Genomic DNA, 115,343 nt, shown 5'->3' with positions numbered 1-115,343 from the left:
CAGTGCCACTATTGGCAATAACAAACACGATATCCTCGCCAACACTTACACATGATCAAACTCAATCAAGCTCCACGTCTGGCGCCACCTAACACTAGTACCCGACTGACATAACCTCCACACACCAAATGTTAACAATAAAGACAACGCTTATTCTTTCAGTAAAAACAGTATCGCCAACCCACACTTTTTTGAGGCACAGAAAATCCGTCCACTCACTTAAGTTGGCAGTACTGATTAATATTATTAAAGGCTTGATCGCCATGAGTCTGGCGACAACCGTGCGCCCTTACACTTCGGCTAATTCACTTAGCCGCATTTGATAGGCGTGCGCCATCTCACGGATTTTTGGATGATTTGCGTCGAGCAACGATTTACTGCTGGCCCGCAGGAAGTTCACATTGCCCCCGGCCAAGGCCTTCCTCAGCCACATGACCGCCTCATCGACGTGACCGTCCTGCGCCAGCAACGTTGCATGGCTGAATTGCCCGCGAAAATCCCCACCCTCGGCTGAGCGTCGATACCAGGCGCGCGCCGCTGACGGATCGGCCGTGCAGGCCAGGCCTTCTTCCAGGTAGCGCCCCAGCAGGTTCATTGATTTGGCGTGACCGGCTTCAGCAGCGCGCCGATACCGGTTCAACGCCTGGACCTGATCCAAAGCCACTCCGCGCCCGGTTGCCAGCAGATTGGCAAGGTTGTACTGCGCCCAGTCCAGGCCCGCATCGGCGGCGATTGCATAGTGCCGCGCGGCAACCGCAGCATCCGCCACATAGCCCCAGCCGTGCTCATGGCAACGACCGAGCATGTTGCGCGCCATCAGGTGTCCGCCCCGGGCTGCGATCTCGAACCAGCGCACGGCCAGCGCCTGGTCCTTGGCGATGCCCCGCCCTTCCAGCAGGATCTGCCCCAGCAGGGCCTGGCCGTCGATGAGCCCGGCCTTGGCCGCCAGCACAATCGCCTGGGCCGCACGGGCCGGGCTTTCGCCGAGCATGGCGCTTAGTTGCTCGCCGCTCAGGACCTCTTCACGGCGCAATCGAAAGCTCATGGCTCAGACCTCGACCCAGCGACGCAGCAGGTTGTGGTAGGTGCCGGTCAGGCGGATCAGCGACGGGTGATCGGGCATGTCCTGGGTCAGTTGCTGGATCGCTTCGTCCATCTCGAACAGCAAGGCGCGCTGGCTGTCCTCGCGCACCAGGCTCTGGGTCCAGAAGAACGACGCGTAGCGCGTGCCACGCGTGACCGCATTGACCTTGTGCAGGCTGGTGCCCGGGTACAACACCAGGTCGCCCGCCGGTAACTTCACGCGCTGGGTGCCGAAGGTGTCCTGGATTTCCAGCTCGCCACCGTCGTATTCGTCCGGGTCACTGAAGAACAGGGTCGACGACAGGTCGGTGCGCACGCGCTCCACACTGCCCTTGGGCTGGCGTACGGCGTTGTCGATATGAAAGTCGAAACTGCCACCGGCGGTGTAGCAGTTGAGCAAGGGCGGGAAGACTTTGTGCGGCAGCGCGGCGGACATGAAGCGCGGGTGCTTCCACAGCCGCTCGAGCATCGCGGCGCCGATTTCCTGGGCCAGCGGGTGGCCTTCGGGCAGTTGCAGGTTGTGCTTGGCCTTGGCCGACTGGAACCCGGCGGTGATCTTGCCATCGGCCCAATCGGCCTGCTGCAGCGCCTCGCGGATGCGCTGCACCTCTTCACGGGAGAACAAGCCGGGAATATGCAGCAGCATGGGGGCGACACCTGAAAGTCAAAGGAGCGCAATGGTATTGATTCTTATTGACTATGTAAAACCGGCATGACAAACGAGAACGTATAAACCGTAAGGGCAAATTGTAAAGAATGTAAATTCAATGCAAATAGCAATGTTTCGCAATTGATACAAATACGTGTTTACTCTATATTCCGCCACCTCAAATCCTTGGGGAGGGGAATTCACCATGTCACGCCAGCCACAACAATCACCGGTCAGCTCACCACGTTTGCTCGCTTCTGCTATTGGCGTGGCGATCACCGCCAGCTCCGCCGGCCATATGGTTTTCGCCGCAGAAAAGACTGACGCGAAAACTTCCGGCAATGCGATTGCACTGGACGCCACCAGCGTGACCGGTGAACAAGATGACACCTCCTACAAGACCGATACTTCGGCCTCCAAGAAATACACGGCGCCCCTGCGCGAGACGCCAAAAAGCGTCACCGTGATTCCACAACAAGTGATTCGCGACACGGCTGCCACCAGCCTTGTGGACGCACTGCGCACCACGCCCGGTATCACTTTTGGCGCAGGCGAAGGCGGTAACCCCGCCGGTGACCGCCCGATCATTCGTGGCTTCAACGCCGAAAGCGACGTGTTCGTCGACGGCATGCGCGACCCGGCTTCCCAGAGCCGCGAAATTTTCAACGTTGAATCGATCGAGGTCAGCAAAGGGCCGGGGTCGGCCTTCACTGGCGCCGGCTCCACCGGTGGTAGCCTGAACCTGGTGAGCAAGACCGCCAAACTGGGTAACGCCTACAATGGTGGCTTCACGTGGGGGTCGGACCAGACCAAGCGCACCACCCTCGATCTGAACCAGCAAATGACGGACAGCTCGGCGTTTCGCCTGAACCTGATGAAGCATGAAGCGAACGTCGCCGGCCGCGATGCGGTGGACGTGAGCCGCTGGGGTGTAGCGCCATCCTTCGCCTTCGGCCTGGGCACTGATACACGGTTGACCGTCGGCTACTACCACGTCGAAACCGACGATATGCCCGACTACGGCATTCCGTTGGCCTCGAGCCCCAACCGCAGCAAGTACAACGTCGATAAACCGGTGCATGTCGATCGCGATAACTTCTACGGCCTCACCGGTCGTGACTATCGCCAGACCAGCAACGACAGCGGCACCATCAAGATCGAGCACGATCTGAATGACGACCTGACCGTGTCGAACAGTTTCCGCATGTCGCGCTCGACCCTGGACTACATCGTTACCAACCCTGACGACAGCAAGGGCAACGTGGTAAACGGCAGCGTATACCGTGGCACGAAGAGCCGTAACTCGACGTCCAGTGGCTGGATCAACCAAACGGATCTGAACGCCAAATTCAATACCGGCAGCATCGAGCACAGCCTGGTTACCGGCCTTGAGTTTTCCTATCAAGACACCCACAACCGCCCTTACGCGCTGACCTCGAGCGCCAGCGGCACTAAATGCAACCCTGCCCTGTTCAACTCTGGCGACTGCACCAGCCTGTACAAGCCAACGCCTGGGGATAACTGGATCGGCACGATCACCGACAGCGCCGCCTTTACCGATACGGACACCAAAACCGCAGCGGCCTATGTGTTCGATACGTTGAAATTCAACGAGCAATGGTCCCTGAACCTGGGCTTGCGTTACGACAACTACCAGACAGAATCCAGCGGCTACGCCAACGCTGGCCGCAACACACCCGCCGGCGCCTTCTCTCGCGAGAACACCAGCGACCTGTTGAACTACCAGATCGGCGTGGTCTACAACCCGCTGCCCAACGGTAGCATCTACGCCGCCTACTCCACGTCCAGCAACCCGGCTGGCGAAACCAGCGGCAATGGCGGCCTGGAACTGACTGCGGCCAACAGCGACCTGGATCCGGAAAAGAACCGCAACTATGAAATCGGCACCAAATGGGACTTCTTTGGTGACGACCTGTCGTTGACTGCCGCACTGTTCCGTACCGAGAAAACCAACGCGCGCATTGACGATCCGGATGGCGCCACCACTCAAGTGCTGGACGGCGAGCAACGGGTCAACGGTCTGGAGCTGGGCTACAGCGGCAAGCTGACGCGTAACTGGAAAGTATTCGGCGGATACACCTACATGGAAAGCGAAGTGGTCAAAACCACCCTCGCCGCCGATGAAGGCAACCACATGCCGAGCACTCCACGTAACAACTTTACCCTGTGGTCGACTTATGACCTGGTGCCCGACAAGTTGACCGTCGGCGCGGGTGCCACCTTCGTTGATTCGCAGTTCGGCAACGTCGCCAACTCGGTAGAGATCCCGTCCTACTGGCGCTATGACGCGATGGCCAGCTATCGCCTGACGAAAAACATTGACCTGCAACTCAACGTCCAGAACCTGGCTGACAAGCGTTATTTCGACCAGGTCTTCCAGACGCACTACGCCCATGTGGCGGCGGGTCGTACCGCTCTGCTGAACGCTAACTTCCACTTCTAAAGGAAGCGTGCAGCCCAAGGCCCCGCTCATCCCGATGAGCGGGGCTTTTGTGCGTAAAGCACCTGGCTTACCGATCACACACGGCATAATGCGCGCCGTGAAAATACATCTCTGAACGAACAAGGCGGTCGACGTGTTGAAGAAAACCCTGTTCCAGCTGCACTGGTTCTTCGGTATCAGCGCGGGGCTGGTCCTGGCGCTGATGGGCTTTACCGGGGCGACGGTGTCGTTTCAGGACGAGATCCTGCGCGCACTCAACCCCCAGGTGCTGCAGGTGGAAAAACGCCCCGCCGGGGTGTTGCCGCCCGCTGACCTGGTGGCCAGAGCCGAAGCCACCGAGGGCAAAAAGGTCTCGATGCTCTGGGTCGACATCGACAGCGGTTACGCCGCCCGCCTGTCCTTCACGCCACCGCCGGGCGAACGACGCGGGCAGATGCGCTACGTCAATCCCTACACCGGCGAGTTCATGGGCGATGTGGTTGGCCAGGACTTTTTTGGCCTGATGCTGCAACTGCACCGCTTTCTGGCCATGGGTGACGTCGGCCGACAAATCACCGGTGCCTGCACCCTGATCCTGGTGTTCTTCTGCCTGTCCGGCCTGTACCTGCGCTGGCCACGCCAGTGGCGCAGCTGGCGCGCCTGGCTGACCCTGGACTGGCGCAAAAAAGGCCGAGCCTTCAACTGGGACCTGCACTCGGTGGCCGGCACCTGGTGCCTGCTGGCGTACTTGCTGGCCGCGTTGACCGGGCTGACCTGGTCCTATGAGTGGTACAACAAGGGCGTGACCCGACTCCTCTCCGACGGGCCGCAACAGGAACGCGTGCGCCCCAAGCGCGGTGCGCAGCCCCCGGCCGGCCCGGCGCTGGTGGTCGACTACAACGCCGTCTGGAGCAGCATCTACAGCGTCGCAGGCAAGGACCTGAGCGCCTACAACGTGCGCCTGCCGCCGGTGGCCGGCCAACAGGCCACGGTGTTCTACCTGCTCAAGACCTCGCCCCATGACCGCGCGCTGAACCAGATCAGCCTCGACCCGGCCACCGGGGTCATCAAGCGCCATGATCGCTACAGCGACAAGAGCCTCAAGGCGCAGCTGCTGACCAGCATCTACGCGCTGCACGTCGGCAGTTATTTCGGGCTCGCCGGGCGCATCGTCCTGATGGTCACGTCGTTGCTGATGCCGCTGTTCTTCATTACCGGCTGGCTGCTGTACCTCGATCGGCGGCGCAAGAAACGCCAGGTCCAGCAGGCTCGCAAAGACCTTGCGCCAGCCACCAGTAATGCACCGGCCTGGCTGATCGGGTTTGCCAGCCAGAGTGGTTTTGCCGAGCAACTGGCCTGGCAGACCGCCAGCCAACTGCAGTCCGCTGGTTTGCCGGTGAAGGTCCAACCGCTGGCCGCCCTCAGCGAACAGGACCTGTGCGACTCAAGCAATGCATTGTTTGTGGTCAGTACCTTTGGTGACGGGGAAGCACCGGACAGTGCCCGCGGCTTCGAGCGCAAGGTACTGGGCCGGGCAGCGAACCTGTCCAGCCTCAACTACGCGGTGCTGGGCCTGGGCGACCGGCAGTACCAACACTTCTGTGGCTTCGCCCGGCGCTTGCATGGCTGGCTGGCCGAGCACGGCGGCACGACCCTGTTTGCCCCGGTGGAAGTCGACAGCGCCGACCCCTACGCCTTGAGTCACTGGCAGCAGCAACTCGGCCAACTGACCGGCCAGGCCCCGGCAACCCAGTGGCAAGCCCCCAGCTACAACCATTGGACCTTGAGCAAACGTCAGCTGTTGAACCCTGACAGCAGCGGTAGCGAAGTGTATTTGCTCGGCCTGACCGCCCCCGACACCAGCAGTTGGCTGGCCGGCGACCTGGTCGAAGTGCTGCCACGCAACTGCCCGTGGGCCGTCGAACACTTCCTTGAAGGGCTGGGTATCCCGGGCGAAACGGCGGTGCAACTCGATGGTTTGCTCGAGACCCTCGAACAGGCCTTGGCCAGCCGCCAACTGCCGGACAATCGTGCCCACCTGGTGGGCTTGCATGCCCAGGCCCTGGTGGACGCCTTGGTGCCCCTGGCCATGCGTGAATACTCGATTGCCTCGATCGCCGCCGACGGCGTGCTCGAACTGATCGTGCGTCAGGAACGTCGCGCCGACGGCAGCCTGGGCATCGGCTCAGGCTGGCTGACTGAACACGCGCCTGTCGGTTCGGCGATCAGCCTGCGGGTGCGGCGCAACAGCGGCTTCCATCTGCCGGCCACCCCGGTCCCGATGATTCTGTTGGGCAACGGTACCGGCCTGGCCGGCTTGCGTAGCCTGCTCAAGGCCCGGATCGCCGATGGCCAGACCCGCAACTGGTTGCTGTTTGGCGAGCGTAATCGCGCACATGACTACCTGTGCCGCGATGAGCTGGAAAGCGCGTTGATCGAGGGTGACCTGGAACGCCTGGACCTGGCCTTCTCGCGGGACCAGGCGGAGAAAATCTACGTCCAGGATCGCTTGCGTGAACACGCCGGCGTGCTCAAGCAATGGCTGGCCGACGGCGCCGTGATCTACATCTGCGGCAGCCTGCAAGGGATGGCTTCGGGAGTGGACCAGGTGCTCAACGAGGTGTTGGGCGCCGAGGTGGTGTTGCGATTGATCGAGCAAGGGCGTTATCGGCGCGACGTCTATTGAGGACATCGCCAGTGCCTGCTCGCGAGGCTGCGTTCGGCTGCGAAGCAGACGCCAAGCCCCCCGCCGACCCGGCGGGGACTGCGTCCTCGAACGCAGCCTCGCAGGCTCGGCAACTGCTACGGATCTGGAGCATCAGGCCTTGGCCGGCTCCAGCGCCAGTTCAGTGGTTTCCGGGCGCTTGAGCAGCGCATAGGTCACCGCGGTCAGCAGGCTCCCGGCGACAATCGCCAGCAGGTACAACAGCGCATGGTTGATTGCGTTGGGGATCAGCATCACGAACAGCCCACCGTGGGGCGCCATCAGTTTGCAGCCGAAATACATCGACAGCGCACCGGTCAGCGCGCCGCCAGCGATGCTGGCCGGGATCACCCGCAGCGGGTCCTTGGCGGCGAATGGAATCGCGCCTTCAGAGATGAAGCACAGCCCCAGCACCAGCGCCGCTTTACCCGCCTCGCGCTCGGTCTGCGCGAACTTGCGCCGGGCGATGAAGGTGGCAATACCCAGGCCGATCGGCGGCACCATGCCGGCGGCCATGGTGGCGGCCATCGGTGCATAACTCTGCGAGGCCAGCAGCCCCACCGAGAAGGCATAGGCGGCCTTGTTGATCGGCCCGCCGAGGTCGACGCACATCATCGCGCCCAGCAGCACGCCCAGCAGGATCGCGTTGGTGGTGCCCATGCTATCGAGGAAGTGGGTGAGTCCAGAGAGCATCCCGGCCACCGGCTTGCCCACCACGTAGATCATCACCAGCCCGGTGAACAGGCTCGCCAACAGCGGAATGATCAGGATCGGTTTCAGCGCTTCCAGGCTTTGCGGCAAGCGTGCATATCGGTTGATCGCCTGCGCGGCATAGCCTGCGATGAAACCGGCAATGATCCCGCCGATGAAACCGGCACCCAGGGTGCTCGCCAGCAAGCCGCCGATCATCCCCGGCGCCAGGCCCGGACGGTCGGCAATCGAATAGGCGATGTAACCCGCCAGCAACGGCACCATCAACTTGAACGCGGTTTCGCCGCCGATCTGCATCAAGGCCGCCGCCAGGCTGCCCTCTTCCTTGAACGCCTCGATACCGAACACGAAGGACAAGGCGATCATCAGGCCGCCCGCCACCACCATCGGCAGCATGAACGACACACCCGTCAGCAAGTGTTTGTAGACCCCGGTCTTCTGCGACTTGACCGGAGCACCCGCCGCGGCCGCCGCACTTTCCAGCTTGCCTTCGGCCAGCGCCTTGTTCAGGGTCGCCTCGGCTTGCTTGAGGGCGATGCCGGTGCCACAGCGGTAGATTTTCTTGCCGGCAAAACGCTCGGTCGGCACTTCAATATCCGCCGCCAGCAGGACCACGTCGGCCTCGCTGATCGCCTGGGCGCTCAACGGATTGCGCGCGCCCACCGAGCCCTGGGTTTCCACCTGCAGCTCGTAGCCCAGGCGCTTGGCCGCCTGTTGCAGGGCCTCGGCCGCCATGAACGTGTGGGCTACGCCCGTCGGGCAGGCGGTGACCGCTACCAGGCGCGGCGCCGATGAACCGGTGCTGACCGGCTCGGCAATGGCTTGTGGCGCGTGGTAGACCTGCGCCTCCTCGGCGCCACGGCGCAGCACCCCGTCGACATCCTGCAGGGCCTGGGACGGCGTGCTCTGATACAGACGCTTGCCGACGAACCGCGACAGGTCCACCGCGCCGGTGCTGACCAGCAACACCCACTCGGCATCATCGATGACCGCAGCCGACAGTTGACGCTCCGGGTGCGCCCCATCGTGCACTTCGACACTGGTGCTCCAGCCCTGGCGCTGCGCCGCAGCGTCCAGCAGCCGGGCGCACAGCACACTGGTGACCATGCCATTGGGGCAGGCAGTAACAATGGCTAACTTCATGACCAACCCTCTTATTGTTCTGTCAGGGGGCGAACACGCACCGCCTGTTCAAGCTGCGCCAACTGCGCCGTGTCGTGGATGCCAAAACCGATCTGGGTCACCGCCTGCGCGGCAATCGCGGTGGCGGTACGCAGCGTCTGCTCCGGGGTGTCGGCACTGAGCAGGCCGTGCAACATGCCCGCGAGCAAGGAGTCGCCCGCCCCCACCGTGCTGGCCACGCTGACCCTGGGCGGCGTGGCATGCAGCGCCGAGCCAACACTGAACCAGTTGACCCCATCGGCGCCGTGGGAAATCACCACGTGTTCGATGCCTTGCGCGTGCAAGCGGCTCGCCGCCTCGGCCTGGGCCGCCAGCGACAGCACCTCGCAATCAAGCACCTCGGCCAGTTCTTCGGTGTTGGGCTTGATCAACCACGGACCCGCCGCCAGCCCTGCGCGCAGCGCTTCACCGCTGGTATCCAGGGCGACCTTCAGGCCCTTGGCCTTGAGCCGGCGCAACAGCGCCTGCAACCACTGGGCGCTGACGCCACGGGGCAGGCTGCCGGCGATGACCACCGCCGCATGCCCGGGGGCAATCTGCTCCAGCCGATCAAGCAGGGCCTGCTGCGCCACCGCACTGATCACCGGGCCAGGACCATTGAGGTCGGTGATGCGCCCGTCGTCTTCGGCCAGCTTGATGTTGCTGCGGGTTTCCCCGGGGACGCGGACAAAGGCATCGACAAAACCGCGACGGGCGAACAACGCCTCGAACGCTTGCAGATTGTCCTCGCCGAGAAAGCCGCTGACGGTCACTTGGTGCCCCAGGTCGGCTAACACCTGCGCCACATTCACGCCTTTACCGGCGGCGTGGGTGTGCATGGCGGTGCTGCGATTGACCTGACCGGGCGCCAGCAGCGGCACCTGCACCGTGAGGTCCAGGGCCGGGTTGAGGGTCAGGGTTAAGATGCGTGCCATTACAGCGCCTCCACTAATTCACGCACGTCTTGTGCGCTGCCCACGGCCAATGCCTGTTGAGCCATTTGTTGTACCTGCACCAGGCTCAGTTCACGCACCCGCGCCTTGACCTCGGCGATGCTGCGCGCGCCGACGCTCAATTCGTCCACCCCCAGCCCGACCAGCACCGGTACCGCCAGCGGGTCCGCGGCCAGTTCGCCGCACACGCCCACCCATTTGCCATGGGCATGGGCCGCGCGCACGGTGATGTCGATCAGTTGCAGGACCGCCGGGTGCAGGCCATCGGCCTGGGCCGACAAGGTCGGGTGACCACGGTCGATGGCCAGGGTGTATTGCGTCAGGTCGTTGGTGCCGACGCTGAAGAAATCGACTTCACGGGCCAGGACCGGCGCCAGCAATGCAGCCGACGGCACCTCGATCATGATCCCCAGTTGCAGGTCGGCCACCGGGATTTCCAGGCGCAGGCGCTCGGTCATCTCCCGCGCCTGCCGCCACTCGTCGACGCTGCCGACCATGGGGAACATGATCCGCAGCGGGCGGTTGTCGGCGGCGCGCAACAAGGCGCGCAGTTGCCCCTCCATGATCTGCGGGCGCTGCAGGGTCAAACGAATGCCGCGTACACCGAGGAAAGGGTTTTCTTCCTTGGCGATCGGCCAGTACGGCAACGGCTTGTCACCGCCGACATCGAGGGTGCGCACCACCAGGGGACGTCCGCCCAGGCCATCGAGCACCCGCCGGTATTCGGCTTCCTGGGTGGCTTCATCCGGGGCTTGCGGATGGGCCATGAAAATCAGCTCAGTGCGCAGCAAGCCGATGCCTTCGGCGCCCTGTTCCACGGCGCTGGCCACTCCGGCGCTTTCGCCGATGTTGGCGAACACTTCCACGGCATGCCCGTCGCGGGTCAGGGCCGGTTGGTGGCGTTGTTCGGCGGCAGCCTTGAGGCGCTGCTCACGGGTATCGCGTTCCTGGCTGGCGCGCTGCAAGGTCGCGGCATCGGCGTCGACATGCAACCGCCCGCGCTGGCCATCGAGCAGCAGCGGCGTGCCCGGAGCCAGCAGCAACACGGCCGCACCGGCGCCGACCAGCGCCGGAATCCCCAGCGCGCGGGCGACAATGGCGCTGTGGGCCGTAGCGCCGCCACGGGCGGTGAGGATGCCCGCCACGCGGGCCGGATCCAGGCGGGCCACATCCGAGGGGCCGACTTCGTCCATCACCAGGATGTAGGGTTGCTCCGGCTCGCTTGGGGTCGGGATGCCACACAGTTGCGCCAGCACCCGGCGGCCGATGTCGCGCAAGTCCGCGGCCCGCTCGGCAAGCAAGGCATCCTGCAATGACTCCTGCTGCCGGGCCGCCGCCTCGATCACGGCCATCCAGGCCGCTTCAGCGCTTTCACCCTGCTTCAGGCGCGTACCGACTTCGTCCGTCAACTCCGGGTCGTCGAGCATTTCCTGGTGGGTGATGAAAATCTCGCGAATGGCCTTGGCCTTGCTGCGCTGGATCAAGCCTTCGATGTCGCGGCGTACTTCGGCCAGTGCAGCGTGCAGACGCTCGCGCTCGATCGCCGTGGACTCGCCGCGCAATGGGTAATCAATGGTTTGCTGGACCTGGATATGAGCAGGACCGATAGCAATTCCGGGGGCCGCGGCAATTGCCTGGATCAGGCTGCCGGAAGCCGGCGCCACCAGCACCGTGGTGATATCGGCGACGACGGGCGGCTGTGCGCTGATGGCGGGCAAGGGTTCGACTTCTTCACCCAGGCCCTCTTCGATCGCCGCCAACAAGGCCGGCAGCGCGTCATTGGCAATGCTCGGCTCGGCGATCAGTTCCAGCACCTGGCCACGGCGGGCGCCCAGGCTCAACAATTTGCTCAGGCTTTTCACCGAGACGGCACTGTCCTGGCCGTCGACGATGCGCACGCGAATCTCGCCGTCAAAACTTTTCGCCAGTTGCGCCAGGACCTTCGCCGGCCGGGCATGCAGGCCGTGGGCGTTGGCCAGGGCGATGCGGGCGCTTGGCCAATCGGCTGGCAACTCGCCGCCCAGCACTTCGAGCACCGCGCGCCGGCTGGTGGCGCGGCCCAATTCGTGGCCACGACCTTCAATCAGCAATGCGCACAGGCGTTCCAGCAAGGCCTGGTGGGCCTCGCCGAGGCTGGCCAGGCAGAACAGTCCGCTCAGCGGTTGGCCGAGGTAACGGATCGGCTTGTCCGGGGTGACAAAGGCCAGGCCCGGACGCTTGACCGTTTGTTCGCTGTGCAACCACCACAGCCCATCGCCCAGCGGCAATGCCTCGACTTGTTGCAAGACCGCCGAGAAACCATTGCTCACGCAGTCGGCCTGGCGCAACAAGCGCGCGCCACGCCACACCAGCTCTTCAAAATCGTCGGCGGACACGCCCAAGCCGATCATCTGCGCATCCAGCGCCAGTTCCTGCGGCGCCCCCTGCAGCAGTTTGAGCAAGGCTTCGGCGGTACTGGCGCGGCGCAAGGCCTGGCCCAGGTCGGTTTCACCGAGGGCACGGGTCAGCAGTTGCAGCAGGCGCAGATGCTCATCGGACTTGGCCGCGATACCGATCGCCAGGTAAACGATCTGCCCGTCGCCCCAGTCCACGCCGTCGGGGAACTGCAGCAGGCGCACGCCGGTGGTGTGCACCAGCTCGCGGGTATCCGGAGTGCCATGGGGGATGGCAATGCCTTGACCGAGAAAGGTCGAGCCCTGGGCCTCCCGTGCTTGCAACCCGCTGAGGTAACCCTCGGCCACCAGGCCATCGGCAACCAGTTTGTCAGCCAGCAGGTGCAATGCAGCGGCTTTATCCACAGCGCTCTGGCCCATGGATATCTGCTCTATGGTGAGCTCGAGCATGCGTTCTCCTTTTTGGTGCCTTGGGGCACCAGGTATTGTTTTGAATGAATCAGCTTAGGCGTTTATCCGTGCACTTTTTCAGGGCATTGTTTGGCGGTTTCGCGGCAGCCCGGACAAAAATAGCCAATAGTGCAGAAAATACGCCTGCTGAATCGTTTAATCTAGATCAAATGGCACGTTACTCGATAATCTCTCAGGCTTGAAGTCCAACCGGTCGATTGCGTGCGACATTGGTCGGCTGCCTTATTCAGGTAGGATTGGCGAAAATGTCGGGGCACGCTCGAAAAAACAAGGAACTCCCGAGTTGAAACTCAGTGATATCGCCCAGCTCGCCGGTGTGTCCGTGACCACCGCCAGCTACGTCATCAATGGCAAGGCCGAACAGCAGCGCATCAGCAGTGCCACCGTCGAGCGCGTACGCGCGGTGGTCGAACAGCACGGCTTCACCCCCAATCCGCAGGCGGCCGGGTTGCGCAGTCGGCACACCCGAACCCTGGGTTTCATCCTGCCGGACCTGGAAAACCCCAGTTACGCCCGCATCGCCAAGCTCCTGGAGCAAGGTGCGCGGGCCCGTGGCTACCAGTTGTTGATTGCCAGCTCCGACGACGCCCCGGACAGCGAACGCCAGTTGCTCCAGCTGTTTCGTGCGCGCCGCTGTGATGCGCTGTTTGTCGCCAGTTGCCTGCCGGCCGGCGATGACAGTTATCGCCAGTTGCAGGCCAAGGGTTTACCCATCATTGCCATCGACCGGGTCATGGAGCCCGAGCATTTCTGTTCGGTGATCAGTGATGACCGCGAAGCCAGCCTGCAGCTCACCCGCAGCCTGTTGACACCGGCGCCCCGGCAGATCGTGCTGATCGGCGCACGGCCCGAACTGAGCATCAGCCAGGAGCGTGCCGACGGGTTCAAGCAGGCGCTGGTCGATTTTCAGGGCCAGGTGCTGATCGAACACAGCGAGTCATTCAGCCGCGACGGTGGTCGGCAGTTGATGGAGGAGTTGTTGCAGCGCCTCGGGCATTTGCCGGATGCACTGGTGACCACCTCCTACGTCCTGCTGCAGGGTGTGTTTGATGCCCTGCATGACTTCCCGCTGAAGAACCGGCCGCTGCGCCTGGGGACCTTTGGTGACACCCAGTTGCTGGACTTCCTGCCCCTGCCGGTCAACGCCATGGCGCAGCAGCATCAACTGATTGCCGAAAAGGCCCTGCAACTGGCCCTCGCGGCCATCGAAGAGGCCCACTACCAGCCTGGCGTCCAGGCCATCGCGCGGACCTTCAAGCAGCGCATTCACCAGGACTGAGCCGTGGAGCTGATCGACAGCCACACCCATCTGGACTTTGCCGACTTCGACGCCGACCGCCAGGCGCTGCTGGCGCAAAGCCGCGCGCTGGGGGTCAAGCGCATGGTGGTGCTGGGGGTGTATCAGGCTAATTGGCAGCGCGTCTGGGACCTGGTGCAAAGTGACCCGGACCTGCACGCCGCATTCGGCCTGCACCCGGTCTATCTCGATCAGCATCGCCCCGCCGACCTGACTGAACTGGCGGACTGGCTGACCCGCCTGGCCGGTCATCGGCAACTGTGCGCGGTGGGCGAGATTGGCCTGGATTTTTTTCTCCCAAGCCTGGATCGCCAGCGCCAGCAGGCGCTGTTTGAAGCACAGCTGCAACTGGCCAGGGACTGTGGGCTACCGGCGCTGCTGCACGTGCGCCGCAGTCATGCGGCGGTCATCGCCACCTTGAAACGCTTCAAGCTGCCCCGCGGCGGGATCATCCACGCCTTTGCCGGCAGCCAGGAAGAAGCCCGAGAATACGTGAAGCTTGGCTTCAAGCTCGGCCTGGGCGGGGCCGCCACCTGGCCACAAGCCCTGCGCATGCACAAAGTGATCGCCGGGCTGCCGCTGGATTCGGTGGTCCTGGAAACCGATTCGCCGGACATGGCGCCCGCCATGTACCCCGGCCAACGCAATAGCCCGGCTCACCTGCCGGCGATTTGCACGGCACTGGCCGGGATCATGGCCATCAGCCCCGAACAATTGGCCGCGGCCAGCACCGCCAATGCCTGCCGGCTGTTCAATTGGTGACCGCTCAGGCGTGCGCCTTGGCGGCCTGCAGTACCAGTTTCAGGTGTTGCCGCTGCCGCGCATAGCGCATCGCCACGAAGTAGATGAACAGTGCCAACAGCGACACATTCAGTTGCTCGATGCCCGTCAACAGCCCCAGCCACTCCATCACCAGGGCCACCAGCAAGGCGCTGGCGATCATCACCCGCAGACTCGCGCGCAGCAGGGTCAGTGAATCCAGGGCCTTGAGGCGCTTGAGTTCGGCAGGACCGCTGATCTGCAGGCTTTTCTGGCAGTGATGACAGGTAAATGCTTCGTTGATTGCCATGGCATTCAGTTGCCAGGGCTTGAGCATCAGGGTGACCTGGCAATGGACACATTGCCCGGTGATTCCTGGGGAGGTAGCCGTCATGAGTGTGATCCTCGTGGCAGTGGCGCATTCGCGGGTGCAAGTAAACCCGCGAACGTCAGCTCATTGAAGACTAAAATCCCGGGCGCGCCGTGATTTCGGACTGAGGCCACAGATAAGAGAAACGTGTACTACGGAGTATTCGGAATCAGGCCGACACCGTTGGCTTGATTCCGACACTCACACTCGAAAAGCACTGATCAAGTGTTTCAACTGCACCACCTGGGCCGACAACGCACGGCTGGCGTCCTCGGTCTGGTGCGCCCCTTCGGCGGTGCGCTCGCCGGCGCGGTTGATCTCGACGATGTTGCGGTCGATATCGTGGGCCACCGCCGTCTGCTGCTCGACCGCCGCGGCAATCTGCTGGTTCTGATCGACAATCATGCCCACCGCCCCAAGGATGTTGGCCAAGGCTTTCTGCACCTTGTCCGACTGCCCCACCGTGCCACTGGCCATCTGGTGGCTGATCCCCATGGCCTTGACCGCTGCGCCCACGCCATTGTGCAGCCTGGCGATCATCTGCTCGATTTCCTCGGTCGATTGCTGAGTACGCTTGGCCAGGGTGCGAACCTCATCGGCCACCACCGCGAACCCACGCCCCTGCTCACCGGCACGGGCGGCCTCGATGGCCGCATTGAGGGCCAGCAGGTTGGTCTGCTCGGCAATGCTCTTGATCACTTCCAGCACCCGGCTGATGGACTGGCTGTCACTGGCCAACTGGTTGATCACCAGCACCGACGCGTCGATCTCATGGGCCAACTGCGCAATGCTGCCCTGCTGGGACTCCACCAGCCCACGGCCGCTGATGGTTTCGTCGTTGACGCTTTGCGCGCTGTTCACCGCTGTCGCGGCACTGCGTGCGACTTCCTGGGCGGTGGCTGACATCTGGTTCATCGCCGTGGCCACCTGCTCGATCTGCGAGCGCTGCCCGGCCACTGCCTGATTGCTGCGGGCCGACACGGTCTCTACCTGGCCGGCCTGACGCTCGACTTCGTTGACGGTTTGCCCCACCAGTTCGATCAGGTCGTGAATTTTCGCCACCGTGCCATTGAATACCTTGCCCAGTTCCCCCAGTTCGTCGCGGCTGTGGGCGGTGAAGGTGACGGTCATGTCGCCTGCAGCGACTTTGTCCATCACCGCACCGAGGCGCTTGAGGGTGGTGCGCGTGGAAACGTAGAAACCGCCGTAGAGGTAGAAAATCAGCACGAACACCACCGACAGGGCCACGGCCTGCAGGATCATGTGCGTGCGGTTCTGTTCAAGGCGTTGCTGTAACTGCACGCCGAGAAAGCTCAGGGTTGCGTCGTTGAGTTGATAGGTCTGTTGCATCAGGGCGCTGACCTGGTCGTAGAAACCCTGCCAGGGCGCATCGAGGGTATCGGCCATCACCACCTGTTCCTCGAACAGTTCGCTGGCTTGCTTGAGCGTGGCCTGGCTGGCTGTGGCGGGCGGTTCCAGCACCTGCCGCGCCGCATTGCTGGCGCCCAGCGCGTCCTGCAGCTTGAGGGCGTACTCGGCCTGGAGCTTTTCGATCTGGGCCAGCAGTTCATCGAAGCGGGTGGAGGACGCCGAATTGAGGAACCCCTGCCCCAGGGAAAACGCGCCCATGGCCCGGCCGTCGCCGAGGATCTGGGTAATGCGTGGGGTGACGTTGGTCAGCAGTTCGCTCAGTTGGCGGATATCGCTCTGGTTGTCGCGGCTCAGGCCCGCCTGGCTGCTGATAATCTGGCCAAAGATCTGCGCATTGCCCAGCAACTTGGCGATCATCGCGCTTTTGCTCTGCAGGGACTTCTCCGTTTGCTGGGCCTTGAACGCGGCAAGCATCTCATCGCGCTTGGCCTCGAACACCCGGACATGCTCCGGGTCGTCGCTCATGGCGCTCAGACCCTGCAGGCGGGCCAGGACCTGTTGCTCCAGGGCGCTGATTTTCGTTTCGATGTCGCCGGCCTTGCCCGACTGCCCCAGGGTCGAATTGATCTGCACCAGGTTGTTCAGGGTCTCCAGGTCGCGCCGCAACGCCAGGCCACTGCCCAGCAGGTCGAGGCTCTGCAATTCAATGCGGGTGCCCTGGAATTCGCGATAGGAATCGCGTACCAGGTAGAAGTTGGTCACCAGCATTGGCAGCAGGAACAGCACACTGATCAGGCTGAACTTCATGCCGAAGCTCAGGCGATTCATCAGTGCCACGGCGGGATAGAGCAAACTCTTCACAAGAAGTCCCCCTTTGTATTTCTTATTTTTATCGGCAGGCACGCAGAGGAAGCAGATAGCCACTACGGCGCGCTGCTTCTGTATAGCTTAAATCGGCAGGAGTCTTTGTAACTTAAGGTTAACGAGCCGCAGGCTGGGTTGGCGACCGCCGTGCGGTCGGACGCCGCCTGCGGCCGTCGCTTCGAGATACCGTTAGACCAGGACGGTCCAGAGGGCGAACCCGGCGTACCAGACCACGGCGGCGCGCAGCAGCAATTCCCACAGTTGGTCCAGGCTGTTGATGCCCTCGGGGCCCGCGACGGGGGCGGGAATTTCACCCGCGACCTTGCCGGTTTTCTCGATCAACTGCGCGGCGCTGATGTTCCAGTTCAGCAATTCATGGAGCATCACCCGGCTGACCGCGACAAAGTTGCCCACCAGGGCAAAACTCGCGGCCAGCAGGCGCACCGGCAACCAGTCGAAGGCATGGCGCAACTGCGCCGCACGTTCGGCCAGCGCCGGCTGCTGGCTGTGCTCGGCCGCCAGGGCCAGCAAGCGATAACTCAACGCCGCGACCGGACCCAGCAGGAAGTACCAGAAAATCACCGCAAAAAAGCTCTGGTAGGCCTGCCACAACAAACGGGCTTGCACCTGTTGCAGCAATTGCTCACCGCTGTCGGCACAAATCCCCAGGTCTCGCTGGGCGACGTGGGCGGCGGCTTGCAGGTCTTCCCGGCGCCAGGCATCGCGAAACGGCCCCAGTTCACCCAGCAGGTCGCCCCGTCCCAGGCTGTAGATCACCACCAGCAAATGCACCGGCAAGGCCAGCAGACCGTAGGCGACCGGGTCGAGCACCAGTAGCAATAAGCCCAGCAGGGCCACCGGCAGCAACACCAGCAGGGCCAGCACCAGCCAGGGCTGGCGGCTGAGCCGTGGATGGCTTTCAAGCTTGGCCAACTCGCGCAGCCAACCGCTGTCGCGCTGTACCCGGTGGCGCAACGCCGAGAATTTCTCGATCCACACGGCCAGCAGTAACACCACAAAACTCATTGTCCTTCCCCTTGTGCCAGGGCAGCGCGGTAACGCGTCCAGTCGAACGCCGGCCCCGGGTCAGTCTTGCGTCCAGGCGCGATGTCGCTGTGGCCCTGGATACGTTCAGTGGAGATCGCCGCAAACGTGCCCTGCAACTCCAGGGTCAAGGCTGTCAGCGCCTGGTACTGGGCGTCGGTGAACGGCAGATCATCGGTGCCCTCCAGCTCGATGCCCAGGGAAAAATCATTACAACCTTCACGCCCCTCGAACAGCGAAACACCGGCGTGCCAGGCCCGCTCGAGACAAGAGACAAACTGGGTGACGCCGCCGTCACGCTCGATCAGAAAATGCGCTGACACGCGCAGGTGGGCGATCCCTTCAAAATAGGGGTGTTCGGTGACATCCAGGCGATTCTGGAAAAACTCCTGCACCTTGCCCGTGGCGAACTGCGCCGGCGGCAGGCTGATGTTGTGGATCACCAGCAGGGAAATTTCGCCCGTGGGGCGCGCATTGAAGTTGGGTGACGGGCAATGACGCACACCTTCAAACCAACCACTCGCGGGGTCCAGCTGCATACAGGTTCCTTCAACAACGGCTTTGACAGGCTCCAGTATGCCGCGATCACCCCACAGGTGCGATCACTTGCCGCGATTGAGGCGCTGCCTGCGGCGTAATGACCCGGCCAGGCATTTGTGATCTTGGGTTCACTCCCGGCATGGCCCTATAATCGCGACACTTTGTTTGTGGAGCCCGTTATGCCGAATCTACGCCTGGCCGACCTGACCGCCGAAATCGAAGCCAATGTGCGCCGTGCGCTGCTGGAAGACATCGGTAGCGGCGACATCACTGCACAACTGATCCCGGCCGAGCGCCTGGCCAAAGCCACCATCATTACCCGTGACGCGGCTGTCATCAGTGGCACCGCCTGGGTCGATGCGGTGTTTCGCCAACTGGATCCGCGCGTGGCGGTGCACTGGCAGGTGCGCGACGGTGAGCGGGTGAACCCCAATCAACCGTTGTTTCATCTCGAAGGCCCTGCCCGTTCGCTGCTGACCGGTGAGCGCAGTGCGCTGAACTTCCTGCAGTTGCTGTCGGGGGTCGCCACTCGCGCCCAGTACCTGGCCGACTTCGTCGCCCAGACCCAAGTCAAGCTACTGGACACCCGCAAGACGCTGCCTGGGCTGCGTCTGGCGCAAAAGTATGCCGTGACCTGTGGTGGCTGCCATAACCACCGTATCGGCCTGTACGACGCCTTCCTGATCAAGGAAAACCATATCGCTGCCAGTGGCGGCATCGCCCAGGCCATTGCCGCCGCGCACAAGATCGCCCCGGGCAAACCGGTGGAGGTGGAAGTGGAAAGCCTGGCGGAGCTCAAGGAAGCGTTGGCGGCCGGTGCCGATATCATCATGCTTGATGAGCTGAGCCTGGATGATATGCGCGAAGCGGTACGCCTGAACGGCGGTAAGGCGAAACTGGAGGCCAGTGGTGGGATCAACGAAAGTACGCTGCTGCCAATCGCCGCGACCGGCGTTGACTATATTTCGATTGGTGCGCTGACCAAGGATGTGAAGGCGATCGACCTGTCGATGCGCTTGAGCCTCTGAGGAGCAGTTACAAGCGGCAAGCGACAAGGGGCAGCGGATCTGCCTTGACTTGTCGCTTGCTGCTTGAAGCGTGAATCTGCTTTCAAACCACCAGATTGTTCATCTCGCAGTACTCTTGCCACTCGACGCCCAACACTTCGGCAGCCTCCTTGTGCAGAACAAGGCGCGCAGCCTCGAACTCTTCAGGGGTTGAGGTGTACTTGAGCGTCAATTCCCACGGCTGCAAGCCCTGGGATTCTGCCTCGTCTTCGAAGGCCCACTGGATCTGGTCTTTCTGATCGTCGGCACTCAGGTCCTTGATCTCTTCCGCCAGTTGCGGCGACTCCAGCAGGTAGGACTGCAGCGCTTGTTCGTGCCTGGCTTCTTGGGTCAATGCGTTAACGGTCATGGCGTTCTCTTTGATCTGAGGAATGGAAGATGGATCTGGATCATCAAGGATCTCTCTGACGCAAATAAACCGCGTGTTGCCTGGTGTATCTGGCCTTCAGAACCATTCGGGATCATTTGAAAACAGGTACTGCCTGGTGCCCGAGACAGGAATCGAACCTGCGACCTTCGCGTTACGAGTGCGCTGCTCTACCGACTGAGCTACACGGGCGGTGGGCTAAACCTAGCACTGACTTTGGGGTCAGGCAACTTCCCCAGTGATGTCAATTTCCTGCAGGCAAAAAAATACCCCGCAGCTTCCACTGCGGGGCATTTCTCAGAACGTTGAAGCGGTCAGGCGAAGGGCGTGATTAAACGCCCGAAGCCTTGGCTGCTGCTACGTCTTTGATGGACAGCTTGATACGGCCGCGGTTGTCCACGTCCAGTACCAGTACTTCCACTTCCTGGCCTTCTTTGAGGATGTCGGTCACTTTCTCTACGCGAGCGTCGCTCAGCATCGAGATGTGAACCAGACCGTCCTTGCCTGGCAGGATGTTGACGAATGCGCCGAAGTCGACGATGCGCTCAACCTTGCCCACGTAGATCTTGCCGATCTCGGCTTCTGCGGTGATGCCCAGGACGCGCTGACGAGCAGCTTCAGCCGCTTCCTTGGTTTCGCCGAAGATCTTGATCGAACCGTCGTCTTCGATGTCGATCGAAGCCTTGGTTTCTTCACAGATCGCACGAATGGTCGCGCCGCCTTTACCGATGACATCACGGATTTTGTCGGTGTCGATTTTCATCGCGATCATGGTCGGAGCATTTTCCGACAGTTCAGTGCGGGACTGACCAATGATCTGGTTCATCTGACCGAGGATGTTCAGGCGCGCTTCCAGGGCTTGGCCCAGAGCGATCTCCATGATTTCTTCGGTGATGCCCTTGATCTTGATGTCCATCTGCAGCGCGGTCACACCTTTGGCGGTACCGGCTACCTTGAAGTCCATGTCGCCCAGGTGGTCTTCGTCACCCAGGATGTCGGTCAGGACGGCGAACTTCTCGCCTTCTTTAACCAGACCCATGGCGATACCGGCAACCGGCGCCTTCATTGGCACACCAGCGTCCATCAGGGCCAGGGAAGCGCCGCAAACGGAAGCCATGGAGCTGGAACCGTTGGATTCGGTGATTTCCGATACCACGCGGATGGTGTACGGGAACACGTCGGCAGCAGGCAGCATGGCGGCGATCGAACGACGGGCCAGACGGCCGTGACCGATTTCGCGACGACCAGCGCCACCCATGCGACCACACTCACCTACCGAGAACGGAGGGAAGTTGTAGTGCAGCATGAACGGATCTTTTTTCTCGCCTTCCAGGGTGTCCAGCAGTTGTGCGTCACGGGCGGTGCCCAGCGTTGCAACGACCAGGGCCTGGGTTTCGCCACGGGTGAACAGTGCCGAACCGTGGGTCTTTGGCAGAACGCCGACTTCGATGTTCAGCGGACGTACGGTCTTGGTGTCGCGACCATCGATACGTGGCTTGCCGTTGACGATGTTTTCGCGAACGGTGCGGTATTCGATTTCGCCGAAAGCGGCTTTGACTTCAGCGGAAGTCGGTTGGCCTTCTTCACCGGACAGCTTGGCGACGACCTGGTCTTTCAGTTCGCCCAGGCGAGCGTAACGGTCGGCCTTGATGGTGATGGTGTAGGCCTGGGAGATGGCTTCACCGAACTCGGCACGGATAGCGCCCAGCAGTGCGGTGGCTTCAGGCTGTGGAGCCCAGGTCCAGGTCGGTTTGGCGGCTTCGGCGGCCAGTTCCTTGACGGCGTTGATCACCACCTGGAACTCGTCGTGAGCAAACAGTACCGCGCCCAGCATCTGGTCTTCGGTCAGCTCTTTGGCTTCCGATTCAACCATCAATACCGCTTCCGAAGTACCGGCAACGACCATGTCCAGGCTCGAAGCTTTCTGTTGTTCGTAAGTCGGGTTCAGCAGGTAGCCGGTGCTTTCGTGGAACGCAACGCGGGCAGCGCCGATCGGGCCATCGAAAGGAATGCCGGAGATGGCCAGGGCGGCCGAGGTACCGATCATCGCAGCGATGTCCGGATCGGTCTTCTTGCTGGTGGAAACGACGGTGCAGACAACCTGCACTTCGTTCATGAAGCCTTCTGGGAACAGCGGACGGATCGGACGGTCGATCAGTCGGGAAGTCAGGGTTTCTTTCTCGGAAGGACGGCCTTCACGCTTGAAGAAACCGCCAGGGATCTTACCGGCAGCGTAAGTCTTTTCCTGGTAGTGAACAGACAGAGGGAAGAAGCCTTTGCCTGGATCGGCTTGCTTGGCGCCAACCACGGTCACCAATACGCTGACGTCGTCGTCAACGGTGACCAATACTGCGCCGGAGGCCTGACGGGCGATACGGCCAGTCTCGAGGGTAACGGTCGACTGACCGAACTGGAATTTTTTGATTACCGGGTTCACGGTGTCCTACCTTCTTTGTGGCTCTTGGGGGAACTGGTTTCTTGCGAAATTCTTGGGCAACGCCGGGAATCGGCCCGACTCAATTGTCCAGGTGCTACTCAGGTAATGCAGGTTCCAGATAAAACTTGAGGCTGGGAGCCTGCCATGCGCCAGCGGGGAACCCACTGGCGCACGACAGACAACCAACCTCTAGCGCAATCGCTTATTAGCGACGCAGACCCAGGCGACCGATCAGAGTCTGATAACGACTCAGATCCTTGCCTTTCAGGTAGTCCAGCAGCTTACGACGCTGGTTTACCATGCGGATCAGACCACGACGGGAGTGGTGATCTTTACCGTTGGCCTTGAAGTGACCTTGCAGTTTGTTGATGTTGTGGGTCAGCAGTGCAACTTGCACTTCTGGCGAACCAGTGTCACCAACAGCTTGCTGGTAGTCAGCTACGATTTGAGCTTTTTCTTGAACGTCGAGAGCCATGAGGCAATCCTTTTATCAGGAAACTGTTTCAGAAAAACAGTTTCAACAGGCCAGGGACAAATCCCTGTATCTAAAAATGAGTAGTGACCGTGCCTGTTAACAGCCACCCTCGTCCGGTCATTCTGACCGAATCAGTCGACGTGGCGCGATGCGCCCGTCTTCGCTCACTTCACCGATACCGATGAAGCGACCATTGTGATCCTGTACCCGTACCATGCCGAACTTCGGTGCATCCGGGGCGCGTACCGGCTGGCCGTTGAGCCAGTAGAACGAGCTGTGCTCCGAGAACTGCAGCAGTGGCCAATCCAGCAGGCCGCTGTCCGATGGCATCAGGAAACGGTCAACCGCTTCGTTGCCGCCTTCGGCATGTACCGCTTCCAACTCTTCCAGCGTGACCGTCTGGGCCAGGCTGAATGGACCGGCCTGGGTACGTCGCAGTTCTGCCACGTAAGCGCCACAGCCGAGCTGCTCACCAATATCCTCCACCAGGGTACGGATATAGGTGCCTTTGCTGCAATCTACGGCAAAGCGCGCAGTATCACCTTCAAAGGCCAGCAATTCCAAGCGCGCAATAGTAACAGATCGCGGTTCGCGCTCCACCACTTCGCCTGCTCGTGCCAGCTTGTACAACGGCTGGCCATCGCGTTTGAGGGCTGAGTACATCGGCGGTATCTGACTGATTTTCCCGCGAAAATTGGGCAATACCGCTTCGATATCGGTGCGACCAACGGTCACCGGGCGTTCCTGCAAAACTTCACCCTCGGCATCCGCCGTGGTGGTGGTCTTGCCCAATTGCGCCAGGGTTTCATAACCCTTGTCGGAATCGAGCAGGTATTGCGAGAACTTGGTGGCCTCGCCGAAGCACAGCGGCAACACGCCGGTGGCCAACGGGTCGAGACTGCCGGTGTGGCCAGCCTTTTCGGCATTGAGCAACCAGCGCACCTTCTGCAAGGCAGCGTTGGAGGTGAACCCCAACGGCTTGTCGAGCAGGATGATGCCGCTGACGTTACGACGGATACGTTTGACCTGAGCCACCGATTACTCCTTGGTGTCTTCGGTTTCTGCCGCGACCGGGTGCTGATTGTCTTCAGCCACGGCGCGTTCGATCAATGCCGACAGATGGGCACCACGTACGACACTTTCGTCATAGTGGAAGTGCAGCTGGGGAACGCTGCGCAGTTTCATCTCGCGGGCCAGCTGCATACGCAGGAAGCCTGCAGCCGAGTTCAGCACCTTGATGCTCTGTGCGATGTCCTCGGCACTGTCCTGGCCCATCACGGTGATGAAGATCTTGGCGTGACCGACGTCACGGCTGACTTCAACAGCGGTAATGGTGACCAGGCCAACACGTGGGTCTTTGACTTCACGACGGATCAGTTGTGCCAGCTCGCGCTGCATCTGATCGCCGATACGTTGGGTACGGCTGTATTCTTTTGCCATGTCTTGTTACCTGTAACTGCCTCACGGTGAAACCCGTGTGGTCTGAAAGCGGCAAACGCCCGGCCTGACAGAAGCCAGACCGGGCGTTGCGTTTAGAGTCCGGGCGATGCGCCGTGCATTTGCATGCGGCTGCCCATCACGGCTCTTGAAGTGCGCGAGTTAGAGGCTGCGAGCAACCTGAACCTTCTCGAAGACTTCGATCTTGTCACCGACTTTGACGTCGTTGTAGCTCTTCACGCCGATACCGCATTCCATGCCGGCACGTACTTCGGAAGCGTCATCCTTGAAGCGGCGCAGGGATTCCAGCTCGCCTTCGAAGATAACGATGTCTTCACGCAGTACACGGATTGGACGGTTGCGGTGCACAACACCTTCAACAACCATGCAACCGGCGATCGCGCCAAACTTCGGCGAACGGAACACGTCGCGGACTTCAGCAATACCCAGGATGTTCTCCCGGACGTCGCTGCCAAGCATGCCGGTCAGGGCTTTCTTGACGTCTTCGATGATGTCGTAGATCACGTTGTAGTAACGCATATCCAGGCCTTCCTGCTCGACGATCTTGCGCGCGCCAGCATCGGCACGCACGTTGAAGCCGAACAGTACAGCGTTGGAGGCCAGTGCCAGGTTGGCGTCGGACTCGGTGATACCACCGACACCGCCACCCACTACACGCACTTGCACTTCGTCGTTACCCAGGCCGTTCAAGGCACCGTTCAACGCTTCCAACGAACCACGAACGTCAGATTTGAGGACGATGTTAAGCGTCTTCTTCTCTTCCTGGCCCATGTTCTCGAAGATGTTTTCCAGCTTGCCTGCGTGAGCACGAGCCAGTTTGACTTCACGGAACTTGCCTTGACGGAACAGAGCCACTTCACGGGCTTTCTTCTCGTCGGCAACCACGCTCATCTCGTCGCCAGCGTCCGGGGTACCGTCCAGGCCGAGGATCTCGACAGGGATGGAAGGACCGGCTTCCTTGATTGGCTTGCCGTTCTCGTCGAGCATGGCACGTACACGGCCATAGTTCGAACCGACCAGGACCATGTCGCCTTGACGCAGGGTACCGTCTTGAACCAGAACGGTTGCAACCGGGCCACGACCTTTGTCGAGACGCGATTCAACCACAACACCACGACCTGGGGCCGACGGGGTTGCTTTCAGTTCGAGAACTTCGGCTTGCAGCAGAACAGCTTCGAGCAGTTCGTCTACGCCGGTACCGACTTTCGCCGAAACCGAAACGAATGGCGTATCACCGCCCCACTCTTCCGACGTCACGCCGTGAACCGACAGTTCGCTACGGATGCGATCGAGATCGGCGCCCGGCTTGTCGATTTTGTTCACTGCAACGACCAGAGGAACACCAGCGGCCTTGGCGTGCTGGACAGCTTCAATGGTCTGCGGCATCACGCCGTCGTCCGCTGCAACGACCAGGATCACGATGTCGGTCGCCTTGGCACCACGGGCACGCATGGCGGTAAACGCGGCGTGACCTGGGGTGTCGAGGAAGGTGACCATGCCGCGTTCGGTTTCAACGTGGTAGGCACCGATGTGCTGGGTGATACCGCCGGCTTCGCCTGCAGCTACCTTGGCACGACGGATGTAGTCGAGCAGCGAGGTCTTACCATGGTCAACGTGGCCCATTACGGTCACGACTGGCGCACGGGAGAAGGTCTCGCCTTCAAACTTCAGGGACTCGGCCAGGGAATCTTCCAGGGCGGTGTCGCTGACCAGGGTCACTTTGTGGCCCAGCTCTTCAGCAACCAGCTGGGCAGTTTCCTGGTCCAGTACCTGGTTGATGGTCGCTGGGGTACCCAGTTTGAACATGAACTTGATGATTTCAGCAGCCTTGACCGACATCTGCTGGGCGAGATCGCCCACAGTGATGGTCTCGCCGATCTTCACTTCACGCACGACAGGGCCGGTTGGGCTCTGGAAACCGTGGGCGTTGCGTTTTTTCAGCTTGGCCTTGCCGCGACCACCGCGACGGAAGCTGTCGCTTTCTTCGTCGGTCGTGCGTGGCGCAACACGTGGAGCAGGCGCTTTTTCCTTGACCGAAGCACGATGCGGAGCGTTTTTGCGCTCACCATCGCCACTGCCACGACGATTGTTATCGTCTGCACGTGGTTTGTCCGGACGGCGCTGTTCGTTCTGCTTGTTACGAACGTCAGCAGACGGTGCTGGAGCAGCAGCCACCGGTGCGCTCTCACGCACTGGCTCGGCAGCTGCAGCAGGCGCTGCAACAGCGTCGGAAGCAGCGGTTTGCGCAGCAGCAGGCTGGCGACGCGCTTCTTCTTCGGCGCGACGCTTGGCTTCTTCTTCAGCCTTCTGACGTGCAGCATTTTCTACTGCGCGACGTTCTTCCAGTTCGCGTTTGCGCTCGGCTTCGATTTCTTCCGGGCTGCGCTGTACGAAGACTTTCTTCTTGCGTACTTCAACGCTGATGCTTTTGCTGCCAGCAACACGCAGGGTGCTGGTGGTTTTACGCTGCAACGTGATCTTGCGCGGCTCTTCCACTTTCGCCTTGTGGCTGCTTTTCAAGTGAGTCAGCAAAGATTGCTTCTCACTATCGGTCACATGTTCCTCGGCGGCGGTGTGCGGCAGACCTGCCTCACGCATCTGCTGCAGCAGGCGCTCTACCGGTGTTTTGACCTCATCGGCCAGTTGTTTCACCGTGACTTGCGTCATGCACTTCTCTCCTCAGGCCGCGCCTATTACTCGAACCAATGGGCTCGGGCGGCCATGATCAACTTGCCGGCACGATCATCGTCAATGCCGTCGATGTCGAGCAGGTCGTCAATAGACTGCTCGGCCAGGTCTTCGCGGGTAATTACGCCGCGCACCGCCAGTTCCATCGCCAAATCCTTGTCCATACCCTCAAGCGAGAGCAGGTCTTCGGCCGGATGGGCGTCTGCCAGCTTTTCCTCAGTAGCGATGGCTTTAGTCAACAAACGATCCTTGGCCCGAGCGCGAAGCTCGTTGACGGTGTCTTCGTCAAAGCCGTCGATGTTGAGCATTTCTTCCAACGGTACGTAGGCAATCTCTTCCAGGCTGGTGAAGCCTTCATCTACCAGCACCTGTGCCAGATCTTCGTCGACTTCCAGCTCGTCGATGAAGTTGCGCAGGATGTCGCCGGTTTCTGCTTGCTGCTTAGCCTGGATGTCCGATTCGGTCATCACGTTCAGGGTCCAGCCAGTCAGCTGGCTAGCCAGACGCACGTTCTGACCACCGCGACCGATGGCCTGAGCCAGATTGTCTGCGCCAACGGCGATGTCCATTGCATGGGCATCTTCGTCAACGATAATTGCCGCAACCTCAGCCGGGGACATGGCGTTGATTACGAACTGCGCCGGGTTGTCGTCCCACAGGACGATATCCACACGCTCACCGCCCAATTCACCGGACACTGCCTGGACACGCGAACCGCGCATACCAATGCACGCGCCCTGCGGGTCGATGCGTTTGTCTTTCGAGCGGACCGCGATCTTGGCACGCGAACCCGGGTCACGGGAGGCAGCCATTACTTCGATCAGGCCTTCAGCGATTTCCGGCACTTCAATGCGGAACAACTCGATCAGCATTTCCGGCGCGGTACGCGACAGGATCAGCTGCGGGCCGCGGTTTTCAGTGCGGATTTCCTTGAGCAGCGCACGCAGACGCACGCCCACCCGGAAGGTTTCGCGAGAAATGATGTCTTCACGGGCCAGCAACGCTTCAGCGTTGTTACCCAGATCGACGATCACGTTGTCGCGGGTGACTTTCTTCACGGTGCCGGAGATGATTTCCCCCAGGCGCTCGCGATAGGCATCAACCACTTGTGCGCGTTCTGCTTCGCGAACTTTCTGCACAATGACTTGCTTGGCAGTCTGTGCCGCGATACGGCCGAATTCGATCGACTCGATCTTCTCTTCGACGACATCGCCTACCTGGGCGCCCGGATGCGTTTGCGCAACCTTGCTCGGCCAGGTTTCGATGGCCGGGTCGTCCAGGTCTGCTTCTTCAACGACCGTCCAGCGACGGAAAGTCTCGTAAGCACCGGTGTGGCGATTGATTTCCACACGCAGATCGACTTCGTCCTCGAACCGCTTCTTGGTAGCAGTGGCCAGAGCCAGCTCCAGCGCTTCAAAAATTACGTTAGCCGGTACGCCCTTTTCATTGGATACCGACTCAACAACCAGCAGTACTTCTTTGCTCATCGTACGCCTCGCCTTTCGCAAGCCATTGGATCCGCGGGATCCGCAGTTTCTGGCACGTCTCAGTCAAAACTGGGAATAATGTTGGCCTTGTCGATCATATCGATCGGCAACAGGAACTCATGGTCTTCAACCTGCACCACGACGTCCTGCTCTTCTACGCCGCGCAGAAGGCCCTGAAAGTTGCGTCGACCTTCAAAAGGCGAGCGCAGCTTGATCTTCACTTGTTCACCGGCAAATTTTGCAAACTGCTCAATAGTGAACAGCGGGCGTTCCATGCCAGGCGAGGAAACTTCAAGGGTGTATTCAACGGCGATTGGATCTTCAACATCCAGCACACCGCTGATCTGACGGCTGACGATGGCGCAATCGTCCACCAGCACGCCGCCCTCTTTATCGATATAAACGCGCAACATTGAGTGGCGACCTTGAGCCGAAAACTCAATACCCCAGCATTCATAGCCTAGGGCCACGACCACCGGGGCCAGCAAGGCCTGCAACTGTTCTAGCTTGCTCGACACCTGAACCCCCTCGTGCATGTATGTGCATGCTTTGCAAAATAAAAAAATGGGCGAAAAGCCCATCCCTGAAACGCCGTCGAATAGCGGCGTTGAAAGTGTCCAGCTAACAAAAAGCCCCTTAAAAGGGGCTCCTGAAACTGGTTGCGGGGGCCGGATTTGAACCGACGACCTTCGGGTTATGAGCCCGACGAGCTACCAGACTGCTCCACCCCGCGACAAAGCTGGGGCGGAAGTATACGACCGATCCCTGACAGGGTCAATGTAACCTTCCACCTACAAGAAAGCCCGCAACAGCGGGCTCTCCTGATAATTGGTACCGAGAAGGGGACTCGAACCCCTACACCCTATGGGCACAACCACCTCAAGGTTGCGTGTCTACCAATTCCACCACCTCGGCAATACTACGTTTGAAACCCTTCTTACTTTTGCTCTTGAGCTGGAGGTACGTCAGTCGCATTGGTTGCCGACTTTTGCTCTTCAAGCACCGGTACATCATCAGAAGCCGGCTTTTGCACTGGTACTTCGAGAACCGCTGGGTTTGGCAAACCTACTTGAGTCAGCTGATGAGCTTTCTCTTTAGCAAAGTAACCTAACCCTAAGCTAGTTATGAAGAAACCTGCGGCAAGTATAGCAGTAAACTTACTAAGAAAGGTAGAGGAACCTTGGCTTCCGAACACAGTATTTGAAGCACCTGCTCCGAAAGACGCGCCAGCGTCCGCACCTTTACCCTGCTGCAGCAATACCAGAGCAACTACGCCCAATGCACCCAGCAGATGAAAAACGACTACGACTGTTTCCAGCATTTTCTCAGTTTCCCGCGGCACGAATAATCGCACCGAACTCATCTGCATTCAGGGAAGCTCCACCAATGAGCCCCCCATCGATATCCGGCATGCCGAACAGTTCGACCGCATTGGCCGCCTTCACGCTGCCGCCGTATAGAAGCCGCACACCTTGTGCGACCTCAGAATTCTTTGCCGCCAACTGTGCGCGAATGGCTGCATGCACATCCTGCGCTTGTTGCGGCGAAGCAGTCAGCCCGGTGCCAATGGCCCAGACCGGCTCGTAAGCAATGACTGCCTTGGCAAAGACACCAACACCCAGCTCCTCGATGACGCTGTCCAGCTGACGCCCGACAACTTCAAGAGTTTGTCCGGCTTCACGCTGCTCGAGGGTTTCCCCTACACACAACACCGGAGTCAAGCCACATGCCTGTGCCGCTGCGAACTTGCGAATGAGCATTCCGTCTCGCTCGCCCATTATCTGGCGGCGTTCGGAGTGCCCTACAAGCACCAAGGAACATCCTGCGTCCACCAACTGACTCGGCGCAACCTCACCTGTCAGCGCACCTTGCTTGGATTCCACCGCAGAATTCTGCGCGCCGACCGAAATCGACTTACCTTCCAGGCCATCAACCACTTGGTTGATAAACAAGCAAGGCGGGAATACCGCGACATCAACACCGCTTGGCAAGGCCAGATGACCAAGGCCTTCGATCAGCTCAGCGACGCTGGCGCGGGTACCGTGCATCTTCCAGTTACCAGCTACCATAGGGCGACGCATGCTTTACCTCGTCGGTCAAAGTGGGCGCAGATGTTACCCAACCACATCATTGCTGGCAAGCCGAATTCAGGCAGAAACTTCAGCAACCAGTTTTGCCAGCTCTTCAGCGTACCCACGAACCAGGCTTTCGTCCTCGCCTTCGACCATGACACGCACCAGCGGCTCAGTACCAGACTTGCGCAGCAAGACCCGGCCACGACCCGCCATTGCCTTGGTAACGCGAGCGCTGGCCTCCTTGACGGCCGCGTGTTCCACAGGATTTACCCCCCCTGCAAAACGCACATTGATCAATACCTGAGGGCATTTGCGTAGCGCCTGACGCGCCTGGGCGAGACCTTCATCGCGATCTTTCAAGGCCATCAACACCTGCAACGCTGCAATGATCGCATCACCGGTGGTGGTGTGATTGAAGCAAACGATATGCCCGGAATTTTCACCCCCGACCTTCCAGCCGCGCTCCAACAGGTCCGCGATCACGTAACGGTCACCGACATTGGCTCGCACAAACGGGATCTTCAGCTCTTCCAGGGCCAACTCCAGCCCCAGGTTACTCATCAGCGTGCCCACCACCCCGCCCTGCAGGGTGCCACGCTCGTGCAGATCACGGGCAATGATGTACAACAGCTCATCACCGTCGACAATCGCACCGGTGTGATCGACCATCAGCACCCGATCGCCATCACCGTCGAAGGCGATACCCAGGTCGGCATGCTCAGCCAGGACCGCAGCCTGCAACTGCCCCATATGGGTCGAGCCGCAGTTGTCGTTGATGTTCAGGCCATTGGGTTGTGCAGAGAGCAGCACCACTTCAGCACCCAGCTCGCGAAAGACACTCGGCGCGACCTTGTACACCGCGCCATGGGCGCAATCGATGACAATCTTCAGCCCGGAGAAACTGGTGCCAGTGGGCACACTGCTTTTGCAGAATTCAATGTAGCGACCGGACGCATCGTTGATACGCGACACCTTGCCGATCTTGTTCGACTCGACCACGGTCATCGGGGTATCGAGCAGTTCTTCGATCATCAGCTCGATGTCGTCCGGCAGCTTGGTGCCCTGCCCGGAGAAAAACTTGATGCCGTTATCGTCATGAGGATTGTGCGAAGCACTGATCACGATGCCGGCTTCAGCATGGAAGGTACGCGTCAGGTAGGCGATGGCGGGCGTAGGCATCGGCCCCAGCAGCATCACATCTGCCCCGGCGGACGTCAGTCCTGCCTCGAGTGCCGATTCGAACATGTATCCCGAGATACGCGTGTCCTTGCCCACCAGGACTTTGCAGGCGCCCATTTTCCGGAACGCCATGCCTGCAGCCCAGCCGAGCTTGAGCATGAAGTCAGGTGTAATCGGGTAGGTACCGACCCGACCACGAATACCGTCGGTGCCAAAATATTTTTTACTCATAAGTACTCCATCATTCTTATTCGGCTGATTCTACCGCTGTGATCATCCGTACCACATCCATCGTTTCGGCGACGTCATGCACGCGCAGGATTCGCGCCCCCTTGACCATCGCCAGCGCCGCGAGGGCAAGACCGCCATGCAGTCGCTCGCCAACCGGGCGATTAAGCGCCTGCCCTATCATGCTTTTGCGAGACACCCCAACCAGCAGCGGGCGCCCCAATGCATGCAAGGCCTCCATATGCTTGAACAGGCTCAGGTTGTGCTGCAGGTTTTTGGCAAACCCAAACCCGGGATCCAGAATGATCCGCTCGGCAGGGATACCGACCGCACCGCACTGCACCATGCGCTCGGCGAGAAAGTCTGCGACTTCCCGCGTTACATCAGCATAGTGAGGATTGTCCTGCATATCTCCCGGCTCGCCGAGCATGTGCATCAGACACACCGGCAGACCGGTAGCGGCAGCGGCATCCAGCGCGCCGTCTCGCCGCAGCGAGCGAACGTCATTGATCAACCCCGCACCCAGGCGCGCACTTTCCCGCATGACCGCAGGCGTGGAGGTATCGACCGAGATAATCACATCTAGTTCACGGTGCAGGCGCTCGACAATCGGCGCTACACGCTCGAGCTCCTCCAACGGTGAGACCGCCCGCGCACCCGGCCGAGTCGACTCACCACCGACGTCGATCAAGGTAGCGCCCGCGGACACCATCGCCTCGGCATGCTTCAGGGCAGCATCGAGCTGACTGAAACGACCGCCGTCGGAGAAAGAATCAGGAGTGACGTTGAGAATGCCCATGACATGCGTATGGGCCAAATCAAGAACCCGGTTGCCGCAAGGCAACCGGGTCGAGGACTGTACAAGAGTCATTTCAAACCTTAGACGTCAGCAGCAGGGCCGCCGATAGGGGTTTGCGGACGCTCGTCCTGGACTACAGGAGGCGTACCGGAAGTGCCGGCACCACCGGACCAGTCACGCGGCTCACGCGGCGTACGGCCCGCCATGATGTCGTCGATCTGATCGGCATCGATGGTTTCGTACTTCATCAAGGCGTCGGCCATCGCGTCGAGCTTGTCGCGATTGTCCGTCAGGATCTGCTTGGCGGTGCCGTAGCACTGGTCAATGATGCTGCGCACTTCGGAGTCGATCAGCTTCGCCGTCTCGCCCGAGAAACTGGCGTGCTGACCACCGCCGCCACGACCGAGGAATACTTCACCCTCTTCTTCGGCGTACATCAGAGGACCGAGTTTTTCCGACAGGCCCCACTTGGTCACCATGTTCCGCGCAATCTGGCTGGCACGCATGATGTCGTTCGAGGCACCAGTGGTGACGCCGTCGAAGCCTAGCGTCATCTCTTCAGCGATACGACCACCATACAGCGAGCAAATCTGACTGATCAGCGCTCGCTTGGACAGGCTGTAACGATCCTCTTCCGGCAGGAACATGGTCACACCCAGCGCACGACCACGGGGAATGATCGAGACCTTGTAGACCGGATCGTGCTCCGGCACGACCCGCCCGACAATTGCGTGACCGGCTTCGTGATAAGCAGTGTTGCGCTTCTCTTTCTCGGACATGACCATGGATTTGCGCTCGGCGCCCATCATGATCTTGTCCTTGGCCAGTTCGAATTCCTTCATCTCGACGATGCGCTTGCCGGTACGGGCAGCGAACAGCGATGCCTCGTTCACCAGGTTGGCCAGGTCGGCACCGGAGAAACCCGGGGTACCACGGGCGATCACCGCTGGAGCGACGTCGTCGCCCATTGGCACTTTACGCATGTGAACCTTGAGGATCTGCTCGCGGCCGCGGATGTCTGGCAGGCCAACCACCACCTGGCGGTCGAAACGGCCCGGACGCAGCAGCGCTGGGTCGAGCACATCAGGACGGTTGGTCGCGGCAATGACGATGATGCCGTCATTCATTTCGAAGCCATCCATCTCCACCAGCAACTGGTTGAGGGTCTGCTCACGCTCGTCGTGACCACCCCCCATGCCAGCACCACGGTGGCGACCGACAGCGTCGATTTCATCGATGAAGATGATGCAAGGTGCGTGTTTTTTAGCCTGTTCGAACATATCGCGAACACGGCTGGCACCCACACCAACGAACATTTCAACGAAATCGGAACCGGAGATAGTGAAGAACGGCACCTTGGCTTCACCAGCAATGGCCTTGGCCAGCAGGGTCTTACCGGTACCTGGCGGGCCAACCATCAGCACGCCACGGGGAATGCGGCCGCCCAGGCGCTGGAATTTGCCCGGGTCACGCAGGAACTCGACCAACTCGCCGACTTCTTCCTTGGCTTCGTCGCAACCAGCAACGTCAGCCAGGGTGGTCTTCACCTGATCTTCGGAGAGCAGGCGCGCCTTGCTCTTGCCGAAGCTCATCGGACCGCCCTTGCCACCTGCACCGCCTTGCATCTGGCGCATGAAGAACATGAACACGGCGATGATCACCAGGATCGGGAAGCTGGCAACCAGCAGTTGGGTCCAGATACTTTGCTGCTCAGGCTGCTTGCCTTCGACTACCACGTGGTTATCCACGAGGTCTCCGATCAGACCGTTGTCCTGAATGGCTGGACGAATGGTCTTGAAGCTGTCGCCATCAGTGCGCTTGCCAGTGATGACATAGCCATCCACGGCTACGCGCTCGACCTTGCCATCCTTGACCTGCTGGATGAAGTCGGAATAGTTGAGGGTCTGTGGCTCGTTAGGGCTGGAGAAGTTGTTCATCACCGTCACCAGGACAGCCGCGATGATCAACCACAGGATAAGATTCTTTGCCATATCGTTCAATTAACTACCCTCTGAAGCAAGCTCCGCAACTGGCGCGCGCTTCGCATGATATTCACCGGCCTAACTTACTACATTACCTACAGCTCTGGCAGGCGCCGTCTGTAACCCTTTGTGAAACATTGACTACACAATATTCGTTAAAGCTTGTAGGGCGAAATACTAAAAACCTATCACCCCGCAAAAAAACCTCGCTTTACTCGCTCCGACCGCGATAGCCCCAAGCCAGCATGTACTGCTCGCGGGAACTGCCACGGGAAGAGTCCGGCTTGATCATCTGGACCTTGTCGAATTTCTGACGAGCGTCCTTCACATAAGCATCGAACCCTTCGCCCTGGAAAACCTTGATCACAAAATTACCGCCGGGCTTGAGTATCCGAGCCGCCAAATCAAGAGCCAGCTCGCAAAGGAACATGGCTTTGGGCATGTCCACTTCAGGCGTACCACTCATATTGGGGGCCATATCGGAAATCACAAGGTCCACCTGCGAATTACCCACGGCCTCGAGGATCTGAGCGAGCACTTGATCCTGAGTGAAGTCACCCTGGATGAAAGTCACGTCCGGAATGCTGTCCATCTCCAGGATGTCCGAGGCAATCAGACGCCCCTGGCCACCAATCAGCCGGCTAGTGACCTGCGACCAGCCACCGGGTGCCGCACCCAAGTCGACAACGCTCATGCCCGGACGGATCAGCTTGTATTTCTCCTGGACCTCCAGAAGCTTGTAACTCGCACGCGAGCGGTAGCCATCCTTCTGCGCCTGCTTCACATAGGGGTCATTGACATGTCTTTTCAGCCAACCAAGGCTTGTCTTGGAACGCGCCATTGGGCACCTCGATGATTAGGGTCGTGATTAATTGGGCGGATCCACGCACCCTCGGGTAAAATGGCCGCCATTTTACAGAATCCAGACGAAAGGGTCAGATTATGCCGCTCACTCAAGAGCAGAAGAAACAGTACAAATCCATTGGCCACCATCTGAAACCAGTATTGACTGTGGCAGACAACGGTTTGACTGAGGGCGTGTTAGCCGAACTGGAACGCGCATTGAGCGATCACGAGCTGATCAAGATCAAGCTCAACATCCTCGATCGTGAATCGCGCCTGGCTGCCATTGCTGAGTTGTGCAAGGTCGGCAAAGCGGACCTGGTACAGGTCATCGGCAAGATGGCGCTGATTTACCGCAAGAACTTTAGCGTAAACAAGCAACTGTCGAACGTCCACCGCTTCAAGTGATGAAACGGGTCAAGGGTGTGCTTCGCGCACCCTGCCACCCCATCCTGGTACCGGCTGCAGCACCAGCAGCAAACCGGAAAAACCCAGCACCAGATAGCTGAACAACAGCCAATGCTCTGCCTCCGGCCATTGCATGCGAACCACCAGATACATCGTGCTTGCATACAGCGCCATCAACAGCAGTTGCCCGCGAATATCGCGCCATAGACTGCCCAGGCCCTTGGCCTGGACCAGCACCAAAACCTGAAAAGCCACGCACGCCGCTGAAAAACCCACCAGCAGCGTATTCAGCATGCTTGAAATTTCATTGATCAGCAGCGGCGCCAGGCCAATCCGACCCAACACCGGCAGCAGACCCAAATGCAGCAGCCACAGGCCGCCAACCCACAACATCTGGGTCAGCTGCCAAAGCATCGCGCCCGCACGCAGCGGGCGCCAGCCTTCAGATATGGCGGACTTCGACAATCTCATACTCGATCACGCCACCAGGCGTCTTGACCGCCACCACATCACCCTCTTCCTTGGCAATCAAGGCGCGGGCCAAGGGCGAACCGACGGAAATCTTACCGAGTTTGAAGTCAGCCTCGTCCTCACCCACGATGTGATAAGTGACGCGCTCATCCGTCTCGACGTTGGCGATTTCCACGGTGGTGCCGAAAATCACTTTGCCGGTGTGCGGGATGCTCGTGACATCAATGATGACCTGATTCTGAATCCGGCCTTCGATGTCACGAATACGCGCCTCGACCATACCCTGCTGCTCGCGGGCAGCATGGTATTCGGCGTTTTCCTTCAAGTCACCCAACTCGCGGGCCGTACCGATGTCCTGGCTAAGCTTTGGACGTACGACCTTGGTCAGGTGAGCGTGCTCTTCTTCCAGGGCGCGCGCGCCCTGGACGGTCATTGGGTATTTGATCATGCCTTCAATCCTGCGTGTAGATCCTGCAAGCGGCGCACGGTCTTCTCGGGACCGAACTTCAACGCTTCGCAGATGGCTTCGCCAGCAGCAATGGTAGTGGTGCAGTAGATCTTGTGCTGCAAGGCATTACGACGAATGGAATAGGAATCAGCGATCGACTGACGACCTTCGGTGGTGTTGATGATCAGCGTGACTTCGTCATTCTTGATCATGTCGACCACGTGCGGACGACCTTCGGTCACCTTGTTCACACGACGCACTTTCAGGCCAGCAGCCTCGATCAGCTTGGCAGTCCCGGCAGTGGCAACCACTTCGAAGCCCAAGTTGATCAGATCACGCGCTACGCCGGCAACCAGTGGTTTGTCGTCGTCACGCACGCTGATGAATGCGGTACCGCCGGTCGGCAGCACTTCGCTGGCGCCCATCTGGGCCTTGGCGAACGCTTCACCGAAGGTGTCGCCCACGCCCATCACTTCACCGGTGGACTTCATCTCTGGGCCGAGGATCGGGTCAACGCCAGGGAATTTGGCGAATGGGAACACCGCCTCTTTCACGCTGTAGAAGTTAGGAATGATTTCCTTGGTGAAACCGATTTCCTTCAGAGTCTTACCCGCCATCACGCGAGCCGCGATCATGGCCAGGGAAACCCCGATGCACTTGGACACGAACGGCACCGTACGCGAAGCACGCGGGTTGACCTCGATCACGTAGATGTCATCGCCCTGCAGCGCCAACTGTACGTTCATCAAGCCAACCACGCCCAGCTCCAGGGCCATTTTCTTGACCTGCTCACGCATCTCGTCCTGGATGTGCGCCGGCAGCGAGTACGGCGGCAGCGAGCACGCGGAGTCACCGGAGTGAACGCCGGCCTGCTCGATGTGCTGCATGATGGCGCCAATCACCACGTCGGTGCCGTCGCAGACCGCATCCACGTCCATTTCAATGGCGCAGTTGAGGAAGTGGTCGAGCAGCACCGGGCTGTCGTTGGACACTTTCACCGCATCACGCAGGTAGCGCTTGAGCTCTTCTTCTTCGTAGACGATTTCCATCGCACGGCCGCCCAGTACGTAGGACGGACGCACTACCAGCGGGTAACCGATCTTGCCGGCGGCGCGAATGGCTTCGTCTTCGCTGCGCACAGTGGCGTTAGGCGGCTGACGCAGGTTCAGGCGCTCGACCATCTGCTGGAAGCGCTCACGGTCTTCAGCGCGGTCGATCGCGTCAGGGCTGGTGCCGATGATTGGTACGCCCGCCTCTTCAAGGGCACGCGCCAGCTTCAGCGGGGTCTGGCCGCCGTACTGAACGATCACACCTTTAGGCTTCTCAACACGGACGATTTCCAGCACGTCTTCCAGGGTCACTGGCTCGAAGTACAGGCGATCGGAAGTGTCGTAATCAGTGGAAACGGTTTCCGGGTTGCAGTTGACCATGATGGTCTCGTACCCGTCGTCGCGCAGCGCCAGTGCCGCGTGAACGCAGCAGTAGTCGAACTCGATGCCCTGGCCGATACGGTTTGGACCGCCACCCAGGATCATGATCTTGTCGCGACCCGATGGCGCAGCCTCGCACTCTTCCTCGTAGGTCGAGTACAGGTAAGCGGTGTCGGTGGCGAACTCGGCCGCGCAGGTGTCCACGCGCTTGTAGACCGGGAACACCTCGAGCTTGTGGCGGTGACGGCGCAGGGCCTTCTCGGTCACACCCAGCAGCTTGGCCAGGCGCATGTCGGAGAAACCTTTGCGCTTGAGGCGGAACATCAGGTCGCGGTCGATGCTGGTCAGACCCAGGGTCTTGACCTTCTCTTCGTCCTTGATCAGATCTTCCATCTGCACCAGGAACCAACGATCGATCATGGTCATGCCGAAGATGTCATCGACACTCATGCCGGCGCGCATTGCGTCCGCCACGTACCAGATACGCTCGGCGCCCGGCACGGTCAGCTCGCGCTTGAGCACGCTCATGCTTTCCGGGTTGCTCAGGTCAACTTTCTCGTCCAGGCCGCAGACGCCGACTTCCAGACCGCGCAGGGCTTTCTGCAGGGATTCCTGGAAAGTCCGGCCGATGGCCATGACTTCACCCACCGACTTCATCTGCGTGGTCAGGCGCGCGTCAGCCTTGGCGAATTTCTCGAAGGCGAAACGTGGCAGCTTGGTGACAACGTAGTCGATGGACGGCTCGAAGGACGCCGGGGTCTTGCCGCCGGTGATGTCGTTCGACAGCTCGTCGAGGGTGTAGCCCACCGCCAGCTTGGCCGCAACCTTGGCGATCGGGAAACCGGTAGCCTTGGAAGCCAGCGCCGAGGAACGGGACACCCGCGGGTTCATCTCGATGACAACCATACGGCCTGTGTCCGGGCAAATGCCGAACTGCACGTTGGAGCCACCGGTTTCCACGCCGATCTCGCGCAGTACCGCCAGGGAGGCGTTACGCAGGATCTGATATTCCTTGTCCGTCAGGGTCTGCGCTGGCGCAACAGTGATCGAGTCACCGGTGTGCACGCCCATCGGGTCGAAGTTTTCGATCGAGCAGACGATGATGCAGTTGTCCTTCTTATCGCGGACAACCTCCATTTCGTACTCTTTCCAGCCGATCAGGGATTCATCGATCAGCAGCTCCTTGGTCGGCGACAGGTCCAGACCACGGGCGCAGATTTCTTCGAACTCTTCACGGTTGTAAGCGATACCGCCACCGGTGCCGCCCATGGTGAAGGAAGGACGGATGATGCACGGGAAGCCCAGCTTCTCGAGGACCGCATTGGCCTCTTCCATGCTATGGGCGATACCGGAACGCGGGCAGTCCAGGCCGATGGATTTCATCGCCTTGTCGAAACGCGAACGGTCTTCAGCCTTGTCGATGGTGTCGGCGTTGGCGCCGATCATTTCCACACCGAATTTTTCCAGAACGCCTTCACGCTCCAGGTCCAGGGCGCAGTTCAGCGCAGTCTGGCCGCCCATGGTTGGCAGCAGTGCGTCAGGACGCTCTTTCTCGATGATCTTGGCAACGGTCTGCCACTTGATCGGTTCGATGTAGGTGGCGTCGGCCATGGCCGGGTCGGTCATGATGGTGGCTGGGTTGGAGTTCACCAGGATGACGCGGTAACCCTCTTCGCGCAGGGCTTTGCAGGCCTGGGCGCCGGAGTAGTCGAATTCGCAGGCCTGGCCGATAACGATCGGGCCAGCGCCGAGAATCAGGATGCTTTTAATGTCTGTACGTTTTGGCATGGGTTTGTCACTCAAATCCGCAGGTCAGTCGGCAAGCCGTCTTGTTCAATCTGTGAAGCCTTGAGGGGTCACCGCAACAGTGACCACCCCCAGGCTTTGCTGCATCTAGGCCAGCGATCAGCGACGCTTGGCCATCTCGTTGATGAAGCGATCGAACAGTGGCGCTACGTCGTTCGGGCCAGGGCTGGCTTCAGGGTGACCCTGGAAGCTGAAGGCGCTCTTGTCGGTACGCTCGATACCCTGCAGGGTGCCGTCGAACAGCGACTTGTGGGTCGCACGCACGTTGGCTGGCAGGGTCGCTTCGTCCACCGCGAAACCGTGGTTCTGGCTGGTGATCATCACCACACCGGTGTCCAGGTCCTGGACCGGGTGGTTGGCACCGTGGTGGCCGTGGCCCATTTTCACGGTCTTGGCGCCGGAGGCCAGGGCCAGCAGTTGGTGACCGAGGCAGATGCCGAACACCGGGATCTCGGTTTCAAGGACTTCCTTGATCGCCTGGATCGCGTAGTCGCAAGGCTCCGGATCACCCGGGCCGTTGGACAGGAACACGCCGTCCGGCTTCAATGCCAGCACATCGGCCGCAGGGGTTTGTGCCGGCACCACGGTCACGCGGCAACCGCGCTCGACCAGCATGCGCAGGATGTTCAGTTTGACGCCGTAGTCGTAAGCCACCACGTGATGGGGCAACTCGCTGGCTTCGATGGTCGCGTGGCTGTCGGTTTTCAGATCCCAGACAGTCGAGCGCCATTCATATTGCTCTTGGGTGCTGACGACCTTCGCCAGGTCCATGCCCTTCAGGCCTGGGAAACCGCGCGCGGCTGCCAGAGCGGCCTCTTCGCTGATGTTGTCGCCAGCCATGATGCAGCCGTTCTGCGCGCCTTTCTCACGCAGGATGCGTGTCAGGCGGCGAGTGTCGATACCGGCGATAGCCACCACATTGTTGGCTTTCAGGTAATCGGACAGGGACATGGTGTTACGCCAGTTGCTCGCAACCAGTGGCAGGTCACGAATGACCAGGCCGGCAGACCATACGCGGTCGGACTCGGCATCTTCTGGCGTGGTGCCAGTGTTGCCGATATGCGGGTAAGTCAGGGTAACGATCTGTTGGGCGTAGGAAGGATCGGTAAGGATTTCCTGATAGCCGGTCATGGCGGTGTTAAACACCACCTCTCCAACGGTTTGACCGTCGGCTCCAATGGCTTCGCCGCGAAAAATGCTGCCATCAGCAAGGGCGAGTATGGCTGGCTTAGTCAAGAAGACCTCCCGTAAATAAAGCCTGAAGGGGCGATCGCAGGTTGTAAAAAAGCGGAGTGACGTATGGACACGTCACCCCGCTTCTTCACTGAATTATTCTGCGCGCTTTTAGTGGACACACTAAAGCTGTAGCTTACAGAAAAAGGCTTTTTTGGTCTACCGCCAATGAGCCTGAAAGGCTAGAGAATGCGACAGGGCGTCGCTTGGCGGATAAAATCGGGCTCGAACGCAAGGTTCGAACCCGATTTCGGGCGTATCTTAACGCAGATCGAGCACGTCTTGCATGTCATACAGGCCTGGCTCGCGGCCATCGAGCCATAGCGCAGCACGCACCGCGCCCTTGGCGAAGGTCATGCGACTGGAAGCCTTGTGGGTCACTTCCAGGCGCTCGCCCTCGCAGGCGAACAGCACCGTGTGATCACCCACCACATCACCACCGCGAACAGTGGCAAAGCCGATGGTCTCGCGCTCACGAGCACCGGTATGGCCTTCACGACCATAGACCGCGACCTTCTGCAGGTCACGCCCCAGCGCATCGGCAATCACCTCGCCCATGCGCAGCGCCGTGCCGGATGGCGCATCGATCTTATGCCGGTGATGAGCCTCGATGATCTCGATATCAGCATCATCACCCAGCACCCGCGCCGCCATGTCCAACAGCTTGAGCGACAGGTTGACCCCGACGCTGAAGTTGGCCGCAAACACAATCGGAATATCCTTGCCCGCCTCGGCCAACACCTGCTTCTGCGCGGCGTCCAGACCCGTCGTGCCGATGACCATGGCCTTGCCTGCCTTACGGCAGAACGCCAGGTTCTTGAGCATGACTTCCGGCAGCGTGAAGTCGATCAACACATCGAACTCTTGCGCTACGGCCTCCAGGTTGCCCACCAGGGGCACCCCGATCCGCCCCAGCGACGCCAGCTCACCGGCATCCACGCCAATCAGCGTGCTGCCAGGGCGCACGATGGCCGCCGTCAGGCCGGTGAGCGGTGCGCGTTGCTGCACCGCCTCCACCAGAATCTTGCCCATGCGCCCAGCAGCGCCCATCACAGCTATACGTCGCATACCAGATTCCTTACAGGTCGCCGAAGAAACGCTTCACGCCTTCGAACCAGCCAGTGGTTTTCGGCGAGTGGCTGTTGTCATCCGCCAGGGAGCTGCGGAACTCTTCCAGCAACTCACGCTGACGACGACTCAGGTTGACCGGCGTCTCGACCGCCACACGGCACATCAGGTCACCGGCACCGCCGCCACGCACCGGGGCAACGCCTTTGCCACGCACCCGGAACTGCTTGCCGGTTTGCGTGCCCTCAGGGATCTTCAGCTTGACCCGACCATCGAGGGTCGGAATCTCCAGCTCGCCACCCAGGGCGGCATCGACGAAGCTGATCGGCACTTCGCAGAACAGATGCTTGCCGTCACGCTGGAAGATCGAGTGCTCGCGCACGTTGATCACCACATACAGGTCGCCGGTCGGCCCACCCTGGGTCCCCGCCTCGCCCTCACCCGACAGGCGGATGCGGTCGCCGGTATCCACGCCCGCCGGCACTTTCACCGACAGAGTCTTGTACTCTTCGACACGCCCTTCGCCATTGCAGGAGTTGCACGGATCGGAAATGATCTTGCCCTGGCCGTGGCAGCGCGGGCAGGTTTGCTGCACCGAGAAGAACCCTTGCTGCATGCGCACCTGGCCGATACCGCCGCAGGTTGGGCACGTCACGGGCGAGGAGCCCTTCTTGGCGCCCGAACCGTCGCACGGCTGGCAGTTGACCAGCGTCGGAACCCGGATATTCACGGTCGTGCCGCGCACCGCTTCTTCCAGGTTCAGCTCCAGCGTGTAGCGCAGGTCGCTGCCGCGCTGCGCGCCGCCACGGGAACCGCCACGACCACCACCAAAGAAATCACTGAACACATCACCAAAGATGTCAGAGAAATTCTGCCCGCCGAAACCGGCACCGCCGCCCATGCTTGGGTCGACACCGGCATGACCATACTGGTCGTACGCCGCGCGCTTGCTGGAATCGGACAGCACTTCGTAGGCCTCGTTGGCCTCTTTGAACATCTCTTCCGACGCTTTGTCGTCAGGATTACGGTCCGGGTGGTGCTTCATCGCCAAGCGACGGTAAGCCTTCTTCAGGTCCGCTTCGCTCGTGCCACGCTCGACACCCAACACTTCGTAATAGTCACGCTTTGCCATAAGTCTTTGCACTCTTAAGGACGTCCGGCAAACCCCTCCTGAGCCTTGCCAAACTCGTTGAGCCCCAATACAGGCCCGGACCCAACTCACGTCAATTCAACGATCCTGGTCTTTGATTCGATACGGTACTTGCGGCTCGAAAAGCAGGAGCATTCCCGGCCATACCACCGGCAGGCGAACGTTGTCGCCCGCGGTAAAAATTCGTGTACTCCAGACACGCCAACGCGGGAGCAAGCTCCCGCGCGGCGACATCCTACCAGTCACCGCACAAAGGCAGTCAACCGGCCGACCAACAACTTACTTGTGGTCTTTGACTTCTTCAAACTCAGCATCGACAACGTCGTCAGCCTTTTGCGCCGACTCATCCTTCGGTGCTGCGCCTTCAGCAGGCTGAGCCTGTTCGGCGTACATCTTCTGCGCCACGGGTGCGGAGACTTTCGACAGCTCTTCAACCTTGGCGTCGATGGCAGCCTTGTCGTCGCCTTTGACGGCGGCTTCCAGGGCAACCACTGCCGCTTCGATGGCAGCCTTCTCTTCGGCAGTCACTTTGTCGCCAGCATCTGCGACCATCTTGCGAGTCGAGTGCACCAGCGCATCACCCTGGTTACGGGCGGACGCCAGCTCTTCGAACTTGCGGTCTTCGTCGGCGTTGGTTTCAGCATCACGAATCATCTGCTGAATCTCTTCCTCGGACAGACCGGAGTTGGCCTTGATCACGATCGACTGAGTCTTGCCGGTGGCCTTGTCCTTGGCGCCTACGTGCAGAATGCCGTTGGCGTCGATGTCGAAGGTCACTTCAATTTGTGGCACGCCACGTGGTGCTGGTGGAATCTCGGCCAGGTCGAACTTGCCCAGGGACTTGTTCTGGGCAGCTTGCTTACGCTCGCCTTGCAGCACGTGAATGGTCACAGCGCCCTGGTTGTCGTCGGCAGTCGAGAACACTTGCGATTTCTTGGTAGGAATCGTGGTGTTTTTCTCGATCAGCGCGGTCATCACGCCACCCATGGTTTCGATACCCAGGGTCAGCGGGCTGACGTCGAGCAGCAGCACGTCTTTCACATCACCGGCCAGTACCGCGCCCTGGATAGCAGCACCCATGGCAACCGCTTCGTCCGGGTTCACGTCTTTACGGGCTTCTTTACCGAAGAAATCGGTAACAGCCTTCTGCACCAGAGGCATACGGGTCTGACCGCCGACCAGGATCACGTCGTTGATCGCGCCAACGTCGATGCCCGAGTCTTTCAGCGCAATGCGGCAAGGCTCGATGGTGCGTTGAACCAGGTCTTCTACCAGCGCTTCCAGCTTGGCGCGGGAGATTTTCACGTTCAAGTGCTTAGGACCGGTCGCGTCTGCAGTGATGTACGGCAGGTTGACGTCGGTCTGCAGGCTCGAAGACAGCTCGATCTTGGCTTTTTCAGCGGCTTCTTTCAGGCGCTGCATGGCCAGCGGGTCACCTTTGAGGTTCATGCCGCTTTCTTTCTTGAATTCGTCGACGAGGTAGTCGATCAGACGAATGTCAAAGTCTTCACCGCCCAGGAACGTGTCACCGTTGGTAGCCAGTACTTCGAACTGGTGCTCGCCATCGACTTCAGCGATTTCGATCACCGAAACGTCGAACGTACCGCCGCCCAGGTCATAAACGATCACGGTGTGATCGCCCTTGGCCTTGTCCATACCGTAAGCCAGTGCAGCTGCGGTTGGTTCGTTGATGATACGTTTTACGTCCAGACCAGCAATACGGCCGGCGTCTTTGGTTGCCTGACGCTGGCTGTCGTTGAAGTAGGCAGGAACGGTGATTACCGCTTCAGTCACTGCCTCGCCGAGGTAGTCTTCGGCGGTTTTCTTCATTTTCTTGAGGATTTCAGCCGAGATCTGTGGCGGCGACATTTTCTGGCCGTTCACTTCAACCCAGGCGTCGGCATTGTCTGCCTTGACGATCTTGTAAGGGACCATCTGGATGTCTTTCTGAACCACTTCTTCTTCAAAGCGACGACCGATCAAACGCTTCACCGCGTACAGGGTGTTGTGCGGATTGGTCACTGCCTGACGCTTGGCCGACTGGCCAACCAGGATTTCGCCATCGTTGGCATAAGCCACGATCGACGGAGTGGTACGCGCGCCTTCGGCGTTCTCGATAACTTTTACGTTACCGTTTTCAAGGATGGAGACGCAGGAGTTGGTAGTCCCCAGGTCGATACCGATAATTTTGCCCATGTTAACTCTCCCGAAACTTTGGATTTGGTTGCCGCAGCAGTGGTGGCTAACTGCGGTAGCACTTAAACGCTTGACTTATAGATGGGGGCCTTGCGGCGGATTTCAAGCCTGCTCATCAATCGAGGGCGAAACCGGCGCCGGGGCCTTGCTGACCACGACCATGGCCGGGCGCAGCAGGCGACCATTGAGCACGTAGCCCTTCTGGAACACCTTCAGCACGCTGTTAGGTTCCATGTCGGCGCTTTCCTGCATGGCCATCGCCTGATGGTGCTCAGCGTTGAACGGCTCACCTTCCGGATCGATTGCTTCCAGCTGATAGCGCTTGAGGGTGTCCTGGAACATTTTCAGGGTCAGTTCGATCCCTTCACGCATCGGGCGAATACTTTCGTCGTCCGGGCTGGACAGCTCCAGGCCGCGTTCCAGGCTGTCGATGATCGGCAGCAGGTCGCCAGCGAATTTTTCCAGCGCGAACTTGTGAGCCTTTTCTACATCTTGCTCGGCGCGACGGCGGACGTTCTGCAGATCAGCCGCAACACGCAAAGCCTGATCCTGAGCGCCAGCCAGTTGCTCTTCGAGCACTTGTACACGAGCCACCAGGTCTTCACCCGATGCTTGGGGAGCCTGATTGGCGTCTAGATTTTGCGTATCCAGCGTCTGTTCGTCAGCCATAGATTTCTCCTTTCAAAATCGTGCGCGAACTCGACTCGCGCTTCTGTTCCGGTATATGGGGTCGCAATTTGCAGGTTCAAGGGCCTGCCGTGTGCAGAAGCGCATTACCCACACAAAAACCACTGTATTGGCCTGACTGCAGGTTTTAAAAAAACACCGACACCAAGCAAATCGAGCTAAACGAGGGCATTGTCAGGGGCAAATAAACTACTGTATAAATAACCAGACCTTAAGCTTGGGAGCGGCCTTCATGCTGGTGCACCTGTCCGTACACAACTACGCCATCGTTGAACATCTCGATCTCGAACTCGATCGCGGGATGAGCGTGATCACAGGGGAAACCGGCGCCGGCAAGTCGATCATGCTCGACGCCCTGGGCCTGACCCTGGGCGATCGCGCCGACAGCGGCGTGGTACGCCCGGGCGCGGAAAAGGCCGACATCCTGGCCACCTTCGACCTGGTCGACATCCCGGAAGCCCGCACCTGGCTCGCTGAACGCGACCTGGACAACGACGGCCCGTGCATCCTGCGCCGGGTCATCACCGCCGAGGGTCGCTCGCGCGGCTACATCAATGGTACGCCCTGCCCCCTTGGCGACCTCAAGGCCCTCGGCGAACTGCTGATCGACATCCACAGCCAGCACGAGCACCAGTCACTGCTCAAAACCGATACCCATCGCCGCCTGCTCGACGAATATGCTGGCGCCACCGACCTGGCCCGCCAGGTCCAACTCGCCGCTCAACGCTGGCGCCAGACTCGTCAGGAGCTCGAACGCCTCTCCAACTCCGGCGACGAACAACGCGCTCGCCACCAGTTGCTCACCTATCAACTCGAAGAGCTGGAAAATCTCGGCCTCGGCGACAACGAACTGGAACAGCTCGAGCAAGAGCATAAAAACCTGACCAACGCGGAAACCCTGCTGGGCATTTGTCGACAGGTGGTCGAGCAGTGCAGCGAAAGCGATTCCGGCAATGTGCTGAACGCCCTGACCGCCAGCCTTAATCGCCTGTCCAGCGTCAACAACACGGTCAATGCCCTGGGCGAAGCCACCAACCTGCTCACCAGTGCGCAGATCCAGGTCGAAGAAGCGGTCGGCGAACTGAACCGCTTCCTCGACAACTTCGACGCCGATCCGGCACGCCTGCAACAACTCGAAGAGCGCCTGGACACCATCTATACCCTGGCACGCAAACACCGGATCCAGCCCACCGAGGTCGCCGACCTCCAGCAACGGCTGCTGGACGAGCTGGAAACCCTGAATGCCAACGATGAATCCATCGAGCGCCTCAGCGAAGAACTGGGGGCTTTTGCCCGCCACTATCAAGAGAAAGCGCGGGAGCTGAGCGACCTGCGCCACCAGGCCTCCTCCAGCCTGGCCCACGCCGTCGAACAGGAAATCCAGCGCCTGGGCATGCCGGGCGGGCGCTTCAGCATCGAACTGCGCGCCAACACCAGCGCCGAGTTGCTGCCCAATGGCCTGGAACAGGTGGAGCTGCTGGTCAGCGCCAACCCCGGGCAACCGCTCAAGGCGCTGGCGAAAGTCGCCTCGGGTGGCGAGCTGTCGCGTATCAGCCTGGCGATCCAGGTGATCACCGCGCAAACCTCACGCATACCAACCCTGGTATTCGACGAAGTGGACGTGGGCATCGGTGGTCCGACTGCAGAAATTGTCGGCCAACTGCTGCGCCGCCTTGGTGAGCGCGGCCAGGTTCTGACGGTCACGCACTTGCCACAGGTGGCTTCCCAGGGGCATCAACACCTGTTTGTGCATAAGGTCCGCGGCGAGCAGGCCACACGCACGGCGGTCTCCAAGCTGAGCAAGAACGAGCGAATAGAAGAAGTGGCACGAATGCTGGGGGGCATCGACCTGACCAAGGAATCCCTGGCTCACGCGAAAAAAATGGTGGTAACGGCCAAGAGTTGAATGGGCCAGATAGCACGAAGGCGACCCTTGGGTCGCCTTCGTTCGTTTCGCGGACCTGAGTCCGCGCGACATGCTTACTTTTTGCTGCGTACGTACAGTACCAAGTTGTGATCCACCAACTCGAAACCGTGCTTTTCAACGATTGCCTTCTGAAGCTTTTCGATCTCTTCGTCGAAGAACTCGATCACTTCACCGGAATCCACGTTGACCATATGGTCGTGGTGGCCGCCGTCAGCCAGTTCGAAGACCGCGTGGCCGCCGTCGAAGTTATGACGGACCACCAGACCAGCCGCTTCGAATTGAGTCAGTACACGGTAAACCGTGGCCAGACCAACATCCTCGCCAGCTTCCATCAATGCCTTGTAGACATCCTCGGCACTCATGTGACGCTGCTCGGCGGAATCGAGCATTTGCAGAATCTTGACCCGTGGCAGGGTCACTTTAAGGCCGGCTTTGCGTAGTTCGCTATTTTCAACCATGGTCAGCTTTCTCGCGATGCTGCTTCGCAGCTTCTCTTAATGCGGGTATGATCGGCGTTTACGTTGTCCCAGCCAAGATAGTGGAAGTCGCCCACCGATGCAAAACACCAAGCTCTTGCTAACCAGTTTCACCTTCGTGGGACTGCTCGCACTCGCCGGTTGTTCATTCCCCGGGGTTTACAAAATCGACATCCAGCAGGGCAATGTCGTCACGCAGGACATGATAGACCAGTTACGCCCGGGAATGACCCGCCGGCAAGTACGGTTTATCATGGGCAACCCTCTGCTGACCGACACGTTCCATGCCAATCGCTGGGATTACCTCTACAGCCTGCAGCCTGGTGGCGGTGAACGCCAACAGGAACGCATCAGCGTTACCTTCAATCCAGACGACCAACTCGTCAGCTTGTCGGGCGACTTCATGCCTGGTGTAAGCCGTGACGAAGCCCTGCTGGGCAAGGACAGCGGCACCAACGTGACCGCCCCAGTGGAAAACGTCGAACAGCCAAAACCAGAAAAGCCGGTCAAGCCAGGCTCACTGCTGGACCAGATCCAGAAGGACGTGGACGGTGTAGAAACCGTTCCGGTGCCAACACCAGAGCCGTTGGACACCACGCAGTAACATTATGCGACACAAGAAAAAGCCCGGCATGCCGGGCTTTTTTATTGCGTAAAACCACAACAGGCCGAGCATTGGCTCGCCTGCCGCTACACAGGGCGCTGGGTCACCGTGACCACGGCATCAAGAAGCCTTAGCCCGCGCCGCCTTCGCAGCCCGCAACCGACGAACCTCCTTGGGATCAGCCAACAACGGCCGATAAATCTCAAGACGATCCCCCGCCCGAACCAGGCAGTGCTCAGGATCAGCCACCACCTTGCCAAAAATCCCCACCGTGCAGCTCGCCAGATCCAGCTCCGGGAACTCCCCAGCGATCCCCGACAACCCCAGCGCCGCACGCACACTGCATCCCGCAGGCACCTGAACCGTCAGCAAGACCTGACGATCAACGGCGGCATACACCACCTCGATGTCCATCAACGACTCACCCATGCAGTTGCTTGGCCCGCTGACAGAACGCGTCGACCAAGGTATTGGCAGCCTGATTGAACAGCGGCCCCAGCGTCGCCCGCACAATCGGCCCGGCGTAATCGAACGTCAGGTCCAGACTGATCTTGCAGGCCTTTTCGCCCAGGGGCTTGAACACCCAGACGCCGTGCAACTGGGTAAAAGGCCCTTCCTCAAGATTCATCTCGATCGAATGCCCCGGCACCAGGGTGTTTCGCGTAACAAAATGCTGGCTCAGTCCACCCTTGGCCACCCCCACGCTGGCACGCATATGCTCGGCGGAGCTTTCCATCACCTTGGCCTCGGAACACCAGGGCAGGAACTCCGGATAACGCGCCACGTCATTGACCAGGTCATAAAGCGCTTGCGCCGGATACGGCAACAGAGCCGAACGTTGAATATGGGTCGTCATGTCAGCGTCACTTCCACAGCTGGGCGGCAAACACTACAAGAATGCCGATGGGCGCCACATAGCGCATCAAAAACAAGGTCAGGGCAAACAGCGCCGGATTGCGGATCGACAGTTCGTCGCGCACCGCTCCCCGATTCATGACCCAACCCGCAAACACCACAAAACACAATCCACCGAGCGGCAACATGATCCGCGAGGTGAAGAAATCGATCACGCCAAAGAAGTCCAGGCCGCTGTGCGCACCCCATTGGTAGAGGTGGAACCCGGCGCCGTCGTTCACAAAAAACTTGGCCTGCTTCCAGATATTGAAGGAAAACACCGTGCCCAGGCCAACAAACCAGCAACTGAAGGCCAGCCAGAACGTCACCCAGCCACGGCGGATTTTCGTCCGCTCAACCAGGTACGCGACCATGGGTTCGAGCAGGGAGATCGCCGAACTCCAGGCCGCGATGGCCACGAGGACAAAAAACACCACCCCCATCACCTGGCCGAACGCCACATTACCAAAAGCAAACGGCAGGCTGACAAACATCAGCCCCGGCCCCTCACTCGGATTCAAACCGCCGGCAAACACAATCGGAAACAACGCCAGGCCGGCCAGCAGCGAAACAAAGGTATCCAGCAGGGCAACCCCGACCACAGTGCCGGAGAGCGACGAATCCTTGGGCATATAAGCACCGTAGATCATGATCGAGCCCACGCCCACGCTCAGGGAAAAGAACGCATGCCCCATCGCGGGCAACAGGCCGCCAAGGACTTTCGCCGAATCGAAGTCGAACATGAAATGCACGCCCTCCATGAAATGCCCGGTGGTCATGCTGTAGCCCAGCAACACCAGGAGCATCACGAACAGCAGCGGCATCATGATCCGCAGGCTGCGCTCCAGCCCCGCCACCACGCCCTTGGCGATGACAGCTGCCGATAGCAGCATGAACAGGCTATGCCAGAGTGTCAGGCGCCACGGGTTGGCGATCACCCCCTCAAAGTAGGCACCGACCTGATCGGCCGCCACGCCCTGGAAGTCCCCCCGGCCCATGCTGATGATGTAATCCAGGGACCAGCCGCCCACCACGCTGTAAAAAGACAGGATCAGCAGCGCCGTGATCATCCCGGCAAATGCCCCCCAGGACCATTTCGCCGAATGCCCCGCCTCCAGCGCCAGCACCTTCAAGGCATTCGCCGGACTCTGCCGGGCCCGGCGACCGATCAGGGTTTCCGCCAGCATCACCGGCAGGCCAATCAACGCGATACACGCCAGGAACACCAGGACAAACGCACCGCCGCCATAGACGCCGACCATGTAGGGGAATTTCCAGATGCTCCCCAGGCCCACGGCCGAGCCGGTTGCAGCGAGTATGAATACCCAACGGCTCGCCCAACTACCGTGGACTGAAACCTTGTCTGACGACATCGACACTACGCCCAACCATTAAAAAAGAGGGCGCATTGTCCGGGATTCACTCAATGCGCTCAAGCACGCAGGATCCCCGTAGCCGACTTGCGCGCAACTGCCTATAATGCCGCCCCTATGGCTAAACAGAAGAAACACCCAACAGGGACCATCGCGCAGAATAAAAAGGCGCGACACGATTACTTCATCGAACATCGGTTCGAGGCTGGTCTGGTCCTGGCCGGCTGGGAAGTAAAAAGTCTGCGGGCGAGCAAGCTGCAACTGGTAGACAGTTATGTGCTGCTCAAGGATGGCGAAGCCTGGCTGCTCGGCAGCCACATCACGCCCCTGATGACCGCGAGCACCCACGTCATTGCCGACCCGGTGCGCACCCGCAAACTGCTGCTCAACCGGCGCGAGCTGGAAAAGCTGGCGGCTGCCGTGCAGCAAAAAGGCTATGCGTGCGTATGCCTGTCCTGGTACTGGAGCAAGCACATGGTCAAGTGCGAGATCGCTCTGGGCAAGGGCAAGAAGGAATACGACAAGCGCGATACCGAGCGCGAACGTGATGCCGGCCGCGAGCTGCAGCGCGCGGTGCGCAACAAGGGCAAGGAAGACTGACTCCCCCTTGAATGGATCGTTCCCACGCCCTGCGCGGGAACGATCATGCTCACATCCCCTTGCGCCGCTCCGCCCGAGCTTCGCGCTGCACTTGCTGCCGCACCTCTTCCAGCACTTCCTGCACATACAGGATATGGCGGCTGGAAACCTCCCGTGCCTGCTCGGCGCGCCCTTCGATAATCGCCAGGTACAGCTCCCGGTGCTGAGTGATCAGCATGTCGCGGGTTTCCGTGCGTTGCTGGTACATGCCGCCGATGTTGGTCACCACGTTGCGCTTGAGCAGATCAAATAGCCCACGAATGGTGTGCAGCAACACGGCGTTGTGGCTGGCCTCGGCAATCGCCAAGTGAAACCTGGCGTCCGCCGCCCCCTCCTCCGCCCGACTCACCTCATCGTGACGGGTGTAGCAGTCCTGCAACGCTTCGAACGCCGCCGTCAATCGCTGACGATCGACCTCAGTCGCCCGCAACGCGGCGTAGTAGGCGCATGAAGCTTCCAGGGTGTGGCGAAATTCCAGCAAATCACGCTGAGCTTCAGGGTTGCTTTCCAGCAGGTGCAGCAGGGGGTCGCTGAAGGTCGAGCCCAGGGATTCGACCACATAGTTGCCGCCGCCCTGGCGACTGACCAGCAAGCCCTTGGCCGTCAATTTCTGGATGGCCTCACGCAGCGAAGGTCGCGACACCCCAAACTGTTCGGCCAAGGCGCGCTCTGCCGGCAACCGCTCACCGGACTTCAGCGTGCCCTCGAGAATCATCCCCTCGAGCTGCTCGACAATATCGTCAGACAAACGGCGCTGACGAACCTGATCAAACCCCATAACTCATTCTCCACCATCCCGACGGCTCGCCGGGCTCTCTATTCTGGCCTATAGACGCCGCGCCAGCACCTACCAGAGCACATTTGATCGAGCGGATCAGATGCCCCCTGCACCGCTCATTCGACAAAAGTTTTAAGGCGGCAAATTGACACACCACCCACAAGGCTTTTAACCTAGCCCACAGCGATTGTAAATTGGTCTTACCAATTATCCAAGAACGCGATCAGTGCCTGACCAACAACAATTAGGGGCCACCCCATATGCAAACCTGGCAACAGCTCTACAGCCCGCTCGGCAGTCTCGGCTTGTCCGCGCTCGCGGCCGTTATCCCCATCGTATTTTTCTTCCTGGCTCTGGCCGTGTTCCGCCTCAAAGGACACGTCGCCGGCAGCATCACCCTGGCGTTGTCGATCCTGGTGGCGATCTTTGCCTTCCAGATGCCGGTCGACATGGCGTTCGCCGCCGCCGGTTATGGTTTCGCCTACGGACTGTGGCCCATTGCCTGGATCATCGTGGCCGCCGTGTTCCTCTACAAACTCACGGTCAAGAGCGGCCAGTTCGAAGTGATCCGCAGCTCAGTGCTGTCGATTACCGATGACCAGCGCCTGCAAGTGCTGCTGATCGGCTTCTGCTTCGGTGCCTTCCTCGAAGGTGCGGCAGGCTTCGGCGCACCAGTGGCCATTACCGCCGCCCTACTGGTCGGCCTTGGCTTCAACCCGCTGTACGCCGCCGGCCTGTGCCTGATTGCCAACACCGCCCCCGTGGCGTTTGGCGCACTGGGCATCCCGATCATCGTCGCCGGCCAGGTGACAGGCATCGACGCCTTCAAGATCGGCGCCATGACTGGCCGCCAACTGCCACTGCTGTCGCTGTTCGTGCCGTTCTGGCTGGTATTCATGATGGACGGCATGCGCGGCGTGCGGGAAACCTGGCCGGCCGCCCTGGTCGCTGGCCTGAGCTTCGCCATCACCCAGTACTTCACCTCCAACTTCATCGGCCCGGAACTGCCGGACATCACCTCGGCCCTGGCCAGCCTGATTTCCCTGACCCTGTTCCTCAAGGTCTGGCAGCCTAAACGTACCGCTGGCGCGCAGATCGCTGGTGTCACCTCGGACGCCGTAGTCACCGCCAGCGCCGGTGGTTTCGGACAGAAACGCACCAGCGTGGCTTCGCCCTACAGCCTGGGTGAAATCATCAAGGCCTGGTCGCCGTTCCTGATCCTCACCGTGCTGGTGACCATCTGGACCCTCAAGCCCTTCAAGGCAATGTTTGCCGCGGGCGGCTCGATGTACAGCTGGGTGTTCAACTTCGCCATCCCGCACCTGGACCAGATGGTGATCAAGGTCGCCCCGATCGTCACCAACCCGACGGCCATTCCTGCGGTGTTCAAGCTGGACCCGATTTCGGCGACCGGCACGGCGATCTTCTTCTCCGCACTGATCTCGATGTGGGTACTGAAGATCAACTTCAAAACTGGTCTGACCACTTTGAAGGAAACCTTCTACGAACTGCGCTGGCCGATCCTTTCGATCGGTATGGTGCTGGCCTTCGCCTTCGTCACCAACTACTCGGGCATGTCGTCGACCATGGCCCTGGTCCTGGCCGGCACCGGCGCGGCGTTCCCGTTCTTCTCGCCGTTCCTCGGCTGGCTGGGCGTGTTCCTCACTGGTTCGGACACCTCCTCCAATGCCCTGTTCAGTTCGCTGCAGGCAACCACCGCGCACCAGATCGGCGTCAGCGACACCTTGCTCGTGGCCGCCAACACCAGCGGCGGCGTGACCGGAAAAATGATCTCGCCACAATCGATCGCCGTGGCCTGCGCCGCGACCGGCCTGGTGGGCAAAGAGTCGGACCTGTTCCGCTTCACCCTCAAGCACAGCCTATTCTTTGCAACCATTGTCGGCCTGATCACACTGGCCCAGGCCTATTGGTTCACTGGCATGCTGGTGCACTAAGTAACAGCGAAAGAACCGACGCCGTGGCCCGCCTGCGGCGTCTGCAACTCACAACCCGGTCTGCAAGGTTGCTGAAAGCTTGTCGCTTTACAGTCAGCAACCGCAGCGGACGGATAACCGGGACCACCCGGAGACACGCCTGATGAGCGAGCTTTTCTACAACGCCGTGCCGAACGCGACCCGCGTTGCCCCGCCACTGCCAGAACCGCGCCAGTACCCCAGCGAAAAACCGCCACGGGTCTACCTGTTCGGCACGTGTGTGGTCGACCTGTTCTATCCCGAAGCCGGGATGGACGCGATTCACCTGCTGGAGCGCGAAGGCATTCGCGTGGAGTACCCGCAAGGCCAAAGCTGCTGCGGACAACCGGCCTACACCTCGGGTTACACCGAGCAGGCACGGACCGTGGCGCGCTCGCAATTGGCGTTGTTTGCCGGGGATTATCCGGTGGTCGTGCCGTCGGGTTCCTGCGCCGGCATGCTGCGCGAACACTACGCCGACCTGTTCAAGGACGAGCCGGATACGCTGCAACAAGTCCAGGCGCTCGCCGCCCGGACGTATGAATTGGCCGAGTTCCTGCTGTTTGTCTGCAAGGTGCAGCTCAAGGACAGCGGCGCACCGGTCAAGGTGGCCCTGCACACGTCGTGCTCGGCACGCCGCGAGATGAACACCCACCTGCACGGTCGCGAGTTGTTGGCGCAACTGAGCAACGTGGAACGGGTCAATCACGATCACGAAAGTGAATGTTGTGGCTTTGGCGGGACGTTCAGCGTCCGTATGCCAGACATTTCCGGCGCGATGGTGGCGGACAAGACCCGCGCGTTGAAGGAATCCGGTGCGCACCAGGTACTCAGTGCCGACTGCGGTTGCTTGATGAACATCAACGGCTCGCTGGAGAAACAACAAGCAGCGTTGCGTGGCCAACACCTGGCCAGCTTCCTCTGGCAGCGAACCGGAGGTGCCCGATGAGCACTTCCACGATTATTCCGACGGTCAGCGTCGACGAAGATTTTCGCGCCCGGGCTCACAAGGCCTTGGACGACAAGCAACTGCGAAACAACTTTCGCACTGCGATGGATTCACTGATGACAAAACGGGCAGCGTCCTTCAGCGATGCCCACGAAAGAGAACATTTGCGCGCGCTGGGCAATGCTGTCCGCGCCCGCGCGTTATCCAAGCTGCCCGACCTGCTCGAGCAACTTGAACAGAACCTGACCCGCAACGGTGTGACCGTGCACTGGGCGGAAACGGTGGACGAGGCCAATGGCATCGTCCTCAAGATCATCCGCGCTCACGAGGCGCGGCAAGTGATCAAGGGCAAATCGATGGTCAGCGAAGAGATGGAGATGAACCATGTCCTCGCTGAACAGGGCATTGAATGCCTGGAATCGGACATGGGCGAGTTCATCGTCCAGCTCGACCACGAGAAGCCTTCACACATTATTATGCCGGCGATCCACAAGAATGCCGGTCAGGTCGCGTCCTTGTTCCACGACAAACTTGGCGTGGAGTACACCAAGGACGTTGACCAACTCATTCAGATCGGGCGCAAAGTCTTGCGCCAGAAATTCTTCGAAGCCGACATCGGCGTCTCCGGCGTCAACTTCGCCGTGGCCGAAACCGGCACCCTGCTGCTGGTGGAAAACGAAGGCAACGGCCGCATGTCGACCACCGTGCCACCAGTGCATATCGCCGTCACCGGGATCGAGAAAGTCGTCGAGAACCTGCGCGACGTCGTCCCGCTGCTGTCGCTGCTGACCCGCTCGGCCCTTGGCCAGCCGATCACCACCTACGTCAACATGATCTCCGGTCCGCGTCAGGCCCACGAACTCGATGGTCCGCAGCAAGTGCACCTGGTGCTGCTGGACAACGGCCGCAGCCAGGCCTTCGCCGACAGCGAACTGCGCCAGACGCTCAACTGCATCCGCTGCGGTGCCTGCATGAACCACTGCCCGGTCTACACCCGCATCGGCGGCCACGCCTATGGCGAGGTCTACCCTGGGCCGATCGGCAAGATCATCACCCCGCACATGGTCGGCCTGGCGAAAGTCCCGGACCACCCGAGCGCGTCCTCCCTGTGTGGCGCCTGCGGTGAAGTGTGCCCGGTGAAAATCCCGATCCCGGCCCTGCTGCGCCGCCTGCGCGAAGAGAACGTCAAGGCGCCAGACAGCCCGCACCCCGTCATGCGCGGCCAGGGCAGCAAGTACTCGCGCAAAGAGCGTTTCATCTGGAACGCCTGGGCCAGGCTCAACAGCTCGCCGACCCTGTATCGGCTGTTCGGCTTCTTCGCCACCCGCCTGCGCGCGCTCACGCCGAACAACGTTGGCCCCTGGACGCAAAACCACAGCGCGCCAAAACCGGCCGCCCGCTCACTGCACGACATGGCCCGCGAGCATCTGGGCAAACAGGGGGATCGCTGATGAGTGCCAAACAGAACATTCTCGCCAAGCTGCGCCACAGCCTGACGGGCACCACACCGGTGCCCGACAACTTCGATGAAGCGCTGGTGACCGAGCCCTACACCTACACCGCCGAACAACGCATCCCACAACTGCGCAAGCTGATGGAAGCGGTGCACACCGAAATCCACCTGACCTCGGCGGACGGCTGGCCGGCATTGCTCGCGCAGCTGCTGGCTGAGCGCCAATTGACCAGCCTGTTGATCGCCCCGACCACCGCCCACGGGCAACGCGTCACCCAGCATTGGGCGCAACACCCCGGGCTGGCGACGCTAAAAGCCTACGACCGGCCGGTAGAACAGTGGAAAGCCGAGTTGTTCAACGACACCCCGGCCAGCCTGACCACCACCCTCGGGGCCATCGCCGCCACCGGTAGCCTGATCCTCTGGCCGACCCGCGAAGAACCGCGCCTGATGAGCCTGGTGCCGCCGGTGCATTTCGCCCTGCTCAAGGCCAGCGAAATCCGCGACAACTTCTATCAGGTGCAACGCGAATTCAACTGGGCCCAAGGCATGCCGACCAACGCACTGCTGGTGTCCGGCCCATCGAAGACCGCCGACATCGAGCAAGTCCTGGCGTACGGCGCCCACGGTCCGAAAGACCTGGTGGTACTGATCCTGGAGGACCAATGACTCTACCGACGGCTTTCCTGCGCGATGTGCAACAACTGATCCCCCGCGAGCGACGTTTCGACGACCCGCTGTCGACCCTGGCCTTTGGCACCGACGCCAGCTTCTACCGACTGATCCCGCAACTGGTGATCCGCGTCGAGTCCGAAGACGAAGTGGTCAGCCTGCTGCAACTGGCCCAGCGCGACCGTGTCCCGGTGACCTTCCGCGCGGCCGGCACCAGCCTGTCCGGCCAAGCCATCAGCGACTCGGTCCTGATCGTGCTGGGGGATAACTGGAACGGCCGCGAGATCCGTGGCCAGGGCACCCAGATCCGCCTGCAACCGGGAGTCATCGGCGCTCAGGCCAACGCCTGGCTGGCCCCTTTCGGACGCAAGATCGGCCCCGACCCGGCCTCGATCAATGCCTGCAAGATCGGTGGCATCGTCGCCAACAACGCCAGCGGCATGTGCTGCGGCACGGCCCAGAACACCTACCACACCCTGGCCGGGATTCGCCTGGTACTGGCCGACGGCAGTCGCCTGGACAGCGAAGACCCCGCCAGCGTCGCGGCCTTTCGCGTTAGTCATGCCGAGCTGCTGGAACGCCTGGCGACCCTGGGCCGCGAGACCCGGGCCAATGCCAGCCTGGCGGCGAAAATTCGTCATAAATACCGTCTGAAAAACACCACCGGCCTGTCACTCAATGCCCTGGTGGACTACGACGAGCCTGTGGATATCTTGAGCCACCTGTTGGTGGGCTCCGAAGGCACCCTGGGCTTCATCAGCGCGGTGACCTACGACACCGTGATCGACCATCCGCACAAAGCCTCGGCGCTGATCGTCTTCCCTGATGTGGAAACCTGCTGCACCGCCGTCACCGTGCTCAAGAGCCAGCCAGTCTCGGCGGTGGAACTGCTGGACCGTCGTAGCCTGCGCTCGGTGCAGGACAAACCCGGGATGCCGGCGTTCGTCCAGCAACTGTCGAGCCAGGCCTGTGCCTTGCTGATCGAATCCCGCGCCGCCACGTCGGCGCTGCTGGAAGAGCAACTGGCGCAGATCATGGCCTCGCTGGCGCCATTCCCGGTGGAAAAACAGGTCGACTTCACCCAGGACCCGGCGGAAAATGCCAAGCTCTGGGCGATCCGCAAGGACACCTTCCCCGCCGTCGGCGCGGTGCGCAAAACCGGGACCACGGTGATCATCGAAGACGTCACCTTCCCCGTGGAGCAACTGGCAATCGGCGTCAACCGCCTGATCGAACTGTTCGACAAACACCACTACGACGAAGCGATCCTGTTCGGCCACGCGCTGGAGGGCAACCTGCACTTCGTCTTCACCCAGGGCTTCAACAGCCCGGAAGAAGTCGCTCGCTACCAGGCGTTCATGGACGACGTGGCGCAATTGGTGGCCGTGGAATTCGGCGGCTCGCTCAAGGCCGAACACGGCACCGGGCGCAACATGGCGCCCTTCGTCGAACTGGAATGGGGCAGCGATGCCTACCAGTTGATGTGGCAGCTCAAACGCCTGCTCGACCCCAACGCCATCCTCAACCCGGACGTGGTCTTGAGCGACGACCCGCAGATCCACCTCAAGCACCTCAAGCCCTTGCCGGCCGCCGACGAGATCGTCGACAAATGCATCGAGTGCGGTTTCTGCGAGCCGGTCTGCCCCTCCAAAGGCCTGACCCTGAGCCCACGCCAGCGCATCGTGATCTGGCGCGACATCCAGGCGAAAAAACGCGCCGGCATCGACACCCGCGAACTGGAAGAAGCCTACCAATACCAGGGCCTCGACACCTGCGCGGCGACGGGCCTGTGTGCGCAACGCTGCCCGGTGGGCATCAACACCGGCGAACTGGTGAAAAAACTGCGCAGCCGCAGCGCCACCCATGTGAAAACCGCCAACTGGCTGGAAGGGCATTTCGCCACGGCCCTGCAAGGCGCGCGTTTCACCCTGCACGTGGCCAACGGCGCGCGGATGCTGCTGGGCGCCCCGCGCCTGAGCAAACTCTCGGCTCGCCTCAGTCAGCTGTCCAAAGGGCAGATTCCGCAGTGGAGCAACGCCATGCCCCAGCCGGAGCGGGCGATCCGCTTCAGCCCGACGGTCAGCGATGAGCGCCCGCGAGTGGTCTACCTGGCGGCCTGCGTCTCACGCGCCATGGGTCCGGCAGCGGGCGACAAGGAACAGACCTCGCTGTACGACAAAACCCGCGGCCTGCTGGAAAAAGCCGGCTATCAAGTGGTGTTTCCGGACAACCTGGACAACCTCTGCTGCGGCCAGCCGTTCGCGTCCAAAGGCTATGCCGAACAAGCCGAACACAAACGCCAGGAACTGCTCGGCGCCCTGCTCCACGCCAGCCGCGGCGGGCTCGATCCGATCTACTGCGACACCAGCCCCTGCACCCTGCGCCTGATGCAGGACCTGGGCGACACACGCCTGGACCTGTACGACCCGGTGCGCTTCATCCGCAGCCACCTGCTGGAACGCCTCGACTTCACCCCGCAAGACGCCCCGATTGCCGTGCACGTGACCTGCAGCACCCAGCACCTGGGCGAAAGCCAGGCACTGATCGACCTGGTCCGGCGCTGCAGCAACAACGTGGTGATTCCCGAAGGCATCCACTGCTGCGGGTTTGCCGGCGACAAAGGCTTCACCACCCCCGAGCTGAACGCCCACTCACTGCGCACCCTCAAGGACGCCGTGCAGCATTGCAGCGAAGGCATCTCCACCAGCCGCACCTGTGAAATCGGCCTCAGCCAGCACGGCGGGATCGACTACCACGGCCTGGTCTACCTGGTAGACCGAGTGACCCAGGCCCGCCCGGCATAGGGCGTACCCGGGGTGGGTGTGTAGGTACGCGAGCGTGTGGGAGCGAGCAAGCCGCAAGCGCGCGCGCCCCTACCGCCTCGGCAAAACCGCAAAAAAAAACCGAATTCCTGCGCGCGTCTATAGTCATCTAGCTAAGCCCTGCAAAAGAGCTTACCACCTCGGCCAGCAGCCCCATCGACCGGCAGCACCGAGCCCTCATGCACAAGGAGATACCCATGAAGCACTCTGCAATTGCTGGATTGTTCATCACCGCTGCACTGTTGGCCTCGCCGGTGTTTGCTGCGGATGAAGACCTGTGCGATGGCAATATCCAGAAACTCCAGGATGCCATCGCCACCGCGCCTGCCACCTCGGAAAACGCCATGGACAACGCCAAGGCGGCACTGAAGAAAGCACAGGACGCCAGGACTGCCGGTAACACCAAGGATTGCATTGAAGTCACCACCGGGGCCCTGACCAAAATCCAGACTCGAACCCCCGACAAGGGCTGATGCGCGTTCAAGGCCAACCTTCGGGTTGGCCTTATCGTCCGGGTTGGCGTACACTGCACAGGCTTGCCGCTCAAATTGATCCACAGAGCAGTGAGCTCGGGGCCGTTTAGGATTCGACGCCGGTTGCGAAACTTTAGGTGCATGCCGAGTTGGTAACAGAACTCGTAAATCCACTGTTGCAACTACTTATAGTTGCCAATGACGAAAACTACGGCCAGGAATTCGCTCTCGCTGCGTAAGCAGCCTTAGCCCTGAGCTTCTGGTACCTTCGGGTCCAGCAATCACCAGGGGATGTCTGTAAACCCAAAGTGATTGTCATATAGAACAGAATCGCCGTGCAGTACGTTGTGGACGAAGCGGCTAAAACTTACACAACTCGCCCAAAGCACCCTGCCCGTCGGGTCGCTGAGGGTTAACTTAATAGACACGGCTACGCATGTAGTACCGACAGCGGAGTACTGGCGGACGGGGGTTCAAATCCCCCCGGCTCCACCACTTCATCATCTAAAGACGTCCACGGACGTCTTTTTTTGTGGCTCAAATTCAGTAAAATCAAGGGCTTAAGCACTACTGGGCTCCGCAGAGGTTTTTTGAGTTCCAGCCGTTTTGGTATTCCAAATGGTATTCCAAGCCATCCGGTGCTATTTTTTGGAATACCAAAACGGTGTCAGAGGTAGCTCTCATGCCTGCTCCAGCCCTTCGCCTTTCCGACCGCCAGCTCAAGGCAGTCAAGGCAAAAGACAAGGATTACGTCCTCAGCGATGGTGACGGCCTCCAGCTTCGAGTTAGGAGCAACGGCTCGATGCTGTGGAACTTCAACTACCGCGAGCCGGTAACCAAAAATCGTATCAATATGGGACTGGGCACGTACCCAGAGCTCTCACTAGCGAACGCCAGGAAAAAAGTGGTGGAAGCGCGCGAGCTGCTTGCACAAGGCATTGATCCCAAGGTGCAACGCAATGCACAAGACGAAGCCAAACGAGCGGAGACGGAACATACGTTCGAGAACGTGGCCACCGCCTGGTTCGAACTGAAGAAGGACTCCGTCACACCGGCGTACGCCGAAGACATTTGGCGCTCGCTCACGCTGCATCTATTTCCAGACCTGAAAACAACGCCACTCTCAAAAATCAGCGCACCGATGGTCATCGAACTGCTTCGCCCAATCGAGGCCAAAGGCAGCCTCGAGACAGTGAAGCGATTGAGCCAACGGCTCAACGAGATCATGACCTACGGGGTCAATTCAGGACTGATCTTTGCGAACCCCCTCAGCGGCATTCGCGCAGTATTCAAGAAACCCAAGAAACAGAACATGGCCGCGCTACGACCCGATGAGCTTTCCGAGCTCATGATCGAAATCGCGAACGCCAGCATCAAGCGGATCACCCGCTGCCTGATCGAATGGCAACTGCACACCATGACCCGTCCCGCCGAAGCGGCGACCACACGATGGGCAGACATCGACTTCGACAAACGCATCTGGACTATCCCGCCGGAGCGCATGAAAAAGCGTCGTCCGCACACCATCCCGCTGACCGAACATGCACTCGCGTTACTGGAGGCGCTCAAGCCCCACAGCGGCCACAGGGAATACGTGTTCCCGGCAGATAGAAATCCGCGCACCCACGCCAACAGCCAGACCGCCAACATGGCGTTGAAACGCATGGGCTTCCAGGACCGCTTGGTCAGCCACGGCATGCGCTCCATGGCCAGCACCATCCTGAACGAGCATGGGTGGGATCCGGAGCTGATCGAAGTTGCGCTGGCGCATGTCGACAAGGATGAAGTCCGAAGCGCTTACAACCGAGCTGACTACATCGAACGCCGGCGTCCGATGATGGCCTGGTGGAGTGAGCACATCCAGAAAGCGGCCACTGGCAACCTGTCGGCATCTGCGATCAATCAAACCAGGGACCACAACGTCGTGCCCAAACGGTGAGCGCTCACCGGACTTCGCCGGTAACCGAGAATGACTCCCCAGATGGAGTGATGGTTGATTTCGCGACAGCGGCGACACCGGCGACACCCCACGTAATACCTGGTCTGCAGCATGGAGACAGAAGTGGCGACTGTCGCCGCTGCAAGTCACGCTTTTGGGGCTTTCTCGGCCAAGCCCACGCGAGCGGGAAGGCTCTGCATTCCCACTCGCGTGGGCTCTGCGTAATTGCATCTCACTTGACCACCTAATTGCATTGCCACTGACCAGTCGTTTGCAGTTGAAATATCATCGATCCGAATGCGGTCCACTCCATTCAGCCGGAATTGCTGAGCTGTTCGAAGGCATTGCCTTCCCAAAGGCAGAGAAGGTAGTGGTTTTCTCGCCGGCTAGGACCTTCTGGGAGAAGGTCACTCTGATTCATGCGCAGTGCAACAAGCCACGACGCACTACGGCCGGTGTGTCAGTGGTGAGCTGAATCTGATTCCAGATCAGAACAATTCTCCTCGACTGGAGGACGACTACTACGCCATGGAGCGCTCGGGCATGCTGAACGGGCATGTCTACCCACTGGGGCGCATCGTGGAAGACCTCACCGCACTTCAAGAGCACGTCAATCAGCTGGCTCTAGGCAAAGGTTAGCCGTCTAGGGCTGCGTGGGGGGGATGTTGACGGAGCCGAGCGAAATGTAGTGCTCAAGCATGCAAAAAATCTCGACTCAAGCGATGATGAGGCAAAACGCCACCGCTCATAAGGACATACCCCGTGGAAGCCTCGTCAACCATTCGCAGCATGCTGGCCAACAACCGCATCGTAGTGCCCGCGTACCAACGCGCCTATGCCTGGGACACGCCAGCCGAAGGTTCGAGCCGCGCCAGCCAGACACAGGTGTTTCTCTCCGACCTGGAAGCCTACCGCAGCAGTAATTCCCGCAGCCCTTATTACTTCGGCCATTTCCTGTTTGAACAGACGCAGGGAGAGTATCGGGTTATTGACGGCCAGCAGCGCCTGACCACGATCACGCTGTTTCTGGCGGCCTTGTTCGCGTGCCTGCAAGCAAAGCGCGCCCTGACCGAAGACGAGCAGGACCGCTACAAAGACATGATCAAACGGGAAAGTCAGATCCGCTTCAAGACGGTCGACTACGACAACCAGACCTTTGTCGATTATGTGATCAACCAGTCCAGAACGGCCGCCCCTGCTTCGCTGACCACATCCGCCCAACGACTCATCAATGCGTTCGACTTCTTCAAAAAGAAGCTGGGCGCTCAGCCTGAAGCCTACTTGACCGACATGCTGCGGATTGTGTCTCAGGCATCGTGCAGTACGCACCCGGTGCGAGACGAGGCTGAAGCCATCCAGATGTTTATCTTCCAGAACAACCGCGGCAAGCGCCCGTCCAACCTGGAGGTGGTGAAGGCGCAATTCATGTATGCCATCCATCTTCATGGCGAAGACCAACAAGCGAAAGACAGCCTGATCGAAGAGATCCAGAATCGCTTCGAGACCATCTACAAGTCGATCTCGGCGATTGAATACCGGATCAATGAAGACGACGTGCTGCAGTACACCTTGCGCGTTCACTTCAATTCCCTATGGGAAAGCGGCGCGCTGGACCGGATTGAAAAGATGCTCGCTGCAGAGGCGCCTCTTGAATTTGTGAAAGATTTCACCAATTCACTGGCTATCAGTTTCGAGCATTTGTCGGTTTTCTTCGGCGATGACGAGCGAAACAGTTTTCCGATCCACTCACTGGTGACTTTGGGCGGGATCGCGGTTGTATTGCCATTCATTCTCAAGGCCTACCGCTTTGGCCTTCCCCTATCGGACAAGAACCAGCTTTGCGTCGCATTTGAGAGCCTGATCATCCGCCATCGCTTGATTGGCACCCGTGCGGATATCACTTCCCGCATCAATGATGCTTACGAGGCGTTTACCAGCGAGGCGCCGTCGATAGCTCCGGTCCTTGAACTCATCGACTACCTCAAGACTACAAAAAATTGGTGGTGGGCCTATTGGAACAACGAAAAGCTGGCGGAGGCGCTGGAAATTGAAATCGGTCACCCGACCGCCAAGCACCTGCTATGGAAATATGAAGTGCACCTGAAATGTCAGGGTCAACGCGGCTACGAGCCGCAGCGCTATAGCGACATCAAGCGTCCAGAGCTGGAACATATCGCTCCTTCCACCGAGCCCACAGCCCGCCCACATGGCTACGGTACCTACGACGAAATCTTCAAAGGCGAATACCTCAACTGCCTCGGCAATTACCTGCTGGTGTCCAAATCCCACAACTGTGCAGTGGGAAACATCCCGTTCGCCGAGAAACTGGCAACCTACCAGCACAACGCCCAACAACGGGAAATAGCGAAGTTTGCCAGCGCTGGTAGCGTTTGGGATCAAGATGCAATCCAGGTTCGTCACGATAAAATCGTCGCCGCGCTGATGGCTGAACTTTAAGTAAATTTCGCTCCGGCCCTGGTCTAAAAAACTGAGGCTGAGGCCGTCTAATGATGCGACGTCTAAAATGTGCAGCATCATATTTTTGAAAGCCAACACGAAAGACATGGAGTTGTGAACAATGATTCAATGGCCAGCACACTCAAAGATAACCTGCTTAGATTCAAACGATAAAATCATTGCCGTATCTGCACGCAGCAGGCTGGACTTGTCGGACTCTCTAATGCTGAACCGTGACGAGAAAAAGCCATTATCTTGTCAAATTGAGGTTTTAACCAAGTCGGCAGACTGGACAACCTGGAATTCAATCAACGTAAAAAGGATTGAAGACCACATTGCCTATGACCTTGAGTTTGACGGTTACAAGGTAAAAATCGACCGTATCAGCAATCCGAGTAGAACGTTGTGCAGCAAACCTTTCAAGTGGAAACTTGAGATAAGTGCTGACTACGACGACACAGAGCTTGGATTGGATAAAAAACCTATCGGCACTAGATTCAAGGTAGCTCGAAGTGATGCATCCGTTAAAACAATTCAATCAAACATTGAGAAGGTCTTTGGCCTACCTCGTGGATCCGTTTGTTTACTAACTCCTGAAGCCAAAAAGGCCAATTTGCGTTCTTCGATAAAAAGCCTCAGGAACAAATGGAAAAATAGCTAATTACTGATATTCGCTACTAATTCGCGTCGCCGCTCATTCTGGACTGGTACCGGCGCCTTGGCCACGCTCTAGAGCGTAAACGGAGGCGCATGCAACGCCGAATGCTATACGCCTTGAAATTCCCACTCGACGGATCACTCTCGACTTTCAGAAAGTCATTGCTTCTCGTAGATACACAAAGACAATACAAGACAAGCAGAAAGAACAAAGCCCGCACGAGGCGGGCTTTGCTGGGTGCTCCACAGACAGCCACAACCATCTGGAAACCTGTATCTGGTGCGGGCTCAGATCTCGCGTAGCTGCGCGCAAAAAAGGCGTTTTTAGCAGTCAGTACGCCGACAATCTGGAAGGACCGACTTTTTCAACACAATCGGCCGTTCTCCGCCGGTCGTCACTACGGCGTGTGCTGGTCAAGTCGAATGCAAACGGTTGATCAGCACGAATGCAATTGACTGGTCAGTGACGATGCAAATGTTCAAGTCCATGCAATTAAGCAGGCTCACATTAAAAGCCGACGAACGACCAACCGGCCATGGAAAGCCACCGGCCTCCAAGGTCTTCCAGCGCTACCGATTGGCGCAACAGCCGCCCCCAAAATACCGTTGACCGCGAGCAGAACGAGCGCTAAACCAGAACTGTACAAGCGCTGTCCTCGACAGCACCCAGGTAGCCAGAACCTTTGAGGCTACGCCACATTGTGGTGGTTCACCCCCAAGTGCGATTAGCGTCCGGCGGCTCGCACGGTCACAGCGATGTGATGGATGCCATTTCTTCTAGAATGCCCACTGCGGCAACTCATGCCCCCTCCTGGCTGCTCTGCAGCAACTTATCCGCTTGGCCATTTCTTGCGCCAACCTGTTGCCCGTCTCTTTGCCCCCTAAAGAGACGGGCGCTCCTACCACTGCTGCAGCCTTGCTCGCACGGGCCTTTGCGGCTTTCCCCCTCGTGACAATCGGCGTGACAAACACCGAATGCTCACTCGCCACAGCGATACCGATGATGGTGCCGCAGCCCAAGGAATGGACTGCCCCTGACTGACAGTCAGGCATGCCCCGGTCATCGCTTCACTGCCTTCACCTGACTCAGGATCTCGCGGCACCGGTCTCGTCAGCCAATGCAGCCTTCACCCGCCCACCGTTATCGGTGTTCAGGAGGCCAGATCATGAGATGCCCAAGCTCCCGGTCGTAAGGAGTCGTCAGTCCCGCGTCAGTGGACAACCCTCATACGTCGCAGGGGCCTTGATCCCTGATAACACTCAACAACCGTGGCGGGGTGAGTGAGGACGAAGTCGATAATCGCAGGAGAATGGCGATGCAACTGTACGAAGCGTTCGAGCCACCACAACCCTTGCTGGAATACCAGCAGGCGCCACTGCCCTACCCGGTTGAAGCACTGGGGGAATTGTTGGGCCCTGCGGTCGAACGACTGGCCGAGGTGATCGGCGTGCCCTGCGCAATGGCTGCACAGTCGGTGCTGGCCAGCGCGGCCCTGGTGAGTCAGGGCCATGCCAATGTCCACCTCGACGGCCGAACCTATCCGCTGTCCCTCTACCTACTGACGGTGGCGTCCTCGGGTGATCGGAAAAGCGCGGTGGACCATCTGGCACTTAAGGCGGCGCGCGACTGGGAACGACAGCAGTGGACCTTGTATGCGGAAAAGCTCAAAGCCTATCGCGCCGCTACCAGCCTCATGACCAAACCCAAATCCGCAAAGAAACACGCGGAAGCGGCAGACGGTGAGCTGTCCGAGCCGGTACCGCCGAGACTGATCATTGCCGAGCCCACCATTGAGGCCCTGGTCAAAAGCCTGTGCCAGGGCTTGCCCAGCATGGGCTTGTTCAATGATGAAGGTGGCCAGTTCTTGGGCAGCAGCACCATGAGCAAAGAGAATCTGCTCAAGGCGATCACCACCTTGTCGGCACTGTGGGATGGCAGCCCGATCGACCGGGCGCGCTCCATGACCGGAGAAAGCCTACGGGCCTATGACCGCCGCCTCAGCCTGCATCTGATGCTACAGCCCTACCTGGCCAACCAGCTGTTTAAAGACCCGGTGATCAATGGTCAAGGCATCCTGGGCCGATGCCTGATCAGTTGGCCCGAGCGCCTGGCCGGCCAGCGACTCTACAAGGCGATCGACCTGACCCAAGATGCCAAAGTCCAGCGCTACCAACAGCGGATCACCACCCTGCTGCAACAGCCCTGGTCGCTTCACCAGGATGGTTCACTCAATCCCGCCGCGCTGGAGCTGACTTCCCGTGCACGTCGTGCCTGGATCGATATTCACGACACCATCGAATGTCAGTCTGGCGAGTTCGGCGAGCTGGCCGGCGTCCAGCCTGTCGCGAGCAAGGCGGCGGCGAATGTACTGCGTATCGCGGGCGTGCTGGCCACGTTTGAAGAGGCCCGTTCGTTGGACGAAGGACACATCCAACGCGCCTCCACGTTGATGGATTACTACCTGGCCGAGATCCAGCGCCTGACCGAACAGGAGCCGGTCAATAGCCGATGCGAAGAGGCAGATCGGCTGCTGCGCTGGCTGGTGCAGAAAGGCTGGACCCACTTCACCATTCGCGACGTCAATCGCAACGGCCCTCGTTTTGCCCGCAAGAGCGCTGACCATACCGCCTCTTTATTGGTCGTACTGATCACTCATCGCTGGCTGAGCAGCCGCGACGGAAAAACTTTCGAGGTCCGCCATGTTTCGCCTCAATGACGCGGTACGCCGCTACCAGACGCAACATCAATCGCAACCTGAATCGCGGCGTGTCGCAGCTTCTGTCGCCACCCTGTCGCCACGCGCCAGACCAGAAACGACGCGGGTTGTCGCCACTGTCGCCGCTGTCGCCACACCACCACTGGAGCCTACCCACCTAGCCCGGCTGATCGAGCAACTGCGTGAGGAAGGGGCACTGCTGCAACACCACGAGAACGCCCTCCTGATCCGCCCGACTCACTGGCAGCAGGTGGACAGGCTCAGCCCTCACTGGAAAGCCTTGCTGCTCTTTCTGCAAACGAACGAAAACGGTGATGACGATGGCCCTGGTCGGTCGGCGTGATGGTCGCAACTTTGGCTATGGCCGCCAGCTGAGCTACGCCGGCCCACAAGCGCTAAAGGATCTGTTTGCCGGCGGCCACTTCGCCACAGTCAAAGCGCATAGCGATCGCTGGCAAGCGTTCGTGCGTTGGTGTCGATCAGAGGATGGTCCCGGTTACAACGATGCGCGTCAGATCGATCAACGGACGCTGCAAGACTACGTCGCGTATCTGCGCCAGCAGATCCAGCAAGGTGAACTCTGCATCGCGACCGCGCAGAACCGCCTGAGCAGCGTCAACCGCACCCTCGCGGCGCTGCGCGGTGATCAGGACGTGAGGATCGCCAGCCCGAGCCAGGCGTTAGGCCAGCAGCGCTCGACCGTACGCACCCGAGCGCCGGACGGCCAAGACCATCAACAGGTGCGGCGAGTGATTGAGGTACTGGGCGAACAGCAACACGAGCGGGTGGCCGCAATTGTCCTGTTGGCCCGAGCAACCGGCATGCGCCTGCGCGAAGCGATCCTGGCTGACCTGCCACGCTTGCACCGCGAAGCCGAACACTTAGGCAGCATCAACATCCAGGACGGCACCAAAGGCGGCCGCTCAGGGGCTTCAGCGCCGCGCTGGGTCGTGGCAAATGAAGAGGTAAAGGCGGCGCTACAGTTGGCTCGTCATGCATCGCCGCCCCGCAGCCGCAACTTGCTGGCCCGAGATGAAAGCTACATCGCGTTCCTGCAACAGACCGTGCTCCCCGCCCGTGAAACGCTGCATGAACACGGGCTGAAGGGCCTTCATGAACTGCGAGCAGCCTACGCCTGCGAGCGTTACGAACAGCTCACTGGCCACGCCGCACCGGTCAATGGTGGTCACTGCTATCGCATTGACCGGGGCCTTGATCAGCAGGCGAGACAACAGATCAGCCTTGAGCTCGGACATAACCGGATCGATGTGGTGTCGGCCTACATTGGAGGTCGAGCATGAGCAAACCTTTCGATATGGCGCTGTTCCTTAGCGGAGTACTGACCGGCTCGACGTCCACTCGACAACGCCACCTACGGCAAGCTCGAATCATACAAGCTGCCATTCAACAACGATGGCAGCGAGACAATCCCTGGACCTGGCAACTTAAGCATGTCCGATGGGTTTTGGCGCATCATCTCAAGGATCGTTCAGAGGCTACCAGATACTACTACCGACTCACTGCGATGCTGATCTGGAAACGTATGCGGTATAAAAGCCTAGATTGTGATGATAGATAATGCAGAAAACGATGTTATATAAAAAGCTTAGTGGCGATGCTGCGGTGAATGCGGCCTATCTACATTTATTCCTAAAGCGGGCGTCGAAATCTACCGGCAAGCGCTTTAGCGCGGGCTGTATTCAAGGCAACCAAAACGTCGGATTTAGACTTAGAGAACTGCCCAATTTTCTGGCCAAATCACTCTTTGCGCACAAGCGCCGATGACCGGCATCTCTTGTCATGATAAAAAAGGGCGTACAGTCAACCGCCATTGAGTAAAGACGCTGCCATACCGTCTAACTGCTTTTTCACCCTGCCCCATTGAGGCATTACCTGCTGCATGAGCCGGTAAAAACGTTCACTGTGGTTATGCTCAGCGATATGGCACAACTCATGCAATATTACGTAGTCAATGCATTCGCGGGATGCTTTAACCAAATGGGGGTTGAGCGTAATACGACCTGTGGGGGAGCAACTGCCCCACTGCGTTTGCATGCTGAGGATGCGCAGTGGCGGCTTGCCAGAAACCCAAAGGGCTTGCTGCAAGACTGCCTCCAGACGTCGATCAAAAACCTCTCGGGCGCGGGTCTTGTACCAAGCGTGCAGTAGCTCGCGCACCTTTCCAGCCGACTTCATCCGGACAGTCACCTCCAACTTGCCACGCAATAGACGCACCTGTTGCAGCTCATCAGGAGCCTCCACGACCTTAAGTACATATTGCTTGCCCAAATAGTAGTGGCTTTCTCCGCTGATGTACTGCCGCGGGCGAACATGCGTGAGCTGAGCGCGGAACTCACGAAGCTGTTGATAAATCCAACGGCCGCGCCGCTTCAGTGCACCCAATACCTGTTCATCGCTAGCGCCGGCCGGTGCACTGACCCGCACGCGGCAATCTGGATCGACCTTGATCAGAATGCGCGAAACCTCGCGCCCCCGTGGCGCCCGCTCAACCTGTATCAACTCATCGGCGTAGTAAAAACTCAGCTCGCTTTGCCCTGGTGGATTAGACGGAGCATTCGTGACGATGGGAGCGCTCATAGACCGGACAAGCCCACCCGCGTAATTTGCACCACCCACTCAACCATGACCTTCGCCTGATCCATGCCGGCCCCCACCGCCTTGCACTCCTTGAAGAGCAGCGGTAACAACTTCTTGCGGATATCGCTTTCAATGTTCTGTGGGTTGATTGAATGTTCGGCCACAGAAGTCATGACCATTTCATCCAGGCTAAAAGCCAGCTTTACCCAGTGCCCCTGTAACTGCTCATCGGCAGAGATCAGGGCTTCCGGAAGGCTTTTCTTGAAAACACCAAAGTAAGCCTGGGCATGGCGGTTACCCGCCAATACGTCCGGCAGTTCATCTAGCTTGCGCGCCTTCAACTGCTGCTCAAAATCGTGGAATAACAGGTACTGCTTGAGCGGATGATCGAACAGCTTTGCGGCATCTTCAATGGCTTGGCGCAGTAACTTAGAAAATGCTTCTTGGGCATAGGGGTCGTCACGTAGCTCCTGCTCAATCATCTTACTCACGCGGGTCTTGATGATATCGGTTTCGTTACGCACCTTGTCCTCACTCCACTGTTCAGGCTTTTGCTGCCCCATTCTGCCAACTTCATAAACACCACCTGGATCTTTAATCTCCACGCCGACTACATGCTTATCCAGCAACTTGCGCACCTGTTCGGCGTACTGGTCATAGCTCACCGTCTCACCGGCATCCTGTTTAGCCAGTTGGCGTAGGCTGGAGAACTGCTTGAGCGTTTCCTTGTAGTGAGCGCGGTCAGCGTCACTGAAGCTGGTGTCCTCGAAGAAAGAGGCTGATTGCAATGCAACCTTCAGGCAACTAGCGAACTCGGTTAGCGCCTCATAGAAGTCCTCGCGCACTTTGAGATTTACATCCACCAGCTCCCCGTCGCGCTCCTGCATCTTGGGTACCAGTACCTGGCGCAACTGTTCGATATCGCCTTTGTTTTTCACATCGGCAAAAATCGCCCAGAGTTTTTTGTGCAGTTGAGGTAGCCGTTTGTACTCGCTGCTCATCTGGCTGTAGAGGCCGGCGATGTCATTTATGTCATAGCCACCCTGAGTGCGTGAAGCCAAATCCTGATATTTCTGAATCGTGGTATCCAACTCGGAGAGAATGCCGCGATAGTCAATCAGCAGGCCGAACTTCTTCAGGGGGTGCAATCGATTGACTCGTGCAATGGCCTGAATCAGGTTGTGCTCCTTGAGCGGCTTATCGATGTAAAGCACGGTATTCTTCGGCTCATCGAAGCCCGTCAGCAGCTTGTCCACTACGATCAAAAGTTTGAGCGAATCATCCTTATCGAAACGCTCAATCAACTGCTTGGTGTAGACCTGCTCATCCGCGCTCCCAACGTTGTTCTTCCACCATTGAGTTACCTCCGGTGAAGCTGCTTCATCCACCTCGGTATTGCCTTCGCGGCTATCCGGTGGACTCATCACCACAGCGCTTTCGAAAAGACTCGCTTCGTCCAGGTATTGCTTGTATTTGATCGCCGACGCCTTACTGTCACAGGCCAACTGCCCTTTGAGGCCTTCATCAATGTTTTTCACGAAGTGGTTGGCGATATCAAGTGCAATCAAGCGAATTCGATCATCTGCGCTGTAGATCTGTCCTTTCTTGGCGAACTTGCGCTTTAGATCGGCCTTCTGCTGCTCGCTCAGCCCTTCAGTGATGCGCTCGAACCAGCTATCGATCGCGCGCGCGTTTACATCCAGATCGGGGATGCGCTCTTCATAGAGCAACGGCGTCACCGCTTGATCCTCCACTGCTCGCTGCATGGTGTATGCATGCACGATGGGACCAAACTTATTTGTGGTCTTGTCGTCTTTGAGCAGGGGCGTGCCAGTAAACGCCACAAAAGCCGCATTGGGCAGCGCCTGTTTCATGCGGATATGGTTTTCACCGCCTTGGCTGCGGTGACCTTCATCGATCAGCACGATGATGTCAGCACTAGTGTTCACGCATTGCGGCAGTTTGGTGGCGCTGTTGAACTTCTGGATTAGGGAGAAAATGATGCGCTCATTACCCTTGCCGATCTGCTCGGCCAAGCGCGTCCCGGAAGTGGCCATCGCGGCTTCGCGATCCTTCTTGCCTGCCAGTTCACCGCCCGAGGCGAAAGTCTTGCTTAGCTGGTTTTCCAGATCGACCCGGTCGGTGACCACCACGATGCGACACTGTTTGAGCGAGTCATGCAGGATCAGCGCCTTGCTCAGGAAAACCATGGTGAATGACTTGCCCGAGCCTGTTGTATGCCAGATCACCCCGCCCTCGCGGCCACCGTCCTTGCGCTTGTGGGTAATCCGCTCGATCAGCCGTTTGATGCCAAATACCTGCTGATAGCGCGCAACAATCTTGCCAGCCTTCTTATCGAACAGGGTGAAGTAGCGAGTAATCTCCAGCAGCCGGGCAGGAGAGAGCAGGCTGATAAGCAACTGATCCTGGTCGGTCAGCGCTAGCTCGCCGCCAGCGATCAGGTTGTCATACCAGTCCAGATCACGGGGAGGACGGTGGCTAAAAATAGAGGCCTTCTCCGCAGCACTCAGCTTGCGGTTCTTCAGCGCATACAACTCTGCGGTGGCGATATCTTCCTCACGCCAAGCCGCCCAGAATTTCGCGGGCGTGCCGCATGTGGCGTAGCGCCCTTCGGTGCCATTGATCGACAGCAACAATTGGCTGTATGCGAATAACCTTGGGATTTCGTCGTGACGCTGGTTGCGCAAACTCTGCGAAACGCCTTCGTCGATGGTCGGGCCTTTCTGCGCATTGCTATCGGGACGCTTGGCCTCAATTACTGCCAGCGGAATACCGTTGACGAAGCAAACAATATCCGGCCTCCGCGACTCCACACCACTGCTGCGCAGCACGCGAAACTCTTCGGTAAAGATGAAGCTGTTATTCGCGGGGTTGTTCCAGTCGATCAACGCCACGGTCGGGTTGGCTTTTTTGCCTTCCACGAACTCTGTCACCGAGATGCCATACAGTAAATGGTTATACAGCCGCTCGTTGGCAGCCTGTAGCCCTTCATTAAGCGCTGGGCTGCACACTTCACTAACCAGATTGTCGATGGCCTTGGCCGATAGCGGATATTCATCACCACCAAACAAAAAACGACGCTTGCTCAGTTGCTCACGCAGCACATCACGCAAAACCACTTCATCACTCTTGCCGGCCCGCGAGGCCAAAGCTTGCTCGGGAGACAGAAACTGCCAACCGAGGTTGCACAGCAGAGCCAGAGCCGGAAGTTTGGCGCTGTATTCTTCCTGAAACTTGGGGGTGGGGGTCACAGGGCATTTCCTTCTTCTTCCGGGGCACGCATATTTACGACTCGTAATGGATCAACGTTTCTTTTTTCACTGCTCAGGCGCTTTTCCAAGCGCTCCAACATTGCCAGCTCTAAAGTATGGGCGGCGATTGCCTGGGCGCTTCTCCGAGGTCCGTATGTCGCGAATGCGCTCGAGCAGCTCATCGCCCCCCAGCGGGGCTCCTTGAACCGGGCATCGTCCATCAGGAGATCTTTCTGCAGACACTCGCGCAAGGTGCGGGTAGCCCACAGACGGAACTGGGTGCAACTCGTCGAGCGCACGCGATAGCCCATGGCGATGATCATCCTGTACGCGCGGACATAGCTGAATATGTGCCCCTAATTTGGCAAAGTCCATTTTGCGCACCGGTACCCGGGCAGCCTGAGCCTTTTCGATCATGAGCCGCCATTTAGGCCAGAACTTCGTCCGCCTGCCGCTCCTGAGCCATGCCTTTAGCTTCGTGACAGAACTCAGCCGGTTCAATGACCAATGCCGGCACAAAGTCATACTCCTGCATATTGCCGGTTAAAAGGGTGCCGTCGAAGTCATAGGCAATCTTAGCTAATCTGAGCCATCAGGCGATCTCCAGTTCACCTACCTGTACACAGCGCTTGCCTGTCAGCAGTTGCTGCATAAGGGCTTTCTTCTCATCTTGCAAACAGGAGAGTTGGGCCTGTAGTGCTTGGATTTCCTGATCTGCTGCTGTAAGTACTGCGGCAATTGCCTTTTGTTCATTTATCTCTGGAATAAAAACTGTTAGTCCAAAAAAATCACTGGGTTTGACGTTAAGCAAACCATGCGCTCGACCGCCTTCGTTGGCGATTTTGCTCAAGCCATTGTTCAGCAGGCCGGACTCAAAATAGTGCTCAAAGAATTCTGGGTTGCAGCTGGTTTCGTCAGTTACTTTAAAGCAGATGTAAAGCGTAGTGACTACACCTTTTTCATATTTATTTAGACGCTTTATCGCACCCATTGGGTACCCGTTGGAGTAACTTTTGTTGTAGGCAAATTGCCCTTTCTTGATTAGGAAATAGTTGTCTAGAGTTTCCGAGGCAACAGTTTTGCTAAAGAACTCCTCCTGTCGGATCAGGCCATGCCGGGCAGATATGGTGACCACGTTGGTATTGGCTTCAGTATTCTTGTTGGTAACTCTGGAGAAAATCTGCTCAAGTCGGACATTTTGCCATGATTTTTGAAAGCCAGGCAGATGTCTGCTGCCTGTCAGCAGCTGCTGCATTAGTGCCCTTTTCTGTTGCTCGCTGTTTGCCAGCAGCAGTTCCGTGGTGGTGATGATCTGATCCCACGTGTACAAAATTTTGGCTATTTTCTTCTGCTCATAAATAGACGCCGGATGCAAAACATAAATCTTTTTTAACTCGCTAGACTTAATTCCTTTTGCCGTTGATCCAGAAGATTTTAAATCAATCAGCCTTTGGCCGTTCGAGGAAAGCAAGTATTGAAGGAGGAATTCAGAATCCAATTTACCGTTAACACGCAAGCATACAGTTCTTTGCCCTATCGCATATTTTCCATGTGATGGAAATCTGCAAGCATTACCTAGCGGAGCCTCTGTCGTAAAAAGTATATCTCCGCCTTTAGGTAGCCCACGAGAAGTCCATTCGTCGTATTGGTTTGCTTGAATATATTCCTGCTCTGAAAAATCCAAGAAACCGGATTTGATATTTCGAGCAGTTATTAGGGGGATTCCTGACTCGGCTTTAGGTACAGAAATTCCACGGTAATCAATTACTATTTCTAGAAGCTGTATTAGAGGCTTCTCCTTCCACCCCTCAGGCACCATAACCCAGCTCCTTTAAGTAAGCATCCATCTGAACTTCTAGTTCTGCCAGCTGGATTTTGAGCTGCTTGCGCGTGGTTCGGACTGCCATCAGATCGATCTCTTCCTCTGCCTCGAAAGTATCCACATAGCGCGGGATATTAAGGTTGTAATCGTTATCGCGGATTTCCTGCAGACTAGCGCGGTGGCTGTATTTGTCCGTGTTGATGCGGTGTCGGTAGGTGATGAGAATATTCTGGATTTGCTCTTCGCCTAGCAGGTTCTGGTTCTTACCGGCTTTGAAGTCACGGCTGGCGTCGATAAACAGCACGTTCTCGTCGGTCTTGGACTTGTTGAAGACCAGGATTGCCGCCGGGATGCCGGTGCCGTAGAAGAGTTTTTCCGGAAGGCCGATTACCGTATCAAGTAGGTTTTCTTCGATCAGTTTCTGGCGGATTTTACCCTCCGCTGCACCACGGAACAGAGCGCCATGGGGTACCACCACAGCCATGCGCCCGGTCTTCGGCTTTAGCGTTTCGATCATGTGCAGGATAAAGGCGTAGTCGCCTTTGCTTTTCGGTGGAATGCCTCGCTTAAAGCGACCAAATTGATCGTGCTCGGCTTCTTCATGGCCCCACTTGTCCAGCGAAAACGGGGGGTTGGCGGTGACGATATCGAATTTCAGCAGTTGGCCATTCTTATCAAGTAGCTTAGGGTTGCGTAGGGTGTCGCCCCACTCGATTTTGTGGTTGTCTTCGCCGTGGAGAAACATGTTCATCTTGGCCAGTGACCAGGTGGAGCCGATGGCTTCCTGGCCATACAGGGCGTATTGCTTGCTATTGTGATGTTCACGCACCTTGCGCCCGCACTTCATCAGCAACGAGGCCGAGCCGCAGGCCGGGTCGCAGATTGTGTCGCCCGGTTGCGGGTCCAGCAACTCGGCGATCAGCTCCGAAACTTCCGGCGGTGTGTAGAACTCACCGGCCTTCTGCCCGCCGCTTGCGGCGAAGTTCTTGATCAGGTACTCGTAAGCATTGCCAATCACATCCAGACTGCCGACGCGGGACGGCTTGAGGTTGAGTTCAGCCCCTGCGAAGTTTTCCAGTAGGTGGCGCAGAATGGTGTTCTTCTGCTTTTCTTCGCCGAGCTTGTCGGTGTTAAAGGAGATGTCCTGGAACACGCTCTTGCCGGCATCCTTGAGCTTGGTGCCGTTGGCTTCCTCGATAGCGTGCAAGGCCTGGTCGATTCGCTCACCGTTACCTGGCTCATGGCGACGCTCGTAGAGTGCGTAGAAGCTGGCATCACGTGATAACACGAAACGCTCGTTCTTTAGCATTTCCTCGATCAGCTCTGGCTCGTCACCGTAGTCCTTTTTATAGTTGTCGTAGTGATCCTGCCAGACATCGCTGATGTATTTAAGGAACAGCATGGTGAGGATGAAATCTTTGTAGGTGTCCGCGCTGATGGTGCCGCGAAAGATGTCGCAGGCTGCCCACAGCGCCTTGTTAATATCGTCCTGGTTTACTTTGTTGTTCATGGTTCAAGCCTTAATAAGGTGCTGGTAAATGCCTTGCAGCATCTGCTCTCTGTTAGTTTTCAGGCGTGCGATCAGTTCATCCTCTTCATCCCACACTGCTTGCAGGGCAATCAGCTTTTGCTGGGACGCGAGCGGTGGAAGCGGGATCTGCATTTCCATCAAGGACGCTTTGCCGATGGCTTGAATCGCACTGCCGCTGCGCTCAAGGCTACGTTGGCTTTGCGGCAAGTTGATCAGCCAGCACAGGTATGCCGGCAGTACCGTTGACCGTTTAGCCGTAACAATAAAAAACTGGCTGGTCGCTACAACCGACTGCTCGCCTACATAGAGTACGGCCTTGTTGGTATCACCGCGGGCGATCACGGTGATTTCGCCTGGCTGAAGCAGAGGTGGAGCGGTACGAGCGTCCCAGGTAACGACAGTCAGCGTATCGGGTTCAATCGCTGCGTTTTGGCGCAGATCCTTGATCTGCAGCACGCGAACATCGCCAGACGGGTCATGCTCCAGCGCACCGCGGAAGGTGTATCCGGAGCGGATATCAGCAAGTTCGCTCAACTTGAACAACTGGGTTGGCATAAATAGCTCTGGGGAAAAGCGCCATCCTTGGCGCAACAAGAGTGGTCAGACTTCGCAGCGTTGGTACTGGTTCTGCAGCCATTTTGCTTGCTCGTCCGCCAGCCCATACCACGCAGCGTCGCCCTTAAGGCGAGTTACAAGCAAGCCGTCATCAGCATCCATTACTGTTTTGAGGTTATCCCGCACCTGAGCTGCAGTCTGGGTCGTGGCAATAATCCAGGTGGACTCCAGCGGTCGGCACCAAGTGCCATAGGCTTTGATGCGCTCATACAGGGATTGGTAATCACGTTTCTTACGCAGGTCATAGGTAATTTGGTACAGTTTCATAGCTCTAGCTCTCCTAACGAGTCAGTTATTGCAATAGCGGCAGGGTGCAACCTGCCGCGCCATTTTTTGTGCAGTAGGGAACCTACTGAATCTGGCGGGATAAATATCGCCCGATATCGGCTCGACGTCAACATTTTTTTGCAGTAGACGGCCTACGGAGGCTAATTGGATGTCAGGATCGGTGCAGAATCGCATTTCGCTTGCGGCTTCACGCCTCCCAGCCTAAACCGCTGCAATCCTTCTCTACCTTGTCCTGATACCGCCGACGGAAATGGCCCGAGTTAATCGCTCCTGCCTTTTTTTCTCAAGACTACGCACGGTGTCAGAACGCACTGGTGATTTTTTAGAGATCAATCGTGTCGACGGTATTCCATTTGGTATTCCACCCTACTACGCCGGAAACAGATTAATCATTGAAAACAGTAGAGTAGAAGATCGTTTCAAATTACCCCGGCCCAAAGCAACCCAAAACCCGCCCCCACGCGGGTTTTATTGCATCTATAACCCCAACTTCCCCCTCCCCCCACCATAACCCCAAGAAATCATCACCATCACCAATCGCACTTTTACTCCGCCGCACCCGCTGATTAGCATCGCAAAGGTACCCCCTCCTCAAGCCAAGGAAGACCTGCATGCCCTACAGCCTTTCCATCGCAGCGGTGTTGGCGTTGTTGTTGATCGCCCTGTCCGTCAATGTGTCCCGATTGCGCCTGCGCTACCGGGTCAGTTTTGGTGATGCCGGCAATCCGGCGCTGACGGCGGCCATTCGCGCTCACGGCAATAGCCTTGAACAGTCCGTGCTGTTCATCTTGCTGCTCTACTTCATCGATACCGCGACCTCACTCAATTCGGCGTGGGTGGTGGGGCTGGGCGCAGGTTTTGTCGTGTTGCGCCTGACGTATTGTTGGGCACTGTTCAGCAGGCGCTTGCGGGGGCGTCAGGTGAGTCATGGCCTGAGCATGCTGATGCTGCTGCTCACTGCTGTGATGTTGCTCAGCGAGGGGGTTGGCGCATGAAGTCCGACAGCCAGAAGATAGCCCTCTACCGCAAGGTCAATGGTTTCACCGGACCGCTGGCGCGCAGTCGCTGGCACTGGCGGACGCGCTGGCTTGCACGTCTGCTGGCGCAGTGGGTCTGGTGGAAAAATGCCGGTCGCCGCCAACAACAGGTGGCGGACATCGCCCAGGAGTGGCAGCGGCTGTTTGGCTTGCCACACCTGTGGCCCATCGAGCGAATCAGTGACGGCACCGCTTACTGCCGCATTCTCTTTCCTTGTTCGCTGGAGGGCAGCGGTGACGTTGCCGCGTGCCACCGGCTGATGGAGTACGACCGCGCCCTGCTGGAGAAGATCGGCGGGCGTTTGGTGGTGCTGCAGTCCCGTGCCGATCCACGGGTCACTGGCGGCTGCAAGGTTGCCATTCGCCCGTTGGGCGATACGCGCGAAGATCTGATTCCCGCTCGCCTGCTCGATTGAGCTGAGCTAGCCTTGCCGACTATCGAAGACGCCGTGAAGATAAGGCTTCGCGATCCGCCAGGGAGTGCTCAGGGTGCGTTTGGAAATGAAACACTTGCACTTGGTGCACAGTATTTGCGAGACCGGCAATCTGACCCGCGCGGCAGAGCAGTTGTTTCTATCCCAGCCGGCCCTCAGCAAGCAACTGGCCGAACTGGAGGATCGCCTGGGATTTCTGTTGTTCCACCGCTCGCGCAAGGCCATGCTGCCAACCGAGGCGGGCCTGGCGTTCAACACTCATGCACAGCGCATTCTCGACGACACGGCGGCCCTCAGCGAATACCTGGCACGTTATGGCCGCGGCGATACCGGACGCCTGCGCCTGAGCATCGACCCACTGCACCGTTGCGACTGGCTACCGACCTGGCTGCAGGCCCTGCGCAGTCGTTTGCCCAATGTCCAGGTGCAGATCAGGCCAGTGCCGGACTTGCTCTGTAGCCTGCGACAGGGTGAAAGCGACCTGATCATCCTCGGCGAAACCAGCCACGCTCCCGACACTCGCTTTCAGCCACTGCACGGCGATGAACTGGTCGCCATCCTGCCTCCCGACCATGCGCTGGCCACACGTCCCTGGCTGATGCCGACAGACCTGGCCGGACAGACCCTGCTCTATCACTTCGACCTGGAACAGTCCTATCTGTATCGGCGTTACCTGCGCCCGCAGCAGATTCAGCTGGGTTCGTTGCAGCACATCCAGGACGTCCCCGCCCTCATTGCCCTGGTCCGCCTGGGAGTAGGCATGAGTCTGCTGCCTCGGCGCTTGCTCAATGGCGATGAACGGAACCTGTTGGTGCGCCCAATCGGTGAGCAGGGGTTTCACTTCAACTGGTACCTGGCCACGAAGCGGGAGGACACCCGACCCACCGTGCAAGTCGCCATGGCGTTGCTGAGCGAGATGCTGCATTCACCCAACTGACGCGCCACGGCGTGGTTTCGACATCCGCTGCGTCAGCGCTTTAGCACTTCTTCCCCTGTGCCTGGGCCTCGGCCCACACCCGCGCCTCCTGCTCGCGCAACTCCGGCGTAAACGCCTCCCCAAAATCCTCCATCTCAAACACCTGCCGAATCTCGATCTCAGCCTCCGTACCCGGCATCGGATTCGGGCAGCGCTTGACCCATTCAACCGCCTCCTCTTTGGACTTCACCTGCCACAACCAAAACCCGGCAATCAGCTCCTTGGTCTCGGCAAACGGCCCGTCGATGACTGTGTGCGTGTCCCCCCTGAAACGCACCCGTGCGCCTTTGCTGCTGGGGTGCAGGCCTTCGCCGGCGAGGAGGATGCCGGCGTTGAGCAGTGCTTCGTTGTAATTGCCCATCGCGGTCAGCAGTGCTTGGCTGGGCATTTTGCCGGCTTCGGAATCCTGGCTGGCTTTGATGATGATCATGAAGCGCATGGCGGTTTCTCCTTTCGATTGAGTGACCTGACAAGTAGTCGAATGGCCGCTGCGCCAATCGACGGTACGGGGCAAAAAAACTGCCGCCGTGCAGCCACCCGGGGCACTGGCCAAGCCTTGGATTCCTGCTAAGGGCTGCAGCCCCCGGTGCTGAAAATGCCGGAAGTGTGATACCTATAGCGCCCCGTCGAACCCACGCGACACCCGAGGCTCTGCATGAAGTTCACCACCATTTCCGTTGCGCGCAAGCTCAAGTTCTACCAACTGGTGGTGTTCGACCAGGTGCTGCAAAGCGGCTCCCTGGTCCGGGCTGCGCAGGCGCTGAACCTGACTCAGCCGGCGGTGACCAAGATCATTCATGAGCTGGAATCGTACTTCGATGCTCCGCTGCTGATTCGGGGCAATCGTGGGGTCAGCGCCACCGAACTGGGTGAACTGGTGGTGCGCCGAGCCAAGTCGTTGCTGGCCGAACTGCGCTCATTGACCGACGAGGTCAACGCCTTCCAGGAGGGCACCTCGGGGCACGTGATGGTGGGGACGCTGATCTCCGCGTCCACCTCGTTGCTGCCCCGGGCCATGCAGTTGCTCAAGCAACAGGCACCGGGGGTGCTGGTGTCATTGCGGGTCGGGCAGATGGACCAGTTGTTCCCGGCGCTGGCCGTGGGCGAAGTGGACCTAGTGGTGGGCCGGGTGCCTGACGACTGGCGCTGGCGCAACGAGTCGCCGATGCTCGACGTCGAGGTGCTGTATGCCGAGCAATTGAGTGTGGTGGCCGGAGCCAATCATCCCCTGCAAGGCCAGGCACCGGTCAGCCTTGCCGATCTGCACGCCTACCCATGGGTGCTGCCGACCCGCGATTCGCTGCTGCGCCGCACCGCCGACAAGCTGTTCGCCGACGCCAACCTGAGCACCCCGGGCAACGTGGTCGAGTCGCTGTCGATCCTCACCAACATCACCCTGATGCAAGACCAGCAGACCGTGGCACTGATGCCCTACGAGGCGTCGCAGCAGTTTGTCAGCGCCGGCCTGCTCAAGGCCTTCGACCTCGGCGCGCCGTTGCAGTTTGGCGATATCGGCTGCTTCTTCTCCAACACCCGCGCCCTGGGGCCGGCAGCACGGCTGTTCCGCGAATGCCTGAACCAAGCGCGTAGTGAGTCGGATCAACTCCCATAGGGGAAATTCGGAAAGATCGCAACCTTCGGCAGCTCACCTGGTATTCCAGATCGACATATCAAGGCGCGACCTTTTTATTATTCACTAATATCCACCCTCCCTACACTCCCTCCGACTACCCACGTTTTCCGGAGGTTGATGTGTCTGCACCCCTGCAGTTGCTGCGTAATTACATCTCGGGCGAATTCGTCGCCAGCGAGCAGACCTTCCCCAATGTGTCGCCCATCGACGGCCGTACCCTCAGCCAGGTCTGCGAAGCCGACGAAGCCCTGGTGGCGCGCGCCGTCGCGGCGGCCAAGGCTGCGCAGCACGGGCCCTGGGGTGACTACAGCGCGAGCCAGCGTGCCGCCGTGTTGCAGCGCATCGCCGATGCCATCGAACGCCGCTTCGAAGACTTCGTCGCCGCCGAAGTGGCCGACACCGGGCGCCCGGTCCAACAGGCGCGGACCCTGGACATCGCCCGCGGCATTCACAACTTCCGCACCTTCGCCGAACTGATCAATCAGGCCGGCAGCGAGTGCTTCGAAATGCGCGCCGCCGATGGCAACGACGTCTTCAGCTACTCGGTGCGCAAGCCCCACGGCGTGGTGGCGATCATCTCGCCGTGGAACCTGCCGATGCTGCTGATGACCTGGAAAGTCGCCCCGGCCCTGGCCTGTGGCAACTCGGTGGTGATCAAGCCCTCCGAGGACTCCCCTTCCACCGCCACCTTGCTGGCCGAGGTGATGCACGAAGTCGGACTGCCGGCAGGCGTGTTCAACCTGGTACACGGCTTCGGCCCGGGCTCGGCCGGTGAATTCCTGACCCGTCACCCGGACGTCGACGCCATCACCTTTACCGGTGAGTCGCGCACTGGCGAAACCATCATGAAAGTCGCCGCCGAAGGCATCCGGGACGTATCGTTCGAACTGGGTGGCAAGAACGCCGCGGTGGTGTTTGCCGACTGCGACTTTGACGCAGCAGTGGCCGGCGTCCTGCGTTCGAGCTTCACCAACTCAGGCCAGGTCTGCCTGTGCTCGGAGCGGGTGTATGTGGAACGGCCGATCTACGAGCGCTTCGTCGCCGCCATGAAGGCCGGTGCCGAGGCGCTGAAGATCGGCTACCCGGATGAAGACGGGGTGAACATGGGCTCGCTGATTTCCCACAAGCACCGCGACAAAGTCCTGGGCTACTTCGAACTGGCCCGCAGCGAAGGCGCAACCCTGGTCACGGGCGGCGGCGTGCCGCACTTCGGCGATGAGCGCGACAACGGTGCCTACGTGCAACCGACCATCTGGACCGACCTCGGTGACGACGCCCGCTGCGTGCGCGAAGAAGTGTTCGGCCCGGTGTGCCATATCGCCCCGTTCGACCGCGACGAGGAAGTGGTGCAACGGGTCAACGACTCGGCCTATGGCCTCGCCACCGCCCTGTGGACCCGTGACCTGAAACGCGCGCACCGGCTTTCGCGGCGCTTCGAGGTCGGCATGGTCTGGGTCAACACCTGGTTCCTGCGCGACCTGCGCACCCCGTTTGGCGGCACTCGCCTGTCCGGGCTGGGCCGTGAAGGGGGCCGTCACTCCCTGGATTTCTACTCGCAAATCACCACCATCTGCGTCAACCCTTGAGCCCCGGAGTCTCGTCCATGCATGCAGCTCTCATCGAAGCGGCCAACCGGCTGCGCCAGGCCGAACGCGACGGGCAACCCTGCCCGCCGGTTCGCGAACTGATCGCCAGTGCCCTCGCCGCAGATCCCTCGGCAGACCCGGTCGCCCTCGCCTACGCCGTGCAGCACCACAACACCCAAGCCGCCATCACGGCTGGGCAGCGTCCGGTCGGGCGCAAGATCGGCCTGACCTCCTACGCGGTCCAGCAGCAACTGGGGGTCGATCAGCCGGACTTCGGTCAACTGTTCGCCAGCATGGCCCGTGGCGACGATCAGCCAATTGCCTGGCGTGACACCCAGCAGCCCAAGGTCGAGGCGGAAATCGCCCTGGTGCTGGAACACGACCTGTGCCACGAGCGCCACACCATGGCCGACCTGATCCGCGCCACGGCCTTCGCCCTGCCGGCCATCGAAGTGGTGGGCAGCCGCATCGCCCAATGGGACATCCGCCTGGTCGACACCATCGCCGACAACGCCTCTTCAGGCCTGTTCGTGCTCGGCAGTCGCCCGGTGCAACTGGCGCAACTGGACCTGGTGCACTGTGGCATGAGCATGACCCTGGGCGGCGAGCCGGTATCGGTGGGCGCCGGTGCGGCGTGCCTGGGCAACCCGTTGAACGCGGCGCTGTGGCTGGCCGACACCATGGTCCGGTTCGGTGCGCCGTTGCGCGCCGGCGACATCCTCCTGACCGGCGCCCTCGGGCCGATGGTCGCGGCGCAACCGGGCAATGTGTTCACCGCCCACATCCAGGGCCTGGGCAGCGTCACCGCCGCCTTCGAGCGGAGCACTGAGCATGACTGACAAACTGAAGGTCGCCATCATCGGCTCCGGCAACATCGGCACCGACCTGATGATCAAAATCCTGCGCAACGCCCGGCACCTGGAAATGGCCGTGATGGTCGGCATCGACCCGGCCTCCGACGGCCTGGCCCGTGCCGCACGCATGGGCGTGGCGATCACCCACGAAGGGGTTGAAGGCCTGGCACGGATGGACGTGTTCCAGGACATCGACTTCGTGTTCGATGCCACCTCCGCCGGCGCCCATGTCGCCAACGACGCGTTCCTGCGGGCCATCAAGCCAGGCATCCGCCTGATCGACCTGACGCCGGCGGCGATTGGCCCGTACTGCGTGCCGGTGGTCAACCTGGAACAGAACCTGGACCAGCTCAACGTCAACATGGTCACCTGCGGCGGCCAAGCGACGATCCCGATGGTGGCCGCGGTGTCACGCATCGCCAAGGTGCACTACGCCGAGATCGTCGCCTCCATCGCCAGCAAGTCCGCCGGCCCCGGCACCCGGGCCAACATCGACGAATTCACCGAGACCACCTCCAAGGCCATCGAAGTCATCGGCGGCGCCGGCAAGGGCAAAGCGATCATCGTGATGAACCCGGCCGAGCCGCCCCTGATGATGCGCGACACCGTGTTCGTGCTCTCGGACGCCGCCGATCAAGCCCAGGTCCAGGCCTCCATCGAAGAGATGGCGGCTGCGGTGCAGGCCTATGTACCGGGCTATCGCCTCAAGCAAAAAATACAGTTCGACGTGATCCCCGAGCAGACACCGCTGCACATCCCGGGCCTGGGCACCTTCTCGGGGCTCAAGACCTCGGTGTTCCTCGAGGTCGAAGGGGCCGCCCATTACTTGCCCGCCTACGCCGGCAATCTCGACATCATGACCTCCGCTGCCTTGGCCACCGCCGAGCGCATGGCGCAGTCGATGCTCAACGCCTGAGGAGCCTGCGATGACCTTCAACCCCGGCAAAAAGCTCTATATCTCCGACGTGACCCTGCGTGACGGCAGCCATGCGATTCGTCACCAGTACTCGCTCCAGAACGTGCAGGACATCGCCCGCGCCCTGGACAAGGCCCGCGTCGACGCCATCGAAGTGGCCCACGGCGACGGCCTGCAAGGGTCGAGCTTCAACTATGGTTTCGCCGCCCACACCGACCTTGAGTGGATCGAAGCCGCGGCGGATGTGATCAGCCACGCCAAGATCACCACCTTGCTGTTGCCCGGGATCGGCACGGTTCACGACTTGAAAGCGGCCTACAACGCCGGGGCACGGGTGGTGCGCATCGCCACCCATTGCACCGAGGCGGACGTCGCCCGACAGCACATCGAGTACGCCCGCGCGCTGGGCATGGACACCGTGGGGTTCTTGATGATGAGCCACATGATCCCCGCCGAGCAGCTCGCCGCCCAAGCCAAACTGATGGAAAGCTACGGCGCCACGTGCGTGTACATGGCCGACTCCGGTGGCGCGATGAGCATGCAGGATGTGCGCGATCGTTTCCGTGCCTTCAAGGCGGTGCTCAAACCCGAGACCCAGACCGGCATGCACGCCCACCACAACCTTTCGCTGGGGGTGGCCAACTCGATTGTCGCGGTCGAGGAAGGCTGCGACCGTATCGACGCCAGCCTCGCGGGCATGGGCGCCGGTGCCGGCAACGCGCCGCTGGAAGTGTTCATCGCCGCCGCCGAGCGCCTGGGCTGGAACCACGGCACCGACCTCTACACCTTGATGGACGCCGCCGACGATATCGTCCGCCCGCTGCAGGACCGCCCGGTACGGGTCGACCGCGAAACCCTGGCCCTGGGGTATGCCGGCGTCTATTCCAGCTTCCTGCGCCACGCGGAAATCGCCGCGCACAAATATGGCCTCAAGGCAGTGGACATCCTCGTCGAGCTGGGCAAGCGCCGCATGGTCGGCGGCCAGGAAGACATGATCGTCGACGTCGCCCTGGACCTGCTCAAACGCTAACCCAAACAACATCCCCTTGTGGGAGCGAGCTGGCACGTTCGCCCTTGGAGCAACCCCCATGACCACCGATATTGCCTACATCGCCCAGGCCCTGGACCAGGCAGCACGCAAAGCCGAAGCCGTGGCGCAGTTCAGTACCCAGTCGCCGTTTACCCTCGATGAGGCCTACCTGATCCAGCGTGCGTCGATGCAGCACCGCTACGCAGCGGGCGAGCGCCAGATCGGCCTCAAGCTGGGCTTCACCAGCCGGGCGAAGATGATCCAGATGGGCGTCGACAGCCTGATCTGGGGCTGGCTCACCGACGCCATGCTCGAAGAAGACGGCGGCGTCGTCGACCTGCAGCGCTTCATCCATCCACGGGCCGAACCCGAGGTGTGCTTTCTCACCCGGCGCACCATCGACCGCCCCTTGACCGCCCTGGAAGCAGTCGACTACCTGGAAGCCGTGGCACCGGCGATCGAGATCATCGACTCGCGCTACCAGGCCTTCAAGTTCAGCCTCGAAGACGTAGTCGCCGACAACTGCTCCTCCGCCGGGCTGGTGGTCGGCGCCTGGTCCCGGAACTTCGCCGCCCTGGACAACGCCGGGGTGCTGATGCGCGTCAATGGCCGGGTGGTCCAGGCCGGCTCAACCGCCGCGATCCTCGGCCACCCGCTGCGCAGCCTGGTGCAGGCCTCGCAGTTGCTGGCCAAGGCCGAGATCGCCCTGCCGGCCGGCAGCCTGATCATGGCCGGTGCCGCCACCGCCGCCGAAGCCCTGAGCCCGGGCGCCCATGTCAGCGTACAGATCGCCGGTTTCGGCGAATGCGGCTTCAGCGTTGCCAACCACCCAGGAGCAGGACAATGAGCCTCAATCGATCAACCGTGGTCGCCGGCAAGGCAACGCCACGGGGACGTTTCCCCCACATCAAGCGTGCCGGTGATTTCCTCTACGTGTCCGGCACCAGCTCGCGGCGTCCCGACAACAGCTTCGAGGGCGTGGAAGTCGATGCCCTGGGCACCACCCGCCTGGACATTCGCGCACAGACCCGCGCCGTGATCGAGAACATCCGCGACATCCTCAACAGCGAAGGCGCGGGCCTCGCGGACCTGGTCGAACTCAGCAGTTTTCTCGTCGACATGAACGACTTCGACGGTTACAACCAGGTCTACGCGCAATACTTCGACGAAACCGGCCCGACCCGCACCACCGTGGCCGTGCACCAACTGCCCCACCCGCACTTGCGCATCGAAATCAAAGCCGTGGCCTACGCCCCCCTCAACGCTTAAGGACAACAAGATGGACAAGCATCACTTCAGTCCACCCCTGAACTTCAATCGCTGGATCGAAGAATACGCCCACCTGCTCAAGCCCCCGGTGGGCAATCGCCAGCTGTGGAAAGACAGCGACACCATGGTCACGGTGGTCGGTGGCCCCAACCAGCGCACCGACTTCCACGATGACCCGGTGGAGGAGTTCTTCTACCAGTTCAAGGGCAACGCCTACCTGAACATCTGGGACCGTGGCCAGTACGAGCGCATCGATTTGCGCGAAGGCGACATGTACCTGATGGCCCCGCACGTGATCCACTCCCCCCAGCGTCCGGAGCCGGGCAGCCTGTGCCTGGTGATCGAAAAGTCCCGTCCGCCGGGGCAGTTCGATGCCCTGCAGTGGTCCTGTGCCCATTGCGGCACCCTGGTCAAACGCTATGAGTTGCAATTGCAAAGCATCGTCAACGACCTGCCACCGGTCTATGAACAGTTCTACGCCACCAGCGACGCCGAACGACGTTGCCAGGGTTGCGGTGAGATCCACCCCGGTCGCGATTGGCAAACCTGGCACCGCACCCTCGAAGCGGTGAAACGCCCATGAAAATCGACATGCATTCGCACTTTTTCCCCACCATCAGCCAGGCCGAGGCGGCACGACTGAGTGCCGACCGTGGGCCGTGGCTGCACACCAGCGGGCGCACCGGGCAGATCATGCTCGGCGACCAGCCGTTCCGTCCGGTGCATGACGTGCTATGGGACATGCACCGGCGCATCGAGCACCTCGACGAACAGGGCCTGGACGTGCAGATCATGTGCGCCACGCCGGTGATGTTCGCCTACGACGCACCGATCGAGCGTGCCCTGCCCTGGGCGCAACTGATGAACGACCGCGCCCTGGAAATGACCGCCGTGGCCCCGGACCGGCTCAAGGTCCTGGCCCAGGTGCCGTTGCAGGACATCGACGCCGCCTGCCGCGAGGCCAGCCGGGCCAAGGCTGCCGGTCATGTGGGCGTGCAGATTGGCAACCACGTCGGCAATCAGGACCTGGACCATGAAGGCCTGGTGAGGTTTTTCACCCACTGCGCCGAAGACGACATCCCGGTGCTGGTCCACCCCTGGGACATGATGGGCGGCGAGCGCATGCGCAAGTGGATGCTGCCGTGGCTGGTGGCGATGCCGGCGGAAACCCAACTGGGGATTCTGTCGCTGATCCTGTCTGGCGCCTTCGAACGCATTCCCACGTCACTGCGCCTGTGCTTTGCCCACGGCGGTGGCGGCTTCGCCTTCTTGCTGGGGCGCGTGGACAACGCCTGGCAACACCGCGATATCGTCCGCGAAGACTGCCCGAACCTGCCATCGAGCTACGTCAAACGCTTCTTCGTCGACTCCGCCGTGTTCGACCCGCGTTCGTTGAAATTGCTGGTGGACGTGATGGGCAGCGACCGGGTAATGCTCGGCTCCGACGCCCCGTTCCCCCTCGGGGAACAGAACATTGGTGCCGGCGTGATCGAGCATCCGCAACTGGATCAGGCGACCAAGGCCCAGATCCTGGGAAGCAATGCCCAGGCGTTCTTCGGGCTCTGACCCATTGCTGCACCCAGCCCCGCCGCAAGCCATTGCCGCGGGGCTTTTTCATGCCCCACACACAGTGTTTTTGGCTACCCACAGATTTTGCAGACACCCACCGAGATCTTGGCTGCCCACAGATTGTGCAGACACCCACCAGTCCAGTGTGGGAGCGGGCTTGCCCGCGATGGCAGTGTGTCAGGCACCATCAATATTGAATGTCCCGGCCCCATCGCGGACACACCGGGATCGTGGTCGCTCGCAGGTTTTCCAGGCACAAAAAAGGCGCCTTTCGGCGCCCGCTTTCAGCGTTGCTTAAAACTTGTAGCGCACCCCCATTTGCAGCCCCTCAGGGTTCTCGTTGCGCAACGGGCTTTCCAGGTTCCAGCTCACCGGGTAACGCACGTCCGAGTCGCGGTTGTGATGCACGTAGCCGTACACCGCGTACAGGTCGGTCTGCTTGTTGAAGTTGTAGATGTACGCCAGGTTGATGCCCGTGGCGTCGCTCAAGGCTTCGTTCTTGCGGTCGTCCTTGTAGACCAGGCTGACGGCAATGTTCTGGGTGTCCCAGAAATTGTGTCGAATACCCAACTGCAGGTCGCTGCCATTGGATTCAAAATCCACCCACGGCGCGTAGGCGTAGTAACCGACGTAACGGTGATAGACCGCCATCAGGTCCGTGGTGCCCATGGTGTAGACCACGGTGAAGTAGGCATCCGTCGCCTGCTCCATGGTGTGCTTGTCCCACAGGTTGCGCTGGTACTTGCGATCCACCGCGGCGGCAAAGTACCAGGGGCTGTCCGCCCAGTAGTCGATGCTGGTGCTGTAGACCACACCGTCGCGACTGCCATCGTTCTCGCCCAGGGTGGCCATGCCACGGAACTGATAGCCCTCGTAGCGTGGGCTGATGTACATCAGCGAGTCGTCTTCACGCCACGGTGCATAGAACACCTGGACGTTGTTGACCAGGCTGTAGTCGTTGCCATACAGGGGGTCGGCATAGCCGTAACTGTTGGCGGATGGGGTGTCCTGGCGACCGGCGCTGAGGGTCCCCCAACGCTCTGAAATCACCTGGTAATAGACTTCGCGCTTACCCGTCGAGTCATCGGAATGGGGGTTGTACATGGCTTCGTAGACGGCATTGAGCTTGATGTCGTCCGTCACTTCCTGGAAATACTTGAACTGGATGCGGTTGGAGCTCAAGCCCGCACCCGTCAGTCGATCCACGGTATCGCCTCCCGAGCGCGCCACTTCGTACGTCAGGTCAACCACCCCGGACACCTTGAACTCCGCATAGCAAGCGCCACTCATCAACGGAAGGGCGAGCAATAGTTTGCGCATGAAAAACTCCGGACACTGCAAAAGCGCTGGTCGGTGGTTCGTTGTCGAACCACCGCCAGACTTTGCTTACTTGTTGTTATGGTGAGTTGTCTGGTTTTCAGTCCCGGGCCGGCCAGATTTTGCTCGGAGCCTCGAAATTCGGCTTGCCCAGCAATGGCGTCGACAGGGCATAGAAGCCGTGGTTGGTGAAGACCCAGATCAGGTTGCGGTCGTACTCGGTGTAGGTGCCATGGGTCAGGTTGCCCATCGCATAACTGGCCACGTTCTTGGTGTCGAACGGCGGCACGAAGTAGGCGCCGATGGTCGGTTTGCCTGGCTCACGCACGTCGAACACCTGGACCCCGGCGTTGTAGAACGCGTACGGCAGGATGCCCTCGCGCGAGACGCCTGGCTGGGTGTAGTAACCGGAACGCTTGGGCCCGAAGCTGCCCTTGCGCTGGCAGTAGTCGGTGAACGCAGCGTCTGCCGGTGGCGTCGGACGCGGCAGAACGTGCTGGATCGCCGGCTTCTGCGGGTTGCTGACGTCCACCGCGAAGATGTCCTTTTTCGCCTCGAAACAATCTTCCGACAGTGGGTAGCCACTGAAGTAGATGATCCCGGTCTTCTCCACTTGCGAGACGTCGATGTTGTCGCCTTCGGTACCGGCCACGCTCACCGGAAACTCCAGGTGACCGACCACTTTCATGTTGTCGGCCTGGGTGATGTCGACCACATAGAGCCCCATCCCGCCCATGGCGGCGTAGCCGTACTTGCCACCCTGCTCGACGGTTTTCGGAATGAACAGCGACATGCGCGCGCCCATCCAGGACGCACGGTTACCGGCACGCGGGTTGGCCTTGAACACCGCCTCGTGTTGCGGGTCACCGACGATCTGGCCGGGAATGGTCAGCATGTCCAGCAGCTTGGGATTGCTCGGGTCGGACATGTCCCAGGACTGGTAGCCGGCGTTGTACAGGTCGTTGGGGTATTCGGTCAGTGCGTACTTGTCGCTCGGTGCGGCGGCCACGTACATCACGTCGCCCCCGAAATAGGCGGGAATGTCACGCACGCCGGAGCCCTGCTGTTCGCCGATCGGCGCATCCGGGTGTTCGATGTCGGTGGTGCGGGTGGCGATCAGTTTCCAGTCGTCCGGCAACGGGCCATTCATCTCGTAGACCTTGAAGCCTTTGAGGTGCTTGGACTTGCGGATGGCCTCGACTTTGTCAGGCTCGCGGTACTTGTCGCTCAACACGCCAAAACGGCGAACCTCGAAGGACTGGACCATGATGTTCTTGCCCAGTTTCTTGTTCCACTGCACCGATGCCGCGCCAAACATATCGTCTGGGGCGTAGGGGTTTTCTTCCTTGCTCGGGCCGTCCGCGCCCCAGGTCGAGCCCTTGGTGAACACCAGCTTCACGTCTTTGGGGTGGGTGATATCGAAGATCTTCAGGTTGCGGCGCACGTACTGGTAGAGGTAGCGCTTGCCGTCGAAGTCGACGATGTTCTGCCAGGTGTGAAACGGCTCGACCGTGATCGGGTAGTAGGCCTCGACGGTCATGTTCTTGATGTAGCTTTTGGTGTCCCAGTAATCCAGCTCGCCGGCGAACGGCTCACCTTCATGGCTGAACGGCGTGGCCACCGGGTGGGTGAACTTGCCCGTGGCCTTGTCCATGCCATAACTGCCCGGGGCCGGCATCGGTGGAATCTTGTCCACCGACAAGGCCGTCTGCTGTTTGACGAATGGGTCGCTGATATTGACCGGTGCCGAGCTGTCCGCCTGGACGCTGGCGCACAGGCCCAGCATCACGCAGGCGCTCAGCGCACTGGTCAAAAAAGGCGCTCGGCGAGTGTAGGGGAGTCGCATTGTTTTCATTATTCACTCCAGTGGTAGTGCCCGGGTGGGCAGTGCAGGGGGTCTACAAAATGTCGATCGGGTAATCGGTGATCAGGCGAAAGTCATCCAGGTCGCCCGAGCCCTGGTCGCGATCGGCTCGGTGCCAGGCCTGTCGGGCACGCACACTCAAGCCCTTGGCCGGGCCGGACTGGACCACGTAGCGCAGTTCCAGGTTGATTTCGTGGTGCTCGCCGTCGTCGCCATACCGCCCGGCATAGGGACTGCTGGCGGCGATGTGGCTGCCATCGATGCCCCAGCCGCGCACAAAGCGGCTCATGAAGCTCAGGCCGGGCACACCGTAAGTGGCCAGCGCGAGGTCGTAACGCAGTTGCCAGGAACGCTCCTGCGGGCCGTTGAAGTCAGAGAACTGCGCGGCGTTGGGCAACAGGATCGAGGCGCCCTGGTCGTTGCCGTTGCGGCCGTGGCGGTTCTTGTCGCCGACACCGAGGTAATCGAAGGGGGTATCGCCGTCGATCTTCTGCAGCCCCAGCAACCAGCGATGGCCACCGCTGCGCCAGAACGTCGACAGCCCCAGGCTGGTGTTATTGATCTCGCCAGCCTTGGCTTGCCCCTCGTCCAGCGTGCGGTAGGCCGTCAGCCCCAGGCCGAGCTGGTTGTGCGGGTCGAGGTCAATGCGCGCGTCGAGATTGGCGTAGTACTGGTTCCAGATGTCCTCGAAGCGCGAGCCGTACAGCGTGGCGCTCACCCCCGGCGACAGTTGGTAGGTGCCGCCCAGGTAGTCCGCCGTCGCCGTGGGAACCCCGGCCATCACCGCCCACAGGTCGCCATCGCCGTTGGTGGTCACCGGGCTGGTGCCGGAGGTGAAGTGCCCGGCCTGAACCTCAAGCGCCTCCACTTCACGGCTGACCAGCGACAGCCCCGTGGCGGTCTGCGGCACGATGCGAAAGTGACTGACGCCGAACACCGGGGTTTCCGGACGCTGTTCACCGTACTTGAGCACGCTGTCGGACAGCCGCAGCTTCAGCGCGGCACCGCCCTTGCCGTAGCTGTCGGCCGGTTCGCCGTCATCGTGTACCGGCAGGTTGCCCGTGCCGGACTTGTCCGCCGGGGCATCGAGCTTCAAGCCAAGGTAAGCGAAGGCATCCATGCCGACCCCAAGCGTGCCCTCGGTGAACCCGGAGTTGAACTGGCCCAGCACGCCTTGCGTCCAGTCGCGGGCATCGCGGCGGCCGTCTTCCTTGCTGCGGTTGAAGTAGGAGTTGCGCAGCAGCAATTGCGCGCTGCTATCGGCGATAAAACCGCGCGCAGGCTCGGCGGCGAACGAAGTCACCGCGCAGGCGCTGGCCAACAACAGAACGGTGGTTCTGGCGTGATTCATGACAATCCCGTGTGAAAGGTGGGCCGCTCCCACAAGGGCTGTGCCTGGCCCTCATGTTTTCGGATTCAGAAAACGCCGGACCGTCCCTGGTCAGGCAGCGCCACTCAACGTTGCAGTGGCAAGGGCTTGGGTGCGTCTGTCGAGACGGCGGCCTTCTGCCGGAAGCGCAGGAAGTAGATCAACAGGATCACCGCCAGGAACGGAATGCCACACAGCAAGGTGGGGGCAAACTCTTCGGTGAACAGCGTGGTGACCATCACCGCCAGCATCAGCAGCAACCCGCCCAGGCTGGTCCATGGGTACCCCCAGAGCTTGAAGGCCAGGGGTTGACCGGCCTGGCGGCGGCGGAAGAACAGGTGCGTGAGGAAGATCCCGGCCCAGGTGAACATCGCACCGAACATGGCAATCGACATCATCAGGGTGAAGGCTTTTTCCGGGTACGCCAGGTACAACAGCGTCGCCAGACCAATCCCCACCGACGACAGCAGCAGCGCTGACAACGGTACCCCTTTGCTGTTGAGGCGACCGAACACCGCCGGTGCCTGGCCGGCCCGCGACAGGCTGAACATCAAGCGTGTGGTGATGTACAGCTGACTGTTCATGGCCGACAGGGCGGCAATCAGAATCACCGCGTTGAACACCGCGCCGGCGTAAGGCACGCCAGTGGCTTCCATCACCGTGACGAACGGGCTCTGGCCACCGCTGTTCTGGCCCCAGGGCACAATCGCCAGGACCAGGGCGATGGTCAGCAGGTAGAACACCACCAGGCGCACCACGGTAATCCGGAACGCACGGGTCACCGCGCGCTGCGGGTCCTTGGCCTCACCGGCCGCCACCGCGATCATCTCGATACTCAGGTAGCTGAAGAACGCGACGATCACCGCCACCCAGGTGCCCCACCAGCCGTTGGGGAAAAAGCCCCGGTCGTTGCTGTAGTTGGCAAAGCCGATCGAGGAGTCGGCCGGGGCGCCGTACACCACATAGGCGCCCAGCAGGATGAACACCACAATCGCGCAGAGTTTGATCAGCGAGAACAGGTACTCAATGGCACCAAACACCTTGACGCTGAAGGCGTTGGCGACAATCAGCGCCATGGAGAACGCGACCATCCAGTAGCCACCCGGTACGTCCGGGTACCAGTACTTCATGTACATCGCCGCCGCCGTGATCTCGGTCCCGACCGCAAACACGATCGAGGACCAGTAGGCGTAGCGGATCGCGAAGCCAAACCAGGGCGCCACGTAGAACTCGGCAAAAGAACCGAACGACCCCGAGGTCGGGTGGCGCACAGTCATCTCCGCCAGACAGCCCATCAGCAACAGGGCGATCAAGGCACCGATGCCATAACTGACCAGGACGCTGGGGCCGGCAAAGCCGATGGCAAAACCGCTGCCCAGGAACAGGCCGGTGCCGATGGCGCCACCAATGGCGATCATCGACAACTGGCCGCTGGTCAGGCTCTGCTTCAAGCCTTTTTCGCGGTCTATCAAGTGTTCGAAGGTGCTGGTTGTTTTTGTCATTGCACGTTTACTCCGAATCGGTGGGAGGAACTCAGGTCACTGACTTGCGGGCCAGGAACTCCGGGCGATCCCATTCTTTTTGCTCGAGGATGGCGCGCAGGGCGACCACGCTGTCCCAGACGTCGACATAGCGGATGTACAGCGGGGCAAACCCGAAGCGCAGGATGTCCGGCGCACGGAAGTCGCCGACGATGCCCCGGGCGATCAGCGCCTGCATCACCGCGTAGGCTTGCTCATGCGCCAGCGACACCTGGCTGCCGCGCTCTTCGCCGTTGCGCGGTGAGCGCAAGTCGATGCCCAGGTCGGCCAGTTGCTCGTCGCACAGGCGGATGAACAGATCGCCCAGGGCCACGCTCTTCTCGCGCAACAGGTTCAGGTCGACGCCGTCGAACACCTCCAGGGCCGCCTCCAGCGCCAGCACGCCGAGCTGGGGCGCGGTGCCGGTGAGCATCCGGTCGATGGTCGGGTGGGGGCGAAAGTGATGGTCGAAATCGAACGGCTTGGCGTGCCCGTGCCAGCCGGTGAGCGGCTGGCGAATGTGCGGGATGTGGCGCTCGGCAACAAACACAAAGGCCGGCGCACCAGGCCCGCCATTGAGGTACTTGTAGCCACAGCCCACGGCGAAGTCGGCGTTCACCCCATTGAGTGCAATCGGCATGGCACCGGCCGAGTGGCACAGGTCCCAGACCACCAGCGCGCCAACCGCATGGGCCCGCTCGGTAATGCGCGCCATATCGTAGCGCTTGCCGGATTTGAAGTTGACGTGGGTCAGGGACACAATCGCCACGTCTTCATCCAGGGCGTCGAGGATCTCGTCCGGTTCGACGCAGCGCAGCTGGCTGCCGGTCAGTTCGGCCACGCCATCGGCGATGTACACGTCGGTGGGGAAGTTGCCCTTCTCCGCCAGGATCACGCTGCGCCCAGGGCGCAGGCGCGTCGCCGCCACCAGCACTTTGAACAGGTTGATCGAGGTGGAGTCGGCAACGATCACCTCGTGTCCCTGGGCGCCAATCAACGCCGCGATCTTCGCGCCAGTGCGCTGCGGGGCCGGGTACCACTCGGCATCGTTCCAGGAACGAATCAGGCCCTGGGCCCATTCCTGCTTGAGGACTTTCTCGATTCGCGCGGGAATGTGGGCCGGCATGGCGCCCAGCGAATTGCCGTCGAGGTAGATCTCGCCCTCCGGCAAATCGAAACGCTCACGCGAGGCGCCCAAGGCATCAAGACGGTCAAGGTACTCAAAATCCGCTCGCGTCGCGGGGCTGGACATGGACATACAGGCTCCTTCAGGATTTTCTTTTTCTAATAGGGTCGGCGGTCTGCGACTTGAGGGGGCAGTCCGCTACGAAGTGGCTTGATGCTACCCTCGCATGCCATTACCCGAAAATAGAAAAGCCTGCGTCAAGTATTCTCGACCGTTATAGCCAGCCAATCCGCACATCGGCTCAATCGCCCTGCAATGCGCCATCTGTCACACGCCGTTCACTGATTGTTCAGATTCGCCGCCCTATACTTTGCCGCCCTCCTCCCCGTCCTCTCCTTCGGTGGCCCAAAGCACATGACGCGCCCTGCTCCGTTGCTATTCCTGCTCGCCGCCCTGCTGTTTTTCTTCGCCCTGGGCAACCACCAATTGCAAGGCTCCACCGAAGCCCGGGTCGCGGGCATTGCGATGCAGATGCACCTGGACAATGACTGGGTGACCCCACGCCTGCTCGACCAACCCTTTCTGGAAAAACCACCCCTGAGCCTGTGGCTCGATGCCGCGGCGATTCGCGCATTCGGCGGCACCCCCTGGGCGGTGCGCCTGGCGTCGGCCTTTGCCGGTTTGTGCAGCGTGATGCTGCTGTATGGGGCGTTGCGCCGCTTCGGCCGACCCAAGGCGATCGCCTTCAGCGCCGGGATCATGCTGGCCACCATGGGCAGCTACTGGGGCAATGTGCGCGGCGTCGGTGAAGATGCGCTGCTGAGCCTGGGGGTCAGCCTGGCGCTGCTGGCCTTCTATCAGGCCCACAAACAGCAGGCCGCGCAGCAGAGCGCCAAGGCCAGCTGGAGCATGTTCGCGCTCGGGATCGCCATCGCCACGCTGAGCAAGGGTGTGCTCGGCCTGGCCATGCCGGGGGTGGTGATCTTTACCTTCCTGGTGGCCGAGAGCCTGATCGACAAGCGCTTCACCCTGGCGCGCTGGGTTCGCCCGGCACTGATGACCGCATGCGGTCTGCTTCCGCTGGTGATCTGGCTCTACATGCTCTACCAGCGCGGCGGCGCACCGGCCCTGACCGAGATCCTGCTGACCAACAGCGTCGGGCGCTTTGACGGCTCGTTTGTCGAAGCCGGCCACTACGAGCCGTTCTACTACTACCTGGGCAAACTGCCAGAAGCCTTCCTGCCGTGGAACATCCTGGTCTACCTGGGGCTGTGGCACTTTCGCAAAAGCCTGGCGAACAATCGCTACCTTCTGTTCTTCACGGTGTGGCTGCTGGCCCAGTTCCTGATGCTGACCCTGGCCTCCAGCAAACGCACGGTGTACCTGATGTCCCTGACCCCCGCCGCTGCGGTGATCGCCGCCGAATACGCCTTCGTACTGCTGGAGCGCTTGCGCCAGCGCACCACGGCCACCGGCTTGCTGGGCATGATCGCCCGTCATCGCCAGCGGATCGCGGTGGGCATCCTCGGTGTGCTGATCGCCGTCTACCTGGGCGCCGCGCACTGGGCCGCGCCGAGGGCTGATCGCAAGCTGTCGTTCCTGCCGCTGACCGAGCAGATCCAGACGCTGCAAGCCAACGGGCAGATCGTGGCCCTGTACCAGGCCAACGAACGCACCGCCGGGGCGACGGTGTTCTACATCCAGAGCCTGCTCAAGGACCTGAAAACCGAAGCCGAGTTGATGGCCTTCCTCGGCGCGTCACCGGGTAACGTCGCGCTGATCGCCAGGGCCACGCCGCCCCCGCCGCCGTTGCAGGTGCTCAAGCGCATGTCGGTGGGGAGCCAGCTCTATTACTTCGTCACGCTGTGATGCCAGTACCGTAGCTCGCCACAACAGCGATCAACGCACCTCTACCAAAGCGCCAGCTCATAGGTCAGGTACAGGCGGTTGTTGTCGCGGTCGCTGGCGTAGGTCGAGCGGTACGTTGCCTTGCGGTACTCCATGCCCACGCCCTTGAGCGCGCCGTCCTGAATCACGTAGCGCAGGTTGGTGTCGGACTCCCACTCTCGGACCTCGCGGCCTTTGAGTTCACCGTTCTCACCCTTGTAGTAGCGGGTCATGAACGTCAGGCCCGGCAACAGGGCCACCAGGTCATAGTCGTAACGCACCATCCAGGTCTGCTCGCCGGCCTGGATGAACTTGCCCACCCCGGCGTTGCTGAATGAGTAGACGGTGGACACGCTGGTGTAGGGCAGCGCGGTGGAGCCGCTGACTTTCTGGTAGCCCACGCCCAAGGCGCCAGCACCCAACTTGTAGGTGAACAAGCCACTGAACATGTCGGCGTCCACCGCACCGTTGCGGGCCTCGCCGGCATCGTTGCTGATGAAATAACGCAGGTCACTGGTCAAGGTGCCGCTGCCCACCGGCTGCTTGTGCACCAGCCCGAGGAACTGCTGACGATAGAACTCGCGCATTTCCCCGTAGTACCAAGTGCCGCTGAGCGTGGGGGTGAAGGCATAGGTGGCGCCGGCGAAGTCGAAGTCGGTGCCCTTGCCGCTGTAGCCCTGGGGATAAATATCGACGCTGTCGGTGGAATTTCGCTGTTTGAACTTGTCCAGGTGACCGGTGTGCAGGTACAGGTTGCGGATGCCGTTGTACTCGACCTGGGTGCCCTGGAAGGTTTGCGGCAACAGGCGCCCGTCGTTGGCGACCAGCACCGGGATCTTGGGCAACAGCGTGCCGCTTTTCACCACGGCATCGCCGAGGCGCATCTTGGCGGTGAGGCCCAGGCTGGAAAATTCATCGGCCGCATGGCCGTCATCGTGTACCGGCAACAAGCCGGTGCCGGCATGGGTCGGGCTGGAATCGAGCTTGAGCCCGGCCAGTGCCAGGGCGTCGAGGCCAAAGCCGACGGTGCCTTCGGTGTAGCCCGACTGCAGGTTGAGCAAGAAGCCCTGGGCCCACTCCCGACGGTCGTTGCCGCCATCGCGGTAGTCATCGTTGAAGTAGTAATTGCGCAAGGTCAGCTTGCCTTTTGCATCCTCGATGAAACCCTGGGCCATCAGTGCTGGCGATACCGTCGCCAGCAAGCCTGCGGACACGATGCCGCTTCTCGTGAACAGCTCACGCATGGTTGTTTCCTCATTGCCGTCTTGTCGATTTTATGGGCAGTGGCAACGCTCCCTAAGTGGGGTCTGCCTGATTCAGTGAGTGGCGCCACGCTGGACTCGGCGGCGCGTTGGGGCGGACACTAGCGGCTCGTCGGCACGCCCACAACGTTATGCGAGAAGCGCATCAGGCTATGCGTAAGTTCGTCAGACGGGGCGTCGCGCACCTGGAAAACCATGGGAATCGTCGTGTGAACCTCAAGCAACTCGAAGCCTTCAAAGCCATCATGTCCACCGGTTCGACCATCGGTGCCGCCACCCGCATGGGCCTGTCGCAGTCAGCGGTCAGCCGCCTGCTCACCCAACTGGAAGAGGCCCTGGGCTTCGCCCTGTTCCTGCGCAAGAAGGGCCGCCTGATGGCCACGCCCGAAGCCGAGGAACTGTTGGCCGAAGTCGCCGGCCTGGTCGATGGCATGCAGCGCATCCAGCGCCTGGCCGACGAGTTGCGCATCGGGCGCTCACGCAAGCGCCTGCTCAAGATCGGCGTGCCCACCAGCATGGCTTCCGAACTGCTGCCCAGGATCGTCGCCGAGTTTCTCAATGATCACCAAGACGTGGTAATCGAGTTGCTCACCGGCTCCTACGACATGATCGAGCGCGCGGTGCTGGACCGCTCCGCCGACCTGGGGTTTGTGCGCCTGCCCACCGAGCTGCCAGACTTCGAGATCGAGTCGGTGCTGCAGACCGAAGGCGTGTGCGTGATGCCGGCCAACCACCCGCTGAGTCGCCACGCCGAAATCGACGTACGCCTGCTGCATGACGTGCCGTTGGTGCTGCTGGGGCGCCAGCGGGCGCTGCGCGCCGAGCTCAATCAAGTGTTCCGCGCCGCCCACCTGACGCCACAAGTGCGCATCGAAGTGCACTCGGTGGGCGCGGCCTGCGCCTTTGTCGCCGAAGGCCTGGGGGTGTCGATTGTCAACGGACTGCTGGCCAGCCACTTCGCCCATTTGCCGATTGTCACCCGTCCCTTCCGCCCCGCGCTGCCCTACGCGTTCGGGCTGGCATTCCGTCGTGACGAGCCGCGCTCGCTGATGGTCAGTACCTTTGCCGAACACCTCAAGCAGCGCTTGAACGCCTCGCTCACGACCTCGATTTAGTCGCTGTGGCGAGCGAATGTGCTCGCCACCCACGCCACGCCAGCACATCGCACCATCGCCCGAACCAGCGGTAATTGGGTACAAAACGCATAGCCCAACCCGCCCCACGCATAACGTTGTCGCCCTCAAAGGTTTGCCCTAGTGTCTGCCCCGTCCACGCGCCGACACCCACAACAATAACTTCCCGAGGGCACGCCTCAATGCAACCACCACCGATTACCCTCTCCCCGCCGGGCGCCGATTCAGCGCCCACGCAGCCGGCGCAAGTGCGCCAGCGCAAGCAGATCAACCCGGCGATTATCCTGCTCAGCATCGTGTTGCTCGCCGTCGCGTTCACCTATGCGGTCAACTCCGGCAAGTTCCAGCGTGCCAACGGCCTGGTCGTACCCGGCTCGTACCAGGTCCTGGAAAAAGATCACTCGTTGAGCCAGTTGTTCAACGCCGAACCGCGCACCGCCAAAGACCCGATCGCCCGCCCGGTGTCACTGATCGAAGGCTTCATGGCCATCCCCCAGGGCATCGAAAAACGCGCCGCGCTGATTTTCATGGTGCTGTTCATCGGCGGCATGTTCGGCGTACTGAACAAGGCCGGGGTGATCGACGCCGGCCTGGAGCGCTTGCTCGGCATGACCCGCGGCAACATCTACGTGCTGGTGCCGATGTTGATGCTGGTGTTCTCCGCCGGCAGTACCTTCATGGGCCTGGCCAAGGAGTTCATCCTGATCGTGCCCTTGATGGTCGCCATGGCCAACCGCCTGGGGCTGTCGAACCTGATTGGCCTGGCCATCGTCTGCATCTCGGTGAAGATCGGCTACCTGGCGTCCATCACCAACCCGGTGGCGCTGTCCGTGGCGCAACCGATGGTCGGCCTGCCAATCTTCAGCGGCATGAGCATGCGCATTGCCGCCTACGCGCTGTTCCTGGCGGTAGGCATCGCGTTTGTGCTCTGGAGCATCCGTAGGCACGGCTACGACGCGAGCGTCAAAATCACCTTCGAACACAAGCCGCTGCCGTTGCGCCACTTGCTCAACCTGCTGGTGCTGGGGTTGGGTGTCGGTTTCATGGTGTATGCCTCCAACCGCTTTGGCTGGAAGTACCACGAACTGTCGGCGTTCTACCTGCTGCTCAGCGTGGCCTTCGCCGTCATCGCCGGCCTGGGCGCCAGCGTCGCCGCCAGTGCGTTCGTCGATGGCATGAAAAAAGTGCTGATCGCCGGGGTGTTGATCGGCCTGGCCACGGCCGTGGAAATCATCCTCAGTACCGGCCAGGTGCTCGACACCATCGTCAATGGCCTGGCCAGCGTGGTCAGCGATCACGGCCCGGTCGTCTCGGCCTATGCCATGTTCTTCTCGCAGTTGGGCCTGGATGTGCTGATTCCCTCCACCTCGGGACAAGCGGCGGTGACCATGCCGATCTTCGGCCCGCTCGGCCAGCTCTCGGGCGTCAGCCCGCAGACCACGGTCTATGCATTCCTGCTGGGTAACGGCTTGACCAACATGATCACGCCGACCTCCAGCGGCCTGCTGGTATTGCTGGCCACCGCGCAGGTCGGCTGGGGCCAATGGGCGCGCTACATCTTGCCGCTGTTCCTGATCTACACCGTGCTGGCGATGGTCTTGCTGGCGATTGCGGTGTCCACCGGCTACTGAGTTCCGCGGCGCCCACGCCCCTTGGGGTGGGCGCCGATTAGCACAAGGTTTTTTATGACGATCGCTTCCCTACCCGCCATGCAGATACTGCGCAACCAAATGATCCCGATGCGCGACGGCGTGCGCCTGGCCACCGACATCTATCTGCCGGCTGACCTGCCAGGGCCGTTTGCAGTGGTCATCGAACGCACGCCCTACGACAAGAGCAAACCCTCGCGTTCGGAGAAACAGCTCGACGGCCAACACATCAGCCGCGAGCAAATGGCCGAGCGGTTTACCGCCAAAGGCTTCGTCGCGATCTTCCAGGACTGCCGTGGGCGCTACGCCTCCGAAGGGCTGTTCACCAAGTACACCGCCGAGGGCGAGGACGGTTTCGACACCCTGGCCTGGATCGTCCAGCAGCCCTGGTGCAACGGCCGGATCGGCAGCATGGGCCTGTCCTATGCCGCCCATACCCAACTGGCAATGGCCTGCCTGCACCCACCGGGGCTGGTCAGCATGGCGCTGGACTCCGGCGGTTTCGCCAACGCCTTCCAGTGCGGTATTCGCCAGGGCGGCGCGTTCGAACTCAAGCAGGCGACCTGGGCGTTTCGCCAGGCCAAGGAAAGCCCCGCCGCGTTGGCCGACCCGCTGATCCGCGAGGCGCTGGAACAGGAAGACATCCACCAATGGTTCGCCCGCATGCCGTGGCAACCGGGGCAATCGCCGATTCGCCATGTCCCCGAATACGAAGCCTATCTGCTGGAGCAATGGGCCCAGGGCAGCTTCGGCCCGTACTGGCAAAAGCCCGGGATCTACGCCGAAGGTCACTACGAGGCGTTACCGGACATTCCGGTGTTGTTCATGTCCAGTTGGTACGACGCCTATGTCAGCTCGACGCTGGCCAACTACACCGCGTTCAAGCGCCACAACCGCGCGCCGCAGCATTTGATCATGGGCCCCTGGCTGCACGGCGATCGCAACATCACCCACAGCGGCGATGTCGAGTTCGGTCCGCAGGCCGCCTTTGATGGGCACGTGGCCGAGAACTGGCTGGCGTGCCGGCTGGACTGGTTCGAGCGCTCGCTCAACGATTCGCCAGCAGCGCCCCCGGACAATGCCTCGGTGCGCGTGTTCCTGATGGGCGGCGGCGCCGGCACCCCGGACGCCCACGGACGCCTGCAACACGGCGGTCGCTGGCTTGAAAGCACGCAATGGCCCCTGCCGGGCAGCCAGACGCTGAACCTGTACCTGGATCACCACCAGCGCCTGAGCCCGCACGCGCCCACCGCGTCCGACGCCAGCCTGAGCTATCGCGCCGATCCCGATCACCCGGTCCCGACCCTCGGCGGCGCCCTCACGTCCGGGGCACCGGTGTTTGTCGGTGGCGCCTTCGATCAGCGTGAGCGCCCGGACTTCTTCGGCACCCACGGCAACCATCAGCCGCTGACCGAGCGTGCGGATGTGTTGAGCTTCGAGACCGAGCCATTGGCCGAGGACTTGATCGTCGCAGGCCCCCTGCAGATTGAGTTGTGGATCGACAGCGACGCCCCGGACACCGACTTCACCGCCAAGCTGGTGGATGTCTACCCGCCGAGTGCCGACTACCCCGAAGGCTACGCCATGAACCTCACCGACGGCATTCGCCGCTGCCGCTACCGTGACTCGTGGGAACACCCGACGCTGCTCACGCCGGGGCAACGGGTCAAGGTGGTGATCGAGCCGTTTGCCACCTGCAACCTGTTCAAGCGCGGCCATCGCTTGCGCCTGGACATCGCCAGCAGCAACTTCCCGCGCTTCGACGTCAACCCCAACAGCGGCGAACCCGAGGGCCAGGCCCGGCACAAACGCATCGCGAACAACACCGTGCACCTAAGCCCAGGCTTTGCCTCGCGCCTGATACTCACCACGCTGGCGGCAGAGACTCTGGATAACCTGGCGTCAGCATCAACACCCGACGCCTAGATCAGCCCCCACGGTGCCTGGTCGCCAGCGATCAGGCACCGTGGACCTTTCGGCATTTGCGCCAAAGGCAGCGTTTTTGAAAGACGGCCGATCACTTAGAGAAAGAACCTACAACAACCAAAGAAACGCCCGATTTATCTTCCTTTGCCCCGCTATCTAGCGTGCGTCCTTTCGAGCCAACAAGGACGCATGTCGCATGAAGCGCTATCACATCACTGTCGGGGCCAAGACCACCGCCGACGGCGGCTATGAAGTCGAATGAGCAAAGCCGAATTTGCCCTGGGTTCTCTCGGCGGAGCCGTTCTCATACTGATATTCATCTGGATCGCCGTCGCGCTCTACCTGGCCTACACCAAGATGGATGTGATGCTGGAGCACCTGAAGAACAGTTCAGCGGTCAAGGCGCTGGCGTTCTATCGACAACTGGGAGTCTGGGGACACTTGAAGTTGATCGGGGAAATTGCTGCGCTCGTCACCTCCCCTGGCAAGAGCATTAAAAGCGGCCGCCTCAGCGCGCAAGATATCGATAACTTCCCCCCGTCACTGAAAAACAAGCTGGTGCTTCTGCGCAGGAGCGTATTCGTGCTTGTGAGCCTGCTTTTTCTAGTGGGTGGCATCGGCAAAATAGCTGGCTGGATGTAGTCACTATCGGCGTACTCATTTACCAGCGAAGTCGATCTCACGGTCGCTTTCGCTGGCAATCGCCTTTGTAGATCGGGATGTTCTCTGGCGAGCTGGTCTCAACCTGCTGCCTGGATCGGCGTCGTGGAGCCCAGCGCGTTGACCTTCTGCAGCACGGGCACATCCAGCCGTGCCCGTCCGTAGAACGCCAGCGCCGTCAGCAAGCAGGCCAGCCAGACGAAGATTCCCGCCCAGAAGGTGTGGGACATGTAGTGCCAGCCTTGCAGGACCCGTGTGGTGCCATAGATGAAGCCCAGCCACAACGAGCCCCACAGGATGGCCTTGGCGAAGCGCCACTGATGGCGCCGGGCGACGAAGTACAGGGCCAGCATGGTGAAGCCGCCGGAGGCATGGCCGCCCGGCCAGCAGCGGCCGTCGCCCGCTTCCTTGAACAGTTGAAAGTTGCTGTACCACTCGATATGCGCCAGCTTGCCGCCATAGAGGGTGGTTTCGATCGGGCAGTACACGCTGGTGTGTGCCTTGAGGAAGTGGATCACCCCGGTGCAGATGGCAAAGGCAAACACCACGAACCAGAAGTCCCGGCGGTGTTCGGTGGTAAAGCGCAGCACGGGCGCCACCTTGGTTCGCTCGAGAAAGCCACCCAGGCCCGGGTACTTCTGGCTATTGATCCGTGGCCAGAGCAACGACAACAACCCGCCAATCAGGGCGATTTCCGCCGTCCAGTTCGGCACGATCCGCGCCCATTTGTGGGTGATCTGCTCGAACAGGCGAACGTGATCAAGCGGGAAGGCCTGGCTGATCGGGTCGAACAACAGGTTGCTGAAGGCTATGTCGACCTGGGTCATGTCGAACAACAGGAACACCAGCGCCGCACAGAGCAGCGGGATCCCCAGGTTCATCCAATAGAATCGCTGGCGCGCGAACAGTTGCATCGTGGATCCCCACTCGGTATCGATCGCCGGACAGTAAAGACCGGCAGGTGGGTGGTTGGTGAAATGAATGTGAAAAAAACCTGATCTCAGGCAAGTCCTCCGACAACGCGCTGAATACCGGTGATCCGCTTGTGACAAAAATCGGTTCAGCTATCGCGACCGCGGCCGATACAGGCCACTACACCCCTTGCTGGCTCCCAACAAAAACAATCTTCCAGCCCAATGACGATAAGTAGTGCAACGTTCCTGGAGGAATTGTTTATGAATAGCTGGTTCGCCGACATCAGCGTCAACCTCAAGCTGGGCCTGGGTTTCGGCCTGGTGCTGGCCCTTACCTGCGTGCTCGCCCTGACGGGCTGGACCAGCCTGGGCGGGCTGATTGACCGCAGCAACTGGATGAGTGACATCACCCGCCTCAACGCGGGCCTGACCAAGCTGCGCATCACCCGCCTGCAATACATGCTGGCCAACGGTGACGAGGGCGTGGCGCAGACCGTGCAAAGCTCCCTCGATGACTTCAAGGCCCAGCAACAGGCCCTGCTGGCGCAGTTCAAGAGCCCGGATAACCTCAAGCTGCTCAGGGAACAAGGCGCGGTCATCGACGCCTACCAGCAGTCGCTGAACAAAATGCGCAGTGCCTACCTGGCTGCCAACAGCGCGCGCCAGACCATGGGCGACAACGCCGAAATCGCCAACAACCTGATCAACGACATCAACAGCCGTGTGCGCCAGATGCCCCTCAGCGATCAGCGTTTCGAGCAGTTCCAGGCCATCACCGAGGCCAAGGAGCAGTTCCTGCTGGCCCGTTACGAAGTGCGCGGCTACACCGCCGACAGCAACCCGGGCACTGAGCAGAAGGCCGCCGTGCAACTGGACGCCGCGATTGCCAGCCTGAAAACCCTCAACAGTCACTTTGCCGACACCCAGGGCGACGCCCTGCGCCAGCTGGAACGGGCGCTGAGCAGCTACCGCAGTGCCTTGCAGACTTACAAGGCCGCCAATAGCCAAGCCATCGCCGCACGCCAGGAAATGACGGTCCAGGGCAGCGATATCGTGACCCGCAGCGACGCGCTGTATCAGATCCAGCTCGATCGTCGCGACATCGAAAGCGCCCAGGCCCGCACCCTGCAACTGATCAGCACCTTGCTGGCCTTGCTGGTCGGCGTGCTTGCCGCAGTGCTCATCACCCGCCAGATCACCCGCCCGCTGCGCGAAACCCTGGCCGTGGTCGAGCGCATCGCCGGTGGCGACCTGACCCAGGACATCCGCGTCACCCGTCGCGACGAACTCGGCGTATTGCAGCAAGGCATCGCCCGCATGGGTGTGACCCTGCGCGACCTGATCAGCGGCATTCGCGATGGCGTGACTCAGATCGCCAGCGCCGCCGAGGAGCTTTCGGCAGTGACCGAAGAAACCAGCGCCGGGGTCAACAGCCAGAAGGTCGAGACCGATCAGGTCGCCACCGCCATGCACGAGATGACGGCCACCGTGCAGGAAGTCGCGCGTAACGCCGAACAAGCCTCGCAAGCCGCCGCGGCCGCCGATGGCGAAGCCCGTGAAGGCGATCGGGTGGTCAACGAAGCGATCACCCAGATCGAGCGCCTGGCCAGCGAGGTGGTGCGTTCCACCGAGGCCATGAGCGTGCTGCAGAAGGAAAGCGACAAGATCGGCAGCGTCATGGACGTGATCAAGGCCGTGGCCGAGCAGACCAACCTGCTGGCGCTCAACGCCGCCATTGAAGCGGCACGGGCCGGTGAAGCCGGACGTGGGTTCGCCGTGGTCGCCGACGAAGTGCGCGGCCTGGCGCAACGCACGCAAAAATCCACCGAGGAGATCGAAGGCCTGGTGGCTGCATTGCAGAACGGCACCCAGCAGGTCGCCACGGTGATGAGCAACAGCCGCAGCCTGACCGACAGCAGTGTCGAGTTGACCCGCAAGGCCGGGCTGTCGCTGGAAAACATCACCCGCACGGTGTCGAACATCCAGTCGATGAACCAGCAGATCGCCGCAGCCGCCGAGCAGCAAAGCGCGGTCGCCGAGGAAATCAGCCGCAGCATCGTCAACGTGCGCGACGTCTCGGAACAGACCGCCGCCGCCAGCGACGAAACCGCCGCCTCGAGCATTGAACTGGCACGCCTGGGCAACCAGTTGCAGATGATGGTCAGCCACTTCCGGGTGTAGGCCTGCGCGTCATCGTTGACGCGCATCGCGAGCAGGCTCGCACAGTGTTTTTGGCTGTCTGCAAATCTCGCAGACACCCAGCACATGTGTGGGAGCGAGCTTGCTCGCGATGGCGGTGGGTCAGGCACCATTGATGTTGAATGAGCCGGCCCCATCGCTAGCAGGCTAGCTCCCACAGGGGAAATTCATTCATCAGGAAAAAAGCAGGCCGGCCGGTAGGCCGCCTCGCCCGCCCTTACAGGCCCAGAGCGAATGGGTGCTGGAGAGCTTCTCCCACAGTGGCGCAAATCTCTGCAGGAGCGAGCTCGGCTTTGCCTTACCGCGTACCGCGCTGGCGCAACGCCGACGGCATGAAGTAAGCGTCTTCTGGCACCGGTTGGGAAAAGTCCACGGTCTCCGACTCTTCGTTATCCAGGTTCTGCACGTAGTAACGGCGCGCCTGCAAGTCGTGGAACACGTCCAGCGCACTCCAGGTGGTGGGCAGGTCGTAGAAGTTCTTCAGGTAGCCCATCGACACCCGCCACAACTCCCCTCGCCCGTCGTACTGGTCCACCACGGCCGCGCCCCAGCTGTCCTCGTCGAGAAACAGCACGCGCTTGGAGTAGATGTGCCGCGAGCCCGGCTTCAGCGTGCCTTCCACCACCCACACCCGGTGCAGCTCATAGCGGGTGAATTTCGGGTTCAGGTGCCCTGGCGTGAGCAGGTCGGCGTACTTCACTTCAGGGCTGGTGACCTTGTAGTTGTTGTAAGGGATGTAGACCTCTTTCTTGCCCACCAGCTTCCAGTCGTAGCGGTCTGGCGAGCCGTTGAACAGGTCGGTGTCGTCCGCCGTGCGCAAGCCGTCGGAAGAGGCGATCGGGGTGTCGTACGCCAGGTTCGGTGCCCGCCGCACGCGGCGTTGCCCGGCGTCGTAGACCCAGGCCTGGCGCGGGTCCTTGATCTGGTCCAGGGTCTCGTGCACCAGCGCCGCGCCACCGGCCAGGCGCGCCGGGCTCTTCACGAAGGCCAGGTAGTAGAACAGGATGTTTTTCAGGTCGGTGAACTGCCCACCCGGACGGTAGTAGGTGAACAGCCCTTCCTGTTGCGAGGTCACCAGGGCGAAGCTGCCGTTGCGCTGCACCGGTGCTTCGGAAGCGCGCCGCACCACATAGATTCCGCGATAGCGGGTGATGTGGTTCCACAGCGCCTCGACGCCGTCCTTGGGCACGGGGAACGGGACGCCGCCATAGGCATCGCTGAAGCCGTTACCACCGTCCAGCAGCTTGGCCGAGGTGGCGTTCTTGAGGGTGTTGTCGTACAGCCACTGCGGCGCCGAGCCGGAGCGACGGCTGGGGTAGATCGGCATCTGGAAGGTATCGGGGTAGCTGTTGAACAGCGCAATCTGACCCGCCGTCAACTGCCCCTTGTACTGCTCCAGGTTGGCCTTGGTAATGGTGTACAACGGCTTGTCGCCGGGGAATGGGTCCAGGTGATGCTTGCCCGGCACATACCCCTTGGGCGCCTGGGTGATACCACCATCCCAGGCCGGAATGGTGCCGGTGGCGTTGCCGGCCCGCTCGGCGCCCAGAGGCGTAAGGGTGGTCTTGAGCTGCTGGGCCTGTTCGGCCGAGATGGCCGCCAGCGCACTGCCGGCTGCCAGGCTCAGGACCAGTGCCAGCGAGGTCTTGAAGAGTCGCGGTGTATCAAGCATGGATGTTCTCCGAAATAAAGGTACACCCCGGTGGGTGCGAGCCTGCTCGCTCCCACCGGGGGGCGCACTCAACTGACTCTGGCACTCACAAGAAGTACTTGAGGTTGAAGCCAACGTTGTCGCGGTCACGAATGCTGTTGTTCTGGCCACCGCCGTAGAACTCGGTGTATTGCAGCTCCGCTTCCAACTTGTTCTGGTAGTTGGCCTTGATCCCGAGGGTGTAGGCCTTGCGACCTTCGATGGTGTTGCCCGCCTGGTAGCTGTTGCCCTTGAAGTCGTCTTTGTAGACCGCGTACGGCGAAACGTTGACCCCGGCGTACACGTCGTTCCAGGTGCCGTTGACCATCAGGGTGTAGCTGTAGGAGTCGCGATTGATCTGATCGTCTCGATCACCGCCCGAGACATAGGAGGTGTTGCCGGTACCGGCGTAGTAGCGGTTGCTGCCGTCGAAGGCGGTGTACTGCAGGCTGCTGCCGCGCAAGTGCTCGGAGGCCAGCTCGAATACCCCAAACATCGAATCGAACGACAGGGTCGGACCGAAGTTGTAGATGCTGCCCAGCGAGGTGTTGAACGCTTCCACGCGCTCGGCGTTGTTGATCTGGCTGTCGAGGGTGACCATCTGCCCGCCGACGTTGATCGACTGGCCGGTGACCGCAGCGGCTGCGCCGTTGGCCAGGTCGCCGATCAGGTCGTTGGTCGCCGCGATGCCAATCGGCAGGTTCGGCCGGTAGGCCAACTCACCGAAGACCGACGCCTGACCCAAGGTGGTGTTGAAGCTGAAGCCATACATGCGGATGTCTTCGGCGTAGCGACGATTGGCCTGGATGTTGCCCATCACGTCGGCGGTGGCCAGGCCATTGGCCAATGCACCGGCCTGGCTACCGGCCAGGCCGCTCAACAGGTTGGTCAGGGCGTCCATGTCGATGCCCTTGTAGCCACCCAGATTGGCGGCGATGGTCGGCTCCTTGGCGTGGTAGTTGACCATGTACAGGCCGAACTCGGTGCTGTTGAGCTCTTCGGCGATGTAGCGGAAGGCGAAGCCGAACTGGCCGTCGTTACGCGCGTTGATGTCCTTGCCGATGGACGCCACCTTGAGGGTGTTGCCGTAGGCCGGGGTCACGCCATTGGCGTACAGGCCTGTGCTGCCCAGGATCTGGTTGAGCGCCGGGTTGTTGCCCAGTGCTTCGTACAGGCCGATCACGTTGCCAAAGCCCGGCACCGGAGTGTCGAGGGCGGTGCCCGTGAAGTTGTTGTAGCCGGTGTTGCCGCCGTCGGCGAACAGGTCGCCCTGGGAGTAGAAGGTGCCGACCGGATCAATGCGGGTTTCTTTCCAGTTGGTCTGGTAGAAGCTTTCCATGGTCAGGTTGTCGCTCAGGCCGATGTTGAAGCTGACCGCTTCCACCGGCATCAGCACTTCCTTGACCTCGGCACCCGGCAGGCGGTACTTGGCCGCGTCCACCGGGTTGGTGGTGTTGATCCCGCCGCGATAGAAAATGCCTTCGCCCCAGTTGAATACCTGGCGGCCCAGGCGTGCGGTCACCGGCATCTGCGCCACGTCCCAGTTGCCGTAGACGTAGGCGTCGAGCATCTCGATCCGGCTGCCGGCGATGTCGCGGGTCTGGTCGGTGAAATGGTCGTCGTTGGGGTAACTCTGGCTCGGTTGCGAGGGGCTGTTGTTGTGGTAGTAATCGTTGCGCTTGTCCATCAACTGAGTGTCGTAGAACGCGGTGCCGCGCATGAACACCCCGTAGTTCTGGTAGTTGGCTTCCAGCTCCGAGGTGATTTTGTAGACCTCGGAAACCAACCCGGTGTCGAAGTTGCGATTGCCATCGTTGGTGTTGACGTCATCGTTGGTCTTGTCACGCCCCTGGACCCGCCACAAACGACCGTAGGACAAGGTGCTGTCGAACGAGCCCGTGACCTGGTTGTCCAGCACCTTGAACTCGGCGGCCCACACACCCTCGACCGCGCACAGTTGCAGCAGCCCTGCCAGGCCTACTCCGGATATCGCCGCGCCCGAATGGCGTAATCGAATCCTCATGCGGTGTTCCTCCCTTCCCTGATCTTGTTGTTTTTGTGTCCGGGCAGCGGTTAACGCGCTGCGTTGCCTGTAACCGCTGGCGCGAGTCCGGCACCGACGTAAATCCGGCTGTGCGCACCGAAATGCCCCAGCAACTGGAACAGCTGCTGGTTGAGTAATGGGTGGTCGTAGTCTTCGCGCTGCAGCTGATTGCCGGCACTGAAACTGCTGGTGGCCGGTGCCGTCGCCAGCCACTGGCCGATAGCCTCGTCAAACTGGGCGCCGGCCTCCGCGGACTGGGCGCTGACCACGTCGCGCAGGTAGTCCACCGAATACGGCGGGTAGCTGGTGTCTTGCGTGGTATCGGCGTAGGCCTGGAGCATCGGATGCACGGGCTGCCCGCTGTGCAACAGGCTGTAGAGCCAGGCGGCCTGATACTTCTCCACTTCCATGTGGCGACTGGCGACCCGCTCGATGGCCGCGTGTTTGTCACCGTCGTAACCGGCCAGGGCCTTGCCTTCCATCAGCAGCATGCTCGCCAGCTCGACGCCCGGCAGTGGCTTGGCGTGATAGGGCTGGGTCAGGTCCTGAATGTGGTGCAAGCCCCAGCCCAGAAAACGGTAGCCCCAGTAGGAGTGGCCCGTGGCGAACGCCAGCCGCGCCAGACCCAGGTACTGATAGGCGCGCCAATCCGGCCAACTGCGCTGCAGGAAACCGGCGGCGGCATAGACCACTGGGCTTTCGTGGAAGAAGCCCATGTGGAACGGCGCCTGGGAGCTGTACTGGAATCGATCATCGCCGAACGGCTGCGGGCCGAAACCGTAAACCGCAGCCACCTCGCCCGGGTTGTCGCTGAACAGGTTGATGTCGTGCCCGTAGTCCGGCTCGTCGGCGGCGCTGGCCAGCACCGCCAGGGGCGCGACGTGTTCGCCGTCCGCGAGCAGGATGAAGCGCTGGCGATGCCACGGTGACAGGGTCTGCTCGACCATCACCTGCTCGGCCTTGAGGTGCGCGCGCTGGGGCTGGTCCTGCCCGGGCATCGGCTGGATCACCATGGCCAGGTGGATCTGCGGATTGACCCGCAGGGCGTTGAGGAACGCCTGGCGCACATTGTCCCCCGGCGTAGCGGGCAACTGCAGGCTGTCGGGACGTGGTGGGTACTGGGCAAAGTGCTGACGGGCGAATAGCTCCTGCTGCTCCAGCAACTCGGCGATGGCGCCATATTGCTCAGTGAGGAACTGCTCCAGCGGTTCGACCCTGACCTGGGGCGCCTCGCGCAGGGCCGGCAACGCCTGCAACGCCAGGTAGCTGCCCACCGTATGGTTGGACCAACCCCACGCCGCCGGAGCCGTGCCGCAGAGCAGCAGCAGGAGAATTGTCAGCTTCATTGCTTTTGATTCTTATTGGCTGAATTCGAGGACTGAGCCTAACAACCGACCCCGGCCCTGACACTGTCCAATCTGGCCAAAAAAACTCTCCGATAGCGCCATTGCGAGCAGGTTGGGTGGCGGTATGCGCAATCTGCGAGCAGCCAAAAACCATTGCGGGAGCGAGCCTGTGGGACCGGGTTTACCCGGGATGGCGATGTGTCAGGTCGATAAATGTTGGCGGTGCTGGCCCCATCGCGGCATAGGTATCTACACGACTGTGGTGCGACGTAGCACCTCTGGGCCTCTGGGGTGTTGGATTAGGCGGAGTACATATCCATTCTTGCGGTAATGGCCACCTATGGTTCCGCTCTTACAGCGGCTCACTTTTGAGAGCCGGAATGCCGGCCCAGCCAAAAGTAAGCAAAAG

The 115,343-nt window shown here is 60.4% G+C and carries 94 protein-coding genes, 3 tRNA genes, 1 other RNA gene and 1 pseudogene; 42 read left to right on the top strand and 57 right to left on the bottom strand.

The features are described 5' to 3' along the window. Positions 1-289: 289 nt before the first annotated feature. Positions 290-1,045: a tetratricopeptide repeat protein gene (locus tag H7995_RS14785; protein WP_185818543.1), complete on the bottom strand. Its 756-nt coding sequence runs from the start codon at positions 1,043-1,045 to the stop codon at positions 290-292. A 3-nt stretch (positions 1,046-1,048) separates the two neighbouring features. Then, positions 1,049-1,729: a Fe2+-dependent dioxygenase gene (locus tag H7995_RS14780; RefSeq protein ID WP_166591387.1), complete on the bottom strand. Its 681-nt coding sequence runs from the start codon at positions 1,727-1,729 to the stop codon at positions 1,049-1,051. Between the two features lie 208 nt (positions 1,730-1,937). Between H7995_RS14780 and H7995_RS14775 the strand changes: the two genes are divergently transcribed. Both H7995_RS14775 and H7995_RS14770 read left to right on the top strand, forming a co-directional pair. Beyond that, positions 1,938-4,196: a TonB-dependent receptor gene (locus H7995_RS14775; RefSeq protein WP_166591388.1), complete on the top strand. Its 2,259-nt coding sequence runs from the start codon at positions 1,938-1,940 to the stop codon at positions 4,194-4,196. Positions 4,197-4,329: 133 nt separating this feature from the next. After that, a complete protein-coding gene (locus H7995_RS14770) occupies positions 4,330-6,861 on the top strand; it encodes a PepSY domain-containing protein (RefSeq protein ID WP_185818542.1) in 2,532 nt (843 codons plus the stop codon). Positions 6,862-6,993: 132 nt separating this feature from the next. On the opposite strand, the gene H7995_RS14765 is transcribed toward H7995_RS14770, so the two are convergent. From H7995_RS14765 to ptsP, 3 genes are read right to left on the bottom strand one after another with little or no spacing between them, the layout of a single operon-like run. After that, on the bottom strand, positions 6,994-8,733 hold the full coding sequence (locus tag H7995_RS14765) for a PTS fructose-like transporter subunit IIB (protein ID WP_166591390.1): 1,740 nt from the start codon (positions 8,731-8,733) through the stop codon (positions 6,994-6,996). An 11-nt stretch (positions 8,734-8,744) separates the two neighbouring features. Continuing rightward, the gene (pfkB, locus tag H7995_RS14760; protein ID WP_166591391.1) at positions 8,745-9,686 is read right to left on the bottom strand and encodes a 1-phosphofructokinase; all 942 of its coding nucleotides are present in this window, start codon (positions 9,684-9,686) and stop codon (positions 8,745-8,747) included. After that, positions 9,686-12,547, bottom strand: a complete 2,862-nt coding sequence (gene ptsP, locus H7995_RS14755) for a phosphoenolpyruvate--protein phosphotransferase (RefSeq protein WP_166591392.1) — start codon at positions 12,545-12,547, stop codon at positions 9,686-9,688. The genes pfkB and ptsP overlap by 1 nt, the downstream gene beginning before the upstream one ends. Positions 12,548-12,851: 304 nt before the next feature. Between ptsP and cra the strand changes: the two genes are divergently transcribed. Beyond that, on the top strand, positions 12,852-13,847 hold the full coding sequence (gene cra, locus H7995_RS14750; RefSeq protein WP_166591393.1) for a catabolite repressor/activator: 996 nt from the start codon (positions 12,852-12,854) through the stop codon (positions 13,845-13,847). A 3-nt stretch (positions 13,848-13,850) separates the two neighbouring features. Further along, entirely contained in the window at positions 13,851-14,627 is a 777-nt protein-coding gene (locus H7995_RS14745) for a TatD family hydrolase (RefSeq protein ID WP_166591394.1), read from the top strand. A 4-nt stretch (positions 14,628-14,631) separates the two neighbouring features. On the opposite strand, the gene H7995_RS14740 is transcribed toward H7995_RS14745, so the two are convergent. The 4 genes from H7995_RS14740 to ampD form a co-directional block, all read right to left on the bottom strand. Next, positions 14,632-15,018: a hypothetical protein gene (locus H7995_RS14740; protein ID WP_166591395.1), complete on the bottom strand. Its 387-nt coding sequence runs from the start codon at positions 15,016-15,018 to the stop codon at positions 14,632-14,634. A 177-nt stretch (positions 15,019-15,195) separates the two neighbouring features. Beyond that, a complete protein-coding gene (locus H7995_RS14735) occupies positions 15,196-17,226 on the bottom strand; it encodes a methyl-accepting chemotaxis protein (protein WP_166591396.1) in 2,031 nt (676 codons plus the stop codon). 192 nt (positions 17,227-17,418) lie between these two features. Next, positions 17,419-18,255 carry a regulatory signaling modulator protein AmpE gene (ampE, locus tag H7995_RS14730; RefSeq protein ID WP_166591397.1) on the bottom strand — a complete coding sequence of 279 codons (837 nt, stop codon included), beginning with the start codon at positions 18,253-18,255 and terminating at the stop codon, positions 17,419-17,421. Continuing rightward, positions 18,252-18,812 carry a 1,6-anhydro-N-acetylmuramyl-L-alanine amidase AmpD gene (gene ampD, locus H7995_RS14725; RefSeq protein WP_166591398.1) on the bottom strand — a complete coding sequence of 187 codons (561 nt, stop codon included), beginning with the start codon at positions 18,810-18,812 and terminating at the stop codon, positions 18,252-18,254. Before ampD ends, ampE begins: the two co-directional genes overlap by 4 nt. A 180-nt stretch (positions 18,813-18,992) precedes the next feature. On the opposite strand from ampD, the gene nadC reads away from it, so the two are divergent. Further along, on the top strand, positions 18,993-19,841 hold the full coding sequence (gene nadC, locus H7995_RS14720) for a carboxylating nicotinate-nucleotide diphosphorylase (RefSeq protein WP_095169457.1): 849 nt from the start codon (positions 18,993-18,995) through the stop codon (positions 19,839-19,841). An 82-nt stretch (positions 19,842-19,923) separates the two neighbouring features. Here the strand turns inward: nadC and H7995_RS14715 are convergent, their stop codons facing one another. The 17 genes from H7995_RS14715 to rlmE all read right to left on the bottom strand — a co-directional run bounded on the left by H7995_RS14715 (position 19,924) and on the right by rlmE (position 35,896). After that, complete coding sequence (locus tag H7995_RS14715) at positions 19,924-20,229, bottom strand: DUF6388 family protein (protein WP_166591399.1); 306 nt, start codon at positions 20,227-20,229, stop codon at positions 19,924-19,926. 134 nt (positions 20,230-20,363) lie between these two features. Beyond that, positions 20,364-20,439 (bottom strand) — tRNA-Thr (locus H7995_RS14710). A gap of 139 nt (positions 20,440-20,578) precedes the next feature. Further along, on the bottom strand, positions 20,579-22,684 hold the full coding sequence (gene pnp / locus H7995_RS14705; protein WP_166591400.1) for a polyribonucleotide nucleotidyltransferase: 2,106 nt from the start codon (positions 22,682-22,684) through the stop codon (positions 20,579-20,581). Between the two features lie 205 nt (positions 22,685-22,889). After that, a complete protein-coding gene (gene rpsO, locus H7995_RS14700) occupies positions 22,890-23,159 on the bottom strand; it encodes a 30S ribosomal protein S15 (RefSeq protein WP_166591401.1) in 270 nt (89 codons plus the stop codon). A 117-nt stretch (positions 23,160-23,276) separates the two neighbouring features. Next, a complete protein-coding gene (truB, locus tag H7995_RS14695; RefSeq protein ID WP_182343493.1) occupies positions 23,277-24,194 on the bottom strand; it encodes a tRNA pseudouridine(55) synthase TruB in 918 nt (305 codons plus the stop codon). A gap of 3 nt (positions 24,195-24,197) precedes the next feature. Continuing rightward, positions 24,198-24,599: a 30S ribosome-binding factor RbfA gene (gene rbfA / locus H7995_RS14690; protein ID WP_095169461.1), complete on the bottom strand. Its 402-nt coding sequence runs from the start codon at positions 24,597-24,599 to the stop codon at positions 24,198-24,200. A gap of 159 nt (positions 24,600-24,758) precedes the next feature. Then, positions 24,759-27,284, bottom strand: coding sequence for a translation initiation factor IF-2 (gene infB, locus H7995_RS14685; protein WP_166591403.1), 2,526 nt, complete (start codon positions 27,282-27,284; stop codon positions 24,759-24,761). Positions 27,285-27,310: 26 nt separating this feature from the next. Then, the gene (gene nusA, locus H7995_RS14680; RefSeq protein ID WP_071485563.1) at positions 27,311-28,792 is read right to left on the bottom strand and encodes a transcription termination factor NusA; all 1,482 of its coding nucleotides are present in this window, start codon (positions 28,790-28,792) and stop codon (positions 27,311-27,313) included. Between the two features lie 59 nt (positions 28,793-28,851). Continuing rightward, positions 28,852-29,310, bottom strand: a complete 459-nt coding sequence (rimP, locus tag H7995_RS14675; protein WP_159987310.1) for a ribosome maturation factor RimP — start codon at positions 29,308-29,310, stop codon at positions 28,852-28,854. 138 nt (positions 29,311-29,448) lie between these two features. Continuing rightward, positions 29,449-29,525, bottom strand: a tRNA-Met gene (locus H7995_RS14670). 96 nt (positions 29,526-29,621) lie between these two features. Then, a tRNA-Leu gene (locus tag H7995_RS14665) sits at positions 29,622-29,707 on the bottom strand. Between the two features lie 22 nt (positions 29,708-29,729). Beyond that, on the bottom strand, positions 29,730-30,113 hold the full coding sequence (gene secG / locus H7995_RS14660; RefSeq protein WP_081786369.1) for a preprotein translocase subunit SecG: 384 nt from the start codon (positions 30,111-30,113) through the stop codon (positions 29,730-29,732). A gap of 4 nt (positions 30,114-30,117) precedes the next feature. Further along, on the bottom strand, positions 30,118-30,873 hold the full coding sequence (gene tpiA / locus H7995_RS14655; RefSeq protein ID WP_182343491.1) for a triose-phosphate isomerase: 756 nt from the start codon (positions 30,871-30,873) through the stop codon (positions 30,118-30,120). A gap of 66 nt (positions 30,874-30,939) precedes the next feature. Further along, positions 30,940-32,277: a phosphoglucosamine mutase gene (gene glmM / locus H7995_RS14650; protein ID WP_185818541.1), complete on the bottom strand. Its 1,338-nt coding sequence runs from the start codon at positions 32,275-32,277 to the stop codon at positions 30,940-30,942. A gap of 16 nt (positions 32,278-32,293) precedes the next feature. Continuing rightward, positions 32,294-33,145, bottom strand: a complete 852-nt coding sequence (gene folP, locus H7995_RS14645; protein ID WP_182343487.1) for a dihydropteroate synthase — start codon at positions 33,143-33,145, stop codon at positions 32,294-32,296. Between the two features lie 8 nt (positions 33,146-33,153). Beyond that, on the bottom strand, positions 33,154-35,064 hold the full coding sequence (gene ftsH, locus H7995_RS14640; protein WP_166591407.1) for an ATP-dependent zinc metalloprotease FtsH: 1,911 nt from the start codon (positions 35,062-35,064) through the stop codon (positions 33,154-33,156). A gap of 202 nt (positions 35,065-35,266) precedes the next feature. Then, complete coding sequence (gene rlmE, locus H7995_RS14635) at positions 35,267-35,896, bottom strand: 23S rRNA (uridine(2552)-2'-O)-methyltransferase RlmE (RefSeq protein WP_095145062.1); 630 nt, start codon at positions 35,894-35,896, stop codon at positions 35,267-35,269. A 101-nt stretch (positions 35,897-35,997) separates the two neighbouring features. On the opposite strand from rlmE, the gene H7995_RS14630 reads away from it, so the two are divergent. After that, entirely contained in the window at positions 35,998-36,306 is a 309-nt protein-coding gene (locus H7995_RS14630) for a YhbY family RNA-binding protein (RefSeq protein ID WP_103401041.1), read from the top strand. 9 nt (positions 36,307-36,315) lie between these two features. Here the strand turns inward: H7995_RS14630 and H7995_RS14625 are convergent, their stop codons facing one another. The 8 genes from H7995_RS14625 to grpE form a co-directional block, all read right to left on the bottom strand. Continuing rightward, positions 36,316-36,720 (bottom strand): MFS transporter, encoded by a 405-nt coding sequence (locus H7995_RS14625; RefSeq protein WP_166591408.1) that lies wholly within the window; start codon positions 36,718-36,720, stop codon positions 36,316-36,318. A 28-nt stretch (positions 36,721-36,748) separates the two neighbouring features. Further along, positions 36,749-37,225: a transcription elongation factor GreA gene (greA, locus tag H7995_RS14620; RefSeq protein WP_166591409.1), complete on the bottom strand. Its 477-nt coding sequence runs from the start codon at positions 37,223-37,225 to the stop codon at positions 36,749-36,751. Continuing rightward, positions 37,222-40,443: a carbamoyl-phosphate synthase large subunit gene (carB, locus tag H7995_RS14615; protein WP_166591410.1), complete on the bottom strand. Its 3,222-nt coding sequence runs from the start codon at positions 40,441-40,443 to the stop codon at positions 37,222-37,224. Before carB ends, greA begins: the two co-directional genes overlap by 4 nt. A 117-nt stretch (positions 40,444-40,560) precedes the next feature. Continuing rightward, complete coding sequence (gene carA / locus H7995_RS14610) at positions 40,561-41,697, bottom strand: glutamine-hydrolyzing carbamoyl-phosphate synthase small subunit (RefSeq protein ID WP_185818540.1); 1,137 nt, start codon at positions 41,695-41,697, stop codon at positions 40,561-40,563. A gap of 258 nt (positions 41,698-41,955) precedes the next feature. Then, positions 41,956-42,762: a 4-hydroxy-tetrahydrodipicolinate reductase gene (gene dapB, locus H7995_RS14605; RefSeq protein ID WP_166591412.1), complete on the bottom strand. Its 807-nt coding sequence runs from the start codon at positions 42,760-42,762 to the stop codon at positions 41,956-41,958. 10 nt (positions 42,763-42,772) lie between these two features. Further along, positions 42,773-43,894: a molecular chaperone DnaJ gene (dnaJ, locus tag H7995_RS14600; protein ID WP_182343485.1), complete on the bottom strand. Its 1,122-nt coding sequence runs from the start codon at positions 43,892-43,894 to the stop codon at positions 42,773-42,775. Positions 43,895-44,191: 297 nt separating this feature from the next. Further along, positions 44,192-46,108, bottom strand: a complete 1,917-nt coding sequence (gene dnaK, locus H7995_RS14595) for a molecular chaperone DnaK (protein WP_166591413.1) — start codon at positions 46,106-46,108, stop codon at positions 44,192-44,194. A gap of 102 nt (positions 46,109-46,210) precedes the next feature. Next, complete coding sequence (gene grpE, locus H7995_RS14590; protein WP_166591414.1) at positions 46,211-46,777, bottom strand: nucleotide exchange factor GrpE; 567 nt, start codon at positions 46,775-46,777, stop codon at positions 46,211-46,213. Positions 46,778-47,027: 250 nt separating this feature from the next. Between grpE and recN the strand changes: the two genes are divergently transcribed. After that, entirely contained in the window at positions 47,028-48,701 is a 1,674-nt protein-coding gene (gene recN / locus H7995_RS14585; protein WP_166591415.1) for a DNA repair protein RecN, read from the top strand. A gap of 74 nt (positions 48,702-48,775) precedes the next feature. Here recN and fur read toward each other — a convergent pair whose 3' ends face one another. After that, entirely contained in the window at positions 48,776-49,180 is a 405-nt protein-coding gene (fur, locus tag H7995_RS14580) for a ferric iron uptake transcriptional regulator (RefSeq protein WP_166591416.1), read from the bottom strand. 97 nt (positions 49,181-49,277) lie between these two features. On the opposite strand from fur, the gene H7995_RS14575 reads away from it, so the two are divergent. Then, complete coding sequence (locus H7995_RS14575) at positions 49,278-49,802, top strand: outer membrane protein assembly factor BamE (protein ID WP_166591417.1); 525 nt, start codon at positions 49,278-49,280, stop codon at positions 49,800-49,802. A gap of 120 nt (positions 49,803-49,922) precedes the next feature. On the opposite strand, the gene H7995_RS14570 is transcribed toward H7995_RS14575, so the two are convergent. Genes H7995_RS14570 through H7995_RS14560 form a run of 3 tightly spaced genes read right to left on the bottom strand, consistent with a single transcriptional unit; the run spans position 49,923 to position 52,069 of the window. Then, positions 49,923-50,216 carry an RnfH family protein gene (locus H7995_RS14570; protein WP_371927839.1) on the bottom strand — a complete coding sequence of 98 codons (294 nt, stop codon included), beginning with the start codon at positions 50,214-50,216 and terminating at the stop codon, positions 49,923-49,925. A gap of 7 nt (positions 50,217-50,223) precedes the next feature. Continuing rightward, a complete protein-coding gene (locus tag H7995_RS14565; protein WP_166590401.1) occupies positions 50,224-50,658 on the bottom strand; it encodes a type II toxin-antitoxin system RatA family toxin in 435 nt (144 codons plus the stop codon). 7 nt (positions 50,659-50,665) lie between these two features. Continuing rightward, on the bottom strand, positions 50,666-52,069 hold the full coding sequence (locus H7995_RS14560) for a sodium-dependent transporter (protein ID WP_166590400.1): 1,404 nt from the start codon (positions 52,067-52,069) through the stop codon (positions 50,666-50,668). Positions 52,070-52,186: 117 nt separating this feature from the next. On the opposite strand from H7995_RS14560, the gene smpB reads away from it, so the two are divergent. Further along, entirely contained in the window at positions 52,187-52,669 is a 483-nt protein-coding gene (gene smpB / locus H7995_RS14555) for an SsrA-binding protein SmpB (RefSeq protein WP_095169483.1), read from the top strand. Positions 52,670-52,718: 49 nt separating this feature from the next. On the opposite strand, the gene H7995_RS14550 is transcribed toward smpB, so the two are convergent. Continuing rightward, the gene (locus tag H7995_RS14550; RefSeq protein ID WP_166590399.1) at positions 52,719-53,486 is read right to left on the bottom strand and encodes a GntR family transcriptional regulator; all 768 of its coding nucleotides are present in this window, start codon (positions 53,484-53,486) and stop codon (positions 52,719-52,721) included. Positions 53,487-53,746: 260 nt separating this feature from the next. Between H7995_RS14550 and H7995_RS14545 the strand changes: the two genes are divergently transcribed. From H7995_RS14545 to H7995_RS28475, 14 genes are all read left to right on the top strand, one after another. Continuing rightward, positions 53,747-55,441, top strand: coding sequence for a lactate permease LctP family transporter (locus H7995_RS14545; protein WP_166590398.1), 1,695 nt, complete (start codon positions 53,747-53,749; stop codon positions 55,439-55,441). A gap of 142 nt (positions 55,442-55,583) precedes the next feature. Next, on the top strand, positions 55,584-56,408 hold the full coding sequence (locus tag H7995_RS14540; RefSeq protein ID WP_166590397.1) for a (Fe-S)-binding protein: 825 nt from the start codon (positions 55,584-55,586) through the stop codon (positions 56,406-56,408). Beyond that, positions 56,405-57,859, top strand: coding sequence for a LutB/LldF family L-lactate oxidation iron-sulfur protein (locus H7995_RS14535; protein WP_166590396.1), 1,455 nt, complete (start codon positions 56,405-56,407; stop codon positions 57,857-57,859). The genes H7995_RS14540 and H7995_RS14535 overlap by 4 nt, the downstream gene beginning before the upstream one ends. Further along, complete coding sequence (locus H7995_RS14530; RefSeq protein ID WP_185818539.1) at positions 57,859-58,530, top strand: LutC/YkgG family protein; 672 nt, start codon at positions 57,859-57,861, stop codon at positions 58,528-58,530. The genes H7995_RS14535 and H7995_RS14530 overlap by 1 nt, the downstream gene beginning before the upstream one ends. After that, a complete protein-coding gene (locus H7995_RS14525; RefSeq protein WP_166590394.1) occupies positions 58,527-61,337 on the top strand; it encodes an FAD-binding and (Fe-S)-binding domain-containing protein in 2,811 nt (936 codons plus the stop codon). Before H7995_RS14530 ends, H7995_RS14525 begins: the two co-directional genes overlap by 4 nt. Before the next feature lie 215 nt (positions 61,338-61,552). Further along, complete coding sequence (locus H7995_RS14520) at positions 61,553-61,828, top strand: hypothetical protein (RefSeq protein WP_166590393.1); 276 nt, start codon at positions 61,553-61,555, stop codon at positions 61,826-61,828. 98 nt (positions 61,829-61,926) lie between these two features. Then, positions 61,927-62,323: a transfer-messenger RNA gene (ssrA, locus tag H7995_RS14515) on the top strand. A gap of 187 nt (positions 62,324-62,510) precedes the next feature. After that, a complete protein-coding gene (locus H7995_RS14510; protein ID WP_185818538.1) occupies positions 62,511-63,767 on the top strand; it encodes an integrase domain-containing protein in 1,257 nt (418 codons plus the stop codon). Between the two features lie 762 nt (positions 63,768-64,529). Further along, positions 64,530-66,224, top strand: a complete 1,695-nt coding sequence (locus tag H7995_RS14505; RefSeq protein WP_342345333.1) for a DUF262 domain-containing protein — start codon at positions 64,530-64,532, stop codon at positions 66,222-66,224. Between the two features lie 121 nt (positions 66,225-66,345). Further along, positions 66,346-66,885, top strand: coding sequence for a hypothetical protein (locus H7995_RS14500; RefSeq protein ID WP_185818537.1), 540 nt, complete (start codon positions 66,346-66,348; stop codon positions 66,883-66,885). A gap of 1,312 nt (positions 66,886-68,197) precedes the next feature. Further along, positions 68,198-69,598: a YfjI family protein gene (locus H7995_RS14495; protein ID WP_185818536.1), complete on the top strand. Its 1,401-nt coding sequence runs from the start codon at positions 68,198-68,200 to the stop codon at positions 69,596-69,598. Then, entirely contained in the window at positions 69,582-69,941 is a 360-nt protein-coding gene (locus H7995_RS14490) for a hypothetical protein (protein ID WP_185818535.1), read from the top strand. Before H7995_RS14495 ends, H7995_RS14490 begins: the two co-directional genes overlap by 17 nt. Beyond that, positions 69,919-70,899 (top strand): integrase domain-containing protein, encoded by a 981-nt coding sequence (locus H7995_RS14485; RefSeq protein ID WP_185818548.1) that lies wholly within the window; start codon positions 69,919-69,921, stop codon positions 70,897-70,899. Before H7995_RS14490 ends, H7995_RS14485 begins: the two co-directional genes overlap by 23 nt. Next, entirely contained in the window at positions 70,896-71,177 is a 282-nt protein-coding gene (locus H7995_RS28475; RefSeq protein ID WP_244647720.1) for a hypothetical protein, read from the top strand. The genes H7995_RS14485 and H7995_RS28475 overlap by 4 nt, the downstream gene beginning before the upstream one ends. Before the next feature lie 242 nt (positions 71,178-71,419). Here the strand turns inward: H7995_RS28475 and H7995_RS14480 are convergent, their stop codons facing one another. From H7995_RS14480 to H7995_RS14450, 7 genes are all read right to left on the bottom strand, one after another. Beyond that, complete coding sequence (locus H7995_RS14480) at positions 71,420-72,196, bottom strand: M48 family metallopeptidase (RefSeq protein ID WP_185818534.1); 777 nt, start codon at positions 72,194-72,196, stop codon at positions 71,420-71,422. Next, on the bottom strand, positions 72,193-75,468 hold the full coding sequence (locus H7995_RS14475; RefSeq protein WP_185818533.1) for an HsdR family type I site-specific deoxyribonuclease: 3,276 nt from the start codon (positions 75,466-75,468) through the stop codon (positions 72,193-72,195). Before H7995_RS14475 ends, H7995_RS14480 begins: the two co-directional genes overlap by 4 nt. Then, the gene (rhuM, locus tag H7995_RS28855) at positions 75,465-75,791 is read right to left on the bottom strand and encodes a RhuM family protein (protein ID WP_425312236.1); all 327 of its coding nucleotides are present in this window, start codon (positions 75,789-75,791) and stop codon (positions 75,465-75,467) included. The genes H7995_RS14475 and rhuM overlap by 4 nt, the downstream gene beginning before the upstream one ends. Before the next feature lie 269 nt (positions 75,792-76,060). After that, on the bottom strand, positions 76,061-77,287 hold the full coding sequence (locus tag H7995_RS14465; RefSeq protein ID WP_185818532.1) for a restriction endonuclease subunit S: 1,227 nt from the start codon (positions 77,285-77,287) through the stop codon (positions 76,061-76,063). Continuing rightward, entirely contained in the window at positions 77,277-78,800 is a 1,524-nt protein-coding gene (locus H7995_RS14460; RefSeq protein ID WP_185818531.1) for a type I restriction-modification system subunit M, read from the bottom strand. Before H7995_RS14460 ends, H7995_RS14465 begins: the two co-directional genes overlap by 11 nt. Before the next feature lie 3 nt (positions 78,801-78,803). Further along, positions 78,804-79,376 carry a restriction endonuclease subunit S gene (locus H7995_RS14455; protein ID WP_185818530.1) on the bottom strand — a complete coding sequence of 191 codons (573 nt, stop codon included), beginning with the start codon at positions 79,374-79,376 and terminating at the stop codon, positions 78,804-78,806. 45 nt (positions 79,377-79,421) lie between these two features. Next, positions 79,422-79,703: a hypothetical protein gene (locus tag H7995_RS14450; RefSeq protein ID WP_185818529.1), complete on the bottom strand. Its 282-nt coding sequence runs from the start codon at positions 79,701-79,703 to the stop codon at positions 79,422-79,424. Between the two features lie 632 nt (positions 79,704-80,335). Between H7995_RS14450 and H7995_RS14445 the strand changes: the two genes are divergently transcribed. The 3 genes from H7995_RS14445 to H7995_RS14435 all read left to right on the top strand — a co-directional run bounded on the left by H7995_RS14445 (position 80,336) and on the right by H7995_RS14435 (position 82,132). After that, positions 80,336-80,719: an MAPEG family protein gene (locus H7995_RS14445; RefSeq protein WP_185818528.1), complete on the top strand. Its 384-nt coding sequence runs from the start codon at positions 80,336-80,338 to the stop codon at positions 80,717-80,719. Next, positions 80,716-81,177: a hypothetical protein gene (locus tag H7995_RS14440; protein WP_182343428.1), complete on the top strand. Its 462-nt coding sequence runs from the start codon at positions 80,716-80,718 to the stop codon at positions 81,175-81,177. The genes H7995_RS14445 and H7995_RS14440 overlap by 4 nt, the downstream gene beginning before the upstream one ends. Before the next feature lie 85 nt (positions 81,178-81,262). Continuing rightward, a complete protein-coding gene (locus H7995_RS14435; RefSeq protein WP_166590386.1) occupies positions 81,263-82,132 on the top strand; it encodes a LysR family transcriptional regulator in 870 nt (289 codons plus the stop codon). Positions 82,133-82,172: 40 nt separating this feature from the next. On the opposite strand, the gene H7995_RS14430 is transcribed toward H7995_RS14435, so the two are convergent. Next, positions 82,173-82,610: a YciI family protein gene (locus H7995_RS14430; RefSeq protein ID WP_166590385.1), complete on the bottom strand. Its 438-nt coding sequence runs from the start codon at positions 82,608-82,610 to the stop codon at positions 82,173-82,175. Positions 82,611-82,826: 216 nt separating this feature from the next. Here H7995_RS14430 and H7995_RS14425 point away from each other — a divergent pair, with 216 nt between their 5' ends. The 9 genes from H7995_RS14425 to H7995_RS14385 all read left to right on the top strand — a co-directional run bounded on the left by H7995_RS14425 (position 82,827) and on the right by H7995_RS14385 (position 91,025). Then, positions 82,827-83,783: a LysR substrate-binding domain-containing protein gene (locus tag H7995_RS14425; protein ID WP_095169505.1), complete on the top strand. Its 957-nt coding sequence runs from the start codon at positions 82,827-82,829 to the stop codon at positions 83,781-83,783. 152 nt (positions 83,784-83,935) lie between these two features. Further along, the gene (locus tag H7995_RS14420) at positions 83,936-85,390 is read left to right on the top strand and encodes a 2-hydroxymuconic semialdehyde dehydrogenase (protein ID WP_206684605.1); all 1,455 of its coding nucleotides are present in this window, start codon (positions 83,936-83,938) and stop codon (positions 85,388-85,390) included. Positions 85,391-85,407: 17 nt separating this feature from the next. Then, the gene (locus tag H7995_RS14415) at positions 85,408-86,229 is read left to right on the top strand and encodes a fumarylacetoacetate hydrolase family protein (RefSeq protein ID WP_185818526.1); all 822 of its coding nucleotides are present in this window, start codon (positions 85,408-85,410) and stop codon (positions 86,227-86,229) included. Next, positions 86,222-87,160: an acetaldehyde dehydrogenase (acetylating) gene (locus tag H7995_RS14410; RefSeq protein WP_185818525.1), complete on the top strand. Its 939-nt coding sequence runs from the start codon at positions 86,222-86,224 to the stop codon at positions 87,158-87,160. Before H7995_RS14415 ends, H7995_RS14410 begins: the two co-directional genes overlap by 8 nt. A 10-nt stretch (positions 87,161-87,170) precedes the next feature. Beyond that, complete coding sequence (dmpG, locus tag H7995_RS14405) at positions 87,171-88,190, top strand: 4-hydroxy-2-oxovalerate aldolase (protein ID WP_166590381.1); 1,020 nt, start codon at positions 87,171-87,173, stop codon at positions 88,188-88,190. Between the two features lie 58 nt (positions 88,191-88,248). Further along, positions 88,249-89,037, top strand: a complete 789-nt coding sequence (locus H7995_RS14400) for a 2-keto-4-pentenoate hydratase (RefSeq protein ID WP_185818524.1) — start codon at positions 88,249-88,251, stop codon at positions 89,035-89,037. Further along, positions 89,034-89,459, top strand: coding sequence for a RidA family protein (locus H7995_RS14395; protein WP_095169511.1), 426 nt, complete (start codon positions 89,034-89,036; stop codon positions 89,457-89,459). The genes H7995_RS14400 and H7995_RS14395 overlap by 4 nt, the downstream gene beginning before the upstream one ends. Before the next feature lie 10 nt (positions 89,460-89,469). Beyond that, the gene (locus H7995_RS14390) at positions 89,470-90,042 is read left to right on the top strand and encodes a 3-hydroxyanthranilate 3,4-dioxygenase (protein WP_166590379.1); all 573 of its coding nucleotides are present in this window, start codon (positions 89,470-89,472) and stop codon (positions 90,040-90,042) included. Further along, a complete protein-coding gene (locus tag H7995_RS14385) occupies positions 90,039-91,025 on the top strand; it encodes an amidohydrolase family protein (protein WP_166590378.1) in 987 nt (328 codons plus the stop codon). Before H7995_RS14390 ends, H7995_RS14385 begins: the two co-directional genes overlap by 4 nt. Positions 91,026-91,322: 297 nt before the next feature. Here H7995_RS14385 and H7995_RS14380 read toward each other — a convergent pair whose 3' ends face one another. The 5 genes from H7995_RS14380 to kynU all read right to left on the bottom strand — a co-directional run bounded on the left by H7995_RS14380 (position 91,323) and on the right by kynU (position 98,356). Then, entirely contained in the window at positions 91,323-92,348 is a 1,026-nt protein-coding gene (locus H7995_RS14380; protein ID WP_166590377.1) for a porin, read from the bottom strand. A 97-nt stretch (positions 92,349-92,445) separates the two neighbouring features. Then, entirely contained in the window at positions 92,446-94,158 is a 1,713-nt protein-coding gene (locus H7995_RS14375; protein WP_185818523.1) for an LVIVD repeat-containing protein, read from the bottom strand. A gap of 85 nt (positions 94,159-94,243) precedes the next feature. Further along, on the bottom strand, positions 94,244-95,560 hold the full coding sequence (locus H7995_RS14370; protein WP_185818522.1) for an OprD family porin: 1,317 nt from the start codon (positions 95,558-95,560) through the stop codon (positions 94,244-94,246). Positions 95,561-95,664: 104 nt separating this feature from the next. Beyond that, on the bottom strand, positions 95,665-97,080 hold the full coding sequence (locus tag H7995_RS14365; protein WP_166590374.1) for an amino acid permease: 1,416 nt from the start codon (positions 97,078-97,080) through the stop codon (positions 95,665-95,667). Positions 97,081-97,111: 31 nt separating this feature from the next. Continuing rightward, positions 97,112-98,356 carry a kynureninase gene (gene kynU / locus H7995_RS14360; RefSeq protein WP_185818521.1) on the bottom strand — a complete coding sequence of 415 codons (1,245 nt, stop codon included), beginning with the start codon at positions 98,354-98,356 and terminating at the stop codon, positions 97,112-97,114. A gap of 282 nt (positions 98,357-98,638) precedes the next feature. Here kynU and H7995_RS14355 point away from each other — a divergent pair, with 282 nt between their 5' ends. Continuing rightward, positions 98,639-100,093 (top strand): ArnT family glycosyltransferase, encoded by a 1,455-nt coding sequence (locus H7995_RS14355; protein WP_182343414.1) that lies wholly within the window; start codon positions 98,639-98,641, stop codon positions 100,091-100,093. Between the two features lie 41 nt (positions 100,094-100,134). Here the strand turns inward: H7995_RS14355 and H7995_RS14350 are convergent, their stop codons facing one another. Beyond that, positions 100,135-101,355: an OprD family porin gene (locus H7995_RS14350; RefSeq protein ID WP_185818520.1), complete on the bottom strand. Its 1,221-nt coding sequence runs from the start codon at positions 101,353-101,355 to the stop codon at positions 100,135-100,137. A gap of 227 nt (positions 101,356-101,582) precedes the next feature. On the opposite strand from H7995_RS14350, the gene H7995_RS14345 reads away from it, so the two are divergent. From H7995_RS14345 to H7995_RS14330, 4 genes are all read left to right on the top strand, one after another. Then, positions 101,583-102,488 (top strand): LysR substrate-binding domain-containing protein, encoded by a 906-nt coding sequence (locus H7995_RS14345; RefSeq protein ID WP_166590406.1) that lies wholly within the window; start codon positions 101,583-101,585, stop codon positions 102,486-102,488. 200 nt (positions 102,489-102,688) lie between these two features. Next, positions 102,689-104,137 (top strand): YfcC family protein, encoded by a 1,449-nt coding sequence (locus H7995_RS14340; RefSeq protein WP_178117388.1) that lies wholly within the window; start codon positions 102,689-102,691, stop codon positions 104,135-104,137. Between the two features lie 78 nt (positions 104,138-104,215). Further along, positions 104,216-106,081 (top strand): CocE/NonD family hydrolase, encoded by a 1,866-nt coding sequence (locus tag H7995_RS14335; protein WP_182344662.1) that lies wholly within the window; start codon positions 104,216-104,218, stop codon positions 106,079-106,081. Positions 106,082-106,339: 258 nt separating this feature from the next. Then, positions 106,340-106,723 carry a hypothetical protein gene (locus tag H7995_RS14330; protein WP_166590370.1) on the top strand — a complete coding sequence of 128 codons (384 nt, stop codon included), beginning with the start codon at positions 106,340-106,342 and terminating at the stop codon, positions 106,721-106,723. Positions 106,724-106,821: 98 nt separating this feature from the next. Here the strand turns inward: H7995_RS14330 and H7995_RS14325 are convergent, their stop codons facing one another. After that, positions 106,822-107,655: a phosphatase PAP2 family protein gene (locus H7995_RS14325; RefSeq protein ID WP_185818519.1), complete on the bottom strand. Its 834-nt coding sequence runs from the start codon at positions 107,653-107,655 to the stop codon at positions 106,822-106,824. 222 nt (positions 107,656-107,877) lie between these two features. Between H7995_RS14325 and H7995_RS28850 the strand changes: the two are divergent. After that, positions 107,878-108,930, top strand: a pseudogene (locus H7995_RS28850) (methyl-accepting chemotaxis protein); the annotation flags it as partial. A 42-nt stretch (positions 108,931-108,972) separates the two neighbouring features. Continuing rightward, a complete protein-coding gene (locus tag H7995_RS28845; RefSeq protein ID WP_371927841.1) occupies positions 108,973-109,836 on the top strand; it encodes a methyl-accepting chemotaxis protein in 864 nt (287 codons plus the stop codon). Positions 109,837-110,152: 316 nt separating this feature from the next. On the opposite strand, the gene H7995_RS14315 is transcribed toward H7995_RS28845, so the two are convergent. From H7995_RS14315 to H7995_RS14305, 3 genes are all read right to left on the bottom strand, one after another. Further along, positions 110,153-111,526, bottom strand: a complete 1,374-nt coding sequence (locus tag H7995_RS14315; protein WP_166590367.1) for a DUF1329 domain-containing protein — start codon at positions 111,524-111,526, stop codon at positions 110,153-110,155. A gap of 85 nt (positions 111,527-111,611) precedes the next feature. Next, entirely contained in the window at positions 111,612-113,567 is a 1,956-nt protein-coding gene (locus H7995_RS14310; protein WP_166590366.1) for a DUF1302 domain-containing protein, read from the bottom strand. A 50-nt stretch (positions 113,568-113,617) separates the two neighbouring features. Further along, entirely contained in the window at positions 113,618-114,934 is a 1,317-nt protein-coding gene (locus tag H7995_RS14305; protein WP_166590365.1) for a phospholipase C/P1 nuclease family protein, read from the bottom strand. Positions 114,935-115,343 lie beyond the last annotated feature (409 nt).

Source organism: Pseudomonas kielensis (assembly GCF_014236655.1).
In the GTDB taxonomy this organism is placed as follows: domain Bacteria; phylum Pseudomonadota; class Gammaproteobacteria; order Pseudomonadales; family Pseudomonadaceae; genus Aquipseudomonas; species Aquipseudomonas kielensis.
This window is presented reverse-complemented; position numbering and strand designations above follow the sequence as displayed.

Excerpts from the sequence above, each read along its gene's own strand:
- H7995_RS14330 (WP_166590370.1), top strand. The coding sequence starts at position 106,340 with ATGAGCAAAGCCGAATTTGCCCTGGGTTCTCTCGGCGGAGCCGTTCTC.
- smpB (WP_095169483.1), top strand. The coding sequence starts at position 52,187 with ATGGCTAAACAGAAGAAACACCCAACAGGGACCATCGCGCAGAATAAA.
- H7995_RS14435 (WP_166590386.1), top strand. The coding sequence starts at position 81,263 with ATGAAACACTTGCACTTGGTGCACAGTATTTGCGAGACCGGCAATCTG.
- tpiA (WP_182343491.1), bottom strand. The coding sequence starts at position 30,873 with ATGCGTCGCCCTATGGTAGCTGGTAACTGGAAGATGCACGGTACCCGC.
- secG (WP_081786369.1), bottom strand. The coding sequence starts at position 30,113 with ATGCTGGAAACAGTCGTAGTCGTTTTTCATCTGCTGGGTGCATTGGGC.
- ampD (WP_166591398.1), bottom strand. The coding sequence starts at position 18,812 with ATGCAGCTGGACCCCGCGAGTGGTTGGTTTGAAGGTGTGCGTCATTGC.
- H7995_RS14395 (WP_095169511.1), top strand. The coding sequence starts at position 89,034 with ATGAGCCTCAATCGATCAACCGTGGTCGCCGGCAAGGCAACGCCACGG.
- recN (WP_166591415.1), top strand. The coding sequence starts at position 47,028 with ATGCTGGTGCACCTGTCCGTACACAACTACGCCATCGTTGAACATCTC.
- nadC (WP_095169457.1), top strand. The coding sequence starts at position 18,993 with ATGCCGAATCTACGCCTGGCCGACCTGACCGCCGAAATCGAAGCCAAT.
- H7995_RS14460 (WP_185818531.1), bottom strand. The coding sequence starts at position 78,800 with ATGAACAACAAAGTAAACCAGGACGATATTAACAAGGCGCTGTGGGCA.
- ampE (WP_166591397.1), bottom strand. The coding sequence starts at position 18,255 with ATGAGTTTTGTGGTGTTACTGCTGGCCGTGTGGATCGAGAAATTCTCG.
- H7995_RS14365 (WP_166590374.1), bottom strand. The coding sequence starts at position 97,080 with ATGACAAAAACAACCAGCACCTTCGAACACTTGATAGACCGCGAAAAA.
- ptsP (WP_166591392.1), bottom strand. The coding sequence starts at position 12,547 with ATGCTCGAGCTCACCATAGAGCAGATATCCATGGGCCAGAGCGCTGTG.
- folP (WP_182343487.1), bottom strand. The coding sequence starts at position 33,145 with ATGACTCTTGTACAGTCCTCGACCCGGTTGCCTTGCGGCAACCGGGTT.
- H7995_RS14510 (WP_185818538.1), top strand. The coding sequence starts at position 62,511 with ATGCCTGCTCCAGCCCTTCGCCTTTCCGACCGCCAGCTCAAGGCAGTC.
- H7995_RS14350 (WP_185818520.1), bottom strand. The coding sequence starts at position 101,355 with ATGCGTGAGCTGTTCACGAGAAGCGGCATCGTGTCCGCAGGCTTGCTG.
- infB (WP_166591403.1), bottom strand. The coding sequence starts at position 27,284 with ATGACGCAAGTCACGGTGAAACAACTGGCCGATGAGGTCAAAACACCG.
- H7995_RS14325 (WP_185818519.1), bottom strand. The coding sequence starts at position 107,655 with ATGCAACTGTTCGCGCGCCAGCGATTCTATTGGATGAACCTGGGGATC.
- dapB (WP_166591412.1), bottom strand. The coding sequence starts at position 42,762 with ATGCGACGTATAGCTGTGATGGGCGCTGCTGGGCGCATGGGCAAGATT.
- H7995_RS14740 (WP_166591395.1), bottom strand. The coding sequence starts at position 15,018 with ATGACGGCTACCTCCCCAGGAATCACCGGGCAATGTGTCCATTGCCAG.
- H7995_RS14625 (WP_166591408.1), bottom strand. The coding sequence starts at position 36,720 with ATGCTTTGGCAGCTGACCCAGATGTTGTGGGTTGGCGGCCTGTGGCTG.
- H7995_RS14465 (WP_185818532.1), bottom strand. The coding sequence starts at position 77,287 with ATGGTGCCTGAGGGGTGGAAGGAGAAGCCTCTAATACAGCTTCTAGAA.
- greA (WP_166591409.1), bottom strand. The coding sequence starts at position 37,225 with ATGATCAAATACCCAATGACCGTCCAGGGCGCGCGCGCCCTGGAAGAA.
- H7995_RS14445 (WP_185818528.1), top strand. The coding sequence starts at position 80,336 with ATGCCCTACAGCCTTTCCATCGCAGCGGTGTTGGCGTTGTTGTTGATC.
- H7995_RS14540 (WP_166590397.1), top strand. The coding sequence starts at position 55,584 with ATGAGCGAGCTTTTCTACAACGCCGTGCCGAACGCGACCCGCGTTGCC.
- H7995_RS14390 (WP_166590379.1), top strand. The coding sequence starts at position 89,470 with ATGGACAAGCATCACTTCAGTCCACCCCTGAACTTCAATCGCTGGATC.
- nusA (WP_071485563.1), bottom strand. The coding sequence starts at position 28,792 with ATGAGCAAAGAAGTACTGCTGGTTGTTGAGTCGGTATCCAATGAAAAG.
- H7995_RS14715 (WP_166591399.1), bottom strand. The coding sequence starts at position 20,229 with ATGACCGTTAACGCATTGACCCAAGAAGCCAGGCACGAACAAGCGCTG.
- H7995_RS14355 (WP_182343414.1), top strand. The coding sequence starts at position 98,639 with ATGACGCGCCCTGCTCCGTTGCTATTCCTGCTCGCCGCCCTGCTGTTT.
- H7995_RS14450 (WP_185818529.1), bottom strand. The coding sequence starts at position 79,703 with ATGAAACTGTACCAAATTACCTATGACCTGCGTAAGAAACGTGATTAC.
- H7995_RS14525 (WP_166590394.1), top strand. The coding sequence starts at position 58,527 with ATGACTCTACCGACGGCTTTCCTGCGCGATGTGCAACAACTGATCCCC.
- H7995_RS14765 (WP_166591390.1), bottom strand. The coding sequence starts at position 8,733 with ATGAAGTTAGCCATTGTTACTGCCTGCCCCAATGGCATGGTCACCAGT.
- dnaJ (WP_182343485.1), bottom strand. The coding sequence starts at position 43,894 with ATGGCAAAGCGTGACTATTACGAAGTGTTGGGTGTCGAGCGTGGCACG.
- H7995_RS14305 (WP_166590365.1), bottom strand. The coding sequence starts at position 114,934 with ATGAAGCTGACAATTCTCCTGCTGCTGCTCTGCGGCACGGCTCCGGCG.
- rlmE (WP_095145062.1), bottom strand. The coding sequence starts at position 35,896 with ATGGCGCGTTCCAAGACAAGCCTTGGTTGGCTGAAAAGACATGTCAAT.
- rhuM (WP_425312236.1), bottom strand. The coding sequence starts at position 75,791 with ATGATCATCGCCATGGGCTATCGCGTGCGCTCGACGAGTTGCACCCAG.
- kynU (WP_185818521.1), bottom strand. The coding sequence starts at position 98,356 with ATGTCCATGTCCAGCCCCGCGACGCGAGCGGATTTTGAGTACCTTGAC.
- H7995_RS14780 (WP_166591387.1), bottom strand. The coding sequence starts at position 1,729 with ATGCTGCTGCATATTCCCGGCTTGTTCTCCCGTGAAGAGGTGCAGCGC.
- H7995_RS14385 (WP_166590378.1), top strand. The coding sequence starts at position 90,039 with ATGAAAATCGACATGCATTCGCACTTTTTCCCCACCATCAGCCAGGCC.
- H7995_RS14495 (WP_185818536.1), top strand. The coding sequence starts at position 68,198 with ATGCAACTGTACGAAGCGTTCGAGCCACCACAACCCTTGCTGGAATAC.
- H7995_RS14310 (WP_166590366.1), bottom strand. The coding sequence starts at position 113,567 with ATGAGGATTCGATTACGCCATTCGGGCGCGGCGATATCCGGAGTAGGC.
- dmpG (WP_166590381.1), top strand. The coding sequence starts at position 87,171 with ATGACCTTCAACCCCGGCAAAAAGCTCTATATCTCCGACGTGACCCTG.
- H7995_RS14550 (WP_166590399.1), bottom strand. The coding sequence starts at position 53,486 with ATGGGGTTTGATCAGGTTCGTCAGCGCCGTTTGTCTGACGATATTGTC.
- H7995_RS14340 (WP_178117388.1), top strand. The coding sequence starts at position 102,689 with ATGCAACCACCACCGATTACCCTCTCCCCGCCGGGCGCCGATTCAGCG.
- H7995_RS14485 (WP_185818548.1), top strand. The coding sequence starts at position 69,919 with ATGGCCCTGGTCGGTCGGCGTGATGGTCGCAACTTTGGCTATGGCCGC.
- H7995_RS14535 (WP_166590396.1), top strand. The coding sequence starts at position 56,405 with ATGAGCACTTCCACGATTATTCCGACGGTCAGCGTCGACGAAGATTTT.
- H7995_RS14315 (WP_166590367.1), bottom strand. The coding sequence starts at position 111,526 with ATGCTTGATACACCGCGACTCTTCAAGACCTCGCTGGCACTGGTCCTG.
- H7995_RS14575 (WP_166591417.1), top strand. The coding sequence starts at position 49,278 with ATGCAAAACACCAAGCTCTTGCTAACCAGTTTCACCTTCGTGGGACTG.
- carB (WP_166591410.1), bottom strand. The coding sequence starts at position 40,443 with ATGCCAAAACGTACAGACATTAAAAGCATCCTGATTCTCGGCGCTGGC.
- H7995_RS14335 (WP_182344662.1), top strand. The coding sequence starts at position 104,216 with ATGCAGATACTGCGCAACCAAATGATCCCGATGCGCGACGGCGTGCGC.
- H7995_RS14455 (WP_185818530.1), bottom strand. The coding sequence starts at position 79,376 with ATGCCAACCCAGTTGTTCAAGTTGAGCGAACTTGCTGATATCCGCTCC.
- glmM (WP_185818541.1), bottom strand. The coding sequence starts at position 32,277 with ATGAGTAAAAAATATTTTGGCACCGACGGTATTCGTGGTCGGGTCGGT.
- ftsH (WP_166591407.1), bottom strand. The coding sequence starts at position 35,064 with ATGGCAAAGAATCTTATCCTGTGGTTGATCATCGCGGCTGTCCTGGTG.
- H7995_RS14440 (WP_182343428.1), top strand. The coding sequence starts at position 80,716 with ATGAAGTCCGACAGCCAGAAGATAGCCCTCTACCGCAAGGTCAATGGT.
- H7995_RS28845 (WP_371927841.1), top strand. The coding sequence starts at position 108,973 with ATGGGTGTGACCCTGCGCGACCTGATCAGCGGCATTCGCGATGGCGTG.
- pfkB (WP_166591391.1), bottom strand. The coding sequence starts at position 9,686 with ATGGCACGCATCTTAACCCTGACCCTCAACCCGGCCCTGGACCTCACG.
- H7995_RS14630 (WP_103401041.1), top strand. The coding sequence starts at position 35,998 with ATGCCGCTCACTCAAGAGCAGAAGAAACAGTACAAATCCATTGGCCAC.
- H7995_RS14400 (WP_185818524.1), top strand. The coding sequence starts at position 88,249 with ATGACCACCGATATTGCCTACATCGCCCAGGCCCTGGACCAGGCAGCA.
- H7995_RS14530 (WP_185818539.1), top strand. The coding sequence starts at position 57,859 with ATGAGTGCCAAACAGAACATTCTCGCCAAGCTGCGCCACAGCCTGACG.
- rbfA (WP_095169461.1), bottom strand. The coding sequence starts at position 24,599 with ATGGCAAAAGAATACAGCCGTACCCAACGTATCGGCGATCAGATGCAG.
- H7995_RS14415 (WP_185818526.1), top strand. The coding sequence starts at position 85,408 with ATGCATGCAGCTCTCATCGAAGCGGCCAACCGGCTGCGCCAGGCCGAA.
- H7995_RS14370 (WP_185818522.1), bottom strand. The coding sequence starts at position 95,560 with ATGAATCACGCCAGAACCACCGTTCTGTTGTTGGCCAGCGCCTGCGCG.
- H7995_RS14480 (WP_185818534.1), bottom strand. The coding sequence starts at position 72,196 with ATGAGCGCTCCCATCGTCACGAATGCTCCGTCTAATCCACCAGGGCAA.
- H7995_RS14430 (WP_166590385.1), bottom strand. The coding sequence starts at position 82,610 with ATGCGCTTCATGATCATCATCAAAGCCAGCCAGGATTCCGAAGCCGGC.
- dnaK (WP_166591413.1), bottom strand. The coding sequence starts at position 46,108 with ATGGGCAAAATTATCGGTATCGACCTGGGGACTACCAACTCCTGCGTC.
- H7995_RS14565 (WP_166590401.1), bottom strand. The coding sequence starts at position 50,658 with ATGACGACCCATATTCAACGTTCGGCTCTGTTGCCGTATCCGGCGCAA.
- H7995_RS14490 (WP_185818535.1), top strand. The coding sequence starts at position 69,582 with ATGTTTCGCCTCAATGACGCGGTACGCCGCTACCAGACGCAACATCAA.
- fur (WP_166591416.1), bottom strand. The coding sequence starts at position 49,180 with ATGGTTGAAAATAGCGAACTACGCAAAGCCGGCCTTAAAGTGACCCTG.
- H7995_RS14560 (WP_166590400.1), bottom strand. The coding sequence starts at position 52,069 with ATGTCGTCAGACAAGGTTTCAGTCCACGGTAGTTGGGCGAGCCGTTGG.
- H7995_RS14410 (WP_185818525.1), top strand. The coding sequence starts at position 86,222 with ATGACTGACAAACTGAAGGTCGCCATCATCGGCTCCGGCAACATCGGC.
- H7995_RS14500 (WP_185818537.1), top strand. The coding sequence starts at position 66,346 with ATGATTCAATGGCCAGCACACTCAAAGATAACCTGCTTAGATTCAAAC.
- H7995_RS14380 (WP_166590377.1), bottom strand. The coding sequence starts at position 92,348 with ATGCGCAAACTATTGCTCGCCCTTCCGTTGATGAGTGGCGCTTGCTAT.
- H7995_RS14425 (WP_095169505.1), top strand. The coding sequence starts at position 82,827 with ATGAAGTTCACCACCATTTCCGTTGCGCGCAAGCTCAAGTTCTACCAA.
- H7995_RS14785 (WP_185818543.1), bottom strand. The coding sequence starts at position 1,045 with ATGAGCTTTCGATTGCGCCGTGAAGAGGTCCTGAGCGGCGAGCAACTA.
- grpE (WP_166591414.1), bottom strand. The coding sequence starts at position 46,777 with ATGGCTGACGAACAGACGCTGGATACGCAAAATCTAGACGCCAATCAG.
- H7995_RS28475 (WP_244647720.1), top strand. The coding sequence starts at position 70,896 with ATGAGCAAACCTTTCGATATGGCGCTGTTCCTTAGCGGAGTACTGACC.
- rpsO (WP_166591401.1), bottom strand. The coding sequence starts at position 23,159 with ATGGCTCTCGACGTTCAAGAAAAAGCTCAAATCGTAGCTGACTACCAG.
- H7995_RS14520 (WP_166590393.1), top strand. The coding sequence starts at position 61,553 with ATGAAGCACTCTGCAATTGCTGGATTGTTCATCACCGCTGCACTGTTG.
- H7995_RS14545 (WP_166590398.1), top strand. The coding sequence starts at position 53,747 with ATGCAAACCTGGCAACAGCTCTACAGCCCGCTCGGCAGTCTCGGCTTG.
- H7995_RS14775 (WP_166591388.1), top strand. The coding sequence starts at position 1,938 with ATGTCACGCCAGCCACAACAATCACCGGTCAGCTCACCACGTTTGCTC.
- H7995_RS14570 (WP_371927839.1), bottom strand. The coding sequence starts at position 50,216 with ATGGACATCGAGGTGGTGTATGCCGCCGTTGATCGTCAGGTCTTGCTG.